This window comes from Streptomyces sp. NPDC050564 (assembly GCF_044457265.1).
GTDB lineage: Bacteria > Actinomycetota > Actinomycetes > Streptomycetales > Streptomycetaceae > Streptomyces.
The window spans coordinates 115,344-229,056 of the sequence record NZ_JBITGS010000016.1 but is presented as its reverse complement, the minus strand read 5'-3'; the positions used below and the strand labels follow the sequence as shown (position 1 = coordinate 229,056).

Sequence of the window (113,713 nt, the reverse complement as noted above, 5' to 3'; positions counted from 1 at the left end):
GCCGGGGACGGTCCCATAGAGCTGGTCGTGGAGCTGATGCCGACCGGCTGCCGGGTCGAGGTGCACGACCCGGACCCGGCACCGCCGGGCAATCTCACGGTCCCCCACCAGGCCGGCGAACCCGACCCCTGGCAGGAGCACGGGCGCGGCCTCCTGCTGATCCGCACCCTCAGCTCGTCCTGCGGCCACCGCCCGACCGACTCCGGCAAGGCGGTCTGGTTCAGACTGCCTGTGGTTCCCGCTCAGCGACGGCCGCTGTAGCCTCCGCCCGCGCGGCCAGCCGGGAATGGCGGCGCCCGTAGAGGACGTACACCAGGAATCCGGCCACCAGGAACAGGGCGAACTGCACCCAGGTCGTCCAGCCCGTCTCGTACATCAGATACAGGCAGAAGCCCACGCCGAGCAGTGGTACGACGGGGTAGAGCGGCACCCGGAAGGTGCGGGCGAGGCCCGGCTCCCGGCGGCGCAGCGCGATCACCGCGACATTGACCGCGGCCATGGTGGCGAGCGTGCCGATGGTGCACAGGTTGACCGCGGCGTCGAGCGAGGCGAAGGCCGCGGGAATCGCGAAGACGACCGCGACGATCAAGGTGCCCGCCACCGGCGTCGAGGACTTGGGCGAGATCTTCTCGAAGACGCGCGGGATGAGTCCGTCGCGGGACATCGACATGAGGATGCGGGTCTGCCCGTACATCACCGCGAGCACGACCGAGGCGATGGCGACGACCGCGCCGAAGGCGATGACCCCGCCGCCGACGGTGGAGCCGGTCACCTCGTTGACGACGTACGACAGCGCGGCCGGCTGACCGCCGACCTTGTCCCCGCCGATCGCGCCGATCGCGGCCAGTGCCACGGCGCAGTACAGCAGCGTGACCAGCCCGATGCAGATCATGATGGCGATCGGGATGTTACGACGCGGGTTCCTGGCCTCCTCGCCTGCCGTGGTGATCGCGTCGAAGCCGATGTACGAGAAGAACGCGGCCGTGGTGCCCGCGCCGATGCCGCCGAGTCCGGTCGGCGAGAACGGCGTGAGGTTGCCGTCCTTGAAGGCGCTGAACCCGATCGCGCAGAAGAGCACCAGGATCGCCAGCTTCAGCACGGCCATGGCGGCGGTCGCCCGGGCGCTCTCGCGCACACCGCGCACGAGCAGGACCGAGGCCAGGGCGATCACGATGACCGCGGGGACGTTGATGACCCCGCCGTCGGCCGGTCCCGAGGAAAGGGCGGCGGGGAGCTGCAGGCCGGTGAGGCTGTCGAGCAGCTCATTCACGTACTGGCTCCAGCCGACGGCGACGGCCGAGACGGAGACGCCGTACTCCAGAAGCAGACACCAGCCGACCAGGAAGGCCGTGCTCTCGCCGAGTCCGGCGTACGCGAAGGAGTACGAGGATCCCGAGACCGGGATCGCGCCGCCGAGCTCCGCGAACGCGAACGCCGTGAAGACGCAGGTGATCGCCGCAAGGATGAAGGAGACGACCACGGCGGGTCCGGCCTGGGCGACCGAGTCGGACAGGCCGACGAAGATCCCGGTGCCGACGATCGCGCCGATGCCGAAGCAGACGAGCTGGAAGAGGCCCATGGTGCGCTTGAGGCCATGGCCTTCGAGGTCCGTGCCGGATTCGGCGATGAGGAGCTCGGGGGACTTGATACGAGGAATCCGTGGAGCGGGCATGCGGGTGGTGCTCATTTCCGGTGGTGCGGGTGCGACGCGTGGTGGGTCGCGCGGCGGCCACGGAAGGGGTGGTCCGGGCCGCCGGTCAGGATAAGGCCTGCTGAGAGGTGGGACAGGCCAGGATCTACGGGGCTGTCGTCAGGCCAGGGTCGCGACCAGGATCGCCTTGATGGTGTGCAGCCGGTTCTCCGCCTCGTCGAAGACGACCGAGTGCGCCGACTCGAAGACCTCGTCGGTGACCTCGAGGGATTCCAGGCCATGGGTCTCGTACAGCTCGCGGCCGACCTTGGTGCCGAGGTCGTGGAAGGCCGGCAGGCAGTGCAGGAACTTCACGTCGGGGTTGCCGGTGGCGCGCAGCACGTCCATCGTCACGGCGTACGGTGACAGCGCGGCGATGCGCTCGTCCCAGACCGCCTTGGGCTCGCCCATGGAGACCCAGACGTCCGTCGCGACGAAGTCCGCGCCGAGGACACCCTCGGAGACGTCCTCGGTGAGGGTGACGCGGCCGCCGCTGTGCTCGGCGAGTTCGCGGGCCCGCGTGACGATCTCGTCAGCCGGCCAGTAGGTCTTGGGTGCGACGACGCGGACGTCCATGCCGAGCAGCGCGCCGGTGATCAGATACGAGTTGCCCATGTTGAAGCGGGCGTCGCCGAGGTAGGCGAAGGCGATCTCACCGAGCGGCTTGTCGCAGTGCTCGGTCATCGTGAGCACGTCGGCGAGCATCTGGGTCGGGTGCCAGTCGTCGGTCAGACCGTTGTAGACGGGCACACCGGCGTACGCGGCCAGTTCCTCGACGGAGGCCTGGCTGTCGCCCCGGTACTCGATGGCGTCGAACATCCGGCCGAGGACGCGCGCGGTGTCCTTCACGGACTCCTTGTGGCCTATCTGTGAGCCGGACGGGTCCAGATACGTCGTCGAGGCGCCCTGGTCCGCCGCCGCGACCTCGAAGGCGCAGCGCGTACGCGTGGAGGTCTTCTCGAAGATCAGCGCGATGTTCCTGCCCCGCAGATACGGGGTCTCGGTCCCGGCCTTCTTGGCCGCCTTGAGCTCGGCGGCCAGCTCGATCAGACCGCGGAACTCCTCTTCCGTGAAGTCCAGCTCCTTGAGGAAGTGGCGGCCGGCGAGGGCGGTCGGGACTGTCGCCATGGGGGCGCTCCAGGGTTACGAAGACGGGGACCTTGGAATTCTATACGATGCCCAGAATTTCTATACGGGGACTACACGGCCTCGCGTTCCACCGGACAGCTCATACAGCGCGGCCCGCCCCGCCCCCGCCCCAGCTCGCTGCCCGGAATCTCGATGACCTCGATGCCCTGCTTGCGCAGATGCGTGTTGGTGGTGGAATTCCGCTCATAGGCGACCACGACGCCCGGTTCCACGGCGAGGACGTTGCACCCGTCGTCCCACTGCTCCCGCTCGGCCGCGTGCACGTCCTGGGTGGCGGTCAGGACACGGATCTCGCTCAGACCCAGCGCCGCGGCGATCGCACGGTGCATGTGCTCCGGGGGATGGTCGGTGACCTTCAACTCGCTGTCCTGCGCGCCCGGTTCGATGGTGTACGAGCGGAGCATGCCGAGCCCCGCGTACTGCGTGAAGATGTCGCCGTCGACCATCGTCATCACGGTGTCGAGGTGCATGAGCGCCCGCCGCTTGGGCATGTCGAGCGCCACGATCGTGCGTGCCGAGCCCGCCGCGAACAGCTTGTGCGCGAGCATCTCGACGGCCTGCGGCGTGGTCCGCTCACTCATGCCGATGAGCACCGCGCCATTGCCGATGACGAGCACGTCGCCGCCCTCGATGGTCGACGGATAGTCGATCTGCCCCTCCGACCAGAGATGGAAGGTCTCGTCACGGAAGAGCGGGTGGTGCCGGTAGATCGCCTCGAAGTGCACGGTCTCGCGCTGCCGGGCCGGCCAGCGCATGGCATTGATGGAGACCCCGTCGTAGATCCAGGCGGAGGTGTCCCGGGTGAACAGATGGTTGGGCAACGGCCTGAGCAGGAAGTCGTCGAGGTCCATGACATGGAAGCGCACCGAGGTCGGCTCCGCGTGGGCGTCCAGGAACTCCCGCTTGGTCATGCCGCCGACGAGCACGGACGCCAGCTCCGGGGCGGGCAGCGTCTCGAAGGCGGCCCGCAGATGGTCGGTGGCGAGCGGCCCGTACTCCTTCTCGTCGAAGACCCGGTCCAGCACGAGCGATCTGGCCGCCGGGATCTCCAGGGCCTCGGTGAGCAGGTCGCCGAAGAGGTGGACGGCGACCCCGCGGTCGCGCAGTACGTCGGCGAACCCGTCGTGCTCCGCGCGCGCCCGACGCACCCACAGCACGTCGTCGAAGAGCAGGGCGTCCTTGTTACTGGGGGTGAGCCTTTTGAGCTCAAGATCCGGCCGGTGCAGGATGACGCGGCGCAGCCGCCCGGCCTCGGAGTCGACATGGAATCCCATGCCTCCATCCTGACCATCCGGACGCCTGTTCACCCGCCGATCGCGGGAGCTGCGCCGCATTCATTTCGTCCCCTTGACGATAAACAGGCTCCGCCATTATCGTCTCAGTGACGAAAAAGAGGAACGAGGGGTCGCCGACATCGCCGGCGACGAGGGGGTACTCATGGCCGACATCACCCGGCGTCTCGGCTGGCGCCGTCTGCGCGGGGCGCCGACCGCCCATGTCCGGCACCACCGCTCCGGCAGCCTGGTGCACGACGGCCCCGGACTGAGCTTCTGGTACCGCTCCCTGACCGCCGCGCTCTCCGAAGTACCGGTCGACGACCGCGAGTTGGCGATGACCTTCCACGCCCGTACGTCCGACTTCCAGGACGTAGCGGTGCAGGCGACGGTCACCTACCGCATCAGCGATCCGGCGATCGCGGCCGCGCGCCTGGACTTCTCCATCGACCCCGACACGGGCGCCTGGCGCGGCGCTCCCCTGGAGCAGCTCTCGACCCTGCTGACCGAGACGGCCCAGCAGCACGCGCTCGACGTCCTGGCACGTACGTCACTGGCGGCCGCCCTGGTCGACGGCGTCGCGGCGGTACGGGAACGGATCGCGGGCGGGCTCGCCGCAGAGCCCCGGCTGCCCGCGACGGGGATCGAGGTGGTGGCCGTACGGGTCGTCGCGCTGCGCCCTGAGCCCGAGGTGGAGCGTGCGCTGCGCACGCCGGCCCGCGAGCAGATCCAGCAGGACGCGGACAAGGCGACGTACGAGCGCCGTGCCGTCGCCGTCGAGCGGGAGCGCGCCATCGCCGAGAACGAACTCGCCAGCCAGATCGAACTCGCCAGGCGCGAGGAGCAGTTGGTCGACCAGCGCGGCACGAACACGCGGCGCGAGGCCGAGGAACACGCGGCGGCGGACGCCGTTCGCGCCGGGGCGGAAGCCGCGCGCACGGTTCGTCTCGCGGAGGCGGAGGCCACCCGGTCGCTGCGCCTCGCGGAGGCGGAGGCCACACGCAAGGTGCGGCTCGCCGGGGCCGAGGCACAGGCCGCGCGCGAGGTCGGTGCGGCGCGCGCCGAGGCGCAGGCCGCCTGGCTGCGGGTCCACGGGGACGTGGACGTCGCCACGCTGCACGCCCTGACGGGCGCACGGCTCGCGGAGAACCTGCCGCGCATCGAGAGCGTCACGGTGTCGCCGGACGTCCTGACAGGACTGCTCGCCAAGCTGGGCAACGGAGCCTCGGGGGAACCGGCGTGAGTCTCGCGCCGCGGGTCGTCCTCGTCCATCGCACCACGGAGTACGAGGAGTTGGTGGCCCGGCACGGCACGCACGGGCAGGCGGCGTTCTTCCTCTCCTCCCGGGGGCGGGACATCGAGGAGGTGGCCGAGCGGCACCGGCGGGCGCGGGAGGCACTGGCCGAGGTGGTTTCGGCGGTCCCGCTGACCTGGCGGCAGGCCCGGGTGGAGCGCGCGGACCTGGACCGTTTCCTGTTCGCGCCGGAGGACGTCGTGGTCGTGGTCGGGCAGGACGGGCTGGTCGCGAATGTGGCCAAGTACCTGACGGGCCAGCCGGTCGTGGGCATCGACACCGATCCCGGACGCAACCCGGGGGTGCTGGTGCGGCACCGCCCCAAGGACGCGGGCTCCCTGCTCGCCTCGGCGCACGGCGGCCGGGCGGACGAGCTGACCATGGTCGAGGCGGTCGCGGACGACACGCAACGGCTGGTCGCGCTCAACGAGATCTATCTAGGAGCCGCGGGCCATCAGACGGCCCGCTACCGGCTGGGGCTCGACGAGTACGGGGGTGCCGTCGAGCCCCAGGCCTCCTCCGGTGTCCTGGTCGGCACCGGGACGGGGGCCAGCGGCTGGCTCCGCTCCGTGTGGCAGGAGCGGGGCGGCGAACTGCCACTGCCCGGCCCCACGGACGAACGCCTCCTCTGGTTCGTCCGCGAGGCCTGGCCGTCCCCCGCCACAGGAACGTCACTCGTGGCCGGCGAACTCATCTCCTCCGCCCGGCTGTCCCTGACCGTCGAGTCGGACCGGCTGATCGCGTTCGGCGACGGGATGGAGGGGGATGCGGTGGAGCTGGTGTGGGGGCAGACGGTGCGGGTGGGGATGGCGGAGGTGCGTTTGCGGTTGGTGGGGTGACGGGGGGTGGGGTGACGAGGGTGGGTTTTCGCCCCCTCCGCCCCTACCCGTCCCGACCAGCCTTTCGGCTGCGGGTGCGTGGGGGTTGTTCGCGCAGTTCCCCGCGCCCCTTTTCAGGGGCGCGGGGAACTGCGCAATCTTTGAGGGGGGGGCTGGGGGCGCAGCCCCCAGGGACGGGACGGGCAGGGGCGGAGGGGGCGAATTACGCTCTGACCGGCGGGCGGCGACGCGTTCAGCAGTACGGCGGCTGGTTGGTCAGGGACGCCGCCACCCGCATCCACACGCCGAACAGCCGGTACAGGGCCGGGAGTTCCCCCTGCGCCTGGACCGTCCGGCTGTCCGTGGCGGTGACTCCCGGGATGCCCAGGAGCGTGGCGGGCACGGAGGCCGACTGCCACCGGACGGCGAGCGTGGAGGCGGCAGGCGACGCCTGCGCGCGTACCTTCGGCACCGCGGCCAGGGCGGCACCGACCGCCTCCTGGATGGCTCCCCGCGCCTCCGCCGTCGGCCGCAGGTCCGCCGCGAAACGATCCCGCGCGAACTTCACCGCGACCGTGGCGACGGAGTCGTCCCACGCGGTGGCCTCGGCGCAGGCGGCGTCGTCACCGGTGAGGGCCACCACGGGTACGCCGATCGCCGCCGCGGTGGCGTGGGCGAGCCCGATCTCGCCGACCGGCCGGCCGTCCAACCACATGTCCTCGATCTCGTGCCCCATGAAGCTGTGGCTCAGCACGCCGAGCGCCCCGGCGCGGGAGTGGTAGCCGACGCAGATCACGGCGTCGTGTTCGGGGGTGAGGCCTTCGAGCATGCCCATGTGCTTGGGCTTGCCGCGGATGAGGCGGACCGCCGGGTGGAGGGCCTCGGGCAGCATGTTGCGCATGGGGCCGTGGGCGTCGTTGACCACGATGTCGGTGGCGCCGGCCGTGATCGCGCCCCGGACGGCGGCGTTGACATCCTCCGCCATCATCAGGCGGCCGCGCTCGTAGTCGCGGCCGCCGGGCTGGACATCGTCGGCGTCGACGAGGCCGGTGACGCCTTCCATGTCCGCGCTGATGTAGATCCGCACTGCGCACTCCTCAAGTTGATCACTTGAGGGACGTCCGGCACGTCTCGCGCGGTTCCGCCCAGCGTGTTTCGCCCCCTCCGCCCCTGCCCGTCCCGCCCCTGGGGGCTGCGCCCCAGACCCCCCTCAAAGATTGCGCAGTTCCCCGCGTCCCTGAAGGGGGCGGGGAACTTCACAGCCTCGGGTCCACCGGCTCCGACTCCAGCGCCAATACCCCGAACACGGCCTCGTGCACCCGCCACAACGGCTCACCCTCCGCGAGCCGGTCCAGGGCCTCGAGCCCCAGCGCGTACTCCCGGATGGCGAGCGACCGCTTGTGGTTCAGGAACCGCCCCCGCAGCCGCACGAGGTTCTCGGGACGCGTGTACTCCGGACCGTAGATGATCCGCAGGTACTCCCGCCCCCGGCACTTGATGCCGGGCTGCACAAGTCGACCCTGCGCACCGCGCACCACCGCGCCGGCCGGCTTGACGACCATGCCCTCGCCCCCGCGACCCGTCATCTCCAGCCACCAGTCGACGCCGGCCCGCACCGACTCCGGGTCACCGGTGTCGACGAAGAGCCGCCGGGTGGTCTGCAGCAGACCGCTCCCGTCGTGTTCCACAAGGCGGTCGATCAGCGCGAGCTGCTCGTCGTGCGGCACGGCGGCGAGGCTCCGGCCCTGGACGGCGAGGATCTGGAACGGTGCCAGTCGGACACCGTCCAGGCCCTCCGTGGTCCAGCAGTAGCGCCGGTAGGCGTCCGTGAACGCCTCGGCGTCCGCGGCGCGTTCACGCTGCCGCGTCAGCAGGTCCCGTACGTCGACCCCGCGCTCCGCAGCCCCTTCGAGTGCGGCCAGCGCTCCCGGGAACGCGGCTCCGGACGCGGCGCCGACCGCCGCGTACTGACTGCGCAGCAGCCCGGACGCCTTCAGCGACCACGGCAGCAACTCGGCGTCGAGCAGCAGCCAGTCCGTCTCGAGTTCCTTCCAGAGTCCGGCCTCGGTCGCGGCGGCCCGCACCCGGCCGAGGATCTCCTCGGTGACGGCGGTGTCGTCGAAGAAGGGACGGCCGGTGCGGGTGTAGAGCGACCCGGTCGGGCCTCCCCCGACACCGAAGCGCTCGCGTGCCACCCCCGCGTCCCGGCAGACCAGCGCCACCGCCCGCGAGCCCATGTGCTTCTCCTCGCACACGACCCGGGCGACCCCGTCCTCCTTGTACTGCGCGAAGGCTTCGGCGGGATGCTCCAGGTAGCCCTCGATGTGCGAGGTCGCGGTCGGTGCCATGGTCGGCGGCAGGTACGGCAGCAGCCGTGGGTCCACGGCGAAGCGGCTCATGACCTCCAGGGCCGCCGCCGCGTTCTCCTCGCGGACCGACACGCGTCCGGCGTACCGCGTCTCGACGACCCGCCGGCCGTGCACGTCCGCGAGGTCGAGCGGACGGCCCTCGTGACCGCCGGGCGCCTCGGAGGCGAGCGGCCTCGTCGGCTCGTACCAGACCTGCTCGGCCGGTACGTCGACGAGCTCGCGCTCCGGCCAGCGCAGCGCGGTGAGCTTGCCGCCGAAGACGGCACCCGTGTCGAGGCAGATGGTGTTGTTCAGCCAGGTGGCCGTCGGAACCGGGGTGTGACCGTAGACGACGGCCGCCCGGCCCCGGTACTCCTCCGCCCACGGATAGCGCACCGGCAGCCCGAACTCGTCCGTCTCACCGGTCGTGTCGCCGTACAGCGCGTGCGAGCGCACCCGCCCCGAGGTCCGCCCGTGATACTTCTCGGGCAGACCGGCGTGGCAGACGACGAGCTTGCCCCCGTCGAGAACGTAGTGACTGACGAGTCCGTCGAGGAACTCCCGCACCTGCTTCCTGAACTCCTCGCCCTCCTCCTCCATCTGCGCGATCGTCTCGGCGAGGCCGTGGGTGTGCTGGACCTTGCGGCCCTTGAGGTAACGCCCGTACTTGTTCTCGTGGTTGCCGGGCACGCACAGGGCGTCGCCCGAGCCGACCATGGACATCACCCGACGCAGGACGCCCGGGGTGTCCGGGCCGCGGTCGACGAGGTCGCCGACGAAGACGGCCGTACGGCCCTGCGGGTGCGTTCCGTCGACGTAACCGAGCTTGCCGAGCAGGCTCTCCAGTTCCGAGGCGCAGCCGTGGACGTCGCCGATGATGTCGAAGGGTCCGGTGAGGTGCGTCAGGTCGTTGAACCGCTTCTCGGTACTGACCTCGGCGCTCTCGATCTCCTCCACGCCCCGCAGGACGTGCACCTTTCTGAACCCCTCGCGCTCCAAGTGGCGCAGCGAGCGGCGGAGTTCGCGGATGTGGCGCTGGATGACGCGACGCGGCATGTCGGCGCGGTCGGTGCGGGCGGCGTTGCGCTCGGCGCACACGTCCTCCGGCACGTCCAGCACGATCGCGATGGGCAACACGTCGTACTTCTTGGCGAGTTCGATCAACTGGCGGCGGCTCTCCTGCTGAACGCTGGTGGCGTCCACGACGGTTCGCCGGCCCGCCGCGAGCCGCTTGCCCGCGATGTAGTGCAGTAGATCGAAGGCGTCGCCGCTGGCGCTCTGGTCGTTCTCGTCGTCGGCGACCAGGCCGCGGCAGAAGTCGGAGGAGATCACCTCGGTCGGTTTGAAGTGCTTGCGGGCGAAGGTGGACTTGCCCGAGCCGGACGCGCCGATCAGCACCACGAGGGACAGGTCGGTCACGGGCAGGGTGCGCGCCTTGGCGGGCGTCTCGTTCGTCATGCGGCCTTCTCCTCCTTCGGGGCGGTGAGCGTGAATGTGGCCATCTGCGTGGGCGGGCCCACTTCGGGGTCGTCAGGGCCGACGGGCGTGAACTCCACGGCGTAGCCGTGACGTTCGGCCACCGTCCGGGCCCAGGTCCGGAACTCCTCCCGCGTCCATTCGAAGCGGTGGTCGCCGTGCCGGGAGTGCCCGGCCGGGAGGGTCTCCCAGCGGACGTTGTACTCGACGTTCGGCGTCGTCACGAGGACCGTCCGCGGGCGCGCGGAGCCGAACACCGCGTACTCCAGGGCGGGCAGCCGGGGCAGGTCGAGGTGCTCGACGACCTCACTGAGCACGGCGGCGTCGTACCCCTTGAGGCGGTTGTCGGTGTAGGCGAGCGAGCCCTGGAGGAGCTGTACCCGCGATGCCTGCCGCTCGCCCATGCGGTCCAGCTTGAGCCGCCGCGAGGCGATGGTGAGCGCGCGCATCGACACGTCGACGCCGACGATCTCGGTGAACCTCGTGTCCTTGAGCAGCGCCTGCACCAACTGGCCCTGTCCACAGCCGAGATCGAGGACGCGGCCCGCGCCGGACGCGTGCAGCGCGGCGAGGATCGCGTCCCGGCGCTGCACGGCGAGCGGCACCGGCTTCTCTTCGGTGTCCGTCTCTTCGTCGACGGCGTTGTCGATCTCCTCGACCTCGGTGTCGTCGGCCTCGGCGAGCCGCACGAGCTCCAGCCGCTCCATCGCCTCACGCGTCAGCGACCAGCGGCGCGAGAGATACCGGCTGGTGATCAACTTCTGCTCCGGGTGGTCCGGCAGCCAGCCCTCACCCGCCCGCAGCAGCTTGTCGACCTCGTCGGACGACACCCAGTAGTGCTTGGCGTCGTCGAGCACCGGGAGCAGCACGTAGAGGTGGCGCAGGGCTTCGGCGAGCGTCAGCCGCGTCGCTTCCAGTTCCAGACGTACATAGCGGGAGTCGCCCCACTCGGGGAACTGCTCGTCCAGCGCCACCGCCTCGACCGTCACCGTCCATCCGAGCGGCTCGAACAGCGCCCGTACGAGGTCGGCACCGCCGCGGGCGGGCAGCGCGGGCACCTCGATCCGCAGCGGCCTGGTCTGCTCCGGCAGTTCGGGCCTCGCGGTGCACTGGCCCTTCATCGCGCTGGAGAACACGGCGCTCAGCGCCACCGCGAGCAGGGAGGATGCCGCGTACGGGCGGTCGTTGACGTACTGCGCGAGCGCGGCGTCGGGCGCCCCGCCGCGGCCCTTGCCCTTGCCCCGCCGCACCAGCGCCACCGCGTCGACCTCGAGCAGCAGCGCGGCCGTGCACCGCTCGACGGACGCCTCCGGGTAGAGGACGTGCGCCGTGCCGTAGGAGGTCGAGAACGCCTGCGCCTTGTCGGGATGCTTGTGCAGCAGAAAGCCGAGGTCGGTCGCGGGGCGCTCTGGGGTACCGGTGGTACTGATCGTCAGGAACACAGTGGGTCTGCCTCGAAACGTCTGCTGATCTGCGGATACTTGCCGTGCGGCAAAGCCGTGCACCTCGCGTGCACACACACCGGGATCGGGTAACCACAGCTGGGGAGAACGCGCCCGGGTGATCACTGCTCCAGGCGCTTCCTCGCCCTCGTAGCGGTGCGTACGCCGCGCCGCGGTCGGCCCCCGCGCGGCGCCCCTTGTTCGGCGCGCCTGCACAACGTACAGCCAACACCCTGGGCCTACTCAGGCATTTTTCCACCGCGGCGCTCGCTCGCCTCGGTCGGCGCCGGGTTCGACGAACGTGCAGAAGAGGCGGGCGGCGGCGCGTTGAGCGGCCTGGCGCGGGCCAATCGGGGCCGGGCGGGCCGGAGTCGGCACGGTGCCGGCCAGGCGGGGCGGAAGACGGCTTCGGCGTCGGTGCGGTTGGTGCGGTTGATGGCCCGCAGGGTGCCGGGGTCGAGGCCGTTCGCGATGTAGCCGGCTTCGCCTCGGGGCCCGCTCCCTCACCCACCGGAGGACTACACCGTCCCCGCCCTCAGCGGCCCCGGCGTAGCCGATCACAGACAAGCCTTGGACCTGGCCAGGGCCCCGCGCCGACGAAGCGGCCGTCCAGGCCGTAGCCCTCCAGGGCCGCGCGCACGAACTCGCCGAACGGGTCGCCGGTCTTGGTGATCACGGCGGACGAGCGGCCGTAGCGGGCAGCGGCGACGGCCGCGTTCGCTTCCGGCGTTCGGCCGACAGGTGCCGGCGCTCAGGCGAGGGCGAGGAAGAGCTTCTCGAGTTCCGCCTCGGTCATGGGGGGCGTGTCCTCGTCGGCGGCCGCCATGCACTGGCGCATGCCGCTGGCGACGATCTTGAAGCCTGCCCGGTCCAGGGCCCGGGAGACGGCGGCGAGTTGGGTGACGACGTCCTTGCAGTCGCGGCCGGCCTCGATCATGGCGATGACGCCGGCAAGCTGCCCCTGGGCGCGGCGCAGGCGGTTGAGGATGGCGGTGCTGGCTTCCTCGTCGACGGTCATGGCCATGAGTGGGTCCTCCTGGTGGGTTCTTCCAGCGTCATGGTACCCCCTGGGGTATCGGTGGCCGCGAACGGTGTTCGAGGCCACCGATCACCGGGGGGATGGGTCAGTCGTGCGAGAACTTGATGTCGGGCAGCACCTTGTGCAGCCACGCGGGGCTCCACCAGGCGGCGCGTCCGGTCAGCCGGAGCAGGACGGGCAGCAGCACGAGCCGCACAAGAGCGGCGTCGAGGAGCACCGCCAGGCCGAGGATGATGCCCATCTCCTTCGGCGGCAGCGGCCCCGACAGCGCGAAGGTGAAGAAGACGGCGACCATGACGGCCGCCGCGGCGAAGATGACCCGACCGGAGTGGGCCAGCGCGCCCACCATGGCCTTGCGCGGGTCGCCCGTCTGCTCGTACTGCTCCTTGGCGGAGGACAGCAGGAAGACGGTGTAGTCCATGGCGATCGCGAAGATCATGGCGAAGAAGAAGACCGGACCCCAGCCGTCCATGAACCCCTGCGGGGTGAAGTCGAGCAGGCTCGCACCGTGGCCCTCCTGGAAGATCAGCCGGGCCGCACCGAAGGCGGCCCCCGTGGCCAGCAGGTTGGTGACGGTGCCGAGCAGCGCGACCAGCGGGGCCTGGAGCGCGAAGAGCAGCAGCAGGAAGCCGAGGGCGAGGACGGCGCCGATGACGATCGGGGTCTTCTCGTCCAGGACGCTCTGCAGGTCGAGGTTCTCCACGGCGGCGCCGCCGACCAGGGCCCGGTCCGGCAGGTCCGCGCGGAGTCGGTCGACGGTGGTGGAGAGGGCGGCGTCCGAGGGGTCTACCGTGGGGACCGCCTGAATGAGGACGAGTCCGCAGTCGTCGGCCGCGCTCCGGGCGGGCATCACGGCGGCGATCCCGGCGGATTCCTTCAGCACGGCGGCGGTGGCCTCGGCCTCGGCCGCGGGGGCGATGATCTGCAGCGTGCCGGCGGCGCCGTCGCCGAACGCCTTCTGTACGGCGGTGTAGCCGGTGTGCGAGGAGGAGTCGTCCGGTACGACGTCGATGGACGGCATCGCGACCTTCAGACCGACGATCGGCACGGCCAGCGCCACGAGCACGACCAGGGCGGGGATGCCGTGACGCAGCGGGTGGGCCCACAGCCGCTCGCCCCAGGAGCCGAAGCGCGGTGAGCCGCCGACGGGTTCGGTCCTGCCGCGACGCCAGGGCAGGGCCCCGGAGTTGACCTTGACGCCGAGCTTGCCGAGCACGGCGGGCAGCAGGGTGAGGGTGGCGGCCAGCACGAAGGCGACGGCGAGCATGATGCCCAGCGCCATGGTCCGGAAGGCGGGCGAGGGCACGAGCAGCACGACACCGAGGCTGGCGACGACGGTGACCCCGGAGAGCAGGACGGCCTTGCCCGCGGTGTCCATGGTCTCGCCGACCGCCCGCCGGGCATCGCCGTGCCGGGCGAGGGCGGCCCGGAAACGTACGACGAGGAACAGCGCATAGTCGATGCCCAGCGCGAGGGCGAACATCATCGCGAAGTTCATCGCCCAGATCGACACGGGCGTGACGTGATCGAGCAGAACGAGGGTCCCGGCGGAGGCGGCGAGCCCCGCCACGGTGAGCAGAAGCGGGAGTCCGGCGGCGACCAGGGTGCCGAAGGCCAGCACGAGGATGCCGAGCGTGACGGGCCAGGACAGCATCTCGGACTTCATCATCGCGTCGTGGCTGGCGGTGTTGAAGTCGCTCCACATCATGGAGGAGCCCGTGGCGCTCACCTGGATGCCGTCGGCCGACAGGGCGGTCAGCGGGCCCTTGAGGGCTTCGGCGGCCTTGACCATCTCGTTGGCGCCGGCGCCCGCACCGCCGAGGATGATCGCCGTCCTGCCGTCGTGGCTGATGGTGGAGCCGGGTTGCGGGGCGACGACTTCGGATATGTCCGGGTCGGCCTTCAGCAGCGCGGTCGCCTCGCCGACGACGTCCTGCACGACCGAATCGGAGACCGGCCGGTCGGCCTTGACGACGACCTGCAGGGCGGCGGAGGAGTTGCCGCCGAAGTGCTTCTGCGCGAGCTCGCGTACGGCGACGGAATCGGAGCCGTCGGCCTGCCAGCCCGCCCCCGCCAGGGCGGAGGTCGCCGAGGGGGCAAGCGCGCCGAGCCCCGCGACCAGGGCCAGCCAGATCACCGCGACCAGCCGCAGATGGGCGGCGGACCACAGCCCCAGCCGTCCGAGGAGGCCGGGCGGGGAGCCGCCGGGAGCGGCGGATTCCTTGGCCGCGCGAGGGGCAGCGACCCTGCCGGTGCTGGTCATGGAGGACTCCTTCATGAATTTCTGCATATACCCCTGGGGGTATAAATGAGGTCAGGCGAACATATACCCCCACCCGTATACGTGGGGGCATGCGGAAGTCAGGCGGCTGAGGCGTCAGGCGACGGTGCCGGGCATGCCGCGCTCGTCCACCACCGGCAGTCCGGCCTGCCGCCAGGCAGTCATTCCACCGCTGACGTCGAGGACGTCCACGCCCCGCCCGGCCAGCGCCTTGGCCGCCTGCCGGGAACGGTGCCCACCACGACAGATCGCCACGACCGGCCTGCCCTGCGCCGCACTCGGGAGCGAGGCCCCGGCCAGCAGACTGCCCAGCGGCAGATGGACGGCGGTCGGAGCATGCCCGGCCTGCCACTCCGACTTCTCCCGCACGTCGAGCAGGACCGCGTCACTCGCGCTCGTACGGGCATGGGCCTCGGCGGGGGTCAGACGGCCGGGGCGGCCACGCAGAAAACGGAACATCAGGCACTCCACTACTCGGTTGGGGAACGGCGAGGAAGAGGGAGCCAGGCACCTGCACTTTCCGGCACATGCACTTCCCTCTCCAGGTCAGATACCACCGGGGGTATCAATCCACCCGAGCAGCGTATACCCCCACCCGTATTCCGCCAAGCCGATCCGGCTCCGTGCCGGGACCACCACGACAAAGCCCCAGGCCTCCGGAAACGGAGCCCTGGGGCGATGAACGGATGAGCGGGAAGAAGTCCTCAGGACGGCAAGGACGCGAGCCAGTCCGTCAGAAGCCGGTTGATCTCCGCAGGACGCTCCTGCTGGATCCAGTGGCCGCAGCCGTCGAGGACGTGGGAGGAGACCAGGCCGGGCAGGGTGGTGGGATAGGCCTTGATCGCGTCGGCCATCCACGTCGTGGAGGCGTCCAGGCCGCCGCCGACGAAGAGGGACGGCTGGGTGATGGGGGCGCCGTCGAAGCCGGCGAGGTCTTCCCAGTCCCGGTCCATGTTCCGGTAGCGGTTGAGCGGCCCGGCCATGCCGGTCCGCTCGAACTCCTCGGCGTAGACGTCGAGATCCTTCACACTGAGCCAGGCGGGCAACGGGCCGGCGGGGAACCGGTCGCGCAGCGTCCCGCCCCGGCCGACGAAGTGCGGGTCGGGCGCGCCGGGTCGGGGCATGGTGTCGGCGGAGAGCGCGGCGTAGAAACCCGCGAGCCAGCCGCGCACATCGGGCTCGATCTCGGCCTCGGCGCGGCCGGGCTCCTGGAAGTAGGAGACGTAGAACTCGTCTCCTCCGTCCCCGCTCATCCGCGCGAAGACCTCACTGGGCCGCGGTCCGCCAGGCGGGGCGTAGGGCACGCTGAGCAGCCCCACGGCGCGGAAGACGTCCGGTCGGACCAGGGCCGAGTGGGCGGCGATGGTCGCCCCCCAGTCGTGCCCGACGATCACCGCCCGCCGCTCGCCGAGGGCCCGCACCACCGCCGCGTTGTCCTCGACCAGTTCGAGCATGCGGTACGCGTCCGTGGCATCGGGCTTGGACGAACGGCCGTTACCCCGCACGTCGACGGCGACCGCGCGGTACCCGGCCGCGGCCAGTACCGGCAGCTGATGGCGCCAGGAGTACCAGGACTCCGGGAACCCGTGCAGGAGCAGCACCAGCGGCTCAGTGCCCTGCTCCACGAGGTGGATCCGGCCCGCGGGCGCGGAGACCAGCCGATGCGTGACGTCCGCGGTCTGCTGCGGCATGAATCCTCCACGGTTCGCTGACTTGTCCTGGCCGAGATGGATTCCCGATCCTGTGACAGTCGCACTGTCCTCGCGAGGCTTGTTGCCGATTCCGCAAAACGGCCGCATGGTGAGCGCCCCGCGCATGAGGACAGGTGAACTGCCCGCGTACGACGACGCCGCCCGCCCCGGGGATGATGGCCGGTATGCGCATCCGTATCGACGCCGTCGACCTGCCCGGACTCACCTGCCCCGCCCCCGCCGACGGCAACGTCCCCGCGTACGAGAACATCCATGTCGCCGTCCAGCGCCGTGACCGTCCGGCCGAACTCCTCGAACCGCAGCCGGGCGACGCCGCGTCCGCGACCTGGACCCTGGAGTGCACCGCGACCGCCTCGCCGACCGGCACCGATGTGAAAGGCCCCTATGTGCAGGACCGTCTGGGCCGCCGGTTCATCTACCTGTCGTGGGGCACGGTCGACGAGTCCGGCACCTTCACGATGTTCCGTCGCGCCAAGCTCATGATCGACTCCGTCCCCGCCGAGGTGCTCGCCACGGCGGCACGCGAGGGCCTGCTGGTCGGCCGCCTCGGCCTGACCGACGCAGGCGGCAACCCCCTCTGCGCTCGGGTCGAGCCCCCTCGGATCACCTGGACCGCCGGGCCTGCCGAGCCCGCCGCCTAGCCTTCCCCGAACCGAAGTCGGTCCATGGTTGCGGGTGTGACAGCGGTTCAAGGCGGGGCGGCAGTTGTGACCGGTGCATGATGGATGCATGGATCTTCGAGTCTTCACAGAACCGCAGCAAGGCGCTACCTACGAGACGCTGCTCCGCGTCGCCAAGGCCGCTGAAGACCTCAACTACGGAGCCTTTTTCCGTTCGGACCATTACTTGCACATGGGATCCGTCAGCGGCCTCCCCGGCCCCACCGACGCATGGATCACACTGGCCGGCCTCGCCCGTGAAACCAGCCGCATTCGCCTCGGCACCCTGATGACCGCCGGGACCTTCCGACTGCCCGGCGTCCTCGCGATCCAGGTCGCACAGGTCGACCAGATGTCGGGCGGGCGCGTGGAGCTCGGTCTCGGATCCGGCTGGTACGAGGCCGAGCACGAGGCGTACGGCATTCCGTTCCCGAAGGAGAAGTTCGGCCGACTGGAAGAACAGCTCGCCATCGTCACCGGTCTCTGGGCCGAGCCCGTCGGCGAGCGGTTCACCTTCGACGGGAAGTACTACCAGCTCAAGGACTCGCCCGCGCTGCCGAAGCCCGCGCAGTCGAAGGTGCCCGTCATCATCGGCGGACATGGCGCCAAGCGGACCCCGGCGCTCGCGGCGCGGTACGCCGACGAGTTCAACATCCCCTTCGCGTCCGTCGCGGATACGGAGCAGCAGTTCGCCCGCGTGCGCGCGGCGGCCGAGCAGACCGGACGCAAGGGGGACGAACTCCTGTACTCCAACGCGCTCGTCGCCTGTGTCGGCAAGACCGACAGCGAGGTGAAGCGTCGGGCCGATGCCATTGGGCGTGACGTCGAGGAGCTGAAGGCCAACGGGCTCGCGGGCTCGCCCGCGGAAGTCGTCGAGCGGATCGCCCAGTACGGGGCCGTCGGCTCGCAGCGCATGTATCTCCAGATGCTGGACCTCGATGACCTGGACCACCTGGAGTTGATCGCGACCGAAGTGATGCCCCAGCTCGGGTAACGGCCCGAGCGCCCGGTCAACTCGGTCGATCCCGACGGGGACTTGGGTCCCGGGCTGTCTTTCCGGTGGTCGGCCCGGCGGGTCGAACGAGGCGGACCACGGCCGAGGTCCGCGTCGGGTTTTCGCCGCCGCCCCTACCTGGGGCTCCGCCCGCCCAGACCCCGTCGGGTTGTTCTTCGACTGCGGGCCGGCGGGGGCTTGTCGCGCAGTTCCTCGCGCCCCTTACGGGGCCGGCAGTCGGTTTCAGCCCGCCCGGCCTTCGGGACGAGCGCTGAAACAGCTACCCCGCTGCCGAGCCCCGTTCCACCACCCTCTTCTCGTCCCGCACCGCCAGGCGTCTGAGCATCTCCAGTACTCGGTCACGGGATTCGTCCGCCGCGTCGATGGCCTCCATGCACTGCCAGTACGTCCCCTCGTCGTCCGCGGCGCAGGCGATCCCGACGAGGGCGATGCCGACCTCGCCGAGGAGACCGCCGAGACAGAGCAGCGCCTCGCGGGCGTCGCCCAACTCGGTGAGCTGGGCGGCACGTAAGGCACCCACGCCGAGGGCGGGAGTGTCGAGGACGCCGCAGCCCCGGCCCGCCAGCTCGGTCAGCCCGAGCGCCTCGCCCCGGAGTTCAGGAGGTCCGGAGACGGCGAGGCGGCTGCCTATCGCCTGGGCCAGGGACTGTGCCTGCCACGCTTCCGTCATCACCTCCGGGGTGTCACCGCTCTCGGCCAGGGCACGCCTGCTCGCCACGATGAGCCGCACCGCCTCCATGGGCTGCCCCCGTCTTTCCCGACGCGCTCGTCGCACGTCCGTCCGAACTCCCTTGTCCACTACCCAGAGTGAAGCTCGATGGGACGAAAAGCCAGAGGAAGACCGAAATCTGTGGACACGGAGTTGAATGTGGACAACACACTGACTCCGTAGAGTGACGAGCTTGTCTGCTCCGCACCCGCGGTGATCCTCTTACGCTCCCTCACGGCCCCTCCGGTGCCGGAAACCTCCGCTCGTTCCGGTCGATCTTCGCGTCGAGCGCGGCGAGCGGGTCGATGCCGAGCACCTCGCACAGCTGGAGCAGATACGCCAGGACGTCGGCGACCTCGTCGGTGACGCGGTGGGCGGTGTCCGCGTCGTCCATCACCCGGGCCGACTCCTCCGGCGTCAACCACTGGAAGATCTCGACCAGTTCGGAGGCCTCGACGCTCAACGCGGCGACCAGGTTCTTGGGGGTGTGGTACGGCTGCCAGTTCCGCGCGGCCGCGAACTCGGCCAGTCTGCGCTGCAGCTTCGCTACGTCCAGTTCTGTCACGGCTCAAGGTCTACCACCGTGACCCCGGCAACCCCGCAGGCCCAAGAGGCGTCGCTCACCGCCCCCACCAGCCGGATGTGCCCGCGCTCGCACATCCGCGCCGCCAGCCGCACCAGTTCCGCCGCCTGCCGGGCGTCCAGGCAGCGGTCGAAACCGTCGGCCAGGACCGTCAGCGACTGGAGCGCCGCGGGGACCTCTCCCGCCTGGTCGACCTCCAGCACTCCGGGCCCGGTGAGCAGCACCAGGGCCAGCGCGAGATACCGCAACTCGCCGTCTCCGAGCAGCCCGAGGTGCGTACGCACGCCGTCGCCCCGGTCCAGGAGCGCGCGGACCGTGCCGTCGCCGAGCGGCTCGGCCAGTACGTCCGCCACCGTGCCCGCGCATCCGGCCCGTACCGCCGCGACCAGGTGCGCGTAGCGGTGGCCGCACTCCGATCGCGTACGCCAGAGCACTTCGGCCAGGTTGTCGCAACCCCGCAGCAGACGGCCTGAGCCGACCGTGGCGGGTGCGCGCATGTGGCGCGGGCTCGGGTCGCAGGCGTAGACGGAGCGCAGCGCGAGGACCATCTGCTCGGCGGCGGCGAGGACTTGGCGTTCGCCGTCCGTGCGGCCCGCGATACGCAGGGGCAGGAGGGCGGTGCCGAGGCGGTCGTCGGGGAGCGGGCCGCGGGTCACCGCGGACGAGCCCGCAGTGTGCCAGGCCGCCTGTACGACCGGGCGGCCCGGATCGCGCAGTGCCGTCTCCAGCAGGGTCTGCCCGCTCGCCGTCAATCGCTCGCCGACGATGCGCAGTTCGGGCTCGGCCTGGACGGCGATGTCGAGCCGCACGGGGCCCTCGGGGCCATCGACCGTGCAGCCGATGCGGAAACCCCGTCGGTGCTGGGCGTCGGGCCGGGCCCGTTCCGGCACGCAGGTGATCGGGTCCGGGAACACCTCCCCGAGCTCGGCGCCGCCGCCGAGCCGCGCCAGAGCCTCGTACGCCCGCAGGGCGACGGTCTTGCCGCTGCCGCTCGGGCCGGTGACAAGGGTGAGCGGTGCGAGCGGGAACCGGACGCGGCGGTGTGTGGCGAAGGCGGCGAGTCGTAGCTCGGTGACGCCCGGGCGGTCGGGGCGCGCCTTCGCCGCCGCGGGGGCTTCCGGGGATGACACAGTCATATCCGGACGGTAGGCCTCCGCCGTCAGGCGAACCGTTCCACCTGGGAGATCTTCCTACGATCGAGGGATCGCGCCGCCCGCGCCCGGGTCCGGAACCCGCCGCATGGTCGCCGGCTCGGCCACGCGATCAGACCCCGGGAACCCCCGCCCCCTCCATCAGCCCCCGCACCTCGGTCCCCGGCGGCGTCAGCAGGAACACGTTCCGGTCGACCCGGTGCATGCCGCTCGCCAGTCCGAAGACCACTCCTGTACTGAAGTCCAGGACCCGCTTGGCGACCTCGGTCTCCGCGCCGGTCAGGTCGAGCAGCACGGGGATGCCCGCCATCAGCGTCTCGGCGACGTCGCGGGCGTCCGCGAACACATTGACCCGCAGGACCACGAAACGGCGGCGGGCCTCGGTCACGGCCTCGGGTATCGACCGGTGGTCGACCGCCGACGGCCACGCGTCCCGGCCCCGCAACGGAACGACCTGGGCGAGCCCCTCCCACTGTTCGTCGGTGACGTCGTGGCTGTTCACTGGACTGCCCCGTCCTGGCTCGCACTCGTTGTCTGCACCGGGCAATTCTTACGCATGGTCACCCGTTCGGCCCAACAGCGACACGGTCCGCGACGCGGTTGCGGGAGCGCCGACTACGGCAAACTGCACATAGTCGACCAAACTCACCGCCCCTCATCGCAATCGAGGCCTCCCCCATGAGCCTGAGCATCCGCAACCAGCTCCCCGGCACCGTCACCTCCGTCACTCCGGGCGAGGTGATGGCGACGGTGAAGGTCCGTCTCGACGGTGGCCAGGAGATCACCGCGGCCGTCACCCAGGAGGCCGTACAGGACCTGGGTCTGACCACCGGGTCCACCGTGCGCGCCCTGGTCAAGTCGACCGAGGTGTCCCTGGCCACCGGCCCGGTGGACGGGGTGAGCATCCGCAACCAGCTGCCGGGCACGGTCACCGAGGTCACCACCGGCGGAGCCATGGCCCGCGTCAAGGTCGAGGTCACGGGCGGCGAACTGACCTCCGCAATCACCAAGGACGCGGCCCTCGAGCTCGGTCTGGCCGCCGGCTCCCAGGTCGTGGCGCTCGTCAAGTCCACCGAGGTCTCCCTGTCCAACGCGTGACGCGAGAGGGACGGTCGCGCTTCTTACCTGCCTCACACCGGACTCTTCACGTCCGCCCGCGCGCCGCTCACCTGCAGGAATTAGCGTCTGGAGCCGTGTACTTGGCAGAAATCAGGCCGTCGCCCACCGGTCGGCAGGCCCCCTCGAAGGCCTCGCCCGACGAGGCGCCCGCGCAGTGGCACCCGGACGAGGCGCCCGCCCAGTGGCACCGTGTCCTGACCCTGCTCGCCGACATCAGTCTCTTCATCGGCATGCGCCCCTTGTGGGCGCAGGCCGCGAGCCACCGTCTCGTCGTGGCCGCGATCGTCTCGGTCTGCTATGCCTCGATCCTCGTGACGGGCGTCCTGACCCTGGTCGTACGCAGGGGCCGTACGCTGGCCCGGCTCGACCTCTGCGTACTGGTGACCGCCGTGACGCTCGCCGTCTGCGGGTACGCCATGTACCACAGCGGCAGTGACGAGTCGATCCTCACCACCCAGGCCGCCCACGAGTTCCTCGCCGGGCACCAGGTCTACGGGCGACCGTGGCCCTGGCTCTTCGGACACGGCGTCGCCCTCACCGCGACGATGAACGGCGGCTACGACTACACGTACGGCTATCCGCCGCTGACCCTGCTGCTCACCGCGCCGCTGCTCCGGTTCGGCCACGGCGCCGCCGCGGCGGTCATGGTCAGCACCGGAGCGCTGATCCTGGGCGCGATCACGATGTGGCGGATGCTGCCGGTGCAGTGGCGTTCCGCGGCCACCCTGGTCTGCCTCGGCTTCGGTCTGCTGCCCGCGTACGCCCGGCTCGGCTACCCCGCGATCGTCGCCTGCGCCCTGCTCATCCCGGTGGTGACGGGCTGGCCGCGGATGGGCGGCGGCGGCCGCGGCGACTGGGTGCGGGCGGCGTGCCTGGGGGCGGCCTGCGCGGCCCAGCAACTGCCCTGGTTCCTCACGCCGTTCCTGCTGGCCGGGGTCTACGCGCTGCGCCGTGGAGAGCTGGGCCCGCGCGCGGCCGCCATCGCCGTGGGCCGGATCGTCGGCGTGGCCGCCACGACCTGGCTGCTGATCAACGCGTACTTCATCGTGAGCGAGCCCCGCTCATGGCTGTCCGGCATTGCGCTCCCGCTCACCCAGAAGGCGAACATCCACGGCCAGGGCCTGGTCGGCCTCGCGCTCTACTTCACCGACGGCAGCGACCGGCTGACCTGGTACTCCCACGCGAGTCTGCTGCTGGCCGTGGGGCTGCTGGGCCTCTTCGTCCTGTTCGTCCGACGGCTGGGGCCGGCGGCGACGGTGCTGCCCTGGTGCGCGTTCTATGTGGCGACGCGCTCGCAGGACGGCTACTACCTGATGATGACTCCGCTGTGGCTGGCCGCGGCCGTCACCGCCCCCTGGCAGTCCTTCACCACCGCGTGGCAGCCCCGCCCCGCCTTCCTGCGCGGCCGGCACAAGCGGGGGGCCCGGGTGGCAGCGGCCGCGCTCCTGCTGGCCCCGACCGCCGCGGCGGTGACCCTGGCGGTCACCGGGACACCGCCTCTTCGCATGGACGTCGTCGGCGCCCGCCGCGCCGGCAAAGCCGTCACCGAACTCACCGTCCGCGTCACCAATCTCGGCGGCGCGGCCCTGGCCCCCCACTTCACTCTGACCACGGGCCAGGGCATGAGCCGCTACTGGTCCATCGCGGCCGGCCCCGCCACGCTCCCGGGCCATGGCTCGGCCAGCTACCGACTCGTGCCACCTGACGGCAGATTCACCCTCCCGAAGGCCGGCACCCGCATCCGTGTGCGGGCCGTCTCGGCGACACCGATGACCCTGTCGAGCAAGGACGTCCATCTGTCGCAGCTCAGTCCCTGACGGCGCGGTGGGCGAGCCGCGGGCCGGGGTACGTGCATCGCACGACTGTCGCCGACTCCCCGGGACTGCGAGGCACTTCGATGGCTGACTTCTCCGGCAGGGCAGGGGCCGCGTTCGTCGCCGGTGGCACCGGCGGCATCGGCGCGGCGATCGTGCGGATGCTGGCCGAGCGGGGCAGCGACGTGGCGTTCACGTATCGCGCGCACCAGGCCGCGGCCGACTCACTCGCCGATGAGGTCGAGGAGTGCGGGCGTCAAGTCCTGACTCTGCGGCTCGACCTGAGCGACGAGCAGGCCACGGCGGCGGCCGTGGCCGAGGCCGACTCGATGTTCGGCGGTATCCACACCGTCGTGTACGCGGCGGGCCCGCATGTGCCGATGGTGCATCTGAGCAAGGTCACACCGAGCCAGTACCGTGCCCAACTCGACGCAGACGCCGGGGCGTTCTTCAATCTGGTCCATCCCGCGCTGCCCCGGCTGCGGGAGAGCCGGGGCAGCATCGTAGCCGTCACCACCGTGGCCACCCGACGCTTCCCGGTCCGCGACGGGCTCTCGTCGGGCACGAAGGGGGCGGTCGAGGCAGTCGCGCGAGCGCTGGCCGCGGAAGAGGGGCGGTACGGGGTCCGCGTGAACTGTGTCGGCCCCGGCATGCTGACCGACGGTATCGCCGCGCGCCTGATCAGCTCCGGGGAGCTGGACGAGGCGGCGCTGGACATCACCCGGCGCAACATCCCGCTGCGCCGCTTCGGCGACGCGGCGGACATCGCCGAAGCGGTGGCGTTCCTGGCCTCGGACCGGGCGGGCTTCATCACCGGGCAGGCGCTGGGGGTCGACGGGGGCTACAGCGTTTGACTGTTCAAGGGGGGTCGGGCATCGCCGACGCGTACGACGTCACCGGAGAGCACGTCGGGCCCGCGCGAGGCGATCTGCCGGTTCAGGCGCGGCCGCATCTCGGACGACCGGGCCACGGCAGGCCGGCCGCCCGCCATTCCAACTCCCCAGGGGCCGGGTGGAGTTCTCGCGCGACCCGCCCACCCGCGGCCCGGCCGGGCCGGTTCCTCCGTGGGGCTCCGGGGCGGGATGCGTCTGCGCACACTCCCGTGTCCGCGCGGTCAGGCGCGCGACTGCCGGGCGGCCTCGAACGCGGCATCGTCGTTCTCCGCGGAGTAGAAGTCGTCGACCATCCGGTGGAACAAGGTGGCGAGCCGGCGCAGTTCCTCCGGGGACCATGCCTTCAGGGCGACCTGCATGCCCCGGCAGCTCGCCTCGCGGACGCGGTTGATCACCTCCTGGCCGGTCGGGGTGATCTGAATGCGCTGCGCCCGGCGGTCGTCCGGGTCCGGGACACGGGTCACGTAACCGGACTTCTGCAGTTGCTGCACCTGCCGGGTGACGTGGGACGCCTCCACGGCCAGCAGATTCGCGAGCTCCCCCAGACGCATCGGCTCGGAGTCGGCGATCTGCCGCAGCAGCGCGACGGCGGCCCGGTCCAGGGACACTCCGGCCAGGGCCATCAGACGATCGTGCTGCCGGACCCGACCGGTCAGATAGGAGATGCGGTTGAGAGCGCCCTCGATCTCCGCGATGTCGGTCGAGGATGGAGCGTCTGTCGGCGGTGTGGTGGGCATGCCTCCACTTTAGCAGCTACTTGCCTGACTCAAGTAAATTCCTATTAGTTTGCTTGACTCAAGTAACTCCCTAATGCTTGCCTAACTCAAGCAAGCCATCGGATCGGGGCCACACAGAGCGGACGTGGCCCCCATGGCGCCGAACCCGTGGGGACGGGGAACGGCGCAGTCCCGGGCCCGGCACCCCCGTCCACCGCCGGGCCCGAGGACACCGGCCGACCACGCCTCTCCCCTCTCCACCGGGGCCGACGTCGGCTCAAGCGCCCGTGTCACTGCTCATCGGCCCTCCGTGCGCCGATCACCGGCCTGGTGTCCACCGCCAAGTGGAGTTCCCCGCATGCCACTTGACACCTCGCGAACGCCCCGCACAGGACACCGGAGACGAAGACAGGACACAGCGATGGGAAGCTGCACCCGAGCAGGACCGGCCGGCATGGGCGTCACGTGCGGCGTGCTGCTCCTCGCCGTCAGCGTCGCGCACGCCGACGGGAACGACGGGGCACCCGCCGCCGCGTCGCTGAAGGGCCCCTACGTCGCACTCGCCGACTCCTACACCGCGGGACCGAAGATCCCCGGCCGAACCGGTGGGCCCGCAGGCTGCGACCGCTCCGACCACAACTACCCCTGGTCGCCCGGGAGCTGGAGATAAAGTCGGCCGACTTCCGCGGCGTGAGCTGCAGCGGCGCCACCATCGCCGACCTGTCCGCGCCGCAGACCACCGACAACGGCGTCAACCCGGCCCAGCTGTCGGCGCTCTCGGCCTCGACCCGACTGGTCACCCTCGGCATCGGCGGCAACGACATCGGCTTCGGCTCGCTGGTCAAGAACTGCGTCGAGCAGGGCGCCCTCTACATCGCGACCGGCAGCGGCAAGTACACCGGGAACGACGCGCCCTGTCGGCGCACCCACGTCTTGGGTGGCACCGACGAGGTGGGGCGGAATATCCAGGCGGCGGGAGTGCGTCTGGCCGACACGCTGCGCGAGGTCGGGCACCGGGCCCCGAAGGCCCGGGTGTACGTCGTGGGATACCCGTCGGTCCTGCCGGACAAGGGCGAGGGCTGCGCGGACGACATGACCCTCGCACCCGACGACGCGACGTTCCTCAACGACAAGGAACAGCAGCTCAACAGCATGCTGCGGCAGCGGGCGGAAGCAGCCGGGGCCGGATACGTCGACACGTACGCCCCCTCCGAGGGGCGCGACGCCTGCTCGGCGAGCGGGACCCGCTGGGTCGAACCCCTGCTCCCGGCGACCCGGGCCGCCCCCGTCCACCCCAACGAGCGCGGAGAGCGCGGCATGGCCGACGCCGTCCTGCACACGCTCAAGAGCTCGTGGACACCACCCACGGGGACAGGAAGAGGTACGCGATGAGCAGCACAGGTCTGGAAGGGCGCGGCCTCGTCGTCACCGGAGCCGGATCGCCTATCAGTCGGGACTCGTGCGCCCCGCACCGCCGCCCGCGCCCCGGTGACCGCTCCCGAGGGAGTCCGCGAGGTGCGGTGCCCGGTCGTCGACGAACTCGATCAGGGCCAGGACCAGCAGGGCTCCCAGCGCGATCCAGAGAGTGACGGCGCCGGTGGGGCGGTCCCAGGCGATCAGGGTGGCGGCGGCGACGGCGACCACCGTCCAGTTGAGCCAGGTCTTGGTCCGGTGCACCCAGCCTCCGATCGCTCCGGCATCGAAACCCGTCGCGTCCCGTACGGCGGCGATGCCACCGGTCCATGCCGCCAGGACCCTGGAGGCCGCCCGGCCCTCGCCGGTCAGCCAGGCCGCCAGCGCCACGACGACACCGAGCGTGATCACCATGCGTACGGTGGTGCGCAGATAGCGCACCAGGGTGTCGTAGACGGTTCCCGCGGCCGCCTGGGAGACCTCGGCCGGCAGACTGTCGAGGTACAGAGCGCGGGCGACCACGAGCCCGAGTCCGAGGACCGCGGCACCGACCGCCACGGCGAGGGCGGCCGCGACCAGGGCCCGGCGTCTGCGGACGGCGGTGAGCACGCCCGCCGCCGCGAGCAGCAGCGTCAGCAACGGGAGCCAGAATCCGGCGAGTTGCAACAGCCGGAAGACCTTCTGGGCCTTGCCGACGGACTCGGAGGTCATGACCGTGAAGTCGGTGTGCACCTCGGGGATCTTCGACGCCACGGTGAGTCCTTTGCCGACCAGCGCCTGCTTGACCTGGTCGATGACCGGCGCGAGATCGATGACGACGGCATCGTTGGTGAGTTTCACCGCACCACCGCCGCTCCCGGTCAGAGCCTTCACGGCGGCAGCGTGCGCCCTCTCGTTGAGCTGGGTCCACAGCGTGGCGAACGCGTCACTGCTGACGAACTTCTCGGCCGTGCTGTGCACGAAGCCCTCCAGCCCACTGGTGAGCGGTCCGCTCAGCGCGTCCAGGGCCTTGGTGAGCCGCGGCCGGTCCTCGGGCGCGACCGACTCGAGGAGGGTCTTCAGGTCGAGCCTCTGCATCGCCGCGTCGGTCACCCGGTTGGCGACGGCCGCCTGCACGTCCGGGTCCGAGGCGAGGGGCGCCACGGTCGCCACGTACTCGTCGGTGTCCCCGATCTCGTCGCTCGCCCAGGCCGCGACCGCGCTCAACGGGGTGAGCACGGCGGCGAGGAAGATCAGCAGGGCCGCGACGAGGGACCGCACCCGGTGCTTGGCGGCCGCGGGACCGCCGCGCTTCTCCAACTCCGCCACCCGGGACCGAAGTTCGGCCAGCTCCTGCTGCGCGTCCGGCCCGCCGGCCGCGTCAGCCATGGCGCACCTCGATGTCCGGCACGGTCAGCTCCTTGGCGTCGGGGGCGGGACGGTCCGACGGCCGTCGAGCACCAGGGGGTCGGGGTGAGCGGCCATGACAGGCTCCGCGCCGGCTCACGCCCGCGCGACGTCGGGCCTGTACACGGCGAGCGCCCAGATCACGAAGAAGTCGAGGACGATCATGATGAGGCCCCAGAGGGGCGCGTACGGCAGGAACATGAACTGGGCGATGATGCTCAGCGAGGCGAGCACGATGCCGGTGAGGCGTGCCCACTCGGCACCCTTGAGGATGCCCGCGCCCGTGACGGCGAGGACGACGCCAAGGACCACCAGGATCCAGCCCCAGCCGGTGAGGTTGATCCGGTAGATGTAGTTGTCGACGCGCGCGTACACCTCGTCCTGGGCGATCGCGGCAATGCCCTGGAGGACGTTGAGGACGCCGTTCACCAGCAACAGGACCCCCGCGAAGGTGACGCCCCCGGTCGCCCAGGCGTTCCTGGCCGACGGCGGCGCTCCGGGGCCGCCCGCTCTCGGGGCCGCCCCGGCCCGCTGTCCCTGCTCTCCCCAGACCGGTCTGCCCTCGCCGGTCGGCTGTGCTCCCGTACCGGTGCCGTGCGGAGTGCCCGACGGCTGCGAGGCGTCCTGGTTCATGGTCGGCCCCTTGCATGGTGTCGGCGGGTTCGCGCCCACTGCGGCGAACGCCTGGGGGACTTCGAGCCTCCGCCTCGGCCCGGCGCGCCGCCACGCGGGGTCCGCCGAACGGGTGAACGCGCCTCAGGAGGCCCCGACCGAAGAAGTACGCGAGGACGGGGAAGCAGGCCGCCGCCGAGGGCGGCCGGCGGCTCGGCGCGGCGGGCGCGGCGGGCGAGGAGCAGCAGGTTCCCTGCCCACGCGCGGAGAGCAGGCGCGCGCAGGCGGCTCCCGCGCCCTCGGCCGCACCGGCGATCAGTGCCCACGATCCGTGCCGTGTGGCGATCTCGTCCTCGCCTGTGTCGGTGTTCATCGGCCGGACCGTGTCCGGCCCCCTGTCAGGGCGCGGTGCGTGGCGTGGTCAGGGTGCCGTTGATCACCGCGTGGAAGATCCAGGCGAGGCGCTGCTCGGGGGTGCCGGAGACGAGGTCGGCGCCGAGCGCGGCGATGCGCGGATACGTGGCGGAGGAAGCTTGGCGCAGGACGGCGACGAGGGCGTTGTGGCCGGCTTCGGCGTCGACGGATCGCGCGCGGGTCGACTGCTCGGCGGCGGTGGCGGTGGCCACCTGAAGCAGTACGTCCACGCCCCAGGCGGCCTGGGCGTCGGGCACCCGGCCTTCGTGCAGCAGCGCGAGGACAGCCTCGACGACGGCCAGGTAGTGGGGACCCGAGGGACGGGCGACCAACGCCGAGTGGGCCAGGCTGGGGTGTTCGAACAGCACGTGCGTGTAGGAGCCGAGCAACCGCGTGAGCCGGTCGCGCCAGTCGCCCTCGGTGGTTGCCGGGGACAGGTCGACGGCCCCCAGGAGTTCTTCCAGGATCGCCGCGTGCAGTTCGGCGGTGTTGGCCACGTACACGTACAGCGAGGCGGGGCCGGTGTCGAGTTCCTGGGCGAGCCGACGCATGGTGACGCGCTGCAGTCCTTCGGTTTCCATCAGGCGGACCGCGGTGGCGACGATGCCCTCGTAGGTGAGGGCGGGTTTGGCCGGCCGCTCACGGCGGCTGCGGGGTGCGGGGGTTCCAGGAGTCACGGGCCCACCGTAACGAACACGTTCGCCCTGGCTGTGGGCATGTGCGCTCGCAGATGACCTGCGTGGGCCTTTCACCGTGGTGGGTCCGACGCGGAACGCAGGCTCATTCGGCGGCAGGCGCCGGAGAGTCATGTGCCCGGAACGCAGGCTCATTCGGTGGCAGGCGCCGGCGGCGAAGACGGCGATGCGGGGCGACGGCTCGCACAAGGTGTCCCCGGGCAAGGTCATCAAGACCCTGAAGGACACCGTCACCGACATGTCGGTGAAGTACAGGAGACGGCGCGGGGCGGGCCGGCGGTCGACATCATCGATTGCTGAGGGCACGGGTACTGCCCGGTGCGCCGCGCAGACAGCGGAAAAAGCCCCCTCCGGCCGCGTGATCACGCGGCCGGAGGGGGCGGAGTGGGGCAGGGCACAGCGGGGGCGCGAGATCACCGCGGCGAAGGCAGCCGCAGCACACGGTGGATGTCGAGCACCGCGCTGGAGCGGTTGAGGGTGATGTAGTGCAGGCCCGGTGCCCCTTCGTCCAGAAGTCGCTGGGCCAGTTCGGTGGCGTGGTCGACGCCGATGCGGTGGGCCTCCTCGGGATCGTGCCGCGCGGCTGCCAGGCGTGTGGCCAGGCCGGAGGGGACCGACGCGTTGCTCAGTTCGGCGAAGCGCTTGATCTGCTCGAAGCGGGTGGCGGGCATGATCTCGGGGATGACCGGGATGTCGCACCCCGCGGCGGTTAGGCGGTCGCGCAGCCGGAAGTAGTCCTCGGCCCGGAAGAACATCTGGGTGATGGCGTAGTCCGCTCCGGCCCGGCACTTCGCGACGAAGTACCGAATATCGCTCTCCCAGTCGGGCGACCGGGGGTGCCGTTCCGGAAAGGCGGCGACGCCGATGCCGAAGTTGCCCAGTTCGCGCACCAGCCGGACCAGGTCGGCCGCGTGTTCCGGACCGCCGGGGTGCCGGACCCACGGTCCTCGCGGGTCGCCGGGCGGGTCGCCGCGCAGGGCCAGTACGTCACGGATGCCGACGTCGGCGTAGCGGCCGATGATCCGCCGCAGCTCGGCTGTGGAGTGGCCGACCGCGGTGAGGTGGGCGACCGGACGCAGGACGGTGTCCTCGGCGATCTTCTGAGTGAGGGCGGCGCTGTGCTCGCGGGAGGAGCCGCCCGCCCCATAGGTCACCGACACGAAGGCCGGTGCCACGGCCTCGACCCGGCGCAGGGCCCGCCACAGCGCCCGCTCGCCCTTCGCGGTCTTCGGCGGGAAGAACTCGAAGGAGTACGAGCGATGTCCGGCGGCGAACAGTTCGGCCGGGACGCGCGGTGCCGCGGAGGAGGCGACGACGTGGCTCATCCGCGTCCGGCTTCCGCCGGAGCGTCTGCCGTGGGAAGGGCGTCCGGTCCGTAGACGGCGGCGAGCAGCTCGCGGACGCGGCCGGGAGCGGGCATGTAGGTCTGTGTGCCGACGGCCGACAGCGCCATGGTTGCCAGAGCGGACCCCGTCCGTGCGCACCGCTCCGCGTCGGCGCCCGCCGCGAGAGAGGCCAGGTAGCCCGCTCGGAACGCGTCGCCGACTCCGGTCGGGTCGGCGACCGTGTCCGCGGGAACAGCCGGGACCTCCACCACCGGTTCGTCCGCGCGCTCAATGCGGCTGCCCTTGTCGCCGAGCGTGGTGATCCAGATGCCGACCCGCCGCAGCACGTCGTCCCGCGTCCAGCCGGTCTTGCTCAGCAGCAGTTCATGCTCGTACTCGTTGGTGAACAGATGGTCCGCTCCCTCGACCAGTTCCCGGATCTCGGGGCCGGTGAGCCGGGCCAGTTGCTGCGCCGGGTCGGCGGCGAAGGGGATGCCGAGGCTGCGGCAGGCCCGGGTGTGGCGGGCCATCGCCGGCGGGTCGTCGGCCCCGATCAGCACGAGGTCGGCGCCGCCGCTGCGGCGCAACACGTCGGCGAGGTCGATCGTGGACGCCTCGGCCATCGCACCGGTGCAGAAGGAGGCGAGCTGGCCGCCGTCGGTGTCGGTGGTACACAGGAACCGGGCCGTGTGCCGGGTGGCGGAGACGTGGACGGCCGACGTGTCCACCCCGAGTCCGGCCAGGCGAGCGCCGTAGTCGTGGAAGTCGGCTCCGACCGCCCCGACGAGGAGGGGACGGTGGCCGAGGCGGGCCAGGCCGTAGGCGATGTTGGCGGCTACGCCGCCGTCCCGGACCTCCAGGTCGTCGACGAGCAGCGACAGGGAGATGCGGTCCAGCTTGCCGGCGATCAGCTGTTCACTGATGCGGCCGGGGAAGGTCATCAGATGGTCGGTGGCGATGGAACCCGTGACGACGATGCGCATCTCAGGTCCCCACAGCCTTCGACGCGTACACATTGGTCGTTACCTCCCCGGCCACGTGCACCAGACCGGTGGTGATCAGCGTCTCGACGGCGACACGGGACGCGGGGTCCTCGCGCAGCAGGGCGTCGAGGACGGTGTCGCTGATCTGGTCAGCGATCTTGTCGGGGTGACCTTCGGTCACGGACTCCGAGGTGAACAGGCGACGCGACATTCGTTTCTCCTACGGGCTCGGACGAAGAGGCTCTCAGCCGATGTGCACGTCGGGCACGTAGTGGATCCAGCGCCCGCCCGCCTCACGGAACGCGGACTCCTTTGCGAGGATCTCGTCCTTGTGGTTCCAGGCCAGCAACAGCGTGTAGTCGGGGTAGGGGGCCGCGAAAGCGTCCGGGCTCTCGATCGGGATGTGTGTGCCCGGCGTGAGCCGCCCCTGCTTCTCAGGGGTGGAGTCGCAGATGAACGAGACCAGGTCCGGGCCGATCCCGCAGTAGTTGAGCAGGGTGGTGCTCTTGGCCGTGGCGCCGTAGCCGACCACCCGCTTGCCCTGGTCCCGCAGCTCGCGCAGCCGGGCCACCAGGGTCTCACCGAGCTCACGGACCCCGTCCGCAAAGCGGGTCAGCGTCGCGGTCTCGGTCAGGCCTTGCTCCTCCTCCTGCTTCAGAAGCTCCGGCACCGCGGGGCTGACGGGGCGTGAGCCGGTGTGGGCGAGCACGCACCGCAGCTCGCCGCCGTGCACCGGCAGAAGTTCCACGTCGACGAGTTCGAGGCCGTGGCGGGCTGCCATGTCCTGAACGGAACGGGCCGTGAAGAAGAAGATGTGCTCGTCGTAGATCTGGTCGAACGACGCCCGTTTCACGATGTCGCCGAAGTACGGGTCCTCGAAGACGAAGACACCACCGGGAGCGAGCAGGTTCTTGATGCCGCGCAGGATGGAGTCCAGGAAATCGATGTGCGAGAACGTGTTGGCGGCGAAGATGACGTCCGCCGTGCCGTCCTCGGTGAGGATGCCGGCCGCGAGGTTCTCATCGAAGAACTCGTTGACCACCCGGATGCCGTTGGCCCGCCCGACCTCGGCGACATCCCCGCACGGCTCCACCCCGAGATGGCGCACTCCCGCCTTGGCGATGGTGCGCAGCATGATGCCGTCGTTGCTGCCCAGTTCGACGATGAACGGATCGGCGCCGGTCAGCTCCTCCGCCAGAAAGCGCTCTGCCAGGTTCTCGAAGTGGGTCCTCATGACGGACGACTGCGAGGAGCGGTACGGGTATCCCGAATGGAACATCTGGTCGTGCCGGACGTAGTCGATCAACTGCACCATGGTGCAGGCCTCGCACATGGCGACCGCGAGCCGGAAGCGGAAGGCATAGGCCTCCTCGTCACGCTTCTCGGGCGGTACGAACGCGTTGCCCATGGGCTGCGCCCCCAGGTCGAGGAACTCACGCAGGGCACCGCCACAGATACGGCAGATCGGCAGGTCGGACATGAAGTCTCCTCAGATCGTCACTGTGCGTCGGGAAGGGGGAGCGCGGGCCGGACCGTCCGCCGGGCCGCGGCCACGGCATCCGGTCCGTGCTCGCGCAGGAACTCCGCGAGGGCTCCGCGCCAAGGGCGGTTCAACTGCCGCACGCGCGGGGGCAGTCGTACGGAGGTGAGCGGGGTCGCGGCGGGCCGCACGGGGCCGACCGTGTCGGCACCCGGCGCGGACGGCCGGGGCAGGGCGCCGAGTCCCAGACCGGACACGGCGGCGTGCGCCAGGCCGTACCAGGTGGTGCTGCCCTCGTTGGTCACGTGGTACGGCCCGCCGTCCGCGTCGGCGGCGAGCAGCTCGATGAGCATGCGGGCCAGGTCGACCGTGTACGTGGGCGACATGACCAGGGTGTCGACCACGTCGGCGGGCTGCCCGACCGCCGCGCGCCGCAGGATCTGTTCGACGAATCCCGCCCTGCGCCGGTCGCTCGGCGGGGGCGGCCCGAACAGAGCCGCGGTGCGCACCACCAGGTGCCCGGCGCCCGCGTTGAGGGTCTCGCCCTCCCCCGCGAGCTTCGACATGCCGTACGTCAGGAGAGGGCGGGGCGAGGCGGTCTCGTCGTAGGCGTCCGGTCCGGTGCCGTCGAAGACGTAGTCGGTGCTGATGTAGACGCAGCGGGCGTTCGCGGTGGCGCAGGCCCGCGCCACCCAGCGCGCGCCGAGGGTGTTGACCGCGTACGCGCGGGCCGGGTCGGCCTCGCACGGGTCCACGCCGGTGAAGACGGCGGCGTTGACGACGACGTCCGGCTGTACGGCGTGCACCAGCCGCTCGATCTCGACGGACCGGGTGACGTCGGCCTGGGCTCGTCCTGCCCGGTGAACGGCATGGATCCGAGGGTCGGCCGCGGCGGCGTCGGCGACGGCGGAGCCCAGCAGGCCCTCGGCTCCCAGGATCAGCCACCGCCGCGGGACGGTCGGCATACCGGCAACCTCCGTTGGTTGGTGAGGGATGGGGTGACGCGATGTCGCGCGGACCGCGGCGGCACCACCGCGTGGGCCGGTGGTGCCGCCGACGGCGTCTTCAGGGGCGGCGTTCGGCGGTCACGTGCCAGACCGGCATCGTGGCCTTGCCCAGCTCGTCGAGCGCGAGACCCTCGAGCCGGCCCGGGTCGACGTCGCGGCCCGGGTACTCCGACTTGATCACGGCCGCGATGTCCTCGACGCCGAGGGAGCCGGCGAATGTCGCGGCATCCACGGAGAGCACGTTCCAGACGCTGCCGACGATCTCGCGCAGGTAGGCGGCGGTGTGCCGGTGCGGCCCGGGGAACGGCGCCTCGAACTCCTGGGCGAAGCAGAACATGTGCAGCCTGCCCCCCGGCCGGGACGCCGCGCGCAGCGCGACGAGATAGCGCTCCCTTTCGTCCTCCGCCAGCGAGTGGAAGCAGGCACTGTCCAGGATCGTGTCGAAGCGGCCTTCGTAGCCTGTCAGTCGGGTGGCGTCCGCGACGGCGAACTCGACGTCGACGCCCTTGGCCTTCGCCCGTCGCCGCGCCTCCCGCACGGCCGCTTCCGCCACGTCGATCGCGGTGACCCGGTGGCCCCGCCCGGCGAGGAAGGCGGCGTTGTCGCCCAGCCCGCAGCCGACGTCCAGGACGTCTCCGACGATCGCCCCGGAGTCGTGGGCGGCCACCAGGGCGGGCTGCGGCCGGCCGATGTCCCACGGCTGGACCGGCGGTGCGTCCTTCTCGCCCGCGTAGATGGTCTGGAAGTCGTAGTGCTCGGGAATGTGAGCGGTGGGGTACGACATGTCATCCTCCGGCAGCCGCACGGACAGGGCGTGGTGGAAGACGTCACGGGGATCCCATGCCGCCTTGACGGCCTGGAGCGCCGCGTAGTTGTCCTTGTAGTAGAGGTGGTGCCAGGGGACCCCCGACCGGTTGTGGCCCGGGTCGGCGAGATCGACGTCCGGGTAGTTGATGTAGGACCCGTCCGTCAGCTCTCCGGGCACGGGCACTCCGCCGGTGTCGGCGTTCAGCTCCTCGTAGAGGCCGCGCAGCCAGGCCAGGTGCGCGTCGTCCTCGCTCGGGTCGCCCCAGGATGCCGAGTACGCCGCCTTGATCACCGAGTCGCGCTGGACCGACGCGGTGTCGGCTGGTCCGACCGCGTTGATCGCGCCGCCGTAGCCGTTGAGCATCATCAAGGACTCACGGCCGAAGTAGTCCTCGCGCTGGAACCACCGGTACAGCGTGGCGATCTGTTCGTCGGTGTGCACGTCCCGCAGGTAGGCGGCCTTGGTCTTGATGCGCGTCCCCATCACCGGGCCGGAGTCGCCCTGGCCCATGTAACGGCTCGCGGTCAGCCACGGCAGCTCCCTGCGGAGCACGAACGGGGTGGCTCCGACGCCCTCGTCGACGGCCGCGAGGAACGCCTCCAGCTTGGCCGCGGCGCCCGGTGCCGTGGAGTCCATCTGCACGAACATGGTCAGCCCGCCGCCCGAGCGGTGCCTGACCCACAGCGACGCGAACAGCCCGGCGTACGGAGAGTCCACCCCGCTGTTCGCGACGTGCCACTCCATGAAGTTGCGGACGATCCTGGTGAACGCGGGCAGCTCGCACTGCTCCCACGACCAGTTCACCATGGCGGTCAGCAGCGAGGCGGGCGGCTTGGGCAGCAGACCCGCGGGATCGGTGCCGGTCGCCCCGGGGGAACGCATCCAGAAGCGGGTCACGATGCCGAAGTTGCCACCGCCGGCGCCGGTGTGGGCCCACCACAGCTCCCGGTGGGGGTCGTCCGGCTCCCGGGTGGCGATCACGGTGTGCACCTGGCCGGTCCGGTCGACGTGGACGACCTCGACCGCGTAGAGGTGGTCGGCAACGAGGCCGTGCAGCCGGGACAGCGGTCCGTACCCGCCGCCCGAGATGTGGCCGCCGACCCCCACCGCGGTGCACACACCGGCCGGCAGCGTCACGTTCCAGTTCCGGTACAGCGCCTTGTACACATGACCCACGGTCGCGCCGGCCTCGATCGCGATGGCGTTGTACTCCGGGTCGTAGGAGACCTGCGACATCAACGAGAGGTCGATGACGACCTCGACCTCCGGATCGGCCACGAACGCCTCCGGGCAGTGGCCGCCGCTGCGCACGGCGACCCGTTTCCCGGCGGCCAGCGCACGGTCGAGGGCCTCTCTCACCTGCTCGGTGGAACGGACCAGTTCGACGTGATCGGGCTTGCCTACGAAGCGGTGGTTGTCGCCGCGCACCAGTTCGCCGTAGCGGGGGTCCTCCGGTCCGACGCGGACCGGTCCGGGTACGGGGCGCGGACCGGAAGCCGTGGCGGCCGCGTCACCGCGGGCCGTGCTGACGGTCATCGGCCACCGGCCGGCTGCTCGGCGGACGGCTGGTCGGTCGCGGACCGCGCGAACACGACCTCGTAGGTGTTCGACGACCGTGACGTCAGCAGCGGGCGGGCCTGCGCGCGCATGGCCCGGGCGTGCGCCGGGCGCTCGTCCTCCGGGAGGTTGTGGAACCTCTCGTACGCCTCGCGGCTCTCCCACTGGGCGTAGTTGACGACGAAGTCCCCGTCGAGGCCGCGCAGGATGGAGTTGGACCGGTAGCCCGGCACGTCCTGCATGTACGAGTCGGGTTTCGCGAACAGGTCCACGAGGGTGGCCTGGTTCCTGGGCTCGACGCCCATGATGACGATGACGGTGAAGTCGTCCCGCTCCGGCGATATCTCGATCCGGTCCAGCGAGGGGTGCAGATGGGTGGCGATCACTTCGGTCTTGAGCAGGTGCACCGTGGTGGTCAGTTCCTTGAAGTAGGGCACCGTGTTGTGCTTGAAGTTCTCGCCCTCGTACCGCTCCTGCAGATCGTCCAGGCTGCGCCACTGGATGTAGTTGGCGGCGCAGGGCTTGTCCCGTCCGCCGTGGAGGGTGGAGGACCGCCACCCCGGGTAGTTCGCCCCCTTGATGATCCCTTCCATCGTGTCCAGCAGCGTCTTCTGGCCGGCCCTGTCGACGGTGTCGAAGAGGTTGAACACGGTGAGCGATCCGTTGTCGGGCGTGATGAATGGCATTGCTTGCTGTCCCTCCGTGTGGCTCGGTTCGGGGTCAGGCCCTGACGGCTTCGACGACGCTGTGCAGTCCCGCTCGGACGACGCGTGTGAGGTGCAGACCGGCCCGGCCGAAGAGCTCGGCGAACTCGGCCTCGGTGCGCTGCTTGCCGCCGCAGAGCACGAGCATGTTGAGGTCCATGAGGGTCACGGTCGGTGACGGCTCGTCCCGCTCCGGCATGACGGCCTCGACGAGAAGCACCCGGCCGCCCTCGGCGAGGGCTCGGCGGCAGTTGGTGAGGATCTTCAGGGACTGCTCGTCGTCCCAGTCGTGGATGACGTTCGACAGCAGGTAGGCGTCTCCGCCCGCCGGTACGGAGTCGAAGAAGTCGCCCGCGACGATCTCCGCCCGGTCGTCCACCCCGTGGTCCTGGAACGTCTGCTTCGCACCGGCCACCACTTCGGGCCGGTCGTACAGCAGGCCGCGGGTGTCCGGGTTGGCGGCGAGGATCGCGGCGAGCAGAGCACCGTGCCCGCCCGCGACGTCCACGAGCGTGTCGATGCCGCCGAAGTCGTAGGCGTCGACCACCGGAGCGATCAGCTGGCGCGACGCCTCGGACATCGCGTCGTCGAAGACCGTCGACACATCGGCGCGTTCCCGCATGTAGTCCCACACGTCCTGGCCGTGCACCCGCTCGAACGCGGGGTCGCCGGTGCGGACGCTGTCGGCCAGGCCGGCCCAGGTGTTGCGGTCGGCGGCGAGGCCGACCCACCGGGCGAAGTTACGCATCGAGTGCGGCGAGTCGTCGCGGAGCGCGTCGCCGACCTCGGTCAGGGCGAACACACGGCCTTCGCGCTCCTCGAAGAGCCCGATGGCGGCGCCGGCCCGCAGCAGCCGATAGAGGGTGGGAGGGTGGGCGTCGACGGTCCGGGCGATCTCGTCGACCGGGCGGGCTCCGCCTGCCAGCGCGTCGGCGACGCCGAGCTCGGCGGCGGCGCTCACGGCGGCGGCCATCCAGCTCGCCGTCGCTAGCTGTAACACCCGCGCGGAAGGCGGCGGCTTGGGGGGTGAGGTCTGCATGGCGGACGGACCCTTTCGGTCGCTGGGTTGGATGGTGACGGAAATGGGTGGGAGCGGGCGGTCTCCGGAAGGCGGGAGCCGGCCGACGGCACAGGGATCAGCCGCGGGCCAGCGCTTCCAGGTCGCCGACGACTTCGCTGGGCGGGGGGAGCTTCCCCAGCTCGCGCGCCAGCTCGCGCGCCTGACGCGCGTAGCTGTCGTCGGAGAGGATCCGGTCGCAGGCCTCGAAGGTGTTGTCCGGAGACTTGTCGTCCCGGTGCAGGATCACACTCGATCCCTGCTGTTCGAGCAGTCCCAACGAACGCTCAAAGGCCTGGAACTGGTTGACCACCACCTGCGGTGTGCCGGCCGCCATGGCGTTGAGCGTGGTCAGACCGCCCGCGTGCACGATCGCGTCGCAGGTGCGGACGAGGAACTCCATCGGCACCCAGTCGCTGCGTACGTCGGGGAAGCGGGCCCGTATCTTCTGGGCGGTCGCCTCGTTGGCCGCGACGACGATCTCGGCGTCGAGTTCGGAGAGCCGCTCCACCAGCGCGCAGAGGTAGGCGAACATCTCCGGCATGGCCGTGCGAAAACTGCCGAGCGTGACGCACACCCGGCGGCGCTCACCCCTGCTGTACATCCACGGCTCCAGCTTGCGCTGGCGATTGCCCGGCACCCACCTCATCGGCCGGCCCGGCTCGGCGCCCGGCGGGATCAGGCTCGGGGGGCAGATGTCGATGAACAGGTCGGGGTCGGGCAGCCGCTCGAGTCCGGCCTCCGCCAGTTCGGGGGCCAGTTCCTCGTTCGCGTACCGCTCTACGCCGTCGAAGTGCAGCCAGTCCCACGCCTGACGGACGTACGGGATTCCCAGGCGGGAGCCGAGCAGGGCGGCGGCGTGGGCGTCCGTGCCGCCGATCACGAGGTCCGGGCGCCATGCGTCGGCGAGTCGCAGGAGCCCGTCCATGCTGACCGCCGCCTGACGGCCGAACCAGCGGCCCACGTACGGAAGTTCCTGCTCGGGGGACCAGGGAAACTCGATCGGCCCGCCCGGCCGGTCGAGTTGCTTGATGCTCTCCGTGGTGTGGCCGTCGGCGATGGCCACCGCGGGCAGCCCGACGGCCGCGACGGTGGGGGCCAGCTCGTCGAAGGCCGCAACCAGGATCTCGTGCCCGGCGTTGCGCACCGCCGTCGCGAGAGGAGCCAGGGCGAAGACACCCGCCGGGCTCGTTCCCGCGGCGATGAAGAGGACTTTCATGCTTCTCCTTGGGGCTGGCCACCCCGGAACGACGCCGCCGCCGCGGCTGGTGCCACGGCGGCGGTCGAGGTGGGGCGCGCCGATACGCGGTCGGCGGCACCCGTGCCACGGGATGTCCACGTGGACGGGGAACAGAGAGCCGAAGCCGGTCGGCGGGAAGAGGGGAATGGGGCCTATGGGCACACACATTCCAGAATGGAGAGTATCTTCTTCGCCGCAGCTCGACCTGTCAAGTCCCCTCCGCCGCAAGGAGGTTGCCGGGCTCGCACTTCACCCCGCTTCCGCGAACCTCTGGAGGATCTCGCGGCGCAGGTCGATCAGGCGCGGTACGTCCTCCGCTCGGCGCGCGCCATCCCCACTCGGCGCAGATCCCCCAGGGCCTGCCGTCCCCGGGGAGGAACCGGTCGATGAGCCCGGCCTGTGCCTCCGCCGTGCCGGGGGCCTGCTGGTCCTGTGGTAGGGCACCACCGACAGGTAGAGCTCGGTCTCGGGACCGGTCCGCAGGCCGGCCGGCGGGGCGAAGTACGCCTCGTCGCAGCGGTTCTGGGGAACGGTGAAGGAGATCCACGCGGGCCGCAGGCGAGGTCGCCGAGAAGCGCTCGCTCGTAGGACGGGGTGATCCGCTCCCGGTCGTCGGGGTGGAAAAGGTTGGCCAACGCCATGGGGGTGGGGTACTCGGCCTGCATGCGCACGCCGGCGGGCAGTCTCCGGACACCGACGGGGACGCCTTCGGCCGAGGCACGCGTGACGGTGGCGGCGTCGGGCAGGTTGACCCCGCCGTTGAAGTGGGCCGGCAGGGGGCATGGGGAGGACCTCTCACCGGGAAGTACGGGATGAGGAACCAACTCCTCCGTACGCGCATTGACCACGATCCCGTTGAACGGCCCGGCGGGGTGAAGCCGCCGAGGTCAGCCCCGGCCGGGGGGCACGGAACGCCCGCCCGTGCGGCTCTCCTTGTACTCACGCGAGAGCAGCGAGTCCATGGTCTCGCGCAGGTGGACGATGAAGTCCTCGAACTGGTTGAGCTGCTCAGGGGTGAACTGCGACAACTCGACGGCCATGCGCCTGGCGTAGGGACCGAAGAACTCCTCGGCGCGCGGCTTCACATGCGGGCTGCTGCGCAGTGTCACGATCCTGCGGTCGGTGTGCTCACGGGTGCGCACGATGTGCCCGGCCGCCTCCAGCCGGTTCAGCAGCGCGGTCGTCGCGCCGGACGACAGGGAGATGCGCTCGCTCAGCCGGGCGGGCGACAGCGGCGCTCCCTTGTCCTCGGCGTACAAGATCTCGACCAGAGCCGCGGCGTCGGTGGAGTGCAGGCCCAGCCAGGTCGCGAACCGCTGGGTGAACTCCGCGTAGTTGGCGCCGAAGGCACGCAGCCCGTCCATGAGCCGGTCGCGCTGTACCTCCAGCCCGCCGAAGTCCGCTCTCTCCATCGTCATGCTCCGTCCTCGATCCGTACCGGCGGCCCTGCGGCCCCGCGGCCCCGCGATTTGACACCGTACCCGGGGAGTCGATACCTTCACAGTAAAGATACATCACAGTGGAGGTACCTTGAACGGCACCGCGGAACCCCCATCCATGCGCCAATGGCTCGGCCTGGTGGCAGTTTCCTTAGGCGTGGCGCTGATCGTCGTCGACATCACGATCGTCAACGTCATCCTGGCCCCGATCATCGAGGACCTCTCGATCGATTCGGCCGAGGCACAGTGGATCCAGGAGTCCTACGCGATCGCCTTCGCGGCACTCCTCCTGCTCGCCGGACGCCTCGCCGACCTGCACGGCGCCCGCAAGATCTTCGTCATGGGGCTCGTCGTCTTCGGCGTCACGAGCCTGGTGGCCGCGGTCGCCCCCAACGGCGGCATCCTGATCCTGGCCCGCGCCCTGCAGGGCATCGGCGGCGCCATGATCCTGCCGACGTCACTGGCCCTGGTGAACTCCACGTTCACCGGCAAAGCCCGGGGCCAGGCCTTCGCCATCTGGGGATCGACCATCGGCGCCGCGGCGGCCGTGGGCCCGCTGCTCGGCGGCTGGCTGGCCGACATCTCCTGGCGCTGGGCCTTCGGCATCAACATCCCCCTGGTCGCCCTGATCATCGCGGGGGCGGTCGTCTACCTGTCCGAGTCCCCACGGGCGCGGGGCCGCGTCGACGGCATCGGCGGTGTCCTGTCGGCGATCGGGCTCGGTCTGCTGGCGTTCGCCCTGATCGAGGGGCGCACCTACGGCTGGCTGATCACCACCGAGTCCCTGGACATCGGCGGGTTCTCGTGGAGCGGGGGCCCCTCTCCGGTGCTCGTCTCGTTCATCGTGTCGGCCGTGACGCTGTGGGCGTTCTGGCGCCGCCAGGCGGCGCTGGGCCGCAACAGCGGCGCACCGCTGATGGACGTCAAGCTCTTCTCCATCCCGTCCTTCCGCAACGGCAATGTCGTGACGCTGATCGTCGGACTCGGCGAGTTCGGCGTCATCGCGGTACTGCCCCTGTGGCTCCAGTTCACCCTGGACTACAGCGCGTTCGAGGCGGGCCTCGCGCTCGTCGCCCTCGCGGTGGGCAGCTTCTTCGCCAGCGGCGCGAGCTTCGGCATGGCCGCCACCGTCCCGCCGCTGTCCCAGGTGCGGATCGGTCTCGTCCTGGAAGCCGGCGGTCTCGTGATGCTGGGCCTGATCGCCGCGACCGACACCTCCTGGTGGGCGATCGCGATCGCGCTGTTCATCTACGGCATCGGCGTGGGCTTCGCGACGGCGCAGGTCACCAACATCGTCCTGGTGGACGTTCCTCCGCAGAGCGCCGGACAGGGGTCGGGCGTCCAGAGCGCGGCTCGCGAACTGGGCTCCGCGCTGGGCATCGCCGTCCTGACCACGCTGTTCTTCAGCACGCTCGCCACCGACCTGAGCGACCGGCTCACCGACTCCGGACTCAAGGCGACCGAAGCCGACAGGTTCAGTTCCGTCGTGACGGACAGCGCCGGCTCGGTGATCCAGTCGCTCTCCGACGACGAGCGGACCGCCGCGGTCGCGGACGCGGCCCGCGAGGCGATGTCCCACGGCCTGGCGGTGGCCAGCTACGCGTGCGCCGCGCTGCTGGGTCTGGCGCTGGTGACCACGCTGTTCGTGGCCCCCCACAAGGGGACCCCCGCGCAGCAGCCGGAGGCCACGCGACCCGAACCGAGCACGAACTGACCCTGCGAAAGGGTCCATGAACCGACCCGGCCGGAGGGCTTACATTCCCCCGGACCCTCCGGCCGGGTCCTCCCGACATACAAAAGCACAAACGCCGTGAGAAATGCAGGAGCACAGCATGCGGAAATCACGAATACGCGACACTGCATATCCGATTCGGTAATCAAAATCACAGACGACTGGACACGCCCGCCTCTCGATGCATAAATTCTGTCGCCAGGAACGTGGACATTGACTCTGATTCATGCAGTCATTTGGGGGCTTGTCACATGAAGGCGCTCGTCCTCTCGGGAGGCGCGGGTACGCGGATGCGCCCGCTCACGCACACCACAGCGAAACAACTGGTACCGGTAGCCAACAAGCCCGTTCTCTTCTTCGGCCTGGAAGCCATCGCCCAGGCAGGAATCACCGACGTGGGAATCATCGTGGGTGAAACCGCGGACGAGATCGAAGAGGCGGTCGGCGACGGTTCCACGTTCGGACTCGACGTCACCTACATCCCCCAGGAGAAACCGCTCGGCCTCGCCCACGCCGTCTTGATCTCACGTGAATTCCTCGAGGACGAGGATTTCGTCATGTATTTGGGCGACAACTTCATAGTCGGCGGTATCACCGAACTGGTGGACAATTTCGTGTCGGACCGCCCCGACGCCCAGATCCTGCTGACTCACGTGCCCAACCCCACGGTCTTCGGCGTGGCCGAGCTGGACGCCGCGGGCAACGTCGCGAGCGTGGAGGAGAAGTCTCCCCGGCCCAAGAGCGACCTCGCGATCGTCGGTGTGTACCTGTTCACTCCGGCCATCCACGAGGCGGTGCGTTCGATCAAGCCCTCCCAACGCGGAGAGCTGGAGATCACTCACGCCCTTCAGTGGCTCATCGACGAGCGGCGCGACGTGCGCTCCACGACGATCTCCGGCTACTGGAAGGACACCGGCAACGTCGTGGACATGCTGGAGGTCAACCGGTCGGTGCTCGAGACGCTCGAGCCCCGGATCGAGGGCGACGTCGACGACGAGAGCCAGATCATCGGCCGGGTCCGGATCGAGGAGGGGGCGCGCGTGCGCAGGTCACGCGTCGTCGGCCCCGCCATCATCGGCCGGGGCACCGTGATCGCCGACTCCTACATCGGCGCCTACACGTCCGTGTCGGAGGACTGCCGCATCGAGAACAGCGAGATCGAGTTCTCCATCGTGCTGCGGGACTCGTCGATCAAGGGTGTACGCCGGGTCGAGGCGTCCCTGATCGGACGCAACGTCACGGTCACACCGGCGCCCGCCGTGCCGCACGCCCACCGACTCCTTCTCGGCGACCACAGCAAGGTGCAGATCTCGTCATGACGAGCACTCACATACTGGTCACGGGCGGGGCCGGGTTCATCGGCTCCCACTACGTGCGCACACTCCTCTCCCCGCAGGGGCCGGGCGGTCTCTCCGTGACCGTGCTCGACGCGCTGACCTACGCGGGAAATCCGGCCAACCTCGACCCGGTGCGCGCGCACCCCGGTTTCACCTTCGTCCACGGCGACATCTGCGACGAGCCCCTCGTGAGATCCCTCACGCAACGCGCCGACCAGGTCGTGCACTTCGCCGCCGAGTCGCATGTGGACCGCTCGATCAGGAGCTCGGCCGCGTTCGTCCGGACCAATGTGGTGGGAACCCAGGTTCTGCTCGACGCCACCCTGCGTGCCGGGACACGCACGTTCGTCCACATCTCGACGGACGAGGTGTACGGGTCCATCGACGAGGGCTCCTGGCCGGAGGACCATCCGCTGCATCCCAACTCGCCGTACTCGGCGTCCAAGGCGTCGAGTGATCTCCTCGCCCTGAGCTACCACCGCACCCACGGCCTGGACGTGCGCGTGACCCGGTGCTCCAACAACTACGGGCACCACCACTTCCCGGAGAAGGCCATCCCTCTGTTCGTGACCAATCTGCTGGACGGCAAGAAGGTGCCCCTGTACGGCGACGGGCTCAATGTCCGGGACTGGCTGCACATCGACGACCACGTGCAGGGGATCGAGTTGGTCCGCACGACGGGAAGGCCCGGCGAGGTCTACAACATCGGCGGCGGCACCGAGCTGACCAACAGGGAACTCACCGAGCTGCTGCTCGCGGAGTGCGGTGCCGGCCGGGACATGGTCGAGTACGTCGCCGACCGCAAGGGGCACGACCTTCGCTACTCGGTCGACTGCACCAAGATCCGAACCGAGTTGGGGTACCGGCCGCGCAAGGAGTTCGCGACCGGTCTGGCCGAGACCGTCGCCTGGTACCGCGAGAACCGTCGGTGGTGGGAACCCCTGAAGGACCGCGCGGTGCTGTGACATCCGCCCGGTCCGCGGCGCCGCGCCTCCCCCGCGCACGCGCCGACTACCCCCCGACTCGCAGATAACACCCCGTCAGTGGGTCGGTCTTGCGCAGATCCGTATGCGCGCATTGGATCGGAAAAGATTGCTCTTGAAAACTAGCGACCAGGGGCTAGGCTTTTGAGCGACCTGACCGGGCGAGGATGGCGGTGCACAGGACGCCGAGCGCTCGCGATGACACCTTGGGGGAAAAGTGATTAATGTCTTGCTCGCCGAAGAAAGGGAAATGATACGAGGGGCATTTCTTGCCTTACTCGCACAGGAAAGCGACATCAAAACCGTCGCCGACCCGGGGCGGAGCAAGGATATTCTGCCCGCATCCCGACTTCACCGGCCGGACGTAGCAGTAATCGATATGGATATGCTGATCCTGGACGGCCTGCCGTTGATACAGACCATTCATGACGAGCTACCGGAAACACGTACGCTCATTCTGGCAAACCGCGGGCGTCCGGGTATGGTGCGCCAAGCGCTGAACATCGGAGTCGCGGGGTTCCTGCACAAGGACTCACCACCGGATAAACTCGTCAGCGCCATAAGGGATCTCGCAGCAGGACGACGTGTCATCGACGCGGATATCGCAATGTCCGCCTGGCAGACACCGGTCCCCCCGCTTACCGAACGCGAGCTCGAAGTGCTCCGCTTCGTGGCCACCGGCGAGGCCGTTCCGGCCATCGCTGCCCGGCTCAACCTGTCCCCCGGTACCGTCCGCAACTACTTGACCACCGTGGAGAGCAAGCTCAACGCGCGCACCCGAGTGGACGCCGTGCGCATTGCCACGGACGCCGGCTGGCTCTGAAACGCGCCGCTTTCGCGGCAGTGAGGGGAAGGATGTAGCGGGCACTTTTCAGCCAGGTCGCGTCCCGACAATCATTCAAAACTAAACAAGAAGCCCCCACGGGGACAGCGCCACCAGAGCCCCCGTCATGGGGGCTTCGTCATGACCGAACAGGTGTGGCCTGCGCGGATTCCGCATGCGAGACCCCGTGAACTTTCCATGATCAAAAATCACTTCCCCATCACTATATTCATGACGGAGACACTCCATCATGGAATTGCTTTCATTTACAATTTGAAGCATGGACGAGGCCGATCACATGGCCTGGAAAACGGGGAAATGGAAGAGCGTCATGGTCTGCGTAGCGCAAACTCACAGCCACCCTCAGTACCGTGCGACCGATTGCCTGAACGAGACTTCGAGCAGCCTGTGCGCCAGTTGCAGAGAGCACCTTTCCATTATGCTGCGAAGGCTTCCGACTCTCTATCTCAGCTGTGAACTCAGCTTGGGGGGAGTAAATTCCCATGAGGAAAGGGTGACCAGCTCCAACAGCCACCAAGGCATGCCGTTCAACACGGCGGCAGCCGAGGTCCGCTCCTCGATCATGACGGTCCTGGCCTCCTGGGCCGGACTCATCGCCGAGGAGCGGGGAGTCGAGGCCCCGCAGCGCCACATCGTGGGGCTGGCCCGCTTCCTCCACGAGAACGTCCCGTGGCTCTCCGGCCACTCGGCCGCACATGACCTCATCGATGAGCTCACCACCCTGATGCGGCTCGCCCGGCGGGCGAGCGACTCCCGCAGCGTCCGCGTCATTCCGGTCGGCTCGTGCGTGCGGGCCGGCTGCACCGGCAGGCTCCGCGCCGTGGTCAAGGTCGTCCCGGGCGCGCAGCCGAAGCCGTCCGAGATCCGGTGCAGCGCGGACCGCGCACACTGGTGGGCCGCCGGCGAGTGGGCGGCACTCTCGGCGCGCATGCAGACGCTCCGAGATCACCGGCGTACCTGGTACAGCGTGGCGGACATCGAAGTGCTCTGGAAGATACCCAGCGGAAGCATCTACCGCCTCGCCAGCCAGTATCAGTGGCGGCGCCGCAAGGTCTCGGGCAGGGTCTTCTACCACGCCGAGGATCTCCACTCCGCGCTGGGGAGCTGAGCGGACATCAGAAAAGGCGGGGTTCCGGTGGTCACCGGAACCCCGCCTTTGTCAGGTCAGACACCCGCGGCCGACAGCTGTGCGAGCCCGCTCGTCCACGCGCTCCAGGCGTCCCGTCCCGGCGGCGCCAGCAAGGACACCACCGCGCTGGCGCCCCGCCGCACCGACGGATGCCCGCGCGCGAGTGTCGCCAGTCCGCCGGCCGGGCTCCCGTCGACCAGGAGGTGATCCTGATCGTCGAGCACCGCGCCGAGGGCGGGCCAGAACAGCACGGGCGCCGCGATCTGTCCCGCCCAGAACTCGGGTCGTACCGCCTCGGCCGCGGTGACCAAACGGCCCGTACGCGTCGACATGATCGGGATCTTGGGAGGGCGCAGCGTCTCGGCCCCGATCACCTCGGTGAACCGGCGGGCGGCCTGGCCCATGGCGGGCGAGTGCCACGGTTCGAAGGCCCGCACCCGGCGTGCCACCAGGTCCGCCTCCCGCAGCGCCCGTGCAGCGTCGGTGAGATGGGGCTCCGGCCCGCTGAGGATGGTCTGCGCCCGGCCGTTGTGTGCGCCAAGCACCACGTGCTCACCCGCCGGACCTCCCCGTACGCAGTCCAGAACCCGCTCGGGCACCCCCGCCACGGCGAGCATGCCGCCGGCGGGGGCGTCGTCGAGCGCGGCACAACGGCCCGCGATGATCCGGCCCGCCGCAGGCAGGTCGAGTACTCCGGCCAGCGTGGCAGCGGCCAGCTCACCGATGCTGTGGCCGATCAGCACGTCCGGACGCACGCCCCTGCTCGCCAAGGCCCGGCCGACCGCGTAACCGGTCATGAAGAGCAGCGGCTGCGCCCGTGTGCCCCGGTCCGCCGTCTCGCCGTCCGAGCCGGCCAGCCAGTCGTCCCGGACCGCGCCCCCCTCCGGGCCCAGCGCCGTGAGGAACTTGTCGGCCGCGGCCGCGAAGGCCGCGTCTCGCTTGTAGAGCTCTACCGCCATGCCCGCGTGCTGGAAGCCCTGGCCCGGCAGGAGCAGGGCCACCGGGCGGCCGCGCATCACGTCCACGCCCCGTGCCGCGGTGCCGTGCCGAGGGTCTCGACCACGCGGTCGACGTGCTCGACGTCGTTGGTCCGGTACGCCTCTGCGGCCGGGGCCAGCCGGCCGCAGAGTTTGCTCAGCGTCCTGCCGGGCCCCACCTCCACGAACCGGCCCACGCCCGCCGTCGTCAACGCCTCCACCGTTTCGGTCCACCGCACCCGGCCGGTGAACTGCCGCCACAGACAGGCGGCGGCCTCCCCGGCCGTACGGACGGGGGCGGCCGTCACCGCCGAGATCACGGGGATCACCGGGTCGCGCAGATCGAGCCCTTCGATCGCCCGCCGGAACTCCGGCTCGATGCCGGACAGCAGGCTGCAGTGCGCAGACCCGCCCACGTCGAGTGTCAACACCCGCTGAGCTCCGTCCTGTTCGGCGAGTTCGAGAAGGCGCGCCACACCCCCGGTCTGTCCGGCGACCACGATCTGACGGTGGTCGTTGTGATTGGCGATCTCGACGACCTCGCCGGTGTCGGCGGCGGCCCGGGCGCACAGGCCCTCCAGTTCCGCCGCCCCGACGCCGACGACCGCTCCCATGCTGCCCGGGACCTCGCGGTTGACCGCGTCCATCAGCTCACCCCGCAGCCGGACCAGGCGCAGGCCGTCGACCCAGTCGAGCACCCCGGCGGCGACCATTGCCGCGAACTCGCCCAGGCTGTGTCCGGCCACGATGTCGGGCACCACCCCGTGCTCGCGAAGCACCTCGTGGGTGACGACGCTGGTCAAAAACACCGCGGGCTGGGTCACGGGCATGACCCGCAGTTCCTCGGCCGGGCCGTTCCAGCACAGCTCCGTCAGGGGGATTCCCAGCGCCTCGTCGGCGACCCGGTAGTGGGAGTCGAGCAGGTCCTGATGCCGCTCGGCCAGAGCGCGTCCCATGCCCACCCGTTGCGAACCCTGACCCGGGAACACGTAGGCTGTCATGCTCATCGTCGGCACCACCCTCCGTTCTTCGTTCCGGGCACTCAGATCATCCTGAGCGCGGCGATGGGACATACCCGCACCGCGATCACAGCGGCGGTCTGCTGGTCCGTCGGCACGTCACCGTCCACGAGCAGCTCGGCGTGGCCCTCGTCGGCCGACAGCAGCTTCGGCGCCACGCCTTCGCACAACCCGTGCCCCTCGCAGCGACGTCGGTCGACGAGGATCCTCATTCCGCTGCCGCCTTCCGTCGGGACACGGTCACGTCCGCAGCGTCACGGGCAGGGACGCGATGCCCCGGATCGTGTTGTGCAGCCGCCAGGTGGGCTCTCCGATCTCAATCGAGCGCACCCGCGTGGACAGTGCCTTCAGGAGGCTGTGCCCCTCCAGCCGGGAGAGCGCCTGGCCGACGCAGCCGTGGATGCCGTGACCGAAGCCGATGTGCTGCGCGACGCCGGGCCGGCCGATGTCGAACTTCTCGGGGTCGTTCCACTGGCGCTCGTCGCGGTTGGCCGAGCCGTACAGCAGCAGGACCCGCGAGTCGGCCGCCAGCGGGACACCGCCCAGTTCCCGCTCGCGCGTGGTCAGCCGGGTGAAGCCGCGCAGGGGGGACTCGATGCGCAGGATCTCGTTGAACGCGTGCGGAATGCGGGCCTCGTCCTCGCGGAGCAGCTCCCACTGGTCCCGGTGCGCGCCGAACAGCCAGAGCATGCTGGACAGCGCGCTGACGGAGGTGTCCATCGAGGGCGCGAGGAAGTCTCCGAGCAGACCCGGCAGCAGGTACTCCTCGATCTTGCCTTCCTTGGCGTCGCTGACCAGCTCGGCGCCCCAGCTGCCCGGCCGCAGGTTCCCGGGGATCGACATCCGCTGGAGGAACTCGGACATCTCCTTCAGCAGCGGGAAGCCGGACATGGTGCGATCGTTGAGCGGGCCGAAGGCGTTGAAGCCGGCGGTCGCCCACTCCAACAGCCGCTCCTTGCCCTCCTCGCCGGGCCAGCCGAGCAGATCGGGAACGACCGCCAGCGGAAACGCCTGGGCGAAGTCGGTGACCGCGTCGAACGTGCCCTTCTCTATGAGCTCGTCGACCAGCCGGTTCGCCCAGCCCTCGATGTAGCCGTGGAGCTGCTCCAGTTCCTTGGGCTTCAGATGCCGGGCCACCAACCCGCGTACGTAACCGTGGTACGGCGGATCACTGGTGAAGCTGCTGCCCTTCTGCGCCTTGTTGAGCGTCTCGGTCAGTCCCACGCCGGAGCCCGAGGAGAACGTGGTGTGGTCGTGCAGCGCGTCGTAGACCTCGCGATACCGGCCGACCGCGAAGACCTGGTGCGCCTCCAGCCACACCACGGGGCCGAGGTCGCGCAACCGCCGGTAGTCCTCGTACGGCGAGAGGATCGACGCGTCGCTGTAGGGATCGATGTCGGTGCTGGGGATGGTGCTCGTCGTCATGCCGAACTCCTTGGTGAGCTATGGGGGGTCAGCTACGTGCCGTGTGGTCCAGCAGATGGGCGTTGACGACACCGACCAGGTCGCGGGGGGTGTCGACGTCGACGAAGGCCGTGTCCTCGAACTCCAGGCCGTACTCCCGGCCGATCCGGATGCCCGTCTCCAGAAGCGCGAGGGAGTCGTAGCCGAGATCCTCGAACGCGACGTCCTGGATGTCGCCCATCAGCTCGTTCTCGCCGCCCGCTCCCTCGGCGAGGATGCGCTTGAGGTCGTCGATGCTGAATTCACTGCTCACAGTTCCACCCTGTCGAAGAGGTCCTCTGGAACACCGTCGTGTTCCTGTGCTGTGCGCTCATCGCGCCGCGCGCACCACGACCGCGGAGTTGAACCCGCCCTGGCCCCTGGCCAGCACGACCGCGGTGCGCACGGGGACCCGGCGGGCGCTCCCGGTGACCAGGTCGATGTCGTAGTCGGGCGCGCGCGAGACGTTCACGGTCGGCGGGATCACACCGTCCCGGATCGCCAGGAGCGCCCCCGCGACGTCCAGCGACGCCGTTCCGGCCGCCGGGCGGCCGGTCATCGTCTTCGGTGCCGTGACCGGCACCCGACCCGCCCCGAAGACACGGTTGATCGCCTCGACCTCGATCCGGTCGAGCTCGGGCACGGCGGCCGCGTCCGCGAAGACGACGTCCACGTCGTCCGGGGAGACCTCCGCGTCGTCGAGCGCGATCGTGAGCGCACGGCGCAGACCGGGCTCGCGGGAGCTGCCCGGCCTGGGGTCGGTCGTCGCGCCGTATCCGGCGATCTCGCCGTAGATCCGCGCTCCGCGCTCGCGCGCGTGCGCCATGTCCTCCATCACGAGCAGCGCGCCGCCCTCGCCCGGCACATACCCGCCGGCCCTCAGGTCGAAGGGCAGATACGCCCCGCGAGGATCCGTGGAGGAGCTCATCCTGGGGTCCGTCATCTGCGCGACCCAGCCCCAGGGGCACAGCGAGCCGTCCACGCCGCCCGAGATGATCAGCTTGGTGCCCTTGCGGATCTGCCGCCGGGACTGGGCGATCGCGTCGAGACCGCCCGCGTGGTCGCTCACGACCACACCGCTGGGTCCGCGCATGCCGTGCCGGATCGAGATCTGGCCGGAGTTGACGGCGTAGAACCAGGCGTAGGACTGGTACACGCTGACGTACTTGGGGCCCTTGCCCCACAGGTTCTCCAGTTCGCGCTGGCCGAGTTCGAAGCCCCCCGCGGAGCCGGCGGTGATCACGCCGGTGCTGAAGTCGGGCAGCTCCGACGGCCGCACCGCCGCGTCGTCGAGCGCCCAGTCCGCGGCGGCGATGGAGAGCCGCGTCATGTGGTCGGTCGCCGGGATCAGCCTGCTGGGCAGGTGTGCGGCGGCGTCGAAGGTCACCTCGCCGGCCAGCTTCGACGGGTAGCCGGAGGCGTCGAACCGGCTGATCGTGGTGATGCCGCTGAGTCCTTCGACAGTGGACTTCCAGTACTCCTCGGTGCCCTGCCCGTTGGGGGCTATGGCACCGATTCCAGTGACCGCGACGGCCGTCACGCGGCGCTCCTTCCAGGCCGGGCCAGCACCATCGCGCTCTGGAAACCACCGAATCCGCTGCCCACGGTGAGCACCCGGTCGGTCTTCCAGTCGCGCGCGGTCAACGGCACGTAGTCCAGGTCCAGTTCGGGGTCCTGCTGGTGCAGGTTGGCGGTGGGCGGTACCACGTTCTCCTTGACCGCCAGCGCGGAGGCGGCGATCTCGATCGAGCCGATCGCCCCGAGTGAGTGGCCCACCATCGACTTGATGGAGCTCACCGGGAGCCGGTAGGCGTGCTCACCGAGGCTGCGCTTGAACGCGGCCGTCTCGTGGCGGTCGTTCTGCTTGGTGCCGGAACCGTGGGCGTTGACGTAGTCGAGGTCGCTGGGGTTGAGGCGGGCCTCGTCGAGCGCCGCCGTGATCGCCTCGGCCATCTCGGCGCCGTCCGGACGCAGGCCGGTCATGTGGTAGGCGTTGCTGCGTGTGGCGTAGCCGACGATCTCGGCGTAGATGGTGGCGCCGCGCCGCTTCGCGCTCTCGTACTCCTCCAGCACGAATCCCGCCGCGCCCTCGCCGAGGACGAAGCCGTTGCGCGTGCTGTCGTAGGGCCTGGAGGCGTGCTCGGGATCGTCGTTGTGCACGGTAGTGGCCTTGATCGCGTCGAAGCAGGCGACCGTGATCGGCGCGAGAGGGGCCTCTGTCGCGCCCGTGATCATCACGTCGGCGGCGCCCTCACGGATCAGCTCGACGGCGTGGCCCACCGCGTCGATGCCCGAGGTGCAGCCGGTGGACACCACCGTGCTCGGCCCCTCGGCACCGAGCGACCACGCCACCTCGGCGGCGAACGAGCTCGGCACGAGGTAGTCGTACAGATGCGGGGTGGCGTACGCGTGGTCGACGAGGTTCGCCGAGCCGTCGTCGCTCACCACCCGGTACTCGTCCTCCAGGCTGGTGGTGGCTCCGACGGCGCTGCCGATCGTCACGCCGATCCGGTGCGGGTCCAGCTCGGACAGTTCGAGCCCGCTGTCGGTCGCCGCCTCGCGGGTGGCGACCACCGCGAACTGTGCGGCACGGTCCATCCGACGTATCTCCTGGGCCCGCAGGCCGTGCTCCTGCGGGCGGAAGTCGACCTCGGCCGCGACCCGCGAGCGGTACGGCGTGGGGTCGAAGCGCGTCAGGGTGCGCGTCGCCGTGCGTCCCTCGCTGATCAGCGACCAGAAGTTCTTGGTACCGACACCTCCGGGTGCCAGCACTCCTATACCGGTGATGACAACTCGATGGCTCATGAATTTTCCCTCCACTGAAACGACAGGAATCAGATGACGGGCATGCGTGCGTCAGACGCCGAACCAGTGACGCGCCGCTCGCACCAGTGGCGTCCGTACCCGGTCGGTCCACACGACGTGCCCGTCGGGCCGGAGCAGGAACACCGCTCCATCGGTGTGCTCCCGCACGGGGCGCGCGGTGACGGCGCGTATCTGGTCTGTCCCGGCGGGCAGCGCCGCCCGGAAGCGCTCGGCGGCGGCACCGTCCGCGGTCAGGTCGAGCAGGACCCCGTGCCCGTCGTGCAGCAGCCGACCCACCGTCGTGCGCCCGCCGTCGACGATCAGGTCGAGGTCGGGCATCCGCGCGCCCAGCAGCGGGGCGGCGTCGGGGCCCATGTCGTAGCGCACGTCGAGCGCGCTCAGCGTGCGTGCGAACAGGTTCCCGACCCCGGTCCCGGCCAGCAGCTCGGTGAGCACCGCTCGCACCGGGTCGACCTCGGCCCCGCCGAACAGGAGCAGCCCCTGCGCCCGTACGTTGTGCAGGACCCGTTCGCCGACGCCGTGACGCTCCTCGTGGTAGCTGTCGAGCAGGCCGGGCGGCGCCCAGCCGCGCAGGTGCGCGGCCAGCTTCCAGCCGAGGTTGGCCGCGTCCTGCAACCCGAGGTTGAGCGCCTGCCCCCCGACGGGCATGTGGACATGGGCCGCGTCGCCCGCGAGCAGCACGCGTCCGCGCCGGTACCGGGTGGCCTGAGCGCAGGCGTCGTCGAAGGAGTCGAGCCAGATCGGTGCGGCCCCGCTGATGTCCTCGCCGGTGACCGTCCCCCAGACCTTGGCGATCTCGGCGAACGACGGCGGGCCGGCACGGCGGACCGGGGGCCGGCCGAACTCGTGCACCATCACGCGGGTGACGCCGTCGGGGCGCCGCGCGGAGGCGGCGAAGCCGCGTTCGCGGCGTTCGAACCGGTGGTCGGGCACCCGCACGCCCTCGATGTCGGCGCGCAGCAACTCGCGTACGGCGTCGGTGCCCGCGAGCTCGAAGCCCGCGAGGGCGCGTACCGTGCTCTCGGCGCCGTCACAGCCCACCACATACTCGGCGCGCCAGGTGCGCAGGCCCGTGGGCGTCCGCAGCACGGCGGCCACCGCGTCGTCGGTGACGCGCAGCTCGCACAGTTCATGCTCCCGGCGCAGGTCGACGCCCGCGGCAAGCGCCCACCGGGTCAGCACCGACTCCGTGTGGAACTGAGGCACCTTCCAGTTGCCCGCGTGCCTGCTCGCCGTGCCGGTCGCGTCGAAGCGCAGGCCCCCGAAGTGACCGGCGCTCTCGTGTTGCGGATTGCCGAGTTCCTCCAGCAGGCCCCGCTGGTCGAGCAGTTCCATCGTGCGGGCGTTGAGCTGCGAGGCCCGGGACTCGGTCATCGGCCGCGCCAGCCGATCGACGAGCACGACATCCACTCCGTACCGCCGCAGGTCACCCGCGAGCAGCAGCCCCACCGGGCCGGCCCCGACCACGAGCACCTGCGCCGCCTCGGTGACGTCGTTCCGTGTCATCCTCCTGTCCCCGGACGGCCGGTGCGCGCGGTACTCATGAACCGCTGCCCTCGATGTGGGCCTTGGCGTGGGCGAGGGTGCTCAGGCTGTTGGTGCCGAGGGCCTTGCGGACCATGGCTCGGGCGTCCGCCACGGTGGCGTTCTCGCCGAGGACCGCAGCGATGTTGGCCTCGTTGACGGCGACCGTGTGCTGGGACGTGGCCAGGACGCCGTCGGCGTTCTCCTCGAAGCGCCACTGCCCCGTGTGCAGCGTCATCAGGGCCGGCACCTGGATCTGCTTGTAGTGGATGCGGTGCGGGGCGAGGCACACGCGTACCGACTTGGTGGTGTGGACCGACCCGTCCGGCGAGTGCGTGTCCATCTCCAGCAGCTGTAGTCCGTCCTCGTCCTCCAGGTGCACCCGGGCGACGTGCGGCAGCCGCTCCTGCCACAGGTCCGCCTCGTTGATGAAGTCGAAGACGTCCTGCGCTCGTCCGGCGATCCGGCAGCTGTCCTCGAACGAGAACAGCGGGCTCGAACCGGCGGCCGCCGCCTCGGCGTTGGCCTTGAGCGCGTCCAACTCGGCCCGGCTGTTGCGGTCGACGGCGGCGGTGATCCACTCCAGGGCGGCCGGGTCGTCGTCGACGGCACGGTAGTCGTGCAGCAGCCGCACCCGGCAGCGCTCCTCACCTTCCGCCTCCACGATCCAGGTGCCGCCCATCGTGGCGACCGGCGGGCTCGACACCTCCTGCCGGAACTCGATCCGGCCTTCGGCGGGGGCGAGACGCCTGCGGGACGTCCAGGTCTTGGCCGCGCCGTTGGCCGTGGCCCAGATCCGTATCCGTTCGTGTTCGCCGTCCTGCTCGAAGCGCTCCACGTGCACGCTCGGCGGGAACATCTGGGGCCAGTTCTCCACCTCGGCGAGAAGCTGGTGGACGGCCTTCGCCGATGCGGCGACCGTGATCTCGTGCTCCACTTCGTGGACCTTCGGTCCGGACATCATGCCTCCCGGCTCGTTCGGGGAATGGGGGTACGCGGTCGGGTAGGGGCGACGGGCCCCCTCAGGCGGAGTCGTTGACCAGACCGACGAAACCGCGCGGTGTGGTGACGGCGGTGACGGCCTCGTCGTCGAGGGTGACGCCGTACTCCCGGGAGACGACCGCGGCAGTCTCCAGCAGGGCGAGCGAGTCGTACCCGAGGTCGGTGAGCAGCGTGTCCGCGCTCTCCCCGTCCAGGTCGATGCCTTCGTCGGCGCCCGCCACGCTGATCAGGATCCGTTGGAGATCGTCGAGGGTGAACACGGCAACGGTCATGGGGTTTCTCCTGGTGATGGCTTGCCGAGGACGCTTACGCGCCCTGCTCCCAGTGGTAGAAGCGCTGAGCGATCGCGTCGGAAGGCGACCGCCACGTCTCGGGGTCGTAGGCGTCGATGTGTGCCTTGAGGTCTTCGCTGATCCCCACAAAGAGCGGGTGCGAGCGCGCCTCGGCGATCCGCTCGCCGCCGTTCTCGGACTCGAAGTCCTGGAGGTGGAAGTAGAGGCCCTGGTAGCTGAAGAGCTGTCGGCGCACCGTGCCCATGCGCTCCGGCATGTCCGTCCGGTCGAACGTGCCGAACAACCGGCTCACGTCGCCGATCGAGCGCGGATCCATCCGGGCGACGATCAGGGTGCTGTGCATCATGGTCTCCTTCTGTCGGGATGTGCCTTCGGTACCGACGTCGCCGCGGGCCTCGTCACCGACGTGCCGCGGGCACCGTCGGCCGGGCGCGGTCAGCGACCCCGAACCAGGTGCCGAGCGCTTCGGCCAGGTCCCCTCCGTCGGGCGCCGCCCAGGCGATGTGGCCGTCGGGGCGCAGCAGTACCGCGTGCGTACCGGTGAGCCGTTCGTCCGCGCAGATCGCCGACACCACGGCGACACGGTCCACCCACGGTTCGGCGATCGCGGCCGGGGCGGGGTCGTCGGAGAGCTGGAGGAGTACGCCTCGGCCGGGGTGCAGCAGGCGCGCCGTGGTGGTGGCGTCCTGGCCGACCAGCAGCTCGCACGGGGGCATCCGCAGTCCGAGCAGGGGGTGCTCCCCCGAGCCGATGTCGTAGCGGATGTCGAGGCCGCTGACCATTCCGGCCAGATGGCGGGCCACGCCGGGGTTGCCCAGCAGTTCGCCCACCACCGCGCGCAGCGGTTCTACCTCGCTGTCGCCGAGGTAGAGGAGGCCCTGGGCCCGGGTGTTGGTCAGGACCCGCTCGCCCACGGGGTGCCGCTCCCGGTGGTAGGTGTCGAGCAGGCTCTCGTCGCTGTGGCCGCTGACGACGGCCGCGAGTTTCCACCCCAGGTTCACCGCGTCCTGCACGCCGACGCTGAGGCCCTGGCCGCCCGCCGGCAGGTGGATGTGGGCGGCGTCGCCGGCCAGGAACACCCGTCCGCGACGGTACTCGGTGACGAGCCGGGAGGCGTCGGTGAAGGAACTGATCCACCGGGCCTCACCGTGGCCGATGTCCTCACCGGTGAGCCGCCGCCAGGTCCCGGCGACCTCCTGGAAGTCGGGCGGACCGGTGCGCTCCGCGGGTGCGGTGCCGCGTTCGCAGACGATGACACGGTCCACGTCGTCACTCAGCCTGGCGGCCATCACCATGCCGCCGCGCACCCGCTCGCCGATGAAGCGCGGCCGGATGCCGACGCCCACGACGTCGGCGAGGAACATCTCGCAGGTCGCGTCGTGCCCCTGGAAGTCGAACCCCAGGACCTGCCGCACGGTGCTGCGGCCGCCGTCCGCGCCGACCAGGTAGGAGCAGCGCAGCACCTCCTCGCCCTGTGGGCCGGACACCTCGACCGCGACGAGTTCCTCGGACTGCCTCACCCCGGTGACCTCGTACCCGCGCCGGATCGTGGCCCCGAGGCCGGTGGCCCACCGCGTCAGCACGCCCTCGGTCTCGGTCTGTTCGACGTTGCGCACCCCGAAGTGCCCGCCGGGCAGCACGTCGTAGTCCATCGGGATGCCGCCGAAGTGACCCTTGGGGCTGATCTCGGGGTTCTTGAAGCCGTCCAGCAGACCCCGCTGGTCGAAGACCTCGGTGGCCCGGGCGGTGAAGCCGAGTCCGCGCGACTCGGTGACCGGCTCGGTCAGCTTGTCGAGGACGATCACCTCCACACCACCGAGGCGGAGTTCACCGGCCAGCATGAGACCGGTGGGTCCCCCGCCGACCACGATCACCGGCGCATCCGGCGGCGCGGCCACGGCGCCCGGGCGCGTTCCCGTCGTCATGTCTGCGCCTTGAGGCGGACGGGCTCCAGTGCCTCGGCCCAGGAGACGACCTGGTCCAGGACCTGCTCGACGACCGCCCGGCTCTCCTTGGCGGGCCGGAAGGTCGTACGGTCGGCGAAGTCCGTGGCGAAGGTCAGGGCCGCCTGCGCACGCACGGTGGCGACCTGGAGTTCCGACATGATCAGGCGCAGGTGCTCCACCGCGCGGATGGCTCCGGTCGGCCCGTACCCCACGAAGCCCGCCGCCTTGTTCCCCCATTCGGCGAACAGGAAGTCGATGGCGTTCTTCAGCGCGCCGGGCACGGAGTGGTTGTACTCGGGCGTCACGAAGACGAACCCGTCGAGCCGGGCGATCCGCTCGGCCCAGGCGAGGGTGTGCGGCTGCGCGTACGCGCCCGCCATGGGGGGAATCGCCTCGTCGAAGTGGGGCAGTGCGGCCTCGGCGATGTCGATGAGTTCGTACGTCGCGTCGTCGCGGTCACTCGCGATGTCGTGGACCCACCGGGCGACCGCTTCTCCTTGCCGCCCCGGCCGGCTGCTGCCCAGGATGATTCCGATGGTGGACATGCTTGCTCCCCTGTCGTTGTGCTCGGTCGGGCGTAGAGCGAGCCGAGGCCATCAGGCCGCCTTCTCCTCGCCCTCCGTGTAGTGAGCGGCCTCGATGCCGATGAAGTTGTCCGTGATGGTGGCGTACCGGTTGGCCATCAGCGGGCGGGCACGCATCTCCTCGATGAGGCTGTCGTACGAGGGGATGTCGTCGAAGTGGACGAGGAAGAAGTTCGTGTGCCGGGAGCTGAAGGCCGAGGCACGGAACGGACGGATCGTCAGGAACTGCGCGTGCTTCGCGAGGATCGGGAACACATGCTCGGACTCGAACTTCTCCCGCTCAGCGGAGTCCATGAGGAACCACTCGGGTTCGAACCGGACGCCGAGGAACGCGGTGTACTTCACGGGAAGTCCTCCTTGGGTCGTTACCGAAGGGCAGCAAGGGGCTCAGAAGTTGCCCAGGCCGCCGCACACGTTGATGGCCTGCGAGGTCACCGAGGCCGCGGTGTCGCTGACGAGGTAGCCGACCATGCCCGCCACTTCGGTCACGGTCGAATAGCGACCGAGCGGGATCTTCGCCTCGAACCTCTGGAGAATGTCCTCCTCGGTGGTCTCCCACGCCTGGGCGTAGCCGCTGCGCACGCGCTCCGCCATCGGCGTCTCCACGTATCCCGGACAGACCGCGTTCACGGTGATCCCGGTCTTCGCCAGTTCGTTGCCGAGCGACTTGGTGAATCCGACGACGCCGTGCTTGGACGCCGAGTACGGAGCGGCGAGCACCACGCCCTGCTTCCCGGCGGTCGAGGCGATGTTGACGATCCGCCCCCAGCTCTTGTCGTGCATTCCGCCGATCGAAAGCACGTCGCGCGTCACGTGGAAGACGCTGTTGAGGTTCGTGTCGATGACGTTGGCCCACGCCTCGTCGGTGAGATCCGCGGTGACGCCGCCGCCACCGGTGCCCGCATTGTTGACGAGGACGTCGATGCTGCCGTAACGCTCGGCCGCCGCGGTCACCATCGCCCGCACCTGCTCGGCCGAGCGGACGTCGCAGGCGATGCCGTCCGCGGCGTAGCCCGCGGCCTGCAACTGCTCGACCGTCAGCTTCACGGCGTCCGCGCTACGGGCGCACAGGAAGATCCGGAAGCCGAGCTCGCCCAGCCGATGCGCGATCGCCAGGCCGATGCCACTGGTCGCTCCGGTGATCACAGCGGTCTTTCCGGCACCGTTCGCCAATGTCCCTCCTCGGGTAGGACCACCGGTCCAGGACGCGGTGGTGGTGGCTCTCCCCGGTGCGGACGAGGCCGGGCGCCGAGCGGGGGCGGTCGTCGCGTCGCACACGTCATGCATGGCGCACAACGAAAAGAGGCCCGGGGGTAACCGGGCCTTGCCATACGCGTCATCACGGGGAGAAGGAGATCGGCTCCTGGAGAGAAGGCCGCGACTGAGGCGGGCTCCCGATGGGCACAGGATCACCAATCTGAAATGTATGTTCTTCACTGCAGCTCAGATTGTCAAGTGGCTTGCCACCGCGGCCCGGTGACAAGCTCAGGTTGTCAAGAGGCTTGCCACCGCGGCCCGGTGGCCGGTTCGGGGCCTCATCCACTCCCGTCGGTCCCCGTACCCACTGGTCCTCACCGGCGGTTACGGCATGCGGGCACACCGCCTCGTGAACCGCCCCCAGCCAGGACCTCGACGTCGCACGCGAAAACCCGGCGCCCATGACGGACATCGCGACCGCACTCCGCGTCGGCCTGGAGGCGCGGGTTGGCAGGTCCAGGCGCTGGAGACCGCGCTGTCCGCCCGCTGCACCGTGTCCGACCCCGCCACCGGGACGAAATCCGCAGGGTCCTGCAGAGCGTCGGCGTCCACGAGGAGTTCGCCGCCATCGCCCGTCCGGCGCCCGGGCTACGGCTGCTGGACGCCCGGCGCCGCGTGATCAGCGAGTTCCCGCGGTCCCTGCACGGACTCCACGGCTTCCCGCAGCTGAGCATCTTCCTTCGCAGCAATCATCCACTCTTCCACCGCCCGCCTGCGGCTCCCGCTCATCCTTCACAACACCGGCGCCAAGCCGATAGTCGTGCAGGACCTCATCCTGACCTTCTCAGACGAGCCCGCCTCCCACCTGCCACTGCTGTGGGTGTCCTCACCGTCTCGCCTCCAGCCCGGGCCGGATGAGGAGGCAAAGCTGCCGGCCGGCTTCGTCGTGTTCGGCAGAGAAGCGCAACAGGTCTTCATCGAGTTCGCGGCACCGTTTTCCGGCTTCATGCCGGAAGCCCGTGACTTCAAGGTCCAACTGCAAGCGAGAGTCGGCCACCGCAAGCGGTGGCGGCGCCTGCTGACGTTCACCCTGCGGGCCGCCAACATCACCGATCCGGATCGCTACACCGTCTACAACAACGCGCCGATCGAGCTGACGAAGGAAGATCAGAAAAGGGCGGATGCCGCACTCCTCGAACTGTTGGAAGAGCAAGGGGACGACTCCGCTCCACACGGCAGGAGGCAGAGAGACCCGCCGAATGACGGCGACGCCGACACGAGCAGCTGATGCGGAGTCCTGGATCGGCGCGGCAGGCATTCTCTCCGTGGTCATGGTCCACCGCCGAGAACCTTCCCGAAGCTGGGCGTAGCGTGAAGTGACGGATGCCTGTCCGCACTCGTGCCGCAGCGAGCGGGTCCGGGGCACGAGCCTCGGCAGACCTTTGAGCCCAGAGCACTTGCATGATCACCTCGGGTGAGTCGGTAAGGGTCTGGAGGAGTTCAATGCCGATCACAGCCTCGGCACCGGCCAGGGCGCCGACCCCAGCATCGCTCTGCCTGGAGCGTCCGCCGGGTTCCTCGTGGACCGAGAGACGAAAGGCCACTCATGCCTCGATCCATGCGCGCGCTCGTAGCCGTAGCGGCTGGCGAGCCCACCGATGTCCTGCGGCTGGAATCCCGGCCTGTTCCCACGCCGGACGCCGGTCAGGCGTTGATCCGTGTGAAGGCGACCCCGGTTCACGCGAGTGATCTGCACGTGCTGCGTGGCCGTTACGGCTTCTCGCCAGAGTTTCCCGCTGTCGGGGGCTACATGGAGTGCGTGGGCCGTATCGCGGACCTGGGCTCGCAAACCGAGGGGCTGAAGGTCGGTGAGCGCGTGGTGACCGCTGCGATCCCGGCTATACCCGGGCCCCCTGTGGCAGGCACCTGGCAGGAATACCTCGTCGCCGACACACACAGGCTGCTGTCGGTCCCCGACCAGCTGAGCGACTCCACCGCCTGCCAACTCGCCATCAATCCGTTGACCGCGCTTCTCCTGGTGACGCGCGAACTCGACGTAGAGCCGGGCGAATGGCTGTTGCAGACGGCCGCCGGCTCCACCGTCGGCCGGCTCGTAATCCAGCTGTCCGGGCATCTGGGGATTCGCACGATCAATGTCGTGCGCCGACGTGCTGCTGTCGAGGAGATCAAAGCGTTCGGTGGAAATGAGGTCATCTGCACGGAGGACGAGGACCTGGTGCAGCGTGCCGCTGAGATCGCGGGACCGGCCGGCGTGCGGAAGGCCATCGACTGTGTCGCGGGCCCCGTCGGCGCCCAAGTGTCCCAAGCACTGGCGCCGGGAGGAAAGCTGGTGGTCTACGGCGCGCTCTCCACCCACCGGCAGACCGACCCGGCGGCGCTGACGATCCCGCTCCAGGCGCGCTCGGTCATCTACGAGACCAAAACAGTCCGTGGCTTCTGGCTGAACCGCTGGTTCGGCAGCGCCTCGCCAGAGGACGCGCTGCACGCGCTGGCCCAGGTGCGCGGTCTCGTCGCCGATGGGGTGCTGAGCATTCCCCAGGGCCGGCCGTTCCCGCTCGAAGCCTTCGCAGAAGCCGTCGCGCTCGCCGAAGCACCCGCACACGGCACCAAGCCACTGTTCGTCTTCGATGATGGGCGGGACGAACGTGGCAGCTAGGAAGCGGCCCTGCTGGTGCGATGGCGGTGCGGCCACGGCATATTCGGACCGCCAGATGAAGCCTCCACTGTTCGCTCGCCGTGCACTCATGACCAACACCGCACTCACCGGGGCGACCTAGGATCGGGCACGATGACCGCTTCAGGGCGCCCGGCCCCGCCTGGTCGAGGGCGGCACGGCCTGCCATGAAGGCGCCGAGGCCGAGCGGGTACGTGCCCTTGTCGCCGAAGCGCCCTTGAGGCCCGCGGACACGGTGACGTCGATACGGGCGCCAGGCGCTGGCGGACCAGGGCGGCAGAAGATCACTCAATGCGTCCGACCGCAAGGCGACAGCCCATCAGAAGGAGCGTCATCTCAGCGTCGGGACGACCTGCCGCCGTCCGCGCCGAAACGGTGATCGTTCACACGTCGTCCCGGCACAACGTCAAGAAACGCCAGGTCAGCGTCGTTCTGAGGCATACGACGCGCTTCACGTCATGCACGTCACGAAACAGGTCGAGCGTACCCGGCCGCGCCCGAACGACCCAGGAGAACCCCAGGTCAGAGCCCCTTGTCAGCGGGCTCAAGAACAGCCACGCACTCCACGTGATGCGTCATCGGAAACAGATCGAACGCCCGCAGCGTCCGCACCTTGTAGCCGCCGTCGCGGAAGTACGCCAGGTCGCGGGCGAGCGCCGCCGGGTCGCAGGCGACGTACGCGATGCGGCGGGCGCCCAGGGACGACAGGTGCTCGACCGTCTTCTTGCCGGCGCCGGCGCGCGGCGGGTCGAGGACGATGAGGTCGACCTCGGTGATGCCGGTGCGCGGGAGGACCGTCTCGACCTTGCCCTGTTCGATGCGGACACGGTCGAAGCCGGCGAGGTTGTGGCGGGCGTCCTCCACCGCGCGCTTGCCGGACTCGATGCCGAGGACCGCGCCCTTGTCGCCGAGGCGGTCTGCGAGGGCACCGGCGAACAGGCCGACGCCGCAGTACAGGTCGAGCGCCATCTCGCCCTTGCGCGGCAGCAGGCCCTGCATCACGGCGAGCACCAGGGTGTCGGCGGCCTTCGGGTGGACCTGCCAGAAGCCGCCGCTGCCGACGCGGTACGTACGGCCGTCGGCGCGCTCGCGCACGAAGGCGCGGCCGTGGACGCGGTGGATGCCGCCGTCCTTCTCCTCGACTCGCATGACGGAGACGGGCCTGTCGAGCTCGACGAGGGGCAGGCGGGCGCCCGGCTTGGGCTCCAGAATCACCATGCGGTCCTGGGACCCCGTCGCGGCGATCGCCTCGATCGACTCCATCCCGGACCAGTCGCGCTGCTCGATGCCCAGCTCGCTGACGCCGGGCGCCGCGATCATGCAGTGCTCGATCGGCTCGACGTCGTGCGAGCGGTGGCGACGCAACCCGGCGTTGCCGTCCGCGTCCACGGTGTACTGCACGCGTGTCCGCCAGGCCGGGACCTCGCCCGCCGGCAGCTTGTCGCCCTCGGCGGGCATCACCGTGCCGTCCCAGCCCGCCTCCTCGGGCGTGAGCCCCGCGAGGCGCTGCAGCTGCTCGGCGATCACCTCGCCCTTGAGTCGGCGCTGCGCGCCCGGCTTGGCGTGCTGCCAGTCGCAGCCGCCGCAGCGACCGGGGCCCGCGTACGGGCAGGGGGCCTCGACGCGGTCCTTCGAGGCGTCCAGGATGTCTACGGCATCCGCGCGCAGGAAGCGCGCGCCCTCCTCGCCCTCGGTCACGCGCGCGACGACGCGCTCGCCGGGTAGGGCGTGCCGGACGAACAGGACCTGGCCCTCGGTCGTACGGGCGATGCAGTGCCCGCCGTGCGCGACGGGACCGATCTCGACCTCGTACTCCTCCCCCACCAGCGACTTCTTCGGTTCTGCCTGCATGGTGGGGTGACTCCAGATGAGAAAAGGGGAACGGCCGGACAACAGCCCACCAGTCTACGTGGACGCCGCCCGGCCGATCGACACCAGTGGGTCAGCCCTTCGGAGCACCCGGATCCGCGAGCTCCCCCAAGAACCTGGATCCGTCAGCGATGCGAAGTACCGGAATACGTCAGGGTTTGGTAGAACCCGAGGGTCCCGACGACGGGCCGGATGAGGACGAAGACGCCGAGGGCTCCTTCGGCCGCTCCTCCGCCGGACCCCGGCGCACCGCACCCGGCGCGTTCCAGTCCTGACGCTTGCGGGCCCGCAGCTTCGCCGCCTCGGAGGACTCCAGCTGGTAGGGCACGGAGGTCACCATGACGCCGGGCGTGAACAGGAGCCGGCCCTTGAGGCGCAGGGCACTCTGGTTGTGCAGCAGGTGCTCGTACCAGTGGCCGACCACGTACTCGGGGATGATCACGGAGACCGCGTCGCGTGGCGACTCCTTGCGCAGGCCCTTCACGTACTCGATGATCGGCCGCGTGATCTCGCGGTAGGGCGAGTCGAGGACCTTCAGCGGTACGGCGATGCCACGCCGTTCCCACTCCTCGCGCAGGGCCTTGGTCTCGGCCGGGTCGACGTTGACGCTGAGCGCTTCGAGGGTGTCGGAGCGCAGCAGCTTGGCGTAGGCGAGGGCGCGCAGCGTCGGGCGGTGGATCTTGGAGATCAGGACGACGGAGTGGACGCGGGAGGGGCGGACGCTGTCGTCGGAGGGGCCCTCGGGCGCGGCGATCTCCTCGGCGACCCGGTCGTAGTGCTTACGGATCGCGCTCATCGTCGCGTAGAAGATCACCATTCCGAGCAACGCGACCCAGGCGCCGTGCGTGAACTTGGTGACCAGGACGACGACCAGCACCAGACCGGTGAAGAAGGCACCGAAGGCGTTGATCGCCCGCGAGCGGACCATGTGGCGCCTCTTGGCCTGGTCCTTCTCGACGGCGAGGTGGCGGTTCCAGTGCCGCACCATGCCGGTCTGGCTGAGCGTGAAGGAGACGAACACCCCGACGATGTAGAGCTGGATGAGGCGCGTCGAGTCCGCCCCGTAGATCACGACCAGGAGCATGGCCGCGCCGGCGAGCAGCACGATGCCGTTCGAGAAGGCGAGGCGGTCGCCGCGGGTGTGCAGCTGGCGCGGGAGGTAGCGGTCCTGGGCGAGGATCGAGCCGAGCAGCGGGAAACCGTTGTACGCGGTGTTGGCGGCCAGGAACAGGACCAGCGCGGTGGCGGCGGCCAGCACGATGAACAGGAAGCTGCCCTTGCCGAAGACGGCCTCGGCGACCTGCGAGATCACCGGATTCTGGACGTAGTCCGCACCGACCGCGACGCCGTTGTGGATCAGGTCGGTGCCCGGGTTCTCGGCCATCCGGACCTTGGTCGTCATGGCCAGGGCGATGATGCCGCAGAACATGGTGACGGCCAGCAGGCCCATCATCGCGAGGGTGGTCGCGGCGTTCTTCGACTTCGGCTTGCGGAAGGCGGGGACGCCGTTGGAAATGGCCTCGACGCCGGTGAGCGCGGCACAGCCGGAGGAGAAGGCGCGCAGCAGCAGGAAGACGAGGGCGAAGCCCGCGAGTCCCTGGTGCTCGGCCTTGATGTGGTAGTCGGCGGTGGGCGCCCGCATGGTGTCGTCGAGGACGAGTCCGCGGAAGGCGCCCCACGCGATCATGATGAAGACGCCCGCCACGAAGACATACGTCGGAATCGCGAAGAGCTTTCCGGACTCCTTGACTCCGCGCAGGTTCATCAGCGTGAGCAGCACGATGACAGCCACCGCGCAGGCGACCTTGTGTTCGACCACGAAGGGGATCGCCGAGCCGAGGTTCTCGATGCCGGAGGCGATGGAGACGGCGACGGTGAGGACGTAGTCGACGAGCAGGGCGCTGGCGACGGTGAGTCCGGCCTTGGGACCGAGGTTGGTGTTGGCCACCTCGTAGTCGCCGCCGCCGCTCGGGTACGCGTGCACGTTCTGCCGGTAGGAGGCGACCACCGTGAACATCAGCACGACGACCGCGAGGGCGATCCAGGGGCTGAAGTGGTAGGCCGACACGCCCGCGATGGAGAGGACCAGCAGCACTTCTCCGGGTGCGTAGGCCACGGAGGAGAGCGGGTCGGAAGCGAAGACGGGGAGTGCGATGCGCTTCGGCAGGAGCGTTTCCCCGAGCCGATCACTGCGCAGTGCGCGCCCGATCAGGATCCGTTTGGGCACGTCGGTCAGTTTGGACACGCAGAGGATCGTAAGCGTTCGAACGCGGGGTCGCCCACCCGCCGTCCCGCATGAGCTTCCGATCTGCTCTCCGAGTGAAAACCGGGCCGGCTCCGGCTGCGGATTCCGTAGCCGGGGACATCCGCATGCCTATATGACAAAAGTCCCCAACCTGCCCGGTTCTGGAGGTTCCATGCACGCCACCGCTGAGCTCATCGGCGCCACCGCAGGTCTCATCGGCCTCGGAATCCTGACCATCGCCAGCGTTCGCAGCATCACACGCCGCTGATCTGCCCGTTCCCGGCCGGCCGAGGAAAACCCGCAGGCGAACGTGCACAGGGGTGCCCTCGACGGACCGCGCGTGTGTAGCTTGGGCGGCGGTCTGAGACCCTGTTTAGCCTGAGCGTAACCATTCACATTCGGAAGGACGGTCGTGCACATCGTCATCATGGGCTGCGGAAGAGTGGGTTCCGCTCTTGCCCAGACCCTGGAGCAACAGGGGCACACGGTCGCCGTGATCGACCAGGACCCCACCGCCTTCCGACGACTGGGCTCCGGGTTCGGCGGCCGTCGTGTCACCGGCGTCGGCTTCGACCAGGACACCCTGCGCGAGGCGGGCATCGAGGAGGCAGGCGCGTTCGCCGCGGTCTCCAGCGGTGACAACTCGAACATCATCGCCGCCCGGGTGGCCCGCGAGATGTTCGGCATCGAGAACGTCGCGGCGCGCATCTACGACCCCCGCCGCGCCGAGGTCTACCAGCGCCTCGGCATCCCGACCGTCGCCACCGTCCGCTGGACGGCCGACCAGATGCTGCGCCGGCTGCTGCCCTCGGGCGCGGAGCCGCTGTGGCGCGACCCCACCGGCGGCGTTCAGCTCGCCGAGGTACACACCTCCGCCGGCTGGGTCGGCCACAAGATCAGCCGGCTCCAGGACGAGACGGGCGTGCGCGTGGCCTTCCTCACCCGGCTGGGCGAGGCGATCCTGCCCTCCTCCCAGACGGTGCTGCAGGAGGGCGACCTGGTGCACGTGATGATGCGCGCCGACGAGGTGGACAAGGTCGAGGCGGCATTCGCCAAGGGCCCTGAAGAGGAGGCCGGTCACTGATGAGGGTCGCCATTGCCGGTGCCGGCGCCGTGGGCCGCTCGATCGCGGGCGAGCTCCTGGAGAACGGCCACGAGGTCCTGCTGATCGACAAGGCGCCGACCGCCATCTCGGTCGAGCGCGTCCCGCAGGCGGAGTGGCTGCTCGCCGACGCCTGCGAGATCACCTCCCTGGACGAGGCGGCGCTGCAGCGCTGCAACGTGGTCATCGCGGCCACGGGTGACGACAAGGTCAACCTCGTCGTCTCCCTGCTCGCGAAGACCGAGTACGGGGTCCCGCGGGTCGTCGCCCGCGTCAACAACCCCAAGAACGAATGGCTGTTCAACGAGGCCTGGGGCGTCGACGTCGCCGTCTCCACCCCGCGCCTGATGTCGGCCCTGGTCGAGGAGGCCGTCAGCGTCGGCGACCTCGTCCGCCTGCTCCGCTTCAGCCACGGCGACGCCAACCTCGTCGAGCTGACCCTGCCTCCGGAGTCGGCCCTGGCCGGTACGACGGTGGGCGACGTCGAGTGGCCCGAGGACACCTCCCTGGTGACCATCATCCGGGGCACCCGCGTCCTCACCCCCTCCCAGGAGGACTCCCTGGAGGCGGGCGACGAACTCCTCTTCGTGGCCGCGCAGGCCCGCGAGGAGCAGCTGGAGGACCTGCTGTCGGTGCGCCGCGAGGACGCGACGAGCTGATCGGCTGTCGTACGAAAAGGGGGCACCCGGAGATATCTCCGGGTGCCCCCTTTTCGTACGACAGCCCGGCGCTCCAGGACAGGCCGTGCAAGCCGATACGGGGAGGACAGACCGTTGAAGCCGATACAGGGGTCTGGGAGCCGAACCCCCCGCGGCGCCGATACCGTCGCCGATTACGCCCCTCGACGGTGTCGGCCCGCAGTCGTCTCGTTCCCCTCGGCGGCAGCCGCCCGCTCCTTCTCCGCCTTCTCCTCGGCCTCCATCTCGGCGAACACGTCGATGGGGGCGGGCGCCTTGGCCAGGAAGACCCAGGTCAGCCAGACGGCGAGCAGGAACGGCGGAATCTTGAGGGCGATCAAAATCCAGCCGAACTTGGTGGTGTCGGCCCACCAGTAGAGCGGGAAGAGGACCGCGCACTTGGCGAGCAGGATCAGGCCCCAGGCCCAACTCGCCTTCGCGTACGCCTTCTTGCGACCGGGGTTACGGGTGCGCCAGGAGAGGTTCTCCTTGAAGACCGGGCCCAGGATCAGGCCGATCAGCGGGACGCCCGCGAGGGTCGTGACGATGTAGGCGATGGCCAGACCGAGCGTGTAGAGCATGCCCGGCAGGTAGAAGTCCTTCGCATTGCCCGTCATCATCGCGAAGACCACGCCGAAGGCGACGCCGAAGACGCCGCTGAAGGCGTGCTTGACGGTGTCCCGCTTCACGAGGCGGACCACGACGAGCAGCAGGGACACTCCGAGGGCGGCGATCGCCGACCAGTGCAGGTCCTTGTTGATCGTGAAGATGGTGACGAAGAGGAGGCCGGGCACCACCGTCTCGACCATGCCGCGCACGCCACCGAACGCCTCGAAGAGCGCGGCCTCGGTCACCGCCCGCGAATCCTGCTGGGCGTCTTCGGTCGGCTTGTCGAGCGACGTCACCGGCTACTCCCGTCCAAGCGGTCTGAGTTCGTACTTCGGGTTGAACAGCACCCTACGGCCCCGGCTCATCGAAATGCGGCCCGATGCGATCAGCTTGCGCCCCGGCTCGATCCCGACGATGGAACGCCGGCCGAGCCAGACCACGTCCAGGGCGGCCGAGCCGTCGAACAGCTCGGCCTCCAGGGCCGGGACACCGGCCCGTGGTCGCAGAGTGACCGTGCGCAAGGTACCAGTAACCGTGACGATCTGTCGGTCGTGGCAGTCACCGATGCGCGTGCAGCCCGCGGTCTCGGTGTCCTCGCGCAGCTCCTCGGACTCCAGGTCCTCCTGGGACGAGGAGAGCCGGTCTATCATGCGCCGGAACCGGCCCGCCGGCTTTTCGGAACGAGGAACAGCACTCATACCGAAAGCGTACCGGGGTGCGCCGACGGCGACGTACCCGCGGCACCGCCCTCTCGATCACCGATCACTTCTCTCCCGGGAAGGCCCGGGTCACCCCTCGAACCGGTATCCCATCCCGGGCTCCGTGATGAAGTGCCGCGGATGTGAGGGGTCCACCTCCAGCTTGCGGCGCAGCTGTGCCATGTAGACCCGGAGATAGTTCGTCTCCGTGCCGTACGACGGGCCCCACACCTCCTGGAGCAGCTGCTTCTGGCTGACCAGGCGGCCCGTGTTGCGCACGAGGACCTCCAGGAGGTGCCACTCCGTGGGAGTCAGGCGGACATCGCGACCGGCGCGGTTGACCTTCTTGGCGGCCAGATCGACGGTGAAGTCCTCGGTCTCGACGATCATGTCGTCCTCGCCGCCCCCGGTGGGCTCCGTGCGGCGGACGGCGGCGCGCAGACGGGCGAGCAACTCGTCCATGCCGAAGGGCTTGGTGACGTAGTCGTCGGCGCCCGCGTCGAGCGCCTCGACCTTCTCGTCGGAGGAGTGTCGGGCGGACAGCACCAGGATCGGCACCCGGGTCCAGCCGCGCAGCCCCCTGATCACCTCGACGCCGTCCATGTCGGGCAGGCCGAGGTCGAGCACGACGACGTCGGGGTGCCGGGCGGCGGCGAGCTGGAGCGCGGTGGCTCCGTCGGGGGCCGCGTCGACCTCGTACTTGCGTGCCTTCAGGTTGATCACGAGGGCTCGGGTGATCTGCGGCTCGTCGTCGACCACGAGGACCCGGGTCATGAGACCTGCCTTTCCGCTGCTGCTGTTGCCGTGGCCAGGTCGGGCCGACCGGCCACCGCCCGGACCGTGAGCACCATGGTGAGTCCGCCGCCGGGGGTGTCCTCGGCGTTGAGGGTGCCGCCCATCGACTCGGCGAAGCCGCGGGCGACCGCGAGGCCGAGGCCCACTCCGGTGCCGCGCGGGGCGTCGCCGTAGCGCTGGAAGGGCGCGAAGATGCGGTCCTTGGCCTCGTCCGGGACGCCCGGGCCACGGTCGACCACCCGTACCTCCACGCGGTCGGCCATGGCGCTCGCGGCCACCAGGACCGGCTCGTCGGCGGGGCTGTACTTGACGGCGTTCTCCACGAGGTTGGCCACCGCGCGCTCCAGCAGCCCCGCGTCGACGGCGACCATCGGCAGGCTCTCCGGGATCTCCATCTCCACGCTGTCCTCGGGGACCCCGCCGAGCGCCATCGGGACCACCTCGTCGAGGTCGATCTCGCGGATCAGCGGGGCGACCGTGCCGGTCTGCAGCCGGGACATGTCCAGCAGGTTGCCCACCAGGTGGTCGAGGCGGTCGGCGCCGTCCTCGATGCCTTCGAGGAGTTCCGCCCGGTCCTCCTCGGACCAGGCCACGTCGTCGGACCGCAGCGAGGACACGGCGGCCTTGATCCCCGCCAGCGGGGTGCGCAGGTCGTGGCTGACTGCGGCGAGCAGAGCCGTCCGGATGCGGTTGCCCTCGGCCAGCTCGCGTGCCTGGTCGGCCTCCTGCTGAAGGCGCCGGCGGTCCAGGACGACCGCGGCCTGCGCGGCGAAGGCGGCGAGCACCCGGCGGTCCGAGGCCGGCAGCACGCGTCCGGACAGGGCCATCGCCATGTGATCGCCCACCGGCATGTCCACGTCCGCGTCCTCGGGACGGACCGAGGGCCCCGGACCCACACTGCCCGCGCACGTCCACGGCTCGACGTCGCTCTCCCGCTCCAGCAGCGCGACCGACTCCATCCCGAAGGTCTCCCGCACCCGCTCCAGCAAGGCCTCCAGGCTGGTCTCGCCGCGCAGCACACTGCCCGCCAGGAAGGAGAGGATCTCCGACTCGGCACGCAGATGCGCCGCCTGGTGGGTGCGGCGGGCCGCCAGGTCCACCACGGACGCCACCGAGACCGCGACCCCGAAGAAGATCGCGATGGCGACGATGTTCTTGGGATCGGCGATCGTCAGCCGGTGCAGAGGCGGCGTGTAGTAGTAGTTCAGCAGCAGCGAGCCGAAGGCCGCCGAGGCCAGCGCCGGATGGAGACCGCCGAGCAGGGCCGCCGCCACCGTCAGCGCCAGGAACAGCAGCATGTCGTTGGCGAGACCGAGGTCGACGGTGTTCAGCAGCAGCGCGAGGATCACCGGGCCGCCCACGCCGACCAGCCAACCCCAGATGATCCGGGAGCGGCCGAGCCGCGCTCCGCGCGCCACCGGCAGACCGCGCCCCTTTGCGACCTCTCCATGGGTGACGATGTGGACGTCCAGGTCGGGGCCCGACTCCCGGGCGACCGTCGCGCCGACACCAGGCCCGAAGACGTACTGCCAGGTCTTGCGGCGCGAGGAGCCGAGCACGATCTGGGTGGCGTTGACGCCCCGCGCGAAGTCCAGCAGGGAGGTCGGAATGTCGTCCCCGACGACATGGTGGAACGTTCCGCCCAGGTCCTCGGCCAGGGTGCGCTGGACGGCCAGCTCCTTGGGCGAGGCCGAGGTGAGCCCGTCGCTGCGCGCGATGTAGACGGCCATCACCTCACCGCCCGCGCCCTTCTCCGCGAGCCGCGCGGCACGGCGGATCAGGGTGCGCCCTTCCGGACCGCCCGTGAGCCCCACCACGATCCGCTCCCGCGAGCCCCAGATCTTCGAGACCCGGTGCTCGCTGCGGTACTCGGTCAGGTATTCGTCGACCCGGTCGGCGACCCAGAGCAGCGCCAGCTCGCGCAGCGCGGTGAGGTTGCCGGGCCGGAAGTAGTTCGACAGGGCCGCGTCGACCTTGTCGGACTTGTAGATGTTCCCGTGCGCCATCCGCCGCCGCAGCGCCTGGGGCGACATGTCGACCAGCTCGATCTGGTCCGCCCGGCGCACCACCTCGTCCGGGACGGTCTCGCGCTGCCGTACGCCGGTTATCGACTCGACGACATCGCCCAGCGACTCCAGGTGCTGGATGTTGACCGTGGAGACGACGTCCACACCGGCCGCCAGCAGCTCCTCCACGTCCTGCCAGCGCTTGTCGTTGCGCGAACCGGGGACATTGGTGTGCGCGAGTTCGTCCACCAGGGCGACGGCCGGCGCACGCTCCAGTACGGCGTCCACATCCATCTCGGTGAAGACGGACCCCCGGTACTCCAGCTCCTTGCGCGGCACCTGCTCCAGGCCGTGCAGCATCACCTCGGTGCGCGGCCGCTTGTAGTGTTCGACGAAGGCGACCACACAGTCGGTACCCCGCTCGACGCGCCGGTGCGCCTCGGAGAGCATCGCGTACGTCTTCCCGACGCCCGGTGCCGCACCGAGGTAGATCCGAAGCTTGCCGCGTCCCATGACCCCTATTGTCTTCCTGTCACCACTGTGTACGCAGCGTCGACCTTACGGCCAAGAATTCCGATAAAAGGGGTGCCAGGGGCGCTCCGGGGCGTCTTTGACGCAACCCTGACGCGCGGGAACCGTGGCCGACGCCGCCGTACCGCGTCAGTGCTCGACGATCTCCCCGTCGCTCAGCTCGAGGACCCGGTCGGCCAAACCCAGCAGAGTCGCGTCGTGGGTGGCGACCAGTGCGGTGACGTGTTCGCTGCGGACGACGGCACGCAGCAGCTCCATCACGCCGATGCCGGTCTCGGCGTCGAGCTGTCCGGTGGGCTCGTCGGCGATGAGGAGCGAGGGGTTGTTGGCGAGGGCACGGGCGATGGCCACACGCTGCTGCTGGCCGCCGGACAGCTCGCCGGGGCGCTGGGCCGCGTGGTCGGCGAGACCGACGAGGGAGAGCAGGAGTTCGACGCGTTCCTCGCGCTCACGCGGATCGGCCCGGCGCAGCCGCAGCGGAACGCCGACGTTCTCGGCGGCGGTCAGGATGGGGATCAGCCCGAAGGACTGGAAGACGAAGCCGATGCGGTCGCGGCGCAGTCCCAGGAGCCCGTTCTCGTCGAGCGTCGAGAGGTCGAGGCCGTCGACGGTGATGCGCCCCCCGTCCGGCGCGTCGAGCCCGCCGACGAGGTTGAGAAGCGTCGTCTTGCCGGATCCGGAACGCCCCTTGAGGGCGACGAGTTCGCCGCGCGGTACGTCGAAGGAGACACCCCGCAGCGCGTGTACGGCGGCGGCACCGGTGCCGTACGAGCGCTGGACGTTCTCGACGCTCACCATCGTGTCCGTGACGACCTGACTCATGACCCTCCCCCGTCGGCCGGGCGCCAGTATGTCCAGCGGGCGCCCGGCCGGGCAATGGGTCGGCTCGACTCGGGTTGTCCCCGTGGGGCTCGGCCCGGGTTGTCCGCGCGCACCTCAGCTGGGGTTGTCCCCGTGGGTCAGCGTCTCCCATGCCACGAAGAGGTTGTTGCTGCCGGCCGGGCGGTTCTGCTCGGTCAGCCTCTGGGTGTTGGTCATCGCGATGCCCAGACGGTTGTGCAGGGCGTTGTAGCCGACCTCGGTGATCGGACCGAGCCCGAGTGTGAGGGACCCGCCGCACAGCCAGCCCGGCACCGTCTCGCCCAGCTGGTACTTGGACTGGAAGCCGAGTGCCTGCCGCAGCCGCTCACCGACGTCCGTGCCGTACAGGTCCTGCCCCTGGATCCGGCTGGTCTCGGCGACGTGCGAGATGGCGGAGATGCCGTACCCGGTGTGCGTGAGGTCGCGGCAGGTTTCCTGAGTGAGACCGGTGACGAAGGTGGACTGCCCCTGCCAGTAGTTGACGATCTTCGCAGTGGTGTCGAGGTTCTGGCTCGGCACCGTCTTCGGCACGGAGCCGTCGGTGGACAGGTAGATGTACGCGGCCGTCCGCGTGCGGAACTTCGACATCGCCATGTCGTACGACGTCTTGTCCTCCAGGAAGACGGAGATGCCGATGGCGGCCTCCATCATCGACAGCTCCCAATTGCCGTTGGAGTTGGAGCCGTTGATGATCTCTGGGAGGTAGACGTTGCGCAGCATGGTCGCGAAGCGGCCGGAGTTGGTCCACGTGCCGGTGTACGTGTACTTGATGATCTCGGCGGCCTTGGGCCACGAGGAGGCCGCCCAGCCGGTCTGCAGCGGCGCGTTGCTGTTGGTGTGGTCCTTGATCACCGCCGACCAGGCATCCATCAGCTCGATCGACTTCTTCGCGTACCGCTCGTCGCGGGTGATGTACCAGGCGAGCGCGTCGGTGTACGCCGCTATCGCGTCCTCGCGCTCGTCGGTGCAGCCGTAGTTGGGGTTGGAGTACGAGCCGCACTCGACGGTCGCGCGAGGCGTGGCGGTGCGGCTCAGCGAGGCGTACTTGCTCGCCATCATCTGGTCGTAGGCACCCTTCCAGGGCTGGGCGCCGGCGTTGACCTTGCTGCGGACGAAGTCCAACTGACTCCTGGAGACAGTGACTCCGGGGTGCACGAACGTGGTGGGGGCGGCCTCGGCCTGGTGCGCGCCCGGCCAGGAGAGGAATCCGGCGATCAGGGCGGTGGTCGCGGCGGCGACGGTGACGAGGAGGGCCGGGCGTCGTCTCCGCCGGTGGACTGTGGGGGTGTCGGGCATGTGGGGGTGCCATCCGTTCTCGTATGTGAACGACACGCTGGGGACTGAACGCACGCGTTGGCCGGTGACCATAGGTACAGACCAGACTTCCGTCAAGGCCTGAAGAAAGACCCGCAGCTCAACTGCCGTTCACGGATGAGAACTTGGCCGACGCCGGGTATACGAAAGGGCCGCACTCCCCGGAAAAGGGAGTACGGCCCCACTCATGTGTGGACCCACCACGTGCGTCATGCAGCTCGTGTGAGCCCGAGGCGTTTCGTCTCGCGCGTCAGCGGACCTCGGTGATCTCCGGTCCGCGCTGCAGCTGCCCCATGCCGCCGGAGAAGCGAGAACCGCTCTGCTCCTCCTGCTGGACCCCCTCGGCCACCATCTGCGCGTCGTCCGGCAGCTTCAGGACGATCGGGTCACGGGGGGCCATCGGACCCTCACCACGAACGACCACCGCGTCCCGGAAGATCTGCTCAAGCAGACCCGCGGCCTGCGGCTGTACCGCGCCCTGCCCGGAGATCACTCCGCGCAGGAACCAGCGGGGGCCGTCCACGCCCACGAACCGCACGACCTGGAAGCCGCCCGTGCCGTCCGGCAGCTGCACCGGCACCTGCGCCCGCAGTTCCCAGCCCAGCGGGCCCTCGACCTCATCGATGACACCGCCCTGCTGGGTGATGCCGGAGGCGATCTCCTCGCGCACCTCGCCCCAGATGCCCTCGCGCTTGGGAGCGGCGAAGGCCTGCAGCTGGATGGCGCTGTCCTTCAGGACGACGGTGGCCGCGACGATGGCGTCGCCCGCGACCTCGACCCGCAGCTCCATGCCGTCGACTCCGGGCACGAAGAGACCACCCAGGTCCACCCGGCCCTCGGCCGGATCGCGGACCTCGGAGCTGTCCCAGGGCCCATCGGGCCGAGGCTCGGGCTCGAGCCGCACGCGCTCGCGCTCGGCTTCTTCGTCCGCCTCAGTGTCGAACTCGTCGACGACCTGCTCGGCCTCGCCCGCCGCATCCTCGGCGGCACTGCCCTTCTTGCGACGTCCGAACACGTCACTGTCCTTCCCGGTCGGATACGACCGAAGCGTATCGATTCCCACCCGTTGTGCTGCCCACGGCGGCATGACCTCCAGTGGAACCGAAGCCCCCTGCGGCACGCGCCGAGTCGGGAAGCTCCTCGACCTCCTGGAAGCGGACCTTCTCGACCTGCTGTACGACCAGTTGGGCAATCCGGTCGAAGCGCTCGAACCGCACGGACTCGTGCGGGTCGAGATTCACCACGATCACCTTGATCTCCCCACGGTACCCGGCATCCACCGTCCCCGGGGCATTCACCAGGGCGACACCGCAGCGGGCAGCGAGCCCGGAACGCGGGTGCACGAAGGCCGCGTACCCCTCGGGCAGCGCGATGGACACTCCCGTGGGCAGAACCGCCCGCTCACCCGGCTTCAGTTCGCGGCTCTCGGTGGTGCGCAGATCGGCTCCCGCGTCACCGGGGAGCGCGTACTCGGGAAGCGGGACTTCCGGGTCGACGCGCCGGATCAGTACGGCGATTTCCTGACGGGGCTGACTCGTCACGGGTTCACCTCGAAGGCGCGGGCGCGCCGGCTCTGGTCCGGGTCGCTCATGGCGGCCCGGATCTCCTCCGGGCGGCCGTTGTCGATGAAGTGGTCGACCTTCACCTCGACGAAGAGGGCGTCGGCGCGGACGGCGACGGGTCCGTCGGGACCGCCGAGCCGCCCGGTGGCGGTGGAATAGATCTTCCGCCCGGCCACGGCGGTGACCTCGGCCTCCAGGTGGAGCACGGTGCCGACGGGCACGGGGCGCCGGAAGTCGGTCTCCAGCCGTCCCGTCACGGCGATCGTGCGCAGCAGCCAGTTCAGCGAACCGAGCGTCTCGTCCAGCGCGGTGGCGAGAACGCCGCCGTGCGCGAGACCCGGGGCGCCCTGGTGGGCGGGCCGCACGGTGAACTCCGCCGTGATCCGGACACCGTCCCCGGCGCGGGCCTCCAGGTGCAGTCCATGAGGCTGCTCCCCGCCACATCCGAAACAGTGTTCGTAGTGGGCCCCGAGGAGCTCGCCGGGAGCGGGCGCGTCGGGGTGCCGCACCGGCGCGACGGCGTCTGCGGGGGGTGTCAGAGCTGCGGAAGTACCACTCACAGCCGCAGACCTTACCCGCGCGTCCACGAACTGTTGGCACCGTGCCAAGCTTGACTTCATGCAGCTCTCCGCCTCGCCGTACGAAGAACGCCTCACCGCGCCCCGCACCTGGTGGGCGATCTGTTTCCTGGTCGGTGTCGCGATGGCCCTGATCTTCCTCCCGTTCGGCACGCTGCCACTGCTGGGCGCCCTCGTCGGCGGCACCGCGGTGTCGGCGGTCGTGGCCAGCTCGTACGGCTCGATCCGCATCCGCGTCGTGGGCGACTCCCTGATCGCGGGCGATGCCAAGATCCCGGTCGCGGCCCTCGGCGACGCCGAGATCATGGACCAGGAGGAGGCGCGCGCCTGGCGCACGTACAAGGCCGACCCCCGCGCCTTCATGCTCCTGCGCGCCTACATCCCCACCGCCCTGCGCGTCCAGGTCACCGACCCGGAGGACCCGACGCCGTACCTGTACCTGTCGACGAGGGAGCCACAGCGCCTGGCGGCGGCGCTGGAGGCGGCGCGAGCGGCGGCGTAGCCCCGTAGCCCGGCTTCGCGGGAATGCGGGGGCGCACACCGGGGGGAGCTCCCACGGGTGCCGACAGAGGCGCACACGCGACGGAAACTCGCAGGTGTCGGAGGAAGCACGTCCCGCGGAGACGTCCGGGCGTCTGCGGACGCCACGCCTCCGCGAGAGCGCACGTGGGGCAGGGGGCTCCAGGTCGTTTTCCGCCCCATCGGCGATCCGCCCCATCGGCACTGCCCCGCGCTGCCGAGGCCGGGCGCAACCACCGAGAGGACCCGCCCGCAGGCGAGCGGCGCACACCGCGGGCTAGTGCCCCAGCTCCTTGGGGATCTCCCCCATCCGCAGGGGATCCGCGGGCTTCTCCAGCGGAGGCAGTCCCGAAAGCGCGTCCCACGGCACCTGGGCCTTGCGCAGGTCCTTGCGAATGCGCCCCGCGACGCGTTTGGTGTCGCGGCGGTTCATGACCGCCCCGACCGCGGCGCCGACCATGAACGGCATCAGGTTGGGCAGATCCCGAACCATGCGTTTCATGATCTGCTGACGCAGCTCACGCTTCATCTGGCCGCCCAACGCGGCGTTGATCGTCGATGGATGCGCCACGTCGATCCCGCGCTCTCCGGACCAGGAGTTCAGATACGCGGTACTGCGCTGTGTGAGCGTGCCCGGCGGCCGCAGGCCGTAGACCTCATGGAGCTCGGCGATCAGTTTCAGCTCGATCGCGGCGACGCCGGTGATCTCGGCGGCCAGCTCGGTGGGCATGGCGGGTGGCACCGGCAGCATCGCGGCCGCGCCGATCCCGGCGCCGACCGTGGACGTCGCGGCGGCCGCGCCCGCGACGAGCTTGTCCGCGAGCTGCTCGGGACCGAGGTCCGGGAACTGCCTGCGAAGGGTCGCGAGGTCCCGTACGGGGATACGCGGGGCGATGTCGATGATCCGGTCGGCGATGTACCCCAGGCCCGCCCTGGCCCGGCTGCCGCCCTTCTGGAGGCCTTTCCTGACCCCGTCCCGGAGGACTGCCACCCGGCGCCTGGCGACGGGCGCGGGAGTACCCGCGGAGGCTGGCAGGCCGCCTGTGGCGGGCGCCCGCTCGAGCGAGGCTGATCCCGGTTCGGAAGAGCCCCGCTCGTCGTCACGCACGCCTTCAGAGCCGTCGGACGGCCCTTCGTCCGCCTCCCGCACGGGGAAGCGGCGCTTCCAAGGAGGGGTCGAGCCAGTCACGGCCGACCCTGCCTCAGTCGCAGTCGCGGCAGATCGGCTGACCGTTCTTCTCGCGGGCCAGCTGGCTGCGGTGGTGCACCAGGAAGCAGCTCATGCAAGTGAACTCATCCTGCTGCTTGGGCAGGACCCGGACGGCCAGCTCCTCGTTCGAGAGGTCGGCTCCGGGCAGCTCCAGGCCTTCTGCGGCCTCGAACTCATCTACGTCGACGGACGAGGTCGACTTGTCGTTCCGGCGAGCCTTCAGTTCTTCAAGGCTGTCCGAGTCGACGTCGTCGTCGGTCTTGCGTGGGGTGTCGTAATCCGTTGCCATGTCGCTCTCCCCCTCTGGGTGTCTGCGGTGTCTCCAGCGCACGTAACGCGTGAGAGGCCGGACTTGTGCCCGACCCGAGGCGGAGATTTTGCCTCACATCAAGGTCTGTTACTCAATCGACACCCAACCGGACTCCTCAAGAGTGATCGGCTTGGATGGCGATGCGGACCGTACACGGTCCGAAGGCCGCACTTCAAAGGCGTCCCACCGTGTACTTCCCGTGATCAAGACCCCCGAAAACCCGGATTTTCCCGGCTTTCCGGCAGCTTGCATGATCACGGAGAGTAGATGGCCGGAAAATCGCCCTTGTGATCGATCACACACGGTCCTCCCTGGTGGGTGTCCAGAAAATTCCGCGCAAAGCGAACATCGTCGCGTGTCCGCGACATGGTCTCAGATGGGGAGGGTGACGCGCATCACGAGCCCACCTCCCTCGCGGGGCTCCGCGACGATATGCCCCCCGTGGGCGCGGGCCACCGACCGGACGATCGAAAGGCCGAGGCCCACGCCCTTGTCGCTGCCCGTGCGCTCCGTGCGCAGCCGCCGGAAGGGCTCGAAGAGATTGTCGATCTCGTACGCGGGCACCACGGGACCCGTGTTCGACACCACCAGGAGCGCATGGCCGTGCTGGACCTGTGTGGTGACCTCGACCCAGCCGCCCTCCGGCACGTTGTACCGGACGGCGTTCTGGACGAGGTTCAGGGCGATCCGCTCCAGCAGGACGCCGTTGCCCTGGACGACCGCCACGGCACGTTCCCCGCGGATCTCCACGCCCTTGGCCTCGGCCTCGCCGTGCACCTGGTCGACGGCCTGCGAGGCGACCTCCGCGAGGTCCACGGGCTTGCGCTCGACGATCTGGTTGTCGCTGCGGGCGAGCAGCAGCAGACCCTCGACGAGCTGCTCACTGCGCTCGTTGGTGGCGAGCAGCGTCTTGCCGAGTTGCTGCAGCTCCGTCGGCGCGCCCGGGTCGGACAGATGCACTTCCAGGAGCGTGCGGTTGATCGCGAGCGGGGTGCGCAGCTCGTGCGAGGCGTTCCCGACGAACCGCTGCTGGGCGGTGAAGGCCCGCTGCAGCCGCTCCAGCATGTCGTCGAAGGTGTCCGCCAGCTCCTTCAGCTCGTCGTCCGGACCGTCCAGTTCGATCCGCCGGGACAGGTCCGAGCCCGCCACCGCACGCGCGGTGCGGGTGATCCGGCCGAGCGGCGAGAGCACCCGGCCGGCCATGGCGTAGCCGAAGGCGAAGGCGATGATCGCGAGGCCGAGCAGGGCGAGCAGCGAGCGGCTCAGCAGGTTGTCCAGGGCGGCCTGGCGCTGCTGGTCGATGCAGTGGCTGATCGCGTTGTTGAACTCGTCGAGCGGCACGTTGTTGCCCCCGTCGACCGCGGGGCAAGTGGTGCTGGTGACCTTGATCGCGGTACCACCGACGATCTTGAACAGCGGCTCGTTGCCCGTGTTCAGCGCCTGCGCAGCGAGCAAGTAGATGATCGACAGCAGCATGATGCCGGCGATCAGGAACATGCCACCGTAGAGCAGCGTGAGCCGTATGCGGATCGTCGGGCGCAGCCAGGGGAACGGGGGCTCCGGCCTTCTGGGGTCCCAGGTGGGCTTGGGGGGCGCCGCGGGGGGCGCGGGAGTCGCGGCCACGGTGGATCAGATCCGGTAGCCGGAGCCGGGCACGGTGACAATGACCGGAGGCTCGCCGAGCTTGCGGCGCAGGGTCATGACCGTCACCCGTACGACGTTGGTGAAGGGGTCCGTGTTCTCGTCCCAGGCCTTCTCCAGGAGCTGCTCGGCGGAGACGACCGTGCCCTCGCTGCGCAGCAGCACCTCCAGGACGGCGAACTCCTTCGGCGCGAGCTGGACCTCCTTGCCGTCGCGGAACACCTCGCGGCGGTTGGGGTCGAGCTTGATCCCGGCGCGCTCCAGGACCGGCGGCAGCGGCACGCTCGTACGGCGTCCGAGGGCACGCACGCGTGCCGTCAGCTCACTGAAGGCGAACGGCTTGGGGAGGTAGTCGTCGGCGCCGATCTCCAGGCCCTCTACGCGGTCGCTGACGTCGCCGGAGGCGGTGAGCATCAATACGCGCGTGGGCATGCCCAGCTCTACGATCTTGCGGCAGACGTCGTCGCCGTGCACGAGCGGGAGGTCGCGGTCGAGGACGACCACGTCATAGTCGTTGACGCCGATGCGCTCCAGGGCGGCCGCACCGTCGTACACGACGTCGACGGCCATGGCCTCCCGGCGCAGTCCGGTGGCCACCGCATCGGCGAGCAGTTGCTCGTCCTCGACGACGAGTACGCGCACGTCGCTTGTCCTTCCTCTGTCCACCAGCGCAGCGCTCTTCAAGGCACCACGCAGGCAGGTCTGTCACGGATGAGACCTCCATCCTGCCCTTTTCGGCCATAAACCGGCTGTAAGGCGGTGGGAGGCACTCGAGAAGACGGTTCGGGGGCCCGGGAATGCGAGATTTTCTCGTCGGGTTGAGGTTTCCACGGAAGGGAGCGGGGGGAGGACGGCTTTACACCCCGCGATCACGCTCTGCATGTGGCAAGCCACCTTGTGGTAGGTCCAACCGCTTCCGCAGAGCGGGCGTGGGTGTCCGGCACCGTCGCCGCCCAGCCTGGGCAGCGCTGGGCACCCATCTGGAGACGTGATCGCCCCTTCCGAACGGCACACCCCCGTGCCACCGACCCACGACCCAGGACGAGGGGGCGCAGCATGGACGCATTCACCGCAGGACTTCTGCAGCGCATAAGGGCGACCGAGTCCGACCTGACGCGGGCTCGCGAAACAGGCGACGACTTCCTCGCGGAGGTCGAGCAGGCCGAGCTCGACGACCTGCACCGCCTCGCCGCCGAGCACGGTGTGGAGGTCGGCGCGACACGCGTCTGATCGGTTCGTACGAGAGCGGGGCCCCGGTATCGATCCAGTGCCGGGGCCCCGCTCCGTTTGCCGCCTGTTGTCCGCGCCGTCGAACCTCAGGCGCCGTCAGTCGTGCCAGGCGCCGAACTCCTCCAGGAGCCGCTGGAGGGGCTCGAAGACGCCCGGTGAGGCGGCGACCGCCAGATCGCGTGCGGGGCGCTCTCCGGGGCGTCCACCGGTCAGGGCGCCCGCCTCACGGGCGATCAGGTCGCCCGCCGCGAGGTCCCAGGGGTTGAGCCCCCGCTCGTAGTAGCCGTCCAGGCGGCCCGCCGCGACGTCGCACAAGTCGACCGCCGCCGAACCGCTGCGCCGGATGTCGCGCAGCAGCGGGATGAGACGCTGGGCCACGCTGGCCTGGTGGGCCTTGACCTCGGCCACATAGTTGAAGCCGGTCGACACCAGCGCCTGGTCCAGCGGCGGCGCCGGCCTGCAGGCCAGCCGGCGCTCCCCCTCCCAGGCCCCGACCGCCCAGGCTCCACCACCGCGCACCGCGTGGTACGTCTCTGCGCGCATCGGCGCCGCGACGACTCCGACGATCCCGTCGCCGTCCCGCTCGGCGGCGATGGACACGGCCCAGGTCGGCAGTCCGTAGAGGTAGTTGACCGTGCCGTCGAGCGGATCGATGACCCAGCGGATGCCGCTGGTGCCTTCCGTGGCGGCGCCCTCCTCGCCGAGGAAGCCGTCGTCCGGACGATGTTCGGAGATCAGGTCGGTGATCAGTTTCTCCGCGGCGATGTCCATCTCGGTGACGACGTCGATCGGGCTGGACTTGGTCGCCGCGACCGCGAGGTCCGCAGGGCGGCCGTCCCGCAGCAGCTCGCCCGCGCGCCGGGCGGCCTCCTGGGCGAGCTGGAGCAGTTCGGTGTGCAGGGGCTCGGTCACGGGGCTCCTCACGCGTACGGGCTGTCGGCGCCCGCGGCGGCGGGCTTGGGGGCACGGGCCGGGCAGCAGCCCACCGGGCACAGATCGTGGCTCGCGCCGAGCGCGCCGAGGGCACAGGGGGTCACCCGCTGCCCGCTCTCCTTCGCGGCGCGCTCCAGGACGAGCTCACGGATCGCCGCGGCGAACCGCGGGTCGGCGCCCACGGTGGCCGAGCGGCGCACCGGCAGGCCCAGCTCCTCGGCCTTGGCCTTCGCCTCCGTGTCGAGGTCGTACAGGACCTCCATGTGGTCCGAGACGAATCCGATGGGCGCCATCACGACGGCCGGGATGCCGGCGCCGTGCAGTTCCTCCAGGTGGTCGCAGATGTCGGGCTCCAGCCACGGGATGTGCGGGGCGCCGGAGCGCGACTGGTACACGAGCTGCCAGGGGTGCTCTATCCCGGTCTCCTCGCGCACGGCGTCGACGATCAGCCGAGCGACGTCCAGGTGCTGCTTGACGTACGCACCGCCGTCTCCGTGGTCCTCGACCGGTCCGGAGGTGTCGGCGGCCGCGTCCGGGATGGAGTGCGTCGTGAAGGCGAGGTGTGCGCCCTCGCGTACGTCCTCGGGCAGTTCGGCGAGGGACTTCAGGACGCCGTCGACCATGGGGCGCACGAAGCCGGGGTTGTTGAAGTAGTGGCGCAGCTTGTCGACCTTCGGCAGCTCAAGGCCCTCGGCCTCGAGCGCGGCCAGGGACTCGGCGAGGTTCTCGCGGTACTGGCGGCAGCCCGAGTAGGAGGCGTAGGCGCTGGTGGCGAGAACGAGGATGCGGCGGCGGCCGTCGGCGACCATGTCGCGCAGGGTGTCGGTCAGGTACGGCGCCCAGTTGCGGTTGCCCCAGTAGACGGGCAGGTCCAGGCCGTGCTCGGCGAAGTCCTTGCGAAGGGCGTCGAGCAGGGCGCGGTTCTGGTCGTTGATGGGGCTGACCCCGCCGAACAGGAAGTAGTGCTGCCCCACTTCCTTGAGCCGTTCCTTGGGGATGCCTCTCCCCCGCGTCACGTTCTCCAGGAACGGAACGACGTCGTCCGGGCCTTCGGGGCCGCCGAACGAGAGCAGGAGCAGGGCGTCGTAGGGGGTGGGATCGAGCGCATCTGGCATGCCTCCGATCCTGCCACCCGGCACTGACAGGCGGGAAACGGCGGGGTGGCGGAAAGAGCGGGTCCCCGGCGGGATGGCACGCAGGAGGGTGTGGTGTGGGCGGCGCGCGGCGAGGCCTGCGGAGGGTGGGTGGAAGAGGCACGGCAAGGCGGGCGGCGCGCAAGCACACAGCGAAGCGGGCCGGCGAGCAGGCGCCTGACCCCACGGCGAGGCGGGCGGTGGGCGGCGCCCATGCACACGGCGAGGCGAGCAGGCGCCTGGCCGCGCGGCGAGCGGCTGCGGGCAGGCGCGAGGCGCACAGGAAGCGCGCGGAGGCCGTGCGTTAGGGTCACCTAACCCGTAAGCTGTATCGGCTACCTTCACGCCTTACCCGAGTTCGGGCCGCCCGTGGTGACCGGGCGGCCCGAGCCGAGCCGACGGAGACCCCCGTGCCCAGCCCGTACCGCGCCCTGTTCGCCGCCCCCGGGTCCAAGGGCTTCTCCGCCGCGGGCTTCCTCGGCAGGATGCCGCTGTCGATGATGGGCATCGGCGTGGTCACGATGATCTCCCAGCTCACCGGACGGTACGGGCTCGCGGGCGCGCTGTCGGCGACCATGGCACTCGCCGCCGCGGCCCTCGGCCCGCAGGTCTCGCGTCTGGTGGACCAGTACGGGCAGCGGCGAGTGCTGCGCCCTGTGACGCTGTTCGCGCTCGCCGCGGCCGCCGGGCTGCTGCTCACCGCGCACTTCGAGTGGCCGGACTGGGTGCTGTTCGTCTGCGCGGCCGGCATCGGCTGCGTCCCGAGCATCGGCGCGATGATCCGGGCCCGCTGGGCGGCCCTCTACCGGGGCACGCCGCAATTGCACACCGCGTACTCCTTCGAGTCCGTGGTCGACGAGATCTGCTTCATCTTCGGGCCGATCATCTCCATCGGCCTGTCCACGGTGTGGTTCCCGGAGGCCGGGCCGCTGCTCGCCGCCTGCTTCCTGGCAGCCGGCGTCTTCTGGCTGACCTCCCAGCGCGCGACCGAGCCCGTGCCGCATCCGCGCGAGCACCACACCGGAGGTTCGGCGCTGCGCTCCGCCGGACTCCAGGTCCTGGTGGCCACGTTCGCGGCGACCGGAGCGATCTTCGGGGCCGTCGACGTGGTCACCGTGGCCTTCGCCGAGGAGCAGGGCCACAAGGGCGCCGCGAGCATCGTCCTGGCGCTGTACGCGGCGGGCTCCTGTGTCGCGGGAGCCGTGTTCGGACTGATGCACTTCAAGGGGGCGCCCGAACGCCGGTGGCTGCTGGGCATATGTGCGATGGCCGTGAGTATGATCCCCCTCCTACTGGTCGGAAACTTGCCGTTCCTGGCCGTGGCGCTGTTCGTTGCGGGACTCTCCATCGCTCCCACGATGATCACGACGATGTCCCTCATCGAACAGCACGTACCACGCGCGAAACTGACCGAGGGAATGACGTGGGTGAGCACCGGACTCGCGGTCGGGGTCGCGCTCGGCTCCTCCGTGGCCGGCTGGGTGATCGACGCCGCCGGTGCGAAGGCCGGGTACGGGGTTCCGGCGGTGTCCGGAGCCGTCGCGGTCGCGGTCGGTTTCCTCGGGTATCGCCGGCTGAGCAGGCCGGTTCCGCAGCGGGGAGGGTCCCATGAGCACCACAGTGAGCGGGAAGAGCGGCACGTGGCGTAACTGGGCGGGGAACGTCACCGCCCGTCCGGTCCGGGAGGTCGCTCCCGCCTCCGTCGAGGAACTCTCCGCTGCCGTACGGAAGGCAGCCGACGACGGCCTGAAGGTGAAGGCCGTCGGCACCGGGCACTCCTTCACGGCCGCCGCCGCGACGGACGGCGTATTGATCCGCCCTCAACTGTTGACCGGCATCCGCAGGATTGATCGCGAGGCCGGCACGGTCACCGTCGAGGCGGGCACCCCGCTCAAGCGTCTCAATGTGGCTCTCGCACGCGAAGGGCTGTCGCTCACGAACATGGGCGACATCATGGAGCAGACGGTTTCGGGGGCGACCAGCACCGGAACGCACGGCACGGGGCGTGACTCGGCCTCGATCGCCGCGCAGATCAAGGGACTTGAGCTGGTCACGGCGGACGGCTCGGTTCTCACCTGCTCCGAGACGGAGAACCCGGACGTCTTCGCCGCCGCCCGGATCGGCATCGGCGCCCTGGGGATCGTCACCGCGATCACCTTCTCCGTAGAGCCCATATTTCTGCTCACGGCCCGCGAGGAACCGATGACCTTCGACAAGGTCACCGCCGACTTCGACGCGCTCTTCACCGAGAACGAGCACTTCGAGTTCTACTGGTTCCCGCACACCGGCAACTGCAACACCAAGCGCAACAACCGCAGTGCGGGGCCCGAGAAGCCGGTCGGTCAGTTGAGCGGCTGGATCGAGGACGAGTTCCTCTCCAACGGCGTCTTCCACGCGGCCAATCTGCTCGGCCGCGCGGCGCCCGCCACCATCCCGACGATCGCGAAGATCTCCAGCCGCGCGCTGTCCGCACGGACCTACACCGACATTCCCTACAAGGTCTTCACTTCTCCGCGCCGGGTGCGCTTCGTGGAGATGGAGTACGCCGTCCCGCGCGCGGCCCTGGTCGAGACGTTGCGCGAGCTGAAGACGATGGTCGACCGTTCGTCCCTGCGGGTCAGCTTCCCTGTCGAGGTACGCACGGCCCCCGCCGACGACATCGCACTCTCCACGGCGTCGGGGCGGGACAGCGCGTACATTGCCGTCCACATGTTCAGAGGCACCCCCTATCAGGCGTACTTCACCGCCGCCGAGCGGATCTTCACCGCGCACGAGGGGCGGCCGCACTGGGGCAAGGTGCACACGCGCGGCGCGGAGTACTTCGCCAAGGTCTATCCGCGCTTCGGCGAGTTCACTGCCCTGAGGGATCGGCTCGACCCGGATCGGCGCTTTGCGAATGACTACTTGCGTCGGGTGCTGGGCTCGTAGGCGCACTGAGTGTGGGGGTCGGGGCGGCGTCCCCGGCCTCGGCGTCCGGGGACGCGCTGGAACTCGGTGTCGGCGTGGGGGGCGTACCGCTGTCGCCGTAGTCCTGCGCGGTACCGGCACCGCCGCCGGATGAGGACGGCTCCTGTTGAGAGGCACCGGTCGAAGGCGTCGTACTGGGCTCAACGCTCCGAGTCGGAAGTGGAACCGCTGCCCTTGAAGGCGTCGCCCACGGTCGTGCTCCTGCCGTCGCCGCTGAAGCTCCGCCCCGACACCAGTTCGTAGGTGGTGATGCCCGCCATCGTGACGCCGAAGACGAGCGCCGCGGCGACCACCGGCCGTTTCCAGCTCTTGACCCGCGCGCGGTAGACGGTTCCTTCGGTGAACTCGCCCGGGGCAGGCGCCTGCTGGACCTTCGGCTTGGCCTGCACGGTCACGTCGCGTATCTGCTCGCCGGTGCGCTTGAAGAAGTGCTGGAAGACGGTGCCTCCGCAGGTGGCGATCGCGCTCACCACTCCGGCGTCGAGGATCGTCCCGTACACCCCGAAGTAGGAGGCGAGTTTGGCCGCCACCACCGCGGCCACGGCGCTGCCCGCCACTTGCGGAACGCTCAGATCGAGCCGTTTCTTCTTCGGCTCCCCCTCGGCATCCGACTTCTCACGCATCCCCGGACCTTGCCTGCCTTTCCCAACTTGATCGACCTTCCCGTACTTGATCGACCGACTGCACGAGAAAGGGACGTACAGGCGAAACGATTCGTTCCATTTCTGGTGATTGCGTGGAGTACGCCACGTTTCATGGTCACGAAAACGGTGCATCGGGCGACCAACTACCACCCCCGACTAGAAGTTGGGCGGCGTGCCGATCCACGCACATGGCCCGAATGGAGTACTGTTGCGAGCCCTGGGTCCGGACTCCCGCCAGGGTGTCCGGGGCCTTGCAGGACCGCCGGGAGGGGGCTCGTTGCACAGGGTGATGGAGTTCGTCACTTAGCGTTGCGAATAGGTAACCGTGCCATAACGGCGATCCCGGGCCCGTGCCCGACACGCCGGGCAACTCGGCAAGGTTGTGGCAGGCTGCACCCGGGCAGGCCACACTCGACTAGCGGAAGCAGCGACGCACGTGACGTCGGCAGGCACCACCCGGGAGGTCCCCATGCCCGAACTGCGTGTCGTGGCCGTCTCTAACGACGGCACACGGCTGGTGCTGAAGGCTGCGGACAGCACGGAGTACACGCTTCCGATTGACGAGCGTCTGCGCGCCGCCGTACGCGGCGACCGTCCCCGCCTCGGCCAGATCGAGATCGAGGTGGAGAGCCATCTCCGCCCCCGAGACATCCAGGCGCGTATACGTGCCGGTGCCTCCGCGGAGGAAGTCGCCCAACTCGCCGGAATCCCCGTCGATCGCGTGCGCCGCTTCGAGGGGCCCGTGCTCGCCGAGCGCGCCTTCATGGCCGAGCGCGCCAGGAAGACCCCCGTCCGCCGCCCCGGTGAGAACGCCGGACCCCAGCTCGGCGAGGCCGTCCAGGAGCGACTGCTGCTGCGTGGCGCCGAGAAGGACACCGTCCAGTGGGACTCGTGGCGTCGTGACGACGGCACCTGGGAAGTCCTGCTGGTCTACCGGGTCGCGGGTGAGCCGCACTCGGCGAGCTGGACGTACGACCCGCCACGGCGGCTCGTCCAGGCCGTCGACGACGAGGCCCGCTCGCTGATCGGCGAGTCGGACGATCTCGCGGCGCCCGAGCCGAGCTTCCCGTTCGTGCCGCGGATCGCGCGCCTACCGCGCGACCGTCCGCTGGACCGCGCTCTGGACCGGCAGATGGAGCGGCCGAGCATTCCGGCGCCGTCCCCCGAGCCGGCCGAGGAGTCCACCAACGACCGGGATTCGCTCACCAGTCTCCTGGAAGCGGTGCCCAGCTTCCGGGGCGACATGGTCGTGCCCGAGCGGCCCGCCACCACGGAGCGTCCCGCCGCCGAGGAGCCTGCACCCGAGCCCGAGTCGGAGGAGCCCCCGGCTCCCGCGGCCTCGGCCGGCGCCGGTTCCGCCTACGCGGACGTCCTCATGCCCCGCTCGGTCGGCAGCCACCGCGACCGTCTGGTCGGCGCGACCGACCGCCAGGCCGAGGCCGACGGCGTCCGCCCGGGCCGCAGAGCAGCGGTCCCCAGCTGGGACGAGATCGTCTTCGGCACGCGGCGGAAGAAGCAGGACTGATCAGTTGGACGAGGAGAGGGCGCGCGCCGGTGCGGTGCGGGCCCTCTTTTCGCTGCCACCGCTCGAGGCCCGCGCCAGGTTGCCGCGGGCCTCATCGCTGTCACGGAGGGCCCGGTCCCACGGCGAAGGGCCGCTGCCCGAAGCGCGACTATTGCGGGTCGGGGCCCACCGCGACCGGGCGGCTGCCGTTCCGAGACCACTCCGACCAGGAGCCCACGTACAGAGCGGCGGGGATGCCCGCGACGGCCAGCGCGAGCACCTCGTGGGCGCCGGAGACACCCGAGCCGCAGTAGACGCCGACCTCGGAAGTGCCGGTCGCCCCGAGGGACTTGAACCGGTCCGCGAGTTCGGAGGCGGGCAGGAACTGTCCGTCGTCGGTGACGTTCTCCGTGGTCGGCGCGGAGACCGCACCGGGGATGTGGCCGGCGACGGGGTCGATCGGCTCGACCTCGCCCCGGTACCGCTCACCGGCCCGGGCGTCCAGCAGCAGCCCTGTGCGGGCGAGCGCCGCCGCCCCGTCCGCGTCGAGCAGCGGCCGCGCACCGGCCTGCGGTACGAAGGTCCCGGGGGCCGGCATGGGGACCTCCGAGGACACCGGCCCGCTCCAGGCCGCGAGCCCGCCGTCAAGCACGCGTACCGAGGGGTGACCCGTATAGCCCAGCAACCACCACGCGCGCGCAGCGCCCCAGCCCTGCCCGCCGTCGTACACGACGACATCGCGGTCGGCGGACACTCCTGCCGCTCGCATCGCCGCGCCGAAGACCTCGAGATCGGGAAGTGGATGCCTGCCCTCCGAACCCGCCGGACCAGCAAGTTCGGAATCCAAATCGACAAAAACGGCCCCTGGAATGTGCGCCTTCTCGTAGTCGGAGCGCAGGTTCGGACCACCCAGCTGCCAGCGGATGTCGAGGAGGACCGGAGGGGTCGGTCCGGCCAGGTCGCTCGCGAGTTCGGATGCGGAGATGATGGCGTTCATGGCCCCCATCCTTGCGCACGGGGTGGCCGCTTCGTCCATGTCCGGCTACTCTGCTCGGCCGGACAGGTCCGATCACGAGGCGTATGGGATCGGGCACATGCTGTACAGCCGATGGACACCGCGCGGCAATCATGCCGAAACGGACGGGAAACGGCACACCGGGCATCCTCCGGCCGTGCGCCGCTGAAGGGCGGCGGGGCCGGGACGCGCGGAGCGACCGGTGGTGCGAACATCGGCACGGGGCGTGCACGTACGCGACCGCGGTACGCGTGTTCGTAGGCGGAAGGTGACCGGCCACCGCGAGGGGCCGAGAAGAGAGTGACGATGACCGAGGCACGGGGGTCGGCCGGCCTGAACGGCACAACGCACGCTCGGCACACGCCCGGCACACCCTGCTGGGTGAGCCTGATGGTGCACGGGATGGCCGCGACCCAGGAGTTCTACGGAGCGCTGTTCGGCTGGGAGTTCCGGCCGGGACCGCAGCAGCTCGGCCCGTATGTGCGAGCCCTGCTGGACGGCCACGAGGTGGCGGGGATCGGCCAGCTGCCGCCCGACCGCCATCTGCCCGTGGCCTGGACGCCGTATCTCGCCTCGGACGACGTGGACCTGACCGCCGAGACCGTACGGCACAGCGGCGGCACCGTGGGCGTCGGTCCTCTCGATGCCGCCGAGGCGGGGCGCCTGGCGATCGCGTCGGACCCGACGGGCGCCGTCTTCGGCGTTTGGCAGGCGGCGGCGCACCTGGGCACGGGGATCACCGGTGTGCCGGGCACCCCCGCCTGGAACGAGTTGGTGACCCGCGACACCGAGAGCGTCGTCAAGTTCTATCGCGGGGTCTTCGGTTACGAGCTGGAGCCGGTCGTCTCGGCCGACTTCGACTACGTGACCCTGCACGTCGGCGGCCGCCCGGTGGCCGGCATCCACGGTGTCGGCCACGGCCTGCCCCGCGACCGGGGCCCGCACTGGATGACGTACTTCGAGGCCGCTGACGTGGACGATGCCGTCGAGCGTGTCGTCGAGCTCGGCGGGCACCTGCTCAAGGCCGCCCACGACTCGCCCTACGGACGGGTGGCGACGGTGGCGGATCCGGAAGGCGCGATGTTCTCGCTGATCCACGCCGTCCGCTGAGAGCTTTGAACGCCCCTGAGATCAGGCCGAGGCGATCGGCAGCACGTCCGGCGACAGGGCGCCCGCGCGAGCAGTCGCGGCCGTCATACGGCGGCGGTGATGCCGACGGCACAGGACCTCGTAGCCGATGTCCTCGGACTGGTTGACGTCGCCGACGACGACCTGAGCGCCCTCGACGACCATCTCGCCGCCTATCGTGCGGGCGTTGTGGGTGGCGCGGGCGCCGCACCAGCACAGGGCCTCGACCTGGAGGACCTCGACCCGGTCGGCCAGCTCCACGAGGCGCTGGGAGCCGGGGAAGAGCTTGGAGCGGAAGTCGGTGGTGATGCCGAAGGCGAAGACGTCGATGCCCAGGTCGTCCACCACGCGGGCCACTTGGTCGATCTGACGGGGAGCCAGGAACTGGGCCTCGTCCGCGATCACGTAGTCAGCCCGGCCGCCCTGGGAGAGGTGCTCGACGAGGTACGCGTACAGATCCTGGTCGTCCGCCACCTCCACCGCGTCCGTGACCAGGCCCAGGCGCGAGGAGAGCTTGCCCTCGCCCGCGCGGTCGTCGCGCGTGAAAATCATGCCCTGCAGGCCCCGCGCCGAGCGGTTGTGCTCGATCTGGAGAGCCAGCGTCGACTTCCCGCAGTCCATCGTTCCGGAGAAGAACACCAGCTCGGGCATGGGGAGTTGAGCACCTTTCGGCAACAGAGGATTCGAGAGGGGGGGCTTCAGGAGCGTACTTGCAACAGGGGCACGAGCTGCTCGACGGGGGTCATCGAACCGTGGTTGCCGACCATCGCCGACTCCTTCGGCTCCCGCTCGGTCGCGATGATCAGGACATCGTCGCGAGCCGCCGCGACCACGTCGCCGATCCGGGCGTACACCCGCTCGTCGACGTGCGGGCCGAACCAGCCCGCCGCGATCGCCTCGTCCCGCGAGGCCACCCAGAACTGCTCGCCGAGCACCTCGCGCCAGCAGGTCAGCACATCCGCCTCCGCGCCCGACACCGCGTAGACATGCCGGGCACGGCCCTCGCCGCCGAGCAGGGCGACGCCGGCGCGCAGCTCCCAGTCCTCGTCGAAGTCGATGCGGTGCTGCTCGTCGAAGGGAATGTCGATCATGCCGTGGTCGGCGGTGACGTACAGGGCGCTGCGCGGCGGCAGCTGCTCCGCGAGGCGCTGGACCAGGCGGTCGACATACATGAGCTGGCCGCGCCAGGGGTCCGAATCGACGCCGAAGCGGTGACCCTTGCCATCCACCTCCGCGTAGTACGTGTAGACCAACGAGCGGTCCCCGACGGCCAGTTGCTCGGCCGCGAGGTCCATGCGCTCCTCGCCGGAGAGCCGCCCATGGAACGTTCCGCCACTCAGTGCGATCTTGGTGAGCGGGGTGTTCTGGAAAGTGGGGGACGAAACCTGCGCGGTGTGCACGCCCGCCGCGTCGGCCAGCTGGAAGACCGTGGGGTAGGGCTGCCAGGCGCGCGGTTCCGTCCACGGGTTCCATCGGAGCTGGTTCATCAGCTCGCCGGTCCCCGGGTTGCGCGCGGTGTAGCCGGGCAGGCCGTGCGCTCCGGGCGGCAGGCCGGTACCGACGGAGGCGAGAGAGGTCGCGGTGGTCGCCGGATAGCCGGCGGTGATCGGCCGTCCGGTGCCTCCGCGGGAGGACGCCAGGAGAGACGTCATGAAGGGCGCCTCGTCGGGGTGCGCTTTCAGCTGCTCCCAGCCGAGACCGTCGATCAGGAAGACGCAGTTCCGGTCGGCCTCGGTCAGCTCTGGTATCGCGACGGTCACGCCGGGCACGGCCATGCCCGCGGCCAGCGTGGGCAGCAGGTCGGCCAGCGAGCCGGTGCCGTACTCGGGGACGGGCGCGGAGTCGACGGCGAGGGGTTCCGGGTGGTCCCAGGCGGGCAGTGCCATCAGCGCGTGATGTCCGCGGTCGCCTCGGAGAGGGACTGCGCGAAGGCGAGGGCCTGGCGCACGGTCTCCGGGCCGTCCCCGGCCTCGCTGACGCGCAGGCTCAGGTCGTCCGCCGTCGAGTTGCCGGTGTAGCCGTGGTCCGCCTCGCAGTTGGGGTCGCCGCAGGCGGCGGGCTCCAGGTCGATGCGGGAGACCGCGCCCCAGCCGATGGTCAGGACGACCTCGCGGGGCAGCGTGCCCGGCGCGTACGACTCGGGGTTGGCGACGACTCGGCTGACGACCACCGACGAGATCCGGCCGAGCTTGACCGACTCGGTGGACGTCGTGGCGTACGGCGTCGGCGACGTCGTGTCCGCGTTCTGCTCGTCGGTGTGGCTCACGATGAAGCGGTTGCCGGTGAGGACGAGCACGGTGACGTGCCGCCGCACCTCGTTCGCGTCGAACGTCGTCTCCTGGTGGACCAGGTACGACCGGATGGCCTCGCCGCCGATCGCGGCCTCCACCGCCTCGGCCACGAGGGCCGGGTAGTAGCCGCTGCGCTCGATCGCCGCTCGCAGCCCCTGGGTCGTCGTACTGGTCTTGGCCATGAAGTCCATCCTACGGGGGCCCACTGACTGCGAGGCACCGCTCGCGTGTGTCTGTCGTGGACGGAACAGATACGCGTAGGGATCAGGGCGTGCTGATCAGGACGTGCTGATCCGGGCATGCTGATCCGGGCATGCTGATCAGAACGCAGGGATCAGCGGCGGCTCAGACCACGGGGAGAGTCCGCGGGCCGAGATCGTCGCGGACGGGAGCGCGGGCCAGCCGCACGGTGGCGCCCAGCACGCTCAGACCGCGCGGGGCGACGACGACGGGCTCCAGGGAGACCGCGACGACCTCCGGGTGGTCGTGGACCAGCCGGGACACGCGCAGCATCAGCTCTTCGAGGGCCGCCGTGTCCACCGGCGCGGAGCCCCGCCAGCCGAACAGGAGCGGCGCCGTCCGGATCGACCGGACCAGTGAGGTCGCGTCCCGGTCGGTGACCGGAATCAGCCGGTGCGCCGTGTCCCCGAGCAGCTCCGAGGCGGCGCCGGCGAGCCCGAACGAGAGCACCGCCCCGGCCGCCGGATCGATCACCGTCCGTACGACGGTGTCGACCCCGCGCGGGGCCATCGCCTGCACGACCGGCCGCAGCTCCTCCGGCTTCCCGAACAGCTCCGTCAACTCCGCGTACGCCCGGCGCAGTTGCTCCTCGTCCGCCAGATCGAGTCGTACACCGCCCAGGTCAGCGCGGTGCCGCAGGTGTGGGGCGGTGGTCTTGAGGGCCACGGGGTAGCCGAGGGCGCGCGCGGCCGCGACGGCATGGTCCGGCGTGGGCGCGGGCAGGGCACGACGTACATCGATGCCGTACCGCCCGAGCAGTCCGCAGGTCTCCTCCGTGCCGAGCGTCAGCCCCTCGCCCCGCGCGAGCAGCCCGTCGATCTGCTCGGCGGCCCCCTTCTCGTCGATGTCCTCGTACTCGGGCACCTTGCCCGGCTCGGCGGCGTCACGCCGCCACTGGGCGTACTTCACGGCCTGTGCGAGCGCACGGACGGCACGCTCGGCGGCGGGGTAGGCCGGGATGAGGCGGGAGGCCGTGAGGGGATCTTCGGGGACGGGCGGCCGGGTGGCCTCCGCGAGAGGCGGTTGTGCCGCTCCCGCGACGGCCGGGCGTGCCGCTCCCGCGGTCGGCAACCGTTCTGCAGGGCGATCGGGGCCCCGCCGCTCGTGCGCGGCCGAGAAGGGCGGACGGGCACCGCGGGGTGCCGTCGAACCGATCTGTGGTGCAGTACTGGCCGCGGCAGACAACGCCTCGGCGAGCCCACCGAGCTCGACGTGCACCACCAGCACCGGTTTCGCCGGAACCGAAGCCGCCGCCGAGCGAAGGGCCTCGGCCAAGGCCGCGTCTTGAGCCGACGTCTCCCCGACCGCCGGTATGGCGGTCACGACGACGGCATCGCACTTGTCGTCGGTCAAGGCCCGCACAAGCGCCCCGTGAAAGTCCTCCGCCGAGGCCCCCGTGGTCAGATCCAACGGAGGAAGCGGCCGAAGCCCTTCGGCCAGACACGCGTCGTAGGTGAGCAGCCCGAGCGACTCCGAGTTCCCGAGGATCGCCACCCGGGGCCCGGCAGGAAGCGGCTGGCGTGCCAGCAGAAGCCCCGCGTCGACGAGCTCGGTGATCGTGTCGACCCGGATCACCCCCGCCTGCCGCAGCAGCGCGGACACCGTGGCGTGCGGCAACCGCGTGGCCCGTACGGCATGCCCCTGGGGAGCCGCTCCGCCGTGCCGCGCCCCCTGGACCACGACCAGCGGCTTCGCCGCCGCTGTCCGGCGTGCGAGGCGCGTGAACTTGCGTGGGTTGCCAATGGATTCGAGGTACATCAGGGCGACGTCGGTGTCCGGGTCGTCGTACCAGTACTGGAGTACGTCGTTGCCGGACACGTCCGCCCGGTTCCCGGAGGAGACGAAGGTCGACACGCCGGTCACGCCGGTGACACCGCCGCCGCGCCGGTGCAGCCGGGACAGCAGGGCGATCCCGATCGCGCCGGACTGGGCGAACAGGCCTATCCGCCCGGGGCGCGGCATCTCCGGGGCGAGCGAGGCGTTGAGGCGGACCTCGGGGGACGTGTTGATGACCCCGAAGGCGTTGGGGCCGATGATGCGCATGCCGTACGTACGCGCCTGGCGCACGAGTTCGCTCTGGCGTTCGCGTCCTTCGGGGCCGCTCTCGGCATACCCGGCGGACACCACCACGAGCCCCTGCACCCCGTGCTCACCGCACTCGGCGACGACCTCGGGGACGAGCGGCGCGGGCACCGCGACGACGGCGAGGTCGACGGGCTCGTCGATGTCGCGGACGCAGCGGTGCGCGGGGACTCCGTCGAGCTCCTTCTCGTGGAGCGCCTTGTTCACCGCGTACAGACGGCCGGTGAATCCGGCGTCGCGGAGGTTGGTGAGGACGCTGCGGCCGACACCGCCGGGTGTGCGGCCCGCGCCGATGACGACGACCGAGCCGGGTGCGAGCAGCCGCCGCACGGACCGGGCCTCGGCGCGCTGCTCCCGCGCGCGCTGCACGGCGAGCGACCGGTCGGTGGGTTCGAGGTCGAACTCCAGGCGTACGACGCCGTCCTCGAAGTGCCGCTTCTGCTGGTAGCCGGCATCCGTGAACACCTTGATCATCTTGGTGTTGGCGGGCAGCACCTCGGCGGCGAAGCGACGGATGCCGCGCTCGCGGGCCACGGCCGCGATGTGTTCCAGGAGGGCGGAGGCGACACCGCGGCCCTGGTGCGCGTCCTGCACGAGGAAGGCGACCTCGGCCTCGTCCGCGGGTGCGGAGGCGGGCAGGCCGTCGGCATTAATGCGGTCATAGCGTACGGTGGCGATGAACTCGCCGCCCACCGTGGCCGCGAGACCCACCCTGTCCACAAAGTCGTGGTGCGTGAAGCGGTGGACATCCTTGGCGGACAGTCGTGGGTACGGCGCGAAGAAGCGGTAGTACTTCGACTCGGCCGAGACCTGCTCGTAGAAGCTGACCAGGCGGTCGGCGTCATCAATGGTGATGGGCCTGATGCGTGCGGTACCACCGTCACGCAGCACCACGTCCGCCTCCCAGTGAGCGGGGTACTCGTGCCGGTCCGACGAGGTCTGCATGGGCCCCAGAGTACGGCTCGCGTCCGACAACGGCGCGAGGCAGTCTGTGGGGAACGGAAGTCGGATCGAGGCCGCGATCCGACAACACTCCGGACGGGACGAAGGACCGCTCCGGAGACGCTTCACGATATGGGACACTGGTCTAGACAACCCTGAAAACCTGAAGGGCAGCATCACATGGCTGAGCGCCGCGTCAACGTCGGCTGGGCCGAGGGCCTTCACGCCCGCCCCGCTTCCATCTTCGTCCGGGCCGCGACGGCCTCCGGTATCCCCGTGACGATCGCCAAGGCCGACGGCAACCCCGTCAACGCGGCCTCCATGCTCGCCGTCCTCGGCCTGGGCGCCCAGGGCGGCGAGGAGATCGTTCTCGCCTCCGACGCCGAGGGTGCGGACGCCGCCCTCGACCGTCTGGCGAAGCTGGTCGCCGAGGGTCTCGAGGAGCTCCCCGAGACCGTCTGAGCATTTCGGACACCATGCGGCTGAGCCGCGTCGCCCCTTCCCGGGCGGCGCGGCTCAGCCGTTTTCCGTAGGCCGCCCAGGAATTCCGCGCATGTCACCGCGCGCCCCGCGTCACGCCCACGGAAATAACACGCACCGGAATTCCCGGCACGCGAAAAGAGGGACAGCAAAAATAGGCCGCTGCCGAATATCCCTCTTTGTATACGGCGCCCGTGTTAATGCCGCGGGCCCGTCATGTTTACGGGAGGTTGCGAAGTCCTCACACGGTCCGGACGATCTCCACCGGCGGGAAAACGGAGCCGGTGTGCGGCCGCGGCGCGCTCGGTGTGCAGGGCCGTGATCGCCCGGGCCCGCTCGCTGTCGCCGCGCGCCACGGCGTCCACGATGCCGCCGTGTTCCGCCCAGGACTCCGCGGGGTCGGGCGACGCCTCCACCGCGTACATCCACGCGATCTTGTGCCGCAGCTGGGCGAGCGTGGAAGTGAGCGCGGGGCTTCCGGAGGCCTGCGCGAGGGTCTCGTGGAACCAGCCGCCCAGCGAGCGCAGATCCTCGCTGTGGCCCCTTCTGGCCCGCTCCTGGCCCAGCCTGACCAGGCCTCGGAGCACCTTGAGGTGGGCCTCGGTACGGCGCTGCGCGGCCCGCGCGGCCCCCAGCGGCTCAAGGAGCATGCGCATCTCCAGCAGATCGGAGGCCTCCTGCTCGGTGGGCTCCGCGACGCACGCGCCCGCGTGCCGACGGGTGACGACGAAGCCCTCGGCCTCCAGCGTCCGCAGGGCCTCGCGTACGGGGACGCGCGAGACGCCGTACCGGCGCGCGAGCAGTTCCTCGGTGAGCCGGCCGCCTCGCTCGTAGACACCCGCGACGATGTCGTCACGGATCGCCGTGCATACCGAGTGCGCCGGAATACGCATGACCGGACCTCCGCTTTAATCCCCGCGAAACGCCATCGATTGACGCTTGTTCAGTGACTCTATTGCAGGGAGCCGGAATTTCCGATGGCAGGCCGGAATCCATAGATATTTTTTGGACACGCGGCCGCGTGAAACGACGATGCCCCGGCTCGGCGAGCCGGGGCAACGGAACTGATGAAGCGCTCGTCAGACGTTCACACCGTGCGAGCGAAGGTACGCGACCGGATCGATGTCCGAGCCGTACTCCGCGGTCGTACGGGCCTCGAAGTGAAGGTGCGGCCCAGTCGTGTTGCCGGTGGACCCGGAGAGGCCTATCTGCTGGCCCGGGGTGACCGTCCGGCCCACCGAGACGCCGATGGACGAGAGGTGCCCGTACATCGTGTACGTGCCGTCGTGCATCTTGATGACGATCTGGTTGCCGTACGCGCCGCCCCAGCCGGCCGTGACGACCGTGCCGGAGCCGACGGCGTGCACCGAGGTGCCGGACGCGGCGTGGAAGTCGACGCCCGTGTGGCTGCCGGAGGACCAGAGGCTGCCGCCCGCCTTGTAGCCGGTGGAGATGTACGAGCCGGTGATCGGCAGGACGAAGGTGTTGAGACGCTTGCGCTCGGCTGCGCGGGCGGCGCGCTCCTTGGCCTCGCGCGCCTCCTTGGCCCTCGCCGCGGCCTGCTTGCGGGCGGCCTCCTCGGCCTTCTTCTGCGCGGCGGCCTCGTCGGCGGCTCGCTGCTGGGCGACGGCCTGCTCGTCGATCTTCTCGGCCAGGGTGTCGCCGATGGTGATGATCGGGGTCAGCCCGGTCTGCTCGGCGGAGGTGTCCGCGGCGAGTGCCGGGGCAGCCAGGGTTCCGATGACGCCGGTGGTGGTGAGCGCCGCGACGCCGACGGCGTTCGTGGTCGTGCGCTTCACGCGGCTCGGGCGACGGTGCTTCCCTGTGCCACAGGTGAACGCCATGTAGGGGCTGATCCTTTCCTTCCTTCTCGCCTACCGGGTTAGCTGACGGGTTCGGAGCAGGAAGGTCTCCTACGGACTCCCTCCGGGGAGGGCGTCCGATTCACCCCAGGGACTGCGTGCGGGTCCCCGGCTCCCCTGGCTCGCGCCGTACGGGGACTCGGCGATGACTGTCCGGTGCCGCGGGCGCGGCGCACTGCCTGACGAACAGCCGGATCGACGCTAAGCGGGGCATCTTTCAATCAACAAACGGATCACGGCTTTTGTAGCGCATGCCACAGGGCAGACAGGCAACCTCCCTATCAATACGGACACCTTGTGGACGAAGTCCGGAAAGAGACCCGAAGTTCGGGCAAAAGGAGACCCAGGTGACTCTTCAGTCACCTGGGTCCTCAGGAAGTCGCGCTGCTCTACTCGGCCCGGACGACGGTCACTTCACCGATTCCGAGCGCCTTGACGGGCTCCTCGATCTGCGCGGCGTCACCCACCAGGACGGTCACCAGACGATCCATCGGGAAGGCGTTCACGGCGGCCACGGTGGCCTCCACGGTGCCCGTCGCGGCGAGCTGCTGATAGAGCGTCGCCTGGTAGTCGTCCGGCAGGTACTGCTCGACCTGGTCGGCGAGCGTGCTCGCGACGGCCGCCGCGGTCTCGAACTTGAGGGGCGCCACACCCACCAGGTTCTGCACGGCGATGTCGCGCTCGGCGTCCGTCAGGCCCTCGGCGGCGAGGGTACGCAGCACCTTCCACAGGTCGTCGAGCGCCGGACCGGTGTTCGGCGTGTCCACCGAGCCGCTGATGGCGAGCATCGCGACGCCCGTGCCGTCCGGAGCGGAGCGCAGCACCTGGCCGAACGCCCGCACACCGTAGGTGTAGCCCTTTTCCTCGCGCAGGACGCGGTCCAGGCGTGAGGTGAGGGTGCCGCCGAGGCAGTACGTACCGAGCACCTGGGCGGGCCAGACGCGGTCGTGCCGGTCGGCGCCGACGCGGCCGATGAGCAGCTGCGTCTGGACGGCGCCGGGGCGGTCCACGATGATCACGCGGCCGGTGTCGTCGGCGCTCACCGGCGGCACGGGGCGTGGCTCGGCGGACGAGCCGGTCCAGGAGCCGAGCGTGTCGGCGAGCAACTTGTCGAGGTCGACATCGGTCAGGTCACCGACGATGACGGCGGTGGCCGTCGCGGGGCGTACGTGCTTCTCGTAGAAGGCGCGGACGGTCGCCGAGTCGATCTTCTGGACGGTCTCCTCGGTGCCCTGGCGCGGACGCGACATGCGCGAGGTCGCCGGGAACAGCTCCTTGGAGAGCTCCTTGGCGGCGCGGCGGGCCGGGTTGGCTGTCTCGTGCGGGATCTCGTCCAGTCGGTTGCGGACCAGTCGCTCGACCTCGCTGTCCGCGAACGCCGGTGCCCTCAGGGCGTCGGCGAGCAGACCGAGCGCCTTGGGCAGACGCGAGACGGGCACTTCGAGCGACAGGCGCACGCCAGGGTGGTCGGCGTGCGAGTCGAGGGTGGCACCGCAGCGCTCCAGCTCGGCGGCGAACTCCTCGGCGGAGTGCTTGTCGGTGCCCTCGGAGAAGGCACGCGCCATGATCGTGGCGATGCCGTCGAGGCCCGCCGGTTCGGCCTCCAGCGGCGCGGCGAGGATCACCTCGACGGCGACGACCTGCTGGCCGGGGCGGTGGCAGCGCAGGAGCGTCAGGCCGTTGTCGAGCGTGCCACGCTCGGGCGAGGGGAAGGCCCACGGCTTGGCCTCACCGGCCTGGGGCTGCGGGTGGAAGTCCATGCTGGCCAGCTCGGTCACTTCGCCGTCTCCTCGTCGGTGTCGTCAGCGGCGTCGGTGTCTTCGGGGGCGATCGGCTCGTAGACGAGCACCGCGCGGTTGTCGGGGCGCAGGCGGGCCTTGGCGACCTCCTGGACCTCCTCGGCGGTGACGGCGAGGACACGCTGCACGGCGGTCAGGGCGAGCTGCGGATCGCCGAACAGGACGGCGAACCTGCACAGTTCGTCGGCGCGGCCCGCGACCGTGCCCAGCCGGTCCAGCCACTCGCGCTCCAGCTGGGCCTGCGCGCGCTCCATCTCCTCGGCGGTGGGGCCCTCCTCGGCGAACCTGGCGAGCTCCTCGTCCACGGCGGCCTCGATCACCGGGACCTCGACATCGCCGGACGTCTTCACGTCGAGCCACCCCAGGGAGGGCGCTCCGGCGAGCCGCAGCAGGCCGAACCCGGCCGCGACGGCAGTGCGGTCGCGGCGCACCAGCCGGTTGTAGAGCCGGGAGGATTCGCCACCGCCGAGGACGGTGAGCGCCAGGTCGGCCGCGTCGCACGCACGCGTGCCGTCCTCCGGGAGCCGGTAAGCGGCCATCAGGGCGCGCGCCGGGACCTCTTCCTCGACGACCTCGCGCAGCTGCTCGCCGATGACCTCGGGCAGCGAGCCGTCGCGCGGGGCGGGCTTGCCGTCGTGCCCGGGAATGGAACCGAAGTACTTCTCGATCCAGGCGAGCGTCTGCTGCGGATCGATGTCACCGACGACCGACAGGACCGCGTTGTTGGGCGCGTAGTACGTGCGGAAGAACGCGCGCGCGTCCTCCAGCGTGGCGGCGTCCAGGTCCGCCATCGACCCGATCGGCGTGTGGTGGTACGGGTGGCCCTCGGGGTACGCCAGCGCGGTCAGCTTCTCGAACGCGGTGCCGTAGGGCACGTTGTCGTACCGCTGCCGGCGCTCGTTCTTGACGACGTCCCGCTGATTCTCCATGGACTCGTCGTCGAGCGCCGCGAGCAGCGAGCCCATGCGGTCGGCCTCCAGCCAGAGCGCGAGCTCCAGCTGGTGGGCGGGCATGGTCTCGAAGTAGTTGGTGCGCTCGAAGCTCGTGGTGCCGTTGAGCGAGCCGCCGGCGCCCTGAACGAGCTCGAAGTGCCCGTTGCCGTGGACCTGCTTGGAGCCCTGGAACATCAAGTGCTCGAAGAGGTGAGCAAGGCCGGTACGGTCCTTGACCTCGTGGCGCGAGCCGACGTCGTACCAGAGGCACACCGCCGCGACCGGGGTCAGGTGATCCTCGGAGAGCACCACGCGCAGGCCGTTGGCCAGGCGGTGCTCGGTCGCTGTCAGGCCGCCGGAGCCTGCCTCAGCTGTGGCCGTGTGACCCATGGGCATGTACGTCCCTTCGATCGCGGAAAACTGCGTATTTCCTGTCGGTCCTGCCACTGTATGCAAGCGCGCCGACAGCTGGCGAAGTTCCCGCACCTCGTACGCCGAGAGCGAGACTCCCGTACGTCACAGCCGTGTCCCAGGAGGCCCTCCGAGACCCGCTACGGACGGGTCGCGGTCCGCGTTGTCAGTGGGGCGGTCCACAATGGTCCGCGTCAGATCCCGTTCATGCCCCGGCAGAGACTGTGAAGGAGCCGCAGCAGCGATGGCCCGCCGCAGCACGAAGACCCCGCCGCCCGACGACTCGTACGAGGAGAAGATCCTCGATATCGACGTCGTGGACGAGATGCAGGGCTCCTTCCTCGAGTACGCGTACTCGGTCATCTACTCGCGAGCCCTGCCGGACGCACGCGACGGCCTCAAGCCCGTGCACCGCCGCATCGTGTACCAGATGAACGAGATGGGCCTGCGCCCCGATCGCGGCTATGTGAAGTGCGCCCGCGTCGTCGGTGAGGTCATGGGTAAGCTCCACCCGCACGGAGACGCGTCGATCTACGACGCGCTGGTGCGCCTGGCCCAGCCCTTCTCGATGCGCCTGCCGCTGGTCGACGGGCACGGGAACTTCGGTTCGCTCGGAAACGACGACCCGCCGGCCGCCATGCGTTACACCGAGTGCCGGATGGCCGACGCGACGTCACTGATGACCGAGTCGATCGACGAGAACACGGTCGGCTTCACGCCGAACTACGACGGCCAGGAGCAGGAGCCGGACGTCCTTCCGGCGGCGTACCCGAACCTGCTGGTCAACGGCTCGTCCGGCATCGCGGTCGGCATGGCCACCAACATGCCGCCGCACAACCTCGGCGAGGTCATCGCCGCCGCCCGCCACCTCATCAGGTACCCGGGGGCCGACCTCGAGACGCTGATGAAGTACATCCCGGGCCCCGACCTGCCCACCGGCGGTCGGATCGTCGGACTCTCCGGGATCAGGGACGCGTACGAGTCGGGCCGCGGCACCTTCAAGATCCGCGCCACGGTGTCGGTGGAGAACGTGACCGCGCGCCGCAAGGGCCTCGTCGTCACCGAACTGCCCTTCACCGTCGGCCCGGAGAAGGTGATCGCGAAGATCAAGGACCTGGTCGGCAACAAGAAGCTGCAGGGCATCGCCGACGTGAAGGACCTCACGGACCGCGCGCACGGCCTGCGCCTGGTCATCGAGATCAAGAACGGCTTCGTGCCGGAAGCGGTCCTGGAGCAGCTCTACAAGTTGACGCCGATGGAGGAGTCCTTCGGCATCAACAACGTGGCGCTGGTGGACGGCCAGCCGCTCACCCTGGGGCTCAAGGAGCTCCTGGAGGTCTATCTCGACCACCGCTTCGATGTCGTGCGCCGCCGCAGCGAGTTCCGCCGCGGCAAGAAGCGCGACCGGCTGCACCTGGTCGAGGGCCTGCTCGTCGCCCTCCTGGACATCGACGAGGTCATCCGCCTCATCCGCTCCAGCGACAACTCGGCGCAGGCCAAGGAGCGCCTGATCGAGCACTTCTCACTGAGCGAGATCCAGACGCAGTACATCCTCGACACGCCGCTGCGCCGCCTGACCAAGTTCGACCGCATCGAGCTGGAGTCGGAGCGCGACCGGCTCAACGGCGAGATCGACGAGCTGACCGGCATCCTGGAGTCGGACGCGGAGCTGCGCAAGCTGGTCTCCGGCGAACTGGCCGCGGTGGCCAAGAAGTTCGGCACCGACCGGCGCACGGTGCTCCTGGAGTCTGCGGGCACCCCCGCCGCGACGGTCCCGCTCCAAGTGGCGGACGCCCCCTGCCGGGTGCTGCTGTCCTCGACGGGTCTCCTCGCCCGTACGGCCAACGGCGACCCCTTCGGCGAAGCCGAGGACGCCAAGCGCACCAAGCACGACGTGATCGTCTCCGCGGTGCCCGCGACGGCCCGTGGCGAGGTCGGTGCGGTCATCTCGTCGGGCCGCCTGCTCCGGCTGAACGTGATCGACCTCCCGCAGCTGCCGGAGACGGCGGCGGCACCCAACCTCTCCGGCGGCGCGCCGATTTCGGAGTTCCTGTCCTCCCTGGAGCCGGATGAGACGGTGGTCTGCCTGACGACGCTCGACGAGTCGTCGCCGGGTCTGGCCCTCGGTACGGAGCAGGGTGTCGTCAAGCGCGTGGTGCCCGACTACCCGTCGAACAAGGAGGAGTTGGAGGTCATCACCCTCAAGGACGGCGACCGGATCGTCGGCGCGGTCGAACTGCGCACCGGCGAGGAGGATCTGGTTTTCATCACGGACGACGCTCAGCTGCTGCGCTACCAGGCCTCCCAGGTGCGCCCGCAGGGCCGTGCGGCGGGCGGCATGGCGGGCATCAAGCTCGCCGACGGCGCGAAGGTGATCTCCTTCACGGCGGTCGACCCGGCGGTGGACGCGGTGGTGTTCACGGTCGCGGGCTCGCGCGGCACGCTGGACGACTCCGTCCAGACCACGGCCAAGCTGACCCCGTTCGACCAGTACCCCCGCAAGGGCCGCGCCACGGGTGGCGTGCGCTGCCAGCGGTTCCTGAAGGGCGAGGACTGCCTGTCGCTGGCCTGGGCCGGCGCGACACCGGCCCGGGCCGCGCAGAAGAACGGCACGCCCGCCGAGCTGCCGGAGATGGACCCGCGCCGCGACGGCTCGGGCGTGTCGCTGGCGAAGACGGTCTCGGTGGTGGCGGGCCCGGTGTAGCTCAACCGGCCGCTTCGAGGCCTTCGGGCTCCTCGTCCACGTGGCTGTACTGCCCTGCGTGGCCGTCCTGCACGTAACGGAGAACGCCCCACATGCTGTGCTCGTCGGCGTGTGGGGCGTCCTCTTTGCAGGCCTCCAGCTCCTTGGTCAGAGCCGCCGTGTCGATGCCGGAGCCGATGAGGACGAGCTGGGTGAGACGCGCCTCGGCACGGCCCCAGGGCTCCGGATAGAAGCGCAGGAACCGCCCGACGACATGCACGGCGTACCGGTTGGCGCTGTCCTGGACGCCGAAATCGACGTAACCCTTGATGCGGTAGAGACCCTCGGGCCTGCTGTCGAGGAAGTCCATCAACTTCCTGGGGTCGAACGGCACTTCGGAGCTGAAGGAGAGGGATTCGTACACAGAGTGCAGGTGGTCGTGGTGACTCCGGCGATCGCTCTCGTCGTGCCGGTGGAGGTCGTCGAAGGACAACTGCCCGATGCGCTCCTCGCTCGGCCTGCAGTCGAACAGGAACTCGGGGTCGATACGGCCGTAGTCCGCGGGAACGACGGCGGCGCGGTCGACAAGATCCCTGACGACGCCGAGTACCCGCTCACCGTCCGGCGCCCGGTCGATCTTGTTGACGACGACGAGATCGGCGAGCGCGAGATGCCGGTCGACCTCGGGGTGCTTCTCGCGCGTACCGTCGAACTCGACGGCGTCGACGACTTCCACAAGCCCGCCGTACACGATCCGCGGATGCTCACTGGCGAGCACCATCCGCACGAGTTCCTGCGGCTCGGCGAGCCCGCTCGCCTCGATGACGATGACGTCGATACGGGTCGAGGGATGAGCAAGCCGCCCCAGATACTCATCGAGCTCACTGGCGTCGACGGCGCAGCACAGGCAGCCGTTCCCCAGGGAGACCGTGGAATCCCCCAGCGCTCCCGCCACCGCCATGGCGTCGATCTCGATGGCGCCGAAGTCGTTGACGATGGCCCCGATCCGGCTGCCGCCGCTGCGGTGCAGCAGATGATTCAGCAAGGTGGTCTTGCCTGCGCCCAGGAATCCGGCGATGACGACGACCGGGATCTGCTGGGCCGCGCTCTGCTCGATCAAGAGCTGGTCCGTCGGGATCGGCTGCGGACTGGGCTGGCTCAACGCGCGACCTCTTTCACACCGGTGCGTGCGCCGGTTCACGGACCGGCTCCCGTACGAGAGCGGCTCACGCACCGGCACTCCTGCGAGGAATCAATGCCGACCCAGGATACGAGCGGGAGGAATCGCCGCGAAGTGAACGATTGTTAGCGGCGCTCGCGGGGCACACGTTGGACATGGCGCCGGGATACGCGACCCGCACTTCCCTCCGTGCGCCTCCTCTCCGCCTCCCTGCCGATCAGAGCCGCTCGGCAAAACTGGGAGACGGCAAGCGCGCCGCCCACCGCTCGCCGGTCCGCTCCCCGTCGCCCACAACCGACGACCGGCGGACGGTCGCCTGATTCGGGGGTTGACATGGCCACACAGAACTTTGGGGTACGGGGGTTGAGTTCTGCCGCGACGGCGGGGCTCACGTTCGCGGTCGGGGTCCTCGTGATCCTGGCCGCTCAACAGCGTCGGTTCGAAGCACTGCGCCTGCGGGTCGCACAGGTGGAGCGGAACAACGATCGGGACGCGAGGCTCGCGGAGCAACAACGCCTGCAGGCCTACCTGCTCGACAAGGCTCTGGACGATCCGGACCTCGCCGAGGTCCTGAGCACCATCGACGAGGTCGATCCGACCAAGCGGCGCCAGTACCTCTTCGCCAACGCGATGTACACCAACGCCCTCCTCGCCTACCGGGTCGGCGTCGTCAACTGGGAAGAGCTGCACGGGCATCTTCGGGTGATCTGCCAGAGCGCGGTCTTTCGCGACTACTGGGACGCGACGCGCCATCATCGCGCGAGCCTCAAGAGCACTTCGGAGGAGGCCCGAGTAGGTCAGATGGTGGACGCGCTCATCCACGATCTGGATGAGTCAGACACCGAGCAATGGTGGGTCGTGGGGGAACCACCCGAGGAGTAACGCCGGACTTCCCACAACAGAAACAATCAAAGGTTTACCCTGACCCCGCCCGTATCGGGCTAACCTGGCCCCCGGCCTTCGCCTGCCCAGCAGCGTGAGGACCGGGGTCCTTCACGTCTAGAGGCGAGGACCAGAACCTTGAAGATCGTGCGCCGCATCGGTGCGTCCCCCCGCGAACGCGGCAGTCTGTCCGGCGAGACCTGCCCCGACATCTTCGAGCTCAGTGACGGCAACTTCGCCGTCATCGGGACGGAAGCCACAGCGACGCTCGACGGTGAGCTTCCCGCCGACGCCGCGAGAGCGGACTACGAGCGGATCGTCATCGTCAGCCGGGAAACGCTTGTGCGCGCGAAAGCCGATATCCCCGACGCCTGAAGAGGCCGCACGGCCACGCATGGACACGCTCGTCACCTGTTGAGGTCCACCCGGTCACCCCGTTGAGGCTCACCTCCAGAGGACGCGTCCACGCAGCCCGCGCCCTTCCCCTCCCGATCCTTCCCCTCCCGCGCACGTGCACCATCCCCGCCGCGCAGGGACAGACCGAGCAGCCCGGCGCCCACCCGCCCAGTGGCGCTCGACGAGAGCTTGGCGAGGTCCGGCACTGATCGGTGCCGGACCTCACGCATGTCTCACGCCGCCTCGGGCACCGCTACCGGTGCCACGGGCCCCACGTACCGAGCCACCGGTCGAATGATCTTCGAGTCCTCCGCCTGTTCCAGGATGTTGGCGCTCCAGCCGACGACGCGGGCTGCGGCGAAGGTGGGGGTGAACATCTCGCGGGGCAGGCCGCACAGTTCCATGACCACGCCGGCGTAGAACTCCACGTTCGTGTGCAGCTCACGGCCGGGCTTGAGTTCGGCCAGAATCGCCTCCACCTGGCGCTCGACCTCGACGGCGAAGTCGACCAGTGGGCCGCCGAACTGTTGCGCGATGCCGCGGAGCATGCGCGAACGGGGGTCTTCCGTGCGGTAGATGGGGTGACCGAAGCCCATGATGCGATCGCCGGCGAGGACACGTTCGCGGATCCACTGGGCGATGCCGTCGGGAGTGCCGATCGCGTCCAGGGTGTCGAGCGCACGACTGGGGGCGCCGCCGTGGAGAGGCCCCGAGAGGGCACCGACCGCGCCCACGAGGCACGCCGCCACATCCGCGCCCGTCGACGTGATCACCCGCGCCGTGAACGTTGATGCATTGAATCCGTGATCAATGGTCGATATCAAGTACTGCTCGACCGCCCGGACCCGCGCGGCATCCGGCTCCGAACCCGTCAACATGTACAGATAGTTGGCCGCGTACGCGAGGTCGTCACGGGGCTCCACCGGCTCCAGCCCCTGCCCGAGCCGGTACAGCGCGGTGAGCAACGTCGGTACGGCCGCGGACGCCGCCAGGGTGTCTGCTCGACGCCGGTCGGCGTCAATGTCGTACACCGGCCGGAACCCCAACGAGGCGCCGAGCAGCGAGAGCGCGGTGCGCAGTCCGGCGAGCGGTCCCGACAGCCCCGTCGCCGCAGCGATCGCGGGCAATGCGGTCCGCACCTCGTCCGGAAGCCCGCGCAGCGCCGCGGTCTGCGCGGTGAAGGCGGCGCGCTGAGCCGCGTCGGGCAGTTCGCCGTGGACCAGCAGATGCCAGACGTCCTCGAAGCCGCGGGTCTGCGCGAGTTCGACGGCCGAGTACTGGCGGTAGTGGTAGAAGCCCTCCAGCCCCCTGACGTCACCCAGTTCGGTGTCGGTGACGACGACGCCCGCGAGTCCTCGCGGTACATCGACAGGAGTGGACGGGGCGCGGTTGATCGGCATGTTTCCTCCCTGGACTTGATTCGACTGTCCATGCTTGACTCAATGCCTGTCAATGTTGATTGAATCAATAAGCCGATACATGGATACGGTGACGCCATGAGGGATCGAGAAGCGGCAGCGCCAGGGCGCCAGGGCCGACGGCTCAGCACCAAGGAGACCGCCGAGCTGCTCGGCGTGAAGGCCGAGACCGTGTACGCGTATGTGAGCCGCGGTCAGCTCAGCAGCCGTCGTGAACCCGGAGGGCGTGGGAGCACGTTCGACGCCAAGGAGGTGGAGGCTCTCGCGCGGCGCAACAGACGGCAGACCGGCGGGAGTTCGAATACCGGCGGTGAACTGTCGGTCCGTACCGGCATCACCCTGATCGACAAGGACCGGTACTACTTCCGCGGCGTCGACGCGACCGAGCTTGCCGCGCGGTACTCCTACGAAGAGATCACCGAATGGCTGTGGACCGGAGAACTGCGCCCCGGCATCAGATTCACCGCCCCGGAGGCGTCCGTCGCCGTCGCCCGCCGCGCAGTCGACGCGCTGCCCGAGCACAGCGGCCCCACGGACCGGCTGCGCGTCGCCACGATCGCCGCGGCGACCGCCGACCCGCTGCGCTTCGATCTCTCCGAGGACGCCGTCCTCGGCACCGGACGCACCCTCATCCCCACGCTCGTCGCCGCGCTGCCGCCCATGAGGCATGACCACCGCGACGAGGGCCCGCTGGCCCACCGTCTCTGGGCCCGGCTCACCGGCCGTGCGCCCGACGAGGAGTCACTGCGCGCGCTGGACACGGCACTTGGGCTGCTCGTCGACCACGACTTGGCCGCCTCGACGCTCGCGGTCCGGGTCGCCGCGTCGGCCCGAGCCCACGCTTACGCCGCCGTGTCGGCGGGCCTCGGTGTGCTCGAAGGCCCGCTGCACGGCGCGGCCAGCGGGCTCGCGCACCGGCTGCTCCTCGACGTGCTGGATCGCGGCACCGCGGCTCCGGTGGTGGCGGACGAGCTGCGCGCCGGACGCCGCGTCCCGGGACTCGGCCACCGGCTCTACCCCGGCGAGGATCCACGCGCGAGCGCCCTGTTCGCCCTCCTGAAGCAGGTCCCCGGCGCGGCGCCCGCCCTGGCGGCGGCCCACGACATCGTCACCACCACCGCCCGCCATACACCCCTGCACGCCAACGTCGACCTGGCCCTGGCCGTCCTCACCGTCTCCTCCGGCATGCCGGCCTCCGCGGGCGAGACGGTCTTCGCCATCGCCCGTACTGCGGGCTGGATCGCCCACACCTTGGAGGAATACGAGGAGCACCCGCTGCGTATGCGCCCCAGCGGTCGGTACGTGGGCGCGCGCCCACCGCAGCCGCTGCCCGGCTGAGGCGGTCTGAAGCAGGGGGCGCGGACACAGCCGGCGGCCCCCGGGTGAGCTCCCCCACGCCCTGTCGCGCTCCCAGAGCGCCCCAAACGCGCCCCCGTCTGCGCGGTCGGAAGTCACCCCGACCCAAGTCAGGTTAGGCTCACCTCTGTGAGTACGTGCACGACCGCGTCGCGGCACCTCGACGAGCCCCTCGCGGGGACCGCAGCCACCGCGAGGACCTGGCTGCTGATCGAGCAGCCCGGCCCCTGGGGTGCCAAGGCGCTCACTTCGAGCCACCTGGACCCCGTGCTCGGCCGCGCTCTCGAAGCAGCCGCGGAGGGCACCGGAGTACGGATCGCGCTCATCCGGCGACCCGGACGGCACGCCGACTGCGGTACGCCCTCCGAGCGCCATGTGTATGCGGCCCACACCACTCCGGGAAACGCATGGCTGCACAGCGCCACAACGTCCGATCCAGAGCAGGCGCTCAACCTCGACTTCGCCGCGCTCGGCATGGGCGACCCCCATACCTTCGACGCGGCTTTCCAGGGGCGGCCCCACACAGGTGGCCCGCTCGCCCTCGTCTGCACCAACGGCAAGCGCGATCGCTGCTGCGCCCTGCTCGGACGCCCCCTCGCGGCTCAGCTCGCCGCCTCCGAGGTGGCGGGCACCTGGGAGGTCACCCACCTGGGCGGTCACCGGTTCTCGCCCACGCTGCTCGTCCTGCCGTACGGATTCGCGTACGGGCGCGCCGAGGCCCACGCAGTCAAGGAAATCCTCCAGGGCGTACAGGAGGGGCGTGTGATCACCGACGGCTGCCGCGGGCGCTCCGCCTGGGAGCGGCCGGGCCAGGCAGCCGAGCTGGCCGTGCGCAGGGCCACCGGAGAGCACGCCGCCGATGCGTTGACCGTGGTGCGCACGGATGGTGCCGCACCGCGCTGGGAAGTCACCGTCGCCCACATCGACGGGCGCCTGTGGCGCGTGATCGTCGCGCAGGGCGCCTCGCTGCCGCCCCGCCCGGAGAGCTGCGGTTCGGCACTGGGGTCGCCGGCCCGGATGGACGTGGTGGCGGTACGGGAGCCGGCACGGACGGCGCTCGCCGTGCCCTGCTGACGGCTGATCCCGGACCAGGCGGCTCCCCGCCGGCCCGTCGAGGCGACCTCCCGCCCACGCGACGCCCGCACGTCCCGCTGAGCTCCGACACGATGCCTGCGCGTCCAGCGAGCTCTGCCACGGCTCCCACACCCGACGATCAAGAGATCCACGCCACACCCCTACGGTGGAGCCCGCACGCCCCCGTACCGTCTAGGTATGAGCCCCACTCCCCCCGCACGACGACGGCGCCTCGGTCTGCCGCGGCGGGTGTTCTCGCAGGTGCTGCTGATGCAGGTGGCGATCGCCGCGGGAGTCGCCGTGCTCGCGACCGGGCTCTTCCTGGCGCCGCTGAGCAAGCAGCTGGACCAGGAGGCCATGCACCGCGCCCTGGCCATCGCCGAGACCACGGCTCAGGACCCGCAGATCGCCGAAGGCGTCCAGAACACCCCGCCGACCACGAATGGCCCGGTGCAGAAGGAGGCCGAGCGGATCCGGCACGCCACCAACGCCGAGTACATCGTGGTGATGGACCGGCGATGGGTGCGTTGGTCGCACCCCACCCCCGGGCAGATCGGCCACCGCGTCTCCACCGACCCCAGCGACGCCCTGGCCGGCAAGGACGTCATGGAGATCGACAGGGGCACCCTGGGCCGCTCGGCCCGGGGCAAGGTGCCCCTGTACGACGCCGACCACCGAATCATCGGGGCGGTCTCGGTCGGCATCGCCTACGACAGCGTGCGCGCCCGGCTGATCAGCGCGATCCCGGGGCTGTTCGCCTACGCCGGCGGTGCCCTCGCGGTGGGCGCGCTGGCCGCCTGGCTGATCTCCCGCCGGGTGCAGCGGCAGACCCGGGACCTGGCCTTCTCCGACATCTCGGCGCTGCTCGACGAGCGCGAGGCGATGCTGCACGGTATCCGGGAGGGAGTGGTCGCCCTCGACCGCGGCGGCCGCATCCGGCTGCTCAACGACGAGGCACGGCGGCTGCTGGGCATCGGCGACGAGGCCGTCGGCAAGTCCCTGGACGAGGCGCTGGGCGAGGGTCGTACGGCGGACGTCCTGGCCGGACGCGTCACCGGCACCGACCTGCTCACCGTCCGTGGCCAGCGCGTCCTGGTCGCCAACCGCATGCCCACCGACGACGGCGGCGCCGTCGCCACCCTGCGCGACCGCACGGAGCTGGAACAACTGGGCCGCGAGCTCGACTCCACGCGCGGTCTGATCGACGCACTGCGCGCCCAGGACCATGAGCACGCCAACCGCATGCACACGCTCCTCGGGCTGCTCGAACTGGAGATGTACGACGACGCCGTGGAGTTCGTCGGAGAAGTGGTCGGCGACCACAGGGTGACCGCGGAACAGGTCACGGAGAAGATCCACGACCCGCTGCTCGCCGCCCTGCTGGTCGGCAAGGCGACCGTCGCGGCCGAGCGCGGTGTGGCCCTGTGGATCTCGGATCGGACCCTGCTGCCCGATCGGCTGATCGACCCGAGAGGGCTGGTCACCGTCGTCGGGAATCTCGTCGACAACGCGCTCGACGCCGTCGCGGGCACGCCCCACGCACGCGTGGAGGTCGAATTGCGCGCCGAGGGGCGTACCACCGTGCTACGGGTACGGGACACCGGCCCCGGAATCCCGGAGGAACGTCGGGAGTTGGTTTTCACCGACGGATGGACCACCAAGAAGCCGCCGGCGCACGGCAAGCGTGGAATCGGCCTCCCCTTGGTGCGCCGACTCGCCGAGCGGCAGGGCGGCAGCGCCGAGGTGACCGAGGCGGACGGCGGGGGCGCGG

General features: G+C 70.2%; 103 protein-coding genes, 4 pseudogenes and 1 riboswitch (2 of these 108 only partly in view). Of the genes and pseudogenes, 34 read left to right on the top strand and 73 right to left on the bottom strand.

The window, feature by feature from the left end; translation table 11 throughout:
• Nucleotides 1-261 carry the 3' portion of an ATP-binding protein gene (locus ACIBK0_RS25940; protein WP_399084512.1) on the top strand. Its footprint begins 192 nt before the window's first position, so 261 of the gene's 453 nt are visible here — the last part of the coding sequence; the start codon falls outside the window, past its left edge; the stop codon is at nt 259-261.
• Here the strand turns inward: ACIBK0_RS25940 and ACIBK0_RS25935 are convergent.
• The 3 genes from ACIBK0_RS25935 to ACIBK0_RS25925 form a co-directional block, all read right to left on the bottom strand.
• On the bottom strand, nt 221-1,672 hold the full coding sequence (locus tag ACIBK0_RS25935) for an amino acid permease (protein WP_399084509.1): 1,452 nt from the start codon (nt 1,670-1,672) through the stop codon (nt 221-223). The genes ACIBK0_RS25940 and ACIBK0_RS25935 overlap by 41 nt on opposite strands.
• A gap of 138 nt (nt 1,673-1,810) precedes the next feature.
• On the bottom strand, nt 1,811-2,818 hold the full coding sequence (gene argF / locus ACIBK0_RS25930; protein ID WP_399084506.1) for an ornithine carbamoyltransferase: 1,008 nt from the start codon (nt 2,816-2,818) through the stop codon (nt 1,811-1,813).
• A 71-nt stretch (nt 2,819-2,889) separates the two neighbouring features.
• Nucleotides 2,890-4,113: an arginine deiminase gene (locus ACIBK0_RS25925; protein ID WP_399084503.1), complete on the bottom strand. Its 1,224-nt coding sequence runs from the start codon at nt 4,111-4,113 to the stop codon at nt 2,890-2,892.
• A 163-nt stretch (nt 4,114-4,276) separates the two neighbouring features.
• Here ACIBK0_RS25925 and ACIBK0_RS25920 point away from each other — a divergent pair, with 163 nt between their 5' ends.
• Both ACIBK0_RS25920 and ACIBK0_RS25915 read left to right on the top strand, forming a co-directional pair.
• The gene (locus tag ACIBK0_RS25920) at nt 4,277-5,356 is read left to right on the top strand and encodes an SPFH domain-containing protein (RefSeq protein ID WP_399084500.1); all 1,080 of its coding nucleotides are present in this window, start codon (nt 4,277-4,279) and stop codon (nt 5,354-5,356) included.
• Nucleotides 5,353-6,246 carry a hypothetical protein gene (locus ACIBK0_RS25915; protein WP_399084497.1) on the top strand — a complete coding sequence of 298 codons (894 nt, stop codon included), beginning with the start codon at nt 5,353-5,355 and terminating at the stop codon, nt 6,244-6,246. The genes ACIBK0_RS25920 and ACIBK0_RS25915 overlap by 4 nt, the downstream gene beginning before the upstream one ends.
• Before the next feature lie 232 nt (nt 6,247-6,478).
• Here ACIBK0_RS25915 and ACIBK0_RS25910 read toward each other — a convergent pair whose 3' ends face one another.
• From ACIBK0_RS25910 to ACIBK0_RS25875, 8 genes and pseudogenes are all read right to left on the bottom strand, one after another.
• Entirely contained in the window at nt 6,479-7,312 is an 834-nt protein-coding gene (locus ACIBK0_RS25910) for a M55 family metallopeptidase (protein ID WP_399084494.1), read from the bottom strand.
• Between the two features lie 169 nt (nt 7,313-7,481).
• Nucleotides 7,482-10,031: a polynucleotide kinase-phosphatase gene (locus tag ACIBK0_RS25905; protein WP_399084491.1), complete on the bottom strand. Its 2,550-nt coding sequence runs from the start codon at nt 10,029-10,031 to the stop codon at nt 7,482-7,484.
• A complete protein-coding gene (locus ACIBK0_RS25900; RefSeq protein WP_399084488.1) occupies nt 10,028-11,491 on the bottom strand; it encodes a 3' terminal RNA ribose 2'-O-methyltransferase Hen1 in 1,464 nt (487 codons plus the stop codon). The genes ACIBK0_RS25905 and ACIBK0_RS25900 overlap by 4 nt, the downstream gene beginning before the upstream one ends.
• A gap of 535 nt (nt 11,492-12,026) precedes the next feature.
• Nucleotides 12,027-12,203, bottom strand: a pseudogene (locus ACIBK0_RS25895) (hypothetical protein); the annotation flags it as partial.
• A 39-nt stretch (nt 12,204-12,242) separates the two neighbouring features.
• Complete coding sequence (locus ACIBK0_RS25890) at nt 12,243-12,509, bottom strand: metal-sensitive transcriptional regulator (RefSeq protein ID WP_399084552.1); 267 nt, start codon at nt 12,507-12,509, stop codon at nt 12,243-12,245.
• A gap of 106 nt (nt 12,510-12,615) precedes the next feature.
• Nucleotides 12,616-14,793: an MMPL family transporter gene (locus ACIBK0_RS25885; RefSeq protein ID WP_399084485.1), complete on the bottom strand. Its 2,178-nt coding sequence runs from the start codon at nt 14,791-14,793 to the stop codon at nt 12,616-12,618.
• Nucleotides 14,794-14,907: 114 nt separating this feature from the next.
• On the bottom strand, nt 14,908-15,270 hold the full coding sequence (locus tag ACIBK0_RS25880; protein WP_399084482.1) for a rhodanese-like domain-containing protein: 363 nt from the start codon (nt 15,268-15,270) through the stop codon (nt 14,908-14,910).
• Nucleotides 15,271-15,515: 245 nt separating this feature from the next.
• Nucleotides 15,516-16,502 carry an alpha/beta fold hydrolase gene (locus tag ACIBK0_RS25875; protein ID WP_399084479.1) on the bottom strand — a complete coding sequence of 329 codons (987 nt, stop codon included), beginning with the start codon at nt 16,500-16,502 and terminating at the stop codon, nt 15,516-15,518.
• A gap of 185 nt (nt 16,503-16,687) precedes the next feature.
• Here ACIBK0_RS25875 and ACIBK0_RS25870 point away from each other — a divergent pair, with 185 nt between their 5' ends.
• Both ACIBK0_RS25870 and ACIBK0_RS25865 read left to right on the top strand, forming a co-directional pair.
• On the top strand, nt 16,688-17,164 hold the full coding sequence (locus ACIBK0_RS25870; protein WP_399084476.1) for a DUF5990 family protein: 477 nt from the start codon (nt 16,688-16,690) through the stop codon (nt 17,162-17,164).
• 88 nt (nt 17,165-17,252) lie between these two features.
• On the top strand, nt 17,253-18,176 hold the full coding sequence (locus ACIBK0_RS25865) for an LLM class F420-dependent oxidoreductase (protein WP_399084473.1): 924 nt from the start codon (nt 17,253-17,255) through the stop codon (nt 18,174-18,176).
• 280 nt (nt 18,177-18,456) lie between these two features.
• Here the strand turns inward: ACIBK0_RS25865 and ACIBK0_RS25860 are convergent, their stop codons facing one another.
• The 4 genes from ACIBK0_RS25860 to ACIBK0_RS25845 all read right to left on the bottom strand — a co-directional run bounded on the left by ACIBK0_RS25860 (nt 18,457) and on the right by ACIBK0_RS25845 (nt 21,142).
• On the bottom strand, nt 18,457-18,936 hold the full coding sequence (locus tag ACIBK0_RS25860; protein ID WP_399084549.1) for a DUF6099 family protein: 480 nt from the start codon (nt 18,934-18,936) through the stop codon (nt 18,457-18,459).
• Between the two features lie 202 nt (nt 18,937-19,138).
• Nucleotides 19,139-19,471 carry a nucleotide pyrophosphohydrolase gene (locus ACIBK0_RS25855; protein ID WP_330307918.1) on the bottom strand — a complete coding sequence of 111 codons (333 nt, stop codon included), beginning with the start codon at nt 19,469-19,471 and terminating at the stop codon, nt 19,139-19,141.
• On the bottom strand, nt 19,468-20,625 hold the full coding sequence (locus ACIBK0_RS25850; protein ID WP_399084469.1) for an AAA family ATPase: 1,158 nt from the start codon (nt 20,623-20,625) through the stop codon (nt 19,468-19,470). Before ACIBK0_RS25850 ends, ACIBK0_RS25855 begins: the two co-directional genes overlap by 4 nt.
• Before the next feature lie 127 nt (nt 20,626-20,752).
• Complete coding sequence (locus ACIBK0_RS25845; RefSeq protein ID WP_399084466.1) at nt 20,753-21,142, bottom strand: cell division protein SepF; 390 nt, start codon at nt 21,140-21,142, stop codon at nt 20,753-20,755.
• Between the two features lie 176 nt (nt 21,143-21,318).
• On the opposite strand from ACIBK0_RS25845, the gene ACIBK0_RS25840 reads away from it, so the two are divergent.
• The 3 genes from ACIBK0_RS25840 to ACIBK0_RS25830 all read left to right on the top strand — a co-directional run bounded on the left by ACIBK0_RS25840 (nt 21,319) and on the right by ACIBK0_RS25830 (nt 24,427).
• Nucleotides 21,319-21,738, top strand: coding sequence for a molybdopterin-binding protein (locus ACIBK0_RS25840; RefSeq protein ID WP_399084463.1), 420 nt, complete (start codon nt 21,319-21,321; stop codon nt 21,736-21,738).
• A gap of 95 nt (nt 21,739-21,833) precedes the next feature.
• On the top strand, nt 21,834-23,576 hold the full coding sequence (locus ACIBK0_RS25835; protein WP_399084460.1) for a hypothetical protein: 1,743 nt from the start codon (nt 21,834-21,836) through the stop codon (nt 23,574-23,576).
• Between the two features lie 80 nt (nt 23,577-23,656).
• Nucleotides 23,657-24,427, top strand: coding sequence for an SDR family NAD(P)-dependent oxidoreductase (locus tag ACIBK0_RS25830; protein WP_399084457.1), 771 nt, complete (start codon nt 23,657-23,659; stop codon nt 24,425-24,427).
• Between the two features lie 260 nt (nt 24,428-24,687).
• Here the strand turns inward: ACIBK0_RS25830 and ACIBK0_RS25825 are convergent, their stop codons facing one another.
• Entirely contained in the window at nt 24,688-25,203 is a 516-nt protein-coding gene (locus ACIBK0_RS25825; RefSeq protein ID WP_399084454.1) for a MarR family winged helix-turn-helix transcriptional regulator, read from the bottom strand.
• A 433-nt stretch (nt 25,204-25,636) separates the two neighbouring features.
• Here ACIBK0_RS25825 and ACIBK0_RS25820 point away from each other — a divergent pair, with 433 nt between their 5' ends.
• Both ACIBK0_RS25820 and ACIBK0_RS25815 read left to right on the top strand, forming a co-directional pair.
• The gene (locus tag ACIBK0_RS25820; protein WP_399084451.1) at nt 25,637-25,852 is read left to right on the top strand and encodes a hypothetical protein; all 216 of its coding nucleotides are present in this window, start codon (nt 25,637-25,639) and stop codon (nt 25,850-25,852) included.
• Nucleotides 25,853-25,872: 20 nt separating this feature from the next.
• On the top strand, nt 25,873-26,574 hold the full coding sequence (locus ACIBK0_RS25815) for an SGNH/GDSL hydrolase family protein (protein WP_399084448.1): 702 nt from the start codon (nt 25,873-25,875) through the stop codon (nt 26,572-26,574).
• Between the two features lie 54 nt (nt 26,575-26,628).
• Here the strand turns inward: ACIBK0_RS25815 and ACIBK0_RS25810 are convergent, their stop codons facing one another.
• The 3 genes from ACIBK0_RS25810 to ACIBK0_RS25800 form a co-directional block, all read right to left on the bottom strand.
• On the bottom strand, nt 26,629-27,963 hold the full coding sequence (locus ACIBK0_RS25810) for a hypothetical protein (protein WP_399084444.1): 1,335 nt from the start codon (nt 27,961-27,963) through the stop codon (nt 26,629-26,631).
• A gap of 114 nt (nt 27,964-28,077) precedes the next feature.
• Nucleotides 28,078-28,614, bottom strand: coding sequence for a hypothetical protein (locus tag ACIBK0_RS25805; protein WP_399084441.1), 537 nt, complete (start codon nt 28,612-28,614; stop codon nt 28,078-28,080).
• A 377-nt stretch (nt 28,615-28,991) separates the two neighbouring features.
• Nucleotides 28,992-29,684: a TetR/AcrR family transcriptional regulator gene (locus ACIBK0_RS25800; RefSeq protein ID WP_399084438.1), complete on the bottom strand. Its 693-nt coding sequence runs from the start codon at nt 29,682-29,684 to the stop codon at nt 28,992-28,994.
• Nucleotides 29,685-29,853: 169 nt separating this feature from the next.
• Here ACIBK0_RS25800 and ACIBK0_RS25795 point away from each other — a divergent pair.
• A pseudogene (locus tag ACIBK0_RS25795) lies at nt 29,854-30,002 on the top strand (L-serine ammonia-lyase); the annotation flags it as partial.
• Nucleotides 30,003-30,115: 113 nt separating this feature from the next.
• Here ACIBK0_RS25795 and metF read toward each other — a convergent pair.
• The 10 genes and pseudogenes from metF to ACIBK0_RS25745 all read right to left on the bottom strand — a co-directional run bounded on the left by metF (nt 30,116) and on the right by ACIBK0_RS25745 (nt 41,281).
• On the bottom strand, nt 30,116-31,027 hold the full coding sequence (gene metF, locus ACIBK0_RS25790; protein ID WP_399084435.1) for a methylenetetrahydrofolate reductase [NAD(P)H]: 912 nt from the start codon (nt 31,025-31,027) through the stop codon (nt 30,116-30,118).
• Nucleotides 31,024-32,010 (bottom strand): carbohydrate kinase family protein, encoded by a 987-nt coding sequence (locus tag ACIBK0_RS25785; RefSeq protein WP_399084432.1) that lies wholly within the window; start codon nt 32,008-32,010, stop codon nt 31,024-31,026. The genes metF and ACIBK0_RS25785 overlap by 4 nt, the downstream gene beginning before the upstream one ends.
• A gap of 13 nt (nt 32,011-32,023) precedes the next feature.
• A pseudogene (locus ACIBK0_RS25780) lies at nt 32,024-32,221 on the bottom strand (S-adenosylmethionine synthetase N-terminal domain-containing protein); the annotation flags it as partial.
• A 33-nt stretch (nt 32,222-32,254) separates the two neighbouring features.
• Complete coding sequence (locus tag ACIBK0_RS25775; RefSeq protein ID WP_399084429.1) at nt 32,255-33,490, bottom strand: methyltransferase domain-containing protein; 1,236 nt, start codon at nt 33,488-33,490, stop codon at nt 32,255-32,257.
• A gap of 17 nt (nt 33,491-33,507) precedes the next feature.
• On the bottom strand, nt 33,508-34,455 hold the full coding sequence (locus ACIBK0_RS25770) for an SDR family oxidoreductase (protein WP_399084426.1): 948 nt from the start codon (nt 34,453-34,455) through the stop codon (nt 33,508-33,510).
• A 100-nt stretch (nt 34,456-34,555) separates the two neighbouring features.
• Entirely contained in the window at nt 34,556-36,841 is a 2,286-nt protein-coding gene (locus ACIBK0_RS25765) for an FAD-binding protein (RefSeq protein WP_399084423.1), read from the bottom strand.
• Nucleotides 36,838-37,548, bottom strand: coding sequence for an antibiotic biosynthesis monooxygenase family protein (locus ACIBK0_RS25760; RefSeq protein WP_399084420.1), 711 nt, complete (start codon nt 37,546-37,548; stop codon nt 36,838-36,840). Before ACIBK0_RS25760 ends, ACIBK0_RS25765 begins: the two co-directional genes overlap by 4 nt.
• A 34-nt stretch (nt 37,549-37,582) precedes the next feature.
• Complete coding sequence (locus ACIBK0_RS25755) at nt 37,583-38,605, bottom strand: methyltransferase (RefSeq protein ID WP_399084417.1); 1,023 nt, start codon at nt 38,603-38,605, stop codon at nt 37,583-37,585.
• Between the two features lie 97 nt (nt 38,606-38,702).
• On the bottom strand, nt 38,703-39,842 hold the full coding sequence (locus ACIBK0_RS25750; RefSeq protein WP_399084414.1) for a nucleotide disphospho-sugar-binding domain-containing protein: 1,140 nt from the start codon (nt 39,840-39,842) through the stop codon (nt 38,703-38,705).
• 908 nt (nt 39,843-40,750) lie between these two features.
• Entirely contained in the window at nt 40,751-41,281 is a 531-nt protein-coding gene (locus ACIBK0_RS25745) for a MarR family winged helix-turn-helix transcriptional regulator (RefSeq protein WP_399084409.1), read from the bottom strand.
• 139 nt (nt 41,282-41,420) lie between these two features.
• On the opposite strand from ACIBK0_RS25745, the gene ACIBK0_RS25740 reads away from it, so the two are divergent.
• The 5 genes from ACIBK0_RS25740 to ACIBK0_RS25720 all read left to right on the top strand — a co-directional run bounded on the left by ACIBK0_RS25740 (nt 41,421) and on the right by ACIBK0_RS25720 (nt 47,306).
• Complete coding sequence (locus tag ACIBK0_RS25740) at nt 41,421-43,016, top strand: DHA2 family efflux MFS transporter permease subunit (RefSeq protein ID WP_399084546.1); 1,596 nt, start codon at nt 41,421-41,423, stop codon at nt 43,014-43,016.
• Between the two features lie 269 nt (nt 43,017-43,285).
• Nucleotides 43,286-44,353, top strand: a complete 1,068-nt coding sequence (locus ACIBK0_RS25735; protein ID WP_399084406.1) for a glucose-1-phosphate thymidylyltransferase — start codon at nt 43,286-43,288, stop codon at nt 44,351-44,353.
• The gene (gene rfbB, locus ACIBK0_RS25730) at nt 44,350-45,336 is read left to right on the top strand and encodes a dTDP-glucose 4,6-dehydratase (protein ID WP_399084403.1); all 987 of its coding nucleotides are present in this window, start codon (nt 44,350-44,352) and stop codon (nt 45,334-45,336) included. The genes ACIBK0_RS25735 and rfbB overlap by 4 nt, the downstream gene beginning before the upstream one ends.
• Before the next feature lie 235 nt (nt 45,337-45,571).
• Entirely contained in the window at nt 45,572-46,177 is a 606-nt protein-coding gene (locus ACIBK0_RS25725; protein WP_399084400.1) for a DNA-binding response regulator, read from the top strand.
• 514 nt (nt 46,178-46,691) lie between these two features.
• The gene (locus ACIBK0_RS25720; RefSeq protein WP_399084397.1) at nt 46,692-47,306 is read left to right on the top strand and encodes a hypothetical protein; all 615 of its coding nucleotides are present in this window, start codon (nt 46,692-46,694) and stop codon (nt 47,304-47,306) included.
• A 56-nt stretch (nt 47,307-47,362) separates the two neighbouring features.
• On the opposite strand, the gene ACIBK0_RS25715 is transcribed toward ACIBK0_RS25720, so the two are convergent.
• From ACIBK0_RS25715 to ACIBK0_RS25645, 15 genes are all read right to left on the bottom strand, one after another.
• Nucleotides 47,363-48,343: an acyltransferase domain-containing protein gene (locus ACIBK0_RS25715; RefSeq protein WP_399084543.1), complete on the bottom strand. Its 981-nt coding sequence runs from the start codon at nt 48,341-48,343 to the stop codon at nt 47,363-47,365.
• Complete coding sequence (fabD, locus tag ACIBK0_RS25710; protein ID WP_399084394.1) at nt 48,343-49,311, bottom strand: ACP S-malonyltransferase; 969 nt, start codon at nt 49,309-49,311, stop codon at nt 48,343-48,345. Before fabD ends, ACIBK0_RS25715 begins: the two co-directional genes overlap by 1 nt.
• Before the next feature lie 35 nt (nt 49,312-49,346).
• Nucleotides 49,347-49,535: a ferredoxin gene (locus ACIBK0_RS25705; RefSeq protein ID WP_399084391.1), complete on the bottom strand. Its 189-nt coding sequence runs from the start codon at nt 49,533-49,535 to the stop codon at nt 49,347-49,349.
• A gap of 28 nt (nt 49,536-49,563) precedes the next feature.
• Entirely contained in the window at nt 49,564-50,748 is a 1,185-nt protein-coding gene (locus ACIBK0_RS25700) for a cytochrome P450 (protein WP_399084388.1), read from the bottom strand.
• Nucleotides 50,749-50,776: 28 nt separating this feature from the next.
• On the bottom strand, nt 50,777-51,040 hold the full coding sequence (locus tag ACIBK0_RS25695; protein WP_399084385.1) for an acyl carrier protein: 264 nt from the start codon (nt 51,038-51,040) through the stop codon (nt 50,777-50,779).
• A 57-nt stretch (nt 51,041-51,097) separates the two neighbouring features.
• The gene (locus ACIBK0_RS25690; protein WP_399084382.1) at nt 51,098-52,306 is read right to left on the bottom strand and encodes a ketosynthase chain-length factor; all 1,209 of its coding nucleotides are present in this window, start codon (nt 52,304-52,306) and stop codon (nt 51,098-51,100) included.
• Nucleotides 52,303-53,571, bottom strand: a complete 1,269-nt coding sequence (locus ACIBK0_RS25685) for a beta-ketoacyl-[acyl-carrier-protein] synthase family protein (RefSeq protein ID WP_399084379.1) — start codon at nt 53,569-53,571, stop codon at nt 52,303-52,305. The genes ACIBK0_RS25690 and ACIBK0_RS25685 overlap by 4 nt, the downstream gene beginning before the upstream one ends.
• A gap of 51 nt (nt 53,572-53,622) precedes the next feature.
• Entirely contained in the window at nt 53,623-55,098 is a 1,476-nt protein-coding gene (locus ACIBK0_RS25680; protein WP_399084376.1) for an FAD-dependent monooxygenase, read from the bottom strand.
• A gap of 34 nt (nt 55,099-55,132) precedes the next feature.
• Nucleotides 55,133-56,077, bottom strand: a complete 945-nt coding sequence (locus tag ACIBK0_RS25675) for an aromatase/cyclase (RefSeq protein ID WP_399084540.1) — start codon at nt 56,075-56,077, stop codon at nt 55,133-55,135.
• Nucleotides 56,078-56,138: 61 nt separating this feature from the next.
• The gene (locus ACIBK0_RS25670; RefSeq protein WP_399084373.1) at nt 56,139-56,390 is read right to left on the bottom strand and encodes an acyl carrier protein; all 252 of its coding nucleotides are present in this window, start codon (nt 56,388-56,390) and stop codon (nt 56,139-56,141) included.
• Between the two features lie 34 nt (nt 56,391-56,424).
• Nucleotides 56,425-56,754 carry a TcmI family type II polyketide cyclase gene (locus ACIBK0_RS25665; RefSeq protein ID WP_399084537.1) on the bottom strand — a complete coding sequence of 110 codons (330 nt, stop codon included), beginning with the start codon at nt 56,752-56,754 and terminating at the stop codon, nt 56,425-56,427.
• A gap of 55 nt (nt 56,755-56,809) precedes the next feature.
• Nucleotides 56,810-58,336 (bottom strand): FAD-dependent monooxygenase, encoded by a 1,527-nt coding sequence (locus tag ACIBK0_RS25660; protein WP_399084370.1) that lies wholly within the window; start codon nt 58,334-58,336, stop codon nt 56,810-56,812.
• Complete coding sequence (locus tag ACIBK0_RS25655; protein WP_399084367.1) at nt 58,333-58,902, bottom strand: NADPH-dependent FMN reductase; 570 nt, start codon at nt 58,900-58,902, stop codon at nt 58,333-58,335. The genes ACIBK0_RS25660 and ACIBK0_RS25655 overlap by 4 nt, the downstream gene beginning before the upstream one ends.
• Before the next feature lie 51 nt (nt 58,903-58,953).
• A complete protein-coding gene (locus tag ACIBK0_RS25650) occupies nt 58,954-59,286 on the bottom strand; it encodes a darcynin family protein (protein ID WP_399084364.1) in 333 nt (110 codons plus the stop codon).
• A 42-nt stretch (nt 59,287-59,328) separates the two neighbouring features.
• Complete coding sequence (locus ACIBK0_RS25645; protein WP_399084361.1) at nt 59,329-60,114, bottom strand: SDR family NAD(P)-dependent oxidoreductase; 786 nt, start codon at nt 60,112-60,114, stop codon at nt 59,329-59,331.
• Nucleotides 60,115-60,478: 364 nt separating this feature from the next.
• On the opposite strand from ACIBK0_RS25645, the pseudogene ACIBK0_RS25640 reads away from it, so the two are divergent.
• The 3 genes and pseudogenes from ACIBK0_RS25640 to ACIBK0_RS25630 all read left to right on the top strand — a co-directional run.
• Nucleotides 60,479-60,712 (top strand): annotated as a pseudogene (locus tag ACIBK0_RS25640) (hypothetical protein); the annotation flags it as partial.
• Between the two features lie 246 nt (nt 60,713-60,958).
• Nucleotides 60,959-61,426, top strand: a complete 468-nt coding sequence (locus ACIBK0_RS25635) for a hypothetical protein (protein ID WP_399084358.1) — start codon at nt 60,959-60,961, stop codon at nt 61,424-61,426.
• Between the two features lie 330 nt (nt 61,427-61,756).
• Nucleotides 61,757-62,815 carry a zinc-dependent alcohol dehydrogenase family protein gene (locus ACIBK0_RS25630; RefSeq protein WP_399084355.1) on the top strand — a complete coding sequence of 353 codons (1,059 nt, stop codon included), beginning with the start codon at nt 61,757-61,759 and terminating at the stop codon, nt 62,813-62,815.
• A gap of 540 nt (nt 62,816-63,355) precedes the next feature.
• Here the strand turns inward: ACIBK0_RS25630 and ACIBK0_RS25625 are convergent.
• Entirely contained in the window at nt 63,356-64,684 is a 1,329-nt protein-coding gene (locus tag ACIBK0_RS25625; RefSeq protein ID WP_399084352.1) for a class I SAM-dependent RNA methyltransferase, read from the bottom strand.
• Nucleotides 64,685-64,853: 169 nt separating this feature from the next.
• Entirely contained in the window at nt 64,854-66,947 is a 2,094-nt protein-coding gene (locus ACIBK0_RS25620) for an APC family permease (protein WP_399084349.1), read from the bottom strand.
• Between the two features lie 412 nt (nt 66,948-67,359).
• Between ACIBK0_RS25620 and ACIBK0_RS25615 the strand changes: the two genes are divergently transcribed.
• Nucleotides 67,360-68,031, top strand: coding sequence for a potassium channel family protein (locus tag ACIBK0_RS25615; protein ID WP_399084346.1), 672 nt, complete (start codon nt 67,360-67,362; stop codon nt 68,029-68,031).
• The gene (locus ACIBK0_RS25610) at nt 68,031-68,708 is read left to right on the top strand and encodes a potassium channel family protein (protein WP_399084343.1); all 678 of its coding nucleotides are present in this window, start codon (nt 68,031-68,033) and stop codon (nt 68,706-68,708) included. Before ACIBK0_RS25615 ends, ACIBK0_RS25610 begins: the two co-directional genes overlap by 1 nt.
• Nucleotides 68,709-68,881: 173 nt before the next feature.
• Here ACIBK0_RS25610 and ACIBK0_RS25605 read toward each other — a convergent pair whose 3' ends face one another.
• From ACIBK0_RS25605 to ACIBK0_RS25565, 9 genes are all read right to left on the bottom strand, one after another.
• Nucleotides 68,882-69,631, bottom strand: a complete 750-nt coding sequence (locus ACIBK0_RS25605; RefSeq protein WP_399084340.1) for a DUF3159 domain-containing protein — start codon at nt 69,629-69,631, stop codon at nt 68,882-68,884.
• Between the two features lie 3 nt (nt 69,632-69,634).
• Nucleotides 69,635-70,033, bottom strand: coding sequence for an OB-fold nucleic acid binding domain-containing protein (locus ACIBK0_RS25600; RefSeq protein ID WP_399084337.1), 399 nt, complete (start codon nt 70,031-70,033; stop codon nt 69,635-69,637).
• A gap of 90 nt (nt 70,034-70,123) precedes the next feature.
• Nucleotides 70,124-70,807: a response regulator gene (locus ACIBK0_RS25595; RefSeq protein ID WP_399084334.1), complete on the bottom strand. Its 684-nt coding sequence runs from the start codon at nt 70,805-70,807 to the stop codon at nt 70,124-70,126.
• Complete coding sequence (locus tag ACIBK0_RS25590) at nt 70,804-73,347, bottom strand: ATP-binding protein (RefSeq protein WP_399084331.1); 2,544 nt, start codon at nt 73,345-73,347, stop codon at nt 70,804-70,806. The genes ACIBK0_RS25595 and ACIBK0_RS25590 overlap by 4 nt, the downstream gene beginning before the upstream one ends.
• A gap of 147 nt (nt 73,348-73,494) precedes the next feature.
• The gene (locus ACIBK0_RS25585; protein WP_399084328.1) at nt 73,495-74,187 is read right to left on the bottom strand and encodes an ABC transporter ATP-binding protein; all 693 of its coding nucleotides are present in this window, start codon (nt 74,185-74,187) and stop codon (nt 73,495-73,497) included.
• A gap of 114 nt (nt 74,188-74,301) precedes the next feature.
• Nucleotides 74,302-75,522: an alginate lyase family protein gene (locus ACIBK0_RS25580; protein WP_399084534.1), complete on the bottom strand. Its 1,221-nt coding sequence runs from the start codon at nt 75,520-75,522 to the stop codon at nt 74,302-74,304.
• Nucleotides 75,523-75,790: 268 nt separating this feature from the next.
• Nucleotides 75,791-76,555, bottom strand: a complete 765-nt coding sequence (locus ACIBK0_RS25575) for a DUF3710 domain-containing protein (RefSeq protein ID WP_399084325.1) — start codon at nt 76,553-76,555, stop codon at nt 75,791-75,793.
• A 1-nt stretch (nt 76,556) separates the two neighbouring features.
• On the bottom strand, nt 76,557-77,081 hold the full coding sequence (gene dut, locus ACIBK0_RS25570) for a dUTP diphosphatase (RefSeq protein ID WP_399084322.1): 525 nt from the start codon (nt 77,079-77,081) through the stop codon (nt 76,557-76,559).
• Nucleotides 77,078-77,662, bottom strand: a complete 585-nt coding sequence (locus tag ACIBK0_RS25565; protein ID WP_399084319.1) for a PaaI family thioesterase — start codon at nt 77,660-77,662, stop codon at nt 77,078-77,080. Before ACIBK0_RS25565 ends, dut begins: the two co-directional genes overlap by 4 nt.
• A gap of 58 nt (nt 77,663-77,720) precedes the next feature.
• On the opposite strand from ACIBK0_RS25565, the gene ACIBK0_RS25560 reads away from it, so the two are divergent.
• The gene (locus tag ACIBK0_RS25560) at nt 77,721-78,182 is read left to right on the top strand and encodes a DUF3093 domain-containing protein (protein ID WP_399084316.1); all 462 of its coding nucleotides are present in this window, start codon (nt 77,721-77,723) and stop codon (nt 78,180-78,182) included.
• Between the two features lie 294 nt (nt 78,183-78,476).
• Here ACIBK0_RS25560 and ACIBK0_RS25555 read toward each other — a convergent pair whose 3' ends face one another.
• From ACIBK0_RS25555 to ACIBK0_RS25540, 4 genes are all read right to left on the bottom strand, one after another.
• Nucleotides 78,477-79,388, bottom strand: coding sequence for a hypothetical protein (locus tag ACIBK0_RS25555; protein ID WP_399084313.1), 912 nt, complete (start codon nt 79,386-79,388; stop codon nt 78,477-78,479).
• A gap of 13 nt (nt 79,389-79,401) precedes the next feature.
• The gene (locus tag ACIBK0_RS25550; RefSeq protein ID WP_003997302.1) at nt 79,402-79,698 is read right to left on the bottom strand and encodes a DUF4193 domain-containing protein; all 297 of its coding nucleotides are present in this window, start codon (nt 79,696-79,698) and stop codon (nt 79,402-79,404) included.
• A gap of 393 nt (nt 79,699-80,091) precedes the next feature.
• A complete protein-coding gene (locus tag ACIBK0_RS25545; protein WP_399084309.1) occupies nt 80,092-81,342 on the bottom strand; it encodes a sensor histidine kinase in 1,251 nt (416 codons plus the stop codon).
• 6 nt (nt 81,343-81,348) lie between these two features.
• Nucleotides 81,349-82,002: a response regulator transcription factor gene (locus ACIBK0_RS25540; RefSeq protein WP_369249701.1), complete on the bottom strand. Its 654-nt coding sequence runs from the start codon at nt 82,000-82,002 to the stop codon at nt 81,349-81,351.
• 414 nt (nt 82,003-82,416) lie between these two features.
• Between ACIBK0_RS25540 and ACIBK0_RS25535 the strand changes: the two genes are divergently transcribed.
• Complete coding sequence (locus tag ACIBK0_RS25535) at nt 82,417-82,590, top strand: hypothetical protein (protein WP_167459062.1); 174 nt, start codon at nt 82,417-82,419, stop codon at nt 82,588-82,590.
• A gap of 96 nt (nt 82,591-82,686) precedes the next feature.
• Here the strand turns inward: ACIBK0_RS25535 and ACIBK0_RS25530 are convergent, their stop codons facing one another.
• Nucleotides 82,687-83,502: an inositol monophosphatase family protein gene (locus ACIBK0_RS25530; RefSeq protein WP_399084304.1), complete on the bottom strand. Its 816-nt coding sequence runs from the start codon at nt 83,500-83,502 to the stop codon at nt 82,687-82,689.
• A gap of 8 nt (nt 83,503-83,510) precedes the next feature.
• Nucleotides 83,511-84,638, bottom strand: coding sequence for a ferrochelatase (locus ACIBK0_RS25525; protein WP_399084301.1), 1,128 nt, complete (start codon nt 84,636-84,638; stop codon nt 83,511-83,513).
• Between the two features lie 428 nt (nt 84,639-85,066).
• Here ACIBK0_RS25525 and ACIBK0_RS25520 point away from each other — a divergent pair, with 428 nt between their 5' ends.
• Together ACIBK0_RS25520 and ACIBK0_RS25515 are read left to right on the top strand one after the other, a co-directional pair.
• Nucleotides 85,067-86,305 (top strand): MFS transporter, encoded by a 1,239-nt coding sequence (locus ACIBK0_RS25520; protein WP_399084298.1) that lies wholly within the window; start codon nt 85,067-85,069, stop codon nt 86,303-86,305.
• On the top strand, nt 86,265-87,584 hold the full coding sequence (locus tag ACIBK0_RS25515; protein WP_399084295.1) for a D-arabinono-1,4-lactone oxidase: 1,320 nt from the start codon (nt 86,265-86,267) through the stop codon (nt 87,582-87,584). Before ACIBK0_RS25520 ends, ACIBK0_RS25515 begins: the two co-directional genes overlap by 41 nt.
• Before the next feature lie 179 nt (nt 87,585-87,763).
• Here ACIBK0_RS25515 and ACIBK0_RS25510 read toward each other — a convergent pair whose 3' ends face one another.
• Nucleotides 87,764-88,246, bottom strand: a complete 483-nt coding sequence (locus tag ACIBK0_RS25510; protein WP_399084292.1) for a hypothetical protein — start codon at nt 88,244-88,246, stop codon at nt 87,764-87,766.
• Between the two features lie 490 nt (nt 88,247-88,736).
• On the opposite strand from ACIBK0_RS25510, the gene sepH reads away from it, so the two are divergent.
• Nucleotides 88,737-89,792 (top strand): septation protein SepH, encoded by a 1,056-nt coding sequence (sepH, locus tag ACIBK0_RS25505; protein ID WP_399084289.1) that lies wholly within the window; start codon nt 88,737-88,739, stop codon nt 89,790-89,792.
• Between the two features lie 148 nt (nt 89,793-89,940).
• Here the strand turns inward: sepH and ACIBK0_RS25500 are convergent, their stop codons facing one another.
• Nucleotides 89,941-90,768 carry a sulfurtransferase gene (locus tag ACIBK0_RS25500; RefSeq protein WP_399084286.1) on the bottom strand — a complete coding sequence of 276 codons (828 nt, stop codon included), beginning with the start codon at nt 90,766-90,768 and terminating at the stop codon, nt 89,941-89,943.
• A gap of 324 nt (nt 90,769-91,092) precedes the next feature.
• Between ACIBK0_RS25500 and ACIBK0_RS25495 the strand changes: the two genes are divergently transcribed.
• Entirely contained in the window at nt 91,093-91,896 is an 804-nt protein-coding gene (locus ACIBK0_RS25495) for a VOC family protein (protein ID WP_399084283.1), read from the top strand.
• Between the two features lie 21 nt (nt 91,897-91,917).
• On the opposite strand, the gene ACIBK0_RS25490 is transcribed toward ACIBK0_RS25495, so the two are convergent.
• The 4 genes from ACIBK0_RS25490 to ACIBK0_RS25475 all read right to left on the bottom strand — a co-directional run bounded on the left by ACIBK0_RS25490 (nt 91,918) and on the right by ACIBK0_RS25475 (nt 97,472).
• Nucleotides 91,918-92,565, bottom strand: a complete 648-nt coding sequence (locus tag ACIBK0_RS25490; RefSeq protein WP_399084280.1) for a thymidine kinase — start codon at nt 92,563-92,565, stop codon at nt 91,918-91,920.
• Between the two features lie 47 nt (nt 92,566-92,612).
• Nucleotides 92,613-93,800, bottom strand: a complete 1,188-nt coding sequence (locus tag ACIBK0_RS25485; RefSeq protein ID WP_399084277.1) for an alkaline phosphatase family protein — start codon at nt 93,798-93,800, stop codon at nt 92,613-92,615.
• Nucleotides 93,800-94,387, bottom strand: coding sequence for a DUF5998 family protein (locus ACIBK0_RS25480; protein WP_399084274.1), 588 nt, complete (start codon nt 94,385-94,387; stop codon nt 93,800-93,802). Before ACIBK0_RS25480 ends, ACIBK0_RS25485 begins: the two co-directional genes overlap by 1 nt.
• Before the next feature lie 163 nt (nt 94,388-94,550).
• Nucleotides 94,551-97,472, bottom strand: a complete 2,922-nt coding sequence (locus ACIBK0_RS25475; protein WP_399084271.1) for a GNAT family N-acetyltransferase — start codon at nt 97,470-97,472, stop codon at nt 94,551-94,553.
• A 177-nt stretch (nt 97,473-97,649) separates the two neighbouring features.
• Here ACIBK0_RS25475 and ACIBK0_RS25470 point away from each other — a divergent pair, with 177 nt between their 5' ends.
• Nucleotides 97,650-97,931: an HPr family phosphocarrier protein gene (locus ACIBK0_RS25470; protein ID WP_028802270.1), complete on the top strand. Its 282-nt coding sequence runs from the start codon at nt 97,650-97,652 to the stop codon at nt 97,929-97,931.
• 215 nt (nt 97,932-98,146) lie between these two features.
• On the opposite strand, the gene ACIBK0_RS25465 is transcribed toward ACIBK0_RS25470, so the two are convergent.
• The 4 genes from ACIBK0_RS25465 to ACIBK0_RS25450 all read right to left on the bottom strand — a co-directional run bounded on the left by ACIBK0_RS25465 (nt 98,147) and on the right by ACIBK0_RS25450 (nt 102,932).
• A complete protein-coding gene (locus ACIBK0_RS25465) occupies nt 98,147-98,842 on the bottom strand; it encodes a GntR family transcriptional regulator (protein ID WP_399084267.1) in 696 nt (231 codons plus the stop codon).
• Between the two features lie 186 nt (nt 98,843-99,028).
• The gene (locus ACIBK0_RS25460; protein ID WP_399084264.1) at nt 99,029-99,793 is read right to left on the bottom strand and encodes a M23 family metallopeptidase; all 765 of its coding nucleotides are present in this window, start codon (nt 99,791-99,793) and stop codon (nt 99,029-99,031) included.
• Nucleotides 99,794-99,806: 13 nt separating this feature from the next.
• Nucleotides 99,807-99,966: riboswitch (cyclic di-AMP (ydaO/yuaA leader) on the bottom strand.
• A gap of 234 nt (nt 99,967-100,200) precedes the next feature.
• The gene (locus ACIBK0_RS25455; RefSeq protein WP_399084261.1) at nt 100,201-101,589 is read right to left on the bottom strand and encodes a M16 family metallopeptidase; all 1,389 of its coding nucleotides are present in this window, start codon (nt 101,587-101,589) and stop codon (nt 100,201-100,203) included.
• Nucleotides 101,586-102,932, bottom strand: a complete 1,347-nt coding sequence (locus tag ACIBK0_RS25450) for a M16 family metallopeptidase (protein ID WP_399084257.1) — start codon at nt 102,930-102,932, stop codon at nt 101,586-101,588. Before ACIBK0_RS25450 ends, ACIBK0_RS25455 begins: the two co-directional genes overlap by 4 nt.
• Nucleotides 102,933-103,197: 265 nt before the next feature.
• On the opposite strand from ACIBK0_RS25450, the gene ACIBK0_RS25445 reads away from it, so the two are divergent.
• Nucleotides 103,198-105,657: a DNA topoisomerase (ATP-hydrolyzing) subunit A gene (locus ACIBK0_RS25445; RefSeq protein ID WP_399084254.1), complete on the top strand. Its 2,460-nt coding sequence runs from the start codon at nt 103,198-103,200 to the stop codon at nt 105,655-105,657.
• A gap of 1 nt (nt 105,658) precedes the next feature.
• Here the strand turns inward: ACIBK0_RS25445 and ACIBK0_RS25440 are convergent, their stop codons facing one another.
• A complete protein-coding gene (locus ACIBK0_RS25440; protein ID WP_399084251.1) occupies nt 105,659-106,798 on the bottom strand; it encodes a CobW family GTP-binding protein in 1,140 nt (379 codons plus the stop codon).
• 381 nt (nt 106,799-107,179) lie between these two features.
• Between ACIBK0_RS25440 and ACIBK0_RS25435 the strand changes: the two genes are divergently transcribed.
• Together ACIBK0_RS25435 and ACIBK0_RS25430 are read left to right on the top strand one after the other, a co-directional pair.
• Entirely contained in the window at nt 107,180-107,698 is a 519-nt protein-coding gene (locus ACIBK0_RS25435; protein WP_399084248.1) for a DUF6082 family protein, read from the top strand.
• 138 nt (nt 107,699-107,836) lie between these two features.
• Nucleotides 107,837-108,073, top strand: a complete 237-nt coding sequence (locus tag ACIBK0_RS25430; protein ID WP_399084245.1) for a hypothetical protein — start codon at nt 107,837-107,839, stop codon at nt 108,071-108,073.
• A gap of 254 nt (nt 108,074-108,327) precedes the next feature.
• On the opposite strand, the gene ACIBK0_RS25425 is transcribed toward ACIBK0_RS25430, so the two are convergent.
• A complete protein-coding gene (locus tag ACIBK0_RS25425) occupies nt 108,328-109,494 on the bottom strand; it encodes a citrate synthase (RefSeq protein ID WP_399084242.1) in 1,167 nt (388 codons plus the stop codon).
• 96 nt (nt 109,495-109,590) lie between these two features.
• On the opposite strand from ACIBK0_RS25425, the gene ACIBK0_RS25420 reads away from it, so the two are divergent.
• The 3 genes from ACIBK0_RS25420 to ACIBK0_RS25410 form a co-directional block, all read left to right on the top strand.
• Entirely contained in the window at nt 109,591-110,850 is a 1,260-nt protein-coding gene (locus ACIBK0_RS25420; protein WP_399084239.1) for a citrate synthase, read from the top strand.
• Between the two features lie 147 nt (nt 110,851-110,997).
• The gene (locus ACIBK0_RS25415) at nt 110,998-111,942 is read left to right on the top strand and encodes a sucrase ferredoxin (protein ID WP_399084236.1); all 945 of its coding nucleotides are present in this window, start codon (nt 110,998-111,000) and stop codon (nt 111,940-111,942) included.
• A 198-nt stretch (nt 111,943-112,140) separates the two neighbouring features.
• Nucleotides 112,141-113,713, top strand: the 5' portion of a protein-coding gene (locus tag ACIBK0_RS25410) for an ATP-binding protein (protein WP_399084233.1). 179 nt of this gene lie beyond the right edge of the window; only the first 1,573 of its 1,752 coding nucleotides appear in the window; the start codon lies at nt 112,141-112,143; its stop codon lies off the right edge, out of view.

Coding starts and splice junctions, on each gene's coding strand:
- ACIBK0_RS25935 (WP_399084509.1), bottom strand. CDS start 1,672: ATGCCCGCTCCACGGATTCCTCGTATCAAGTCCCCCGAGCTCCTCATC.
- argF (WP_399084506.1), bottom strand. CDS start 2,818: ATGGCGACAGTCCCGACCGCCCTCGCCGGCCGCCACTTCCTCAAGGAG.
- ACIBK0_RS25925 (WP_399084503.1), bottom strand. CDS start 4,113: ATGGGATTCCATGTCGACTCCGAGGCCGGGCGGCTGCGCCGCGTCATC.
- ACIBK0_RS25920 (WP_399084500.1), top strand. CDS start 4,277: ATGGCCGACATCACCCGGCGTCTCGGCTGGCGCCGTCTGCGCGGGGCG.
- ACIBK0_RS25905 (WP_399084491.1), bottom strand. CDS start 10,031: ATGACGAACGAGACGCCCGCCAAGGCGCGCACCCTGCCCGTGACCGAC.
- ACIBK0_RS25890 (WP_399084552.1), bottom strand. CDS start 12,509: ATGACCGTCGACGAGGAAGCCAGCACCGCCATCCTCAACCGCCTGCGC.
- ACIBK0_RS25885 (WP_399084485.1), bottom strand. CDS start 14,793: ATGACCAGCACCGGCAGGGTCGCTGCCCCTCGCGCGGCCAAGGAATCC.
- ACIBK0_RS25880 (WP_399084482.1), bottom strand. CDS start 15,270: ATGTTCCGTTTTCTGCGTGGCCGCCCCGGCCGTCTGACCCCCGCCGAG.
- ACIBK0_RS25875 (WP_399084479.1), bottom strand. CDS start 16,502: ATGCCGCAGCAGACCGCGGACGTCACGCATCGGCTGGTCTCCGCGCCC.
- ACIBK0_RS25870 (WP_399084476.1), top strand. CDS start 16,688: ATGCGCATCCGTATCGACGCCGTCGACCTGCCCGGACTCACCTGCCCC.
- ACIBK0_RS25865 (WP_399084473.1), top strand. CDS start 17,253: ATGGATCTTCGAGTCTTCACAGAACCGCAGCAAGGCGCTACCTACGAG.
- ACIBK0_RS25860 (WP_399084549.1), bottom strand. CDS start 18,936: ATGGAGGCGGTGCGGCTCATCGTGGCGAGCAGGCGTGCCCTGGCCGAG.
- ACIBK0_RS25850 (WP_399084469.1), bottom strand. CDS start 20,625: ATGACTGTGTCATCCCCGGAAGCCCCCGCGGCGGCGAAGGCGCGCCCC.
- ACIBK0_RS25840 (WP_399084463.1), top strand. CDS start 21,319: ATGAGCCTGAGCATCCGCAACCAGCTCCCCGGCACCGTCACCTCCGTC.
- ACIBK0_RS25830 (WP_399084457.1), top strand. CDS start 23,657: ATGGCTGACTTCTCCGGCAGGGCAGGGGCCGCGTTCGTCGCCGGTGGC.
- ACIBK0_RS25825 (WP_399084454.1), bottom strand. CDS start 25,203: ATGCCCACCACACCGCCGACAGACGCTCCATCCTCGACCGACATCGCG.
- ACIBK0_RS25820 (WP_399084451.1), top strand. CDS start 25,637: ATGGGCGTCACGTGCGGCGTGCTGCTCCTCGCCGTCAGCGTCGCGCAC.
- ACIBK0_RS25810 (WP_399084444.1), bottom strand. CDS start 27,963: ATGGCTGACGCGGCCGGCGGGCCGGACGCGCAGCAGGAGCTGGCCGAA.
- ACIBK0_RS25805 (WP_399084441.1), bottom strand. CDS start 28,614: ATGAACCAGGACGCCTCGCAGCCGTCGGGCACTCCGCACGGCACCGGT.
- metF (WP_399084435.1), bottom strand. CDS start 31,027: ATGAGCCACGTCGTCGCCTCCTCCGCGGCACCGCGCGTCCCGGCCGAA.
- ACIBK0_RS25785 (WP_399084432.1), bottom strand. CDS start 32,010: ATGCGCATCGTCGTCACGGGTTCCATCGCCACCGACCATCTGATGACC.
- ACIBK0_RS25775 (WP_399084429.1), bottom strand. CDS start 33,490: ATGTCCGACCTGCCGATCTGCCGTATCTGTGGCGGTGCCCTGCGTGAG.
- ACIBK0_RS25770 (WP_399084426.1), bottom strand. CDS start 34,455: ATGCCGACCGTCCCGCGGCGGTGGCTGATCCTGGGAGCCGAGGGCCTG.
- ACIBK0_RS25765 (WP_399084423.1), bottom strand. CDS start 36,841: ATGACCGTCAGCACGGCCCGCGGTGACGCGGCCGCCACGGCTTCCGGT.
- ACIBK0_RS25760 (WP_399084420.1), bottom strand. CDS start 37,548: ATGCCATTCATCACGCCCGACAACGGATCGCTCACCGTGTTCAACCTC.
- ACIBK0_RS25755 (WP_399084417.1), bottom strand. CDS start 38,605: ATGCAGACCTCACCCCCCAAGCCGCCGCCTTCCGCGCGGGTGTTACAG.
- ACIBK0_RS25750 (WP_399084414.1), bottom strand. CDS start 39,842: ATGAAAGTCCTCTTCATCGCCGCGGGAACGAGCCCGGCGGGTGTCTTC.
- ACIBK0_RS25745 (WP_399084409.1), bottom strand. CDS start 41,281: ATGACGATGGAGAGAGCGGACTTCGGCGGGCTGGAGGTACAGCGCGAC.
- ACIBK0_RS25740 (WP_399084546.1), top strand. CDS start 41,421: ATGCGCCAATGGCTCGGCCTGGTGGCAGTTTCCTTAGGCGTGGCGCTG.
- ACIBK0_RS25735 (WP_399084406.1), top strand. CDS start 43,286: ATGAAGGCGCTCGTCCTCTCGGGAGGCGCGGGTACGCGGATGCGCCCG.
- rfbB (WP_399084403.1), top strand. CDS start 44,350: ATGACGAGCACTCACATACTGGTCACGGGCGGGGCCGGGTTCATCGGC.
- ACIBK0_RS25715 (WP_399084543.1), bottom strand. CDS start 48,343: ATGCGCGGCCGCCCGGTGGCCCTGCTCCTGCCGGGCCAGGGCTTCCAG.
- fabD (WP_399084394.1), bottom strand. CDS start 49,311: ATGAGCATGACAGCCTACGTGTTCCCGGGTCAGGGTTCGCAACGGGTG.
- ACIBK0_RS25705 (WP_399084391.1), bottom strand. CDS start 49,535: ATGAGGATCCTCGTCGACCGACGTCGCTGCGAGGGGCACGGGTTGTGC.
- ACIBK0_RS25700 (WP_399084388.1), bottom strand. CDS start 50,748: ATGACGACGAGCACCATCCCCAGCACCGACATCGATCCCTACAGCGAC.
- ACIBK0_RS25685 (WP_399084379.1), bottom strand. CDS start 53,571: ATGAGCCATCGAGTTGTCATCACCGGTATAGGAGTGCTGGCACCCGGA.
- ACIBK0_RS25680 (WP_399084376.1), bottom strand. CDS start 55,098: ATGACACGGAACGACGTCACCGAGGCGGCGCAGGTGCTCGTGGTCGGG.
- ACIBK0_RS25675 (WP_399084540.1), bottom strand. CDS start 56,077: ATGTCCGGACCGAAGGTCCACGAAGTGGAGCACGAGATCACGGTCGCC.
- ACIBK0_RS25670 (WP_399084373.1), bottom strand. CDS start 56,390: ATGACCGTTGCCGTGTTCACCCTCGACGATCTCCAACGGATCCTGATC.
- ACIBK0_RS25665 (WP_399084537.1), bottom strand. CDS start 56,754: ATGCACAGCACCCTGATCGTCGCCCGGATGGATCCGCGCTCGATCGGC.
- ACIBK0_RS25660 (WP_399084370.1), bottom strand. CDS start 58,336: ATGACGACGGGAACGCGCCCGGGCGCCGTGGCCGCGCCGCCGGATGCG.
- ACIBK0_RS25655 (WP_399084367.1), bottom strand. CDS start 58,902: ATGTCCACCATCGGAATCATCCTGGGCAGCAGCCGGCCGGGGCGGCAA.
- ACIBK0_RS25630 (WP_399084355.1), top strand. CDS start 61,757: ATGCGCGCGCTCGTAGCCGTAGCGGCTGGCGAGCCCACCGATGTCCTG.
- ACIBK0_RS25625 (WP_399084352.1), bottom strand. CDS start 64,684: ATGCAGGCAGAACCGAAGAAGTCGCTGGTGGGGGAGGAGTACGAGGTC.
- ACIBK0_RS25610 (WP_399084343.1), top strand. CDS start 68,031: ATGAGGGTCGCCATTGCCGGTGCCGGCGCCGTGGGCCGCTCGATCGCG.
- ACIBK0_RS25600 (WP_399084337.1), bottom strand. CDS start 70,033: ATGAGTGCTGTTCCTCGTTCCGAAAAGCCGGCGGGCCGGTTCCGGCGC.
- ACIBK0_RS25595 (WP_399084334.1), bottom strand. CDS start 70,807: ATGACCCGGGTCCTCGTGGTCGACGACGAGCCGCAGATCACCCGAGCC.
- ACIBK0_RS25590 (WP_399084331.1), bottom strand. CDS start 73,347: ATGGGACGCGGCAAGCTTCGGATCTACCTCGGTGCGGCACCGGGCGTC.
- ACIBK0_RS25585 (WP_399084328.1), bottom strand. CDS start 74,187: ATGAGTCAGGTCGTCACGGACACGATGGTGAGCGTCGAGAACGTCCAG.
- ACIBK0_RS25580 (WP_399084534.1), bottom strand. CDS start 75,522: ATGCCCGACACCCCCACAGTCCACCGGCGGAGACGACGCCCGGCCCTC.
- ACIBK0_RS25560 (WP_399084316.1), top strand. CDS start 77,721: ATGCAGCTCTCCGCCTCGCCGTACGAAGAACGCCTCACCGCGCCCCGC.
- ACIBK0_RS25550 (WP_003997302.1), bottom strand. CDS start 79,698: ATGGCAACGGATTACGACACCCCACGCAAGACCGACGACGACGTCGAC.
- ACIBK0_RS25535 (WP_167459062.1), top strand. CDS start 82,417: ATGGACGCATTCACCGCAGGACTTCTGCAGCGCATAAGGGCGACCGAG.
- ACIBK0_RS25525 (WP_399084301.1), bottom strand. CDS start 84,638: ATGCCAGATGCGCTCGATCCCACCCCCTACGACGCCCTGCTCCTGCTC.
- ACIBK0_RS25515 (WP_399084295.1), top strand. CDS start 86,265: ATGAGCACCACAGTGAGCGGGAAGAGCGGCACGTGGCGTAACTGGGCG.
- ACIBK0_RS25510 (WP_399084292.1), bottom strand. CDS start 88,246: ATGCGTGAGAAGTCGGATGCCGAGGGGGAGCCGAAGAAGAAACGGCTC.
- sepH (WP_399084289.1), top strand. CDS start 88,737: ATGCCCGAACTGCGTGTCGTGGCCGTCTCTAACGACGGCACACGGCTG.
- ACIBK0_RS25500 (WP_399084286.1), bottom strand. CDS start 90,768: ATGAACGCCATCATCTCCGCATCCGAACTCGCGAGCGACCTGGCCGGA.
- ACIBK0_RS25495 (WP_399084283.1), top strand. CDS start 91,093: ATGACCGAGGCACGGGGGTCGGCCGGCCTGAACGGCACAACGCACGCT.
- ACIBK0_RS25490 (WP_399084280.1), bottom strand. CDS start 92,565: ATGCCCGAGCTGGTGTTCTTCTCCGGAACGATGGACTGCGGGAAGTCG.
- ACIBK0_RS25485 (WP_399084277.1), bottom strand. CDS start 93,800: ATGGCACTGCCCGCCTGGGACCACCCGGAACCCCTCGCCGTCGACTCC.
- ACIBK0_RS25480 (WP_399084274.1), bottom strand. CDS start 94,387: ATGGCCAAGACCAGTACGACGACCCAGGGGCTGCGAGCGGCGATCGAG.
- ACIBK0_RS25475 (WP_399084271.1), bottom strand. CDS start 97,472: ATGCAGACCTCGTCGGACCGGCACGAGTACCCCGCTCACTGGGAGGCG.
- ACIBK0_RS25470 (WP_028802270.1), top strand. CDS start 97,650: ATGGCTGAGCGCCGCGTCAACGTCGGCTGGGCCGAGGGCCTTCACGCC.
- ACIBK0_RS25465 (WP_399084267.1), bottom strand. CDS start 98,842: ATGCGTATTCCGGCGCACTCGGTATGCACGGCGATCCGTGACGACATC.
- ACIBK0_RS25460 (WP_399084264.1), bottom strand. CDS start 99,793: ATGGCGTTCACCTGTGGCACAGGGAAGCACCGTCGCCCGAGCCGCGTG.
- ACIBK0_RS25450 (WP_399084257.1), bottom strand. CDS start 102,932: ATGGGTCACACGGCCACAGCTGAGGCAGGCTCCGGCGGCCTGACAGCG.
- ACIBK0_RS25445 (WP_399084254.1), top strand. CDS start 103,198: ATGGCCCGCCGCAGCACGAAGACCCCGCCGCCCGACGACTCGTACGAG.
- ACIBK0_RS25425 (WP_399084242.1), bottom strand. CDS start 109,494: ATGCCGATCAACCGCGCCCCGTCCACTCCTGTCGATGTACCGCGAGGA.
- ACIBK0_RS25420 (WP_399084239.1), top strand. CDS start 109,591: ATGAGGGATCGAGAAGCGGCAGCGCCAGGGCGCCAGGGCCGACGGCTC.